Here is a 115,343-nt window from a genome sequence, read left to right on the forward strand (position 1 = left end):
ACTTAATATAGTTATGGTGATCAGCATTATAAGTAAGTTAGTAATAATTTTATTAGGGATGCTAAAATAACTAGCAGTTATTTTTTATGGATAAAATATGAAGACGGGTCAATTGTTTAAAATATGTAGCTTTGATATTATTAAATTAATAAATGAAAAATTAATTAATGATAGAATTAGAGGTGACCTTGCTTTTATGAAAATAAATGAAGTGATTAGGTATTATAGGAAAAAGGAAAGTCTTACTCAAGAGCAAATGGCTAACTATTTAAATATAAGTGCACCAGCAGTGAATAAATGGGAGAATGGAATATCATATCCAGATATAACTTTACTACCTTCTCTTGCACGTGTCTTAAAAATTGATGTTAATACTCTATTAGGATTTAACAAGGAATTAACGGATGTAGAAGTTAAGAGTTTTATAAAAGAGATAGGCGAAATTATATCTAAAGAAGGCTTTAAAAAGGGATTTGAAAGAGGTTGTGATTTAATTAAAGAATATCCCAATTGTGATGAGTTAAGAATTGGGATATCAACAATATTAAGAATATATTTATTAGAACCCAATATTGAAGAAAAATATAAATATGAGATTAAAATTATTGAGTGGCTTGAACTTGTAGCATCAAGCAATAAAGAAAATATAGCTTCTATGGCTAGATTAGATTTATCAGCAATGTATAGAGAGAAAAAAGAATATAAAAAGGCTCAAGAGATATTGGATAAGATTCCAGAGATAGATATAGATAAAAGAATTCAACAAGCATTATTATTTGAAAGTAGTGGAGAATATGATAAAGCTTATGCTATTTATGAAAGTAAATTGTGGAAAAGCTCTCATGAAGTGTTTGCAACTTTATCTTTTATAATAAATCTATTATACAAAGAGAGTAAATTCAGTGAAGCAGAAGAGTATGTGGAGTTTTGTAAAAAAGTTATTGAAGTATTTGATTTTGGATCATACTATAAATATCAATTAGATTTATCTTTAGCAAGAGAAAAGAAAGATAAAGAAAAAAGTATAGAAATGATTATAAAAATGGTCAATGAAGCAAGTAGTATGGACAATGCTATGAATTCAAAACTATATAAGAATATGAAATTTAATGTGAATTCGAGTATTAGTAAAGATAAATACGAAAGAATAGTGAAAGAGGCAATAAAAAAAGATAAGACTCTTGATTTCATAAAAAATGATTATAGAATAAAATTTTTATTAGGACAAGACTAAAATTTATAAAAGATCTCAGTTTATATTTAAAAAACAAATAATCCTATATAATTTTAAAATTTTTGAATAGAAAAGTTAGTTGATTCCAATTAATTAATATTGATATTTTAAAAGTTTATTAATATAATGTTAAAAAATATTTAGTGAGGAGAATATCAATGAATAAAGGACAAGAGAAATTTTTTGAATTTATAATGCAAAATGTAGAAGAAAGAAATCAAGCTAAAGCGAAAGAATTATTGGCTGAAAGCTTTGGAAAGCAAGATAATGGTACATTTAATAAAGAGTATATGATAACTTTCATTCCTAGAATGTTAGAATTAATAAAGCCAGAAAATATTGAACAAGTAAAAAGTATTATGATGAATCATAAAGCATAATTATAAATAAGAATATCGTATTATCAGGAGTGATATACGATATTTTTCTTTTTTGATATATTTGTATATAATTTGTAGTTTTCTAATATTATTAAGTGAAATAATGATATACTAAACATATATTATTGATGAATAAGGAGTTAATAGATATTTATATGAAGGAGAAATATATAAGAATGAAGATATTAGTAGTTATTATTATATTGGGGACATCATTTTTTATATTTTCTATATGGCAAAATAATAGTATTGTTATTTCTAATTATAATTATGAAAGCTCAGAAATTCTTTCTGAATTTAATAATTTTAAGATTGTTCAAATTTCTGATTTACATAATAAAAACTTTGGGGAAGAACAATCTAAGTTATTAGAGAAAGTTGAAAGTTTGTCTCCAGATATAATTGTTGTAACTGGGGATTTAATAGATAGACGTAAGTATAATTTAGATATAGCAATGAATTTTATAAATAAAGCAGTTGAAATTGCACCTATTTATTATGTTTCAGGCAATCATGAGGCTTGGTCTGGAAAATATTCTGAAATAAAAGAGAGGCTAATTGAAGCAGGAGTTAATATTATAGATGATAAAAATGTAGAAATTAAAAATGGTGATGAAAGAATACATCTTTTAGGATTATCTGATCCAGCTTTTTTAACATCTAATTATATAGATGGGACTGATACTAGTAGTATAGATAGAAATTTAAGCAATTGGTCAGAGATTGAAGGCTTTAACATTTTACTTTCACATAGACCAGAACTATTTGATTTATATTCTAAAAATAATATAGATTTAGTTTTTTCAGGTCATGCACATGGTGGACAAATTAGAATTCCATTTATAGGAGGACTTATTGCTCCTAATCAAGGCTTTTTTCCTAAATATACGAGTGGAAGTTATAATAGTGATAAAACTACAATGTTTGTTAGTAGAGGACTTGGAAATAGCATATTTCCATTAAGAGTATTTAATAGACCAGAAGTTATATCAGTAACACTAAAAGTTTCTAAATAAGAATATAAAATAATTATATGGATAGATACTTAGTTTATAACTTTCATTACAAAAGTGAAGGAGGATAATATGTATATAGATTGTCATACTCATTTAGATTTTTTTGAAGATAATATAGATAAAGCAATTGAAGATATAAATAACAATGAAATATTAACCTTAGCTAATAGTATGGATATTGAAAGTTATATTAGAAATAAAGAATATAGTAGAAAAAGCAAGTTTATTAAAGCTTGTTTTGGAATTCATCCATGGAAAGCGGCAGAGTATACAGGGGATTTACAAGAATTAATTTCGTATATTGAAGAAAGTGAAATTATAGGAGAAATAGGATTAGATTATCTTTGGGTAGAAGATAAAAAAAACTTTGAACCTCAAAGAAAAGTATTTAATTTTATATTAGAAGAAAGTATTAAGAGAAGTAAAGTAGTAAGTATTCATACGAAGGATGCAGAAGAGGAAATATATGAGGCTCTTAAGAAACATAATTATAGTAAAGCAATAATTCATTGGTATAGTGGGGATATAAGTACTTTAGAGAAGTTTATAGCTCTTGGCTGCTATTTTACTGTTAGTGTGGATATTGGTTATTCAGAAAAAACCTATGAAGTACTTAGTAAAATACCAATAGATAAATTACTTATAGAAACTGATGGACCAACTGCTCTGGAGTGGGTGAATGGAAGGTATGGATATCCAAGTGAAATAAAGAGGGTTTATGAAAAAGTAGCCGAATTTAAAAATATACATATTAAAGAGTTGATGGTTACTATTGAAGAAAATTTTCAAAGATTATTTAGTGAAGGAATTTAAACATTTTTATCAAAATGTGAAAGATAACTATTATTAATAAACTTGACATTTATAACCAAGATGATAAAATAAAATTATAAACTTAATAATTTGTCTGGGGGGGCAGTGAACTGTCTGAGATAAAATTGATACTATTTTGACCCACAAACCTGATTTGGATAATGCCAACGTAGGGAGATTATGTATTGTTTTCAATTACAAATTAAGCTATCAAGCAGCGTTCTTAAGCAGGAATGCTGTTTTTTTGTTTTTGGAGAATTTATAAAAAATTAATAGATGCATTTTTTGGTAAATAATCATTCTATCAGATTTAAGATAATTACTTAAGTTAATATTAAATTAAATAAGAGGAGGAGAATTTTATGTCACTTTGTAATGTAAGCCTTCAAGTAATACCAACAGTTACTGAAGAAAGAATTTATCCTGTAGTGGACAAGGTTATAGAATATATAGCATCTACTGGAGTAAAATATGAGGTTGGAGCAATGGAAACTACAATGGAGGGTGAGCTGGATGTTTTACTAGAAATAGTAAAGAAAGCACAAGATATATGCGTTAATGAAGGCGCATCAAGAGTATGTTCTATGGTTAAAATTGACTATAAAGATGAAGGCGTGACTATGGATGAAAAAATCGGAAAATATAGAAAATAAATTAGCACCTATAATATTTTTAATAATCTTATTAATTATATGGGAAGGAATAGTTAGGGGCGGTGGAATAGAAAAATATATAATGCCAGCTCCTACAGATATTATAAAAGTCTTAATTAGTGATTTTAAAACTATGATACCTCATATTTTAGCTACATTATATGAAGGAGTTGTAGGATTTATAGTTGCTATAGGTCTATCTATAATATTAGCAATAATTATGGATATGGTGCCATTAATAAAAAAGGCTCTTTATCCAGTTTTAGTTATTTCACAAACTATACCAACTATTGCTTTAGCACCGCTTTTTATTATTTGGTTTGGATTTGGTGCATTACCTAAAATAATAGTAGTAGTTATTGTATGCTTTTTCCCAATAGTAATAAGCATAGTAGATGGATTAGAAGGTGTAGATAAGGATTTAATAAACCACTTTAAATTAATGGGAGCTTCTAAATTAAATATATTTGTACATTTAAAGCTTCCTTATGGAATGATAAATTTCTTTTCAGGAATGAGAATTGCAGCAACTTATAGTATTATGGGAGCCATAATTGGAGAATGGCTTGGAGGAGATAAAGGCCTTGGTGTATATATGACTAGAGCAAGAAGTGCCTATGCTTTAGATAAAATGTTTGCAGCTATAGTAATAATAGTAGCTATAAGTATGGGGATATTTATTTTAGTTTCAGTAATAGAAAAAATATTTACTCCGTGGAATAATGAAAAAAGGAAGAATACAAAAGGGGAAAATAATTAATTAGAGGTGGAAATAATGTTAAAAAAGAGAATAATATCAGTAGTATTAGCATCAATAATGTCATTAACTTTATTTGCAGGATGTAGCAAAAATGAAGAAGTAAAAAGTGAAGAAGATTTACAAAAGGTTACAGTAATATTAGATTGGACACCAAATACAAATCATACAGGCTTTTATGTAGCACAAGAAAAGGGTTATTATAAAGATTTAGGATTAGATGTTGAAATTATTCAACCATCAGAAGGATCATCGCTACAACTTTTAGCAGCTGGAAAGGGAGATTTTGCAGTTAGTTATCAAGAAGATTTAACTTATGCTAGAACATCAGATAGTCCATTACCAGTTATGGCAATAGCAGCTATAATACAACATAATACATCAGGTTTTGCTTCTCCTAAAGAAAAGGGAATAGAAACTGTAAAAGATTTTGAAAATAAAGTTTATGGTGGATGGGGGAGTCCATCAGAAGAAGCTATTTTAAAGACTGTTATGGAGAAGAATGGAGCAGATTTTAGTAAATTAAAGATGATTGATGCTGGGACAGAAGACTTTTTTATAGCAACTAAAAATAATTTAGATTTTGAGTGGACTTTTGAAGCATGGACAAATATTGAAGCTAGTCTTAGAGGCTTTGATATAAACTACATACCAGTTAGAGATTTAGATCCAGCTTTAGATTACTATACACCAATTATTGCTACTACTGAAGAGACAGTTAATAATAAAAAAGATTTAGCTAAAAAATTCATGGAAGCTACTACAAAAGGTTATGAATATGCTATAGCAAATCCTGAAGATGCTGCTAAGATATTAGTGAAAAATGTGCCAGAAATCAGTGAAGAACTAGCTATAGAAAGTCAAAAGTATCTTGCAGATAAGTATATGGAAGATACTAAAATTTGGGGACAAATGAAGGATAGCGTATGGGATAACTATACTAACTTCTTATATGAAAATAAATTAATAAATAAGGAAATGAAAGCAAGCGAGGCTTATACAAATGAATTCTTATCAGAATAAGATTTTATTAAAAAATGTTTCTAAATCCTTTGATGATATGGAAATATTAAGGGATATAAATATTGAAGTAAATGAAGGTGAACTAGTTTCTATACTTGGCCCATCAGGAAGTGGAAAAAGCACTATTTTTAATATATTAACTAACATTATTAAGAGTGATAAGGGTTTGGTAAAAGTAGATGGTAAATTAAGCTATATGTATCAAAAGGATATGATGGTTCCATGGAAAAGAGTAATAGATAATATAGGTATACCACTTATTTTTAAAGGAAAGAGTAAAAAAGAAAGTAGAGAAGAGGTAAAAAAGCATATAGAAGAATTTGGACTTGGTGGATTTGAATATAAATATCCGTCTCAATTATCAGGCGGTATGAAGCAAAGAGCTAACTTTTTAAAAACATATTTAACTACCAATGATATTATGCTTTTAGATGAGCCCTTTGGAGCATTAGATTCAATGACAAGAAGAAAAATGCAAAGGTGGCTCTTAGATTTAACTAAAGAGATGAACTCTACTATATTATTTATAACCCATGATATAGAAGAAGCAATATTACTCTCAAATAGAATATATATAATTTCAGAAAAACCTGCAGTTATAAAAGGTGAAATTAAGGTTAATTTACCTAAGGAAAGAAATGAAGATATTGTTACTAGCGAAGAGTTTATTAAGATAAAAAAAGATATAATAAATCTTATGTAATAGAAAAAGATTCATGCAAATTGCGTGAATCTTTTTATTTTAAATAATTAAAAATAAATTTTGTGAAATGGTTGACAAATTAACTAGCATAGAATAATATAATTACATAGTAAACCGATGGGAAAAATGTAAATAATTATAAGGGGGAGCTATTAATCAATAAAAAAATAATATTTAGAACTATAGTGGGGAGTGGTTATAAATATGACTAAAAATTATACTAGTACAAAATTAAGACAGGACGGAAATATAACGATTAGACAAATATTGAAAAAATTAAACAGAGTTTATAGTGGCACTTTAACAATAATTAAACAGGATGGTTATCCAATACAATATAATTTAAATGAAAAATTTTATTCTGGAGAGTATCTTTGTTGAACATGATATTAATATAGGAGAAGATAGTTTAAATTTCATTATAGAAACTTTGGATAAAATAGCTTACGGAAGTATAATAATTACAATGGATAAGGGACAGATTTCAAAAATTGAGAGAGAAGAAAAGTTTAGGTTAAAATAAATTTATAGATATTTAATATAAAGTTGACTAAAAAATTAGAGGCTTTATGAATATTAATTTTCATTAATATTCATAAAGCCTTTTTTGTTTGGGGGAATAGATATGTTAAAAAATAAAATAATAATAGGATTTTCCATATTGGGGTTAATATCCATAGGTTCATTTATAGCTTGTGGAAATATGAAAGAAGAAAATACAGAAAGTAAGGAAATAACTTTATTGAACGTTTCTTACGATCCAACTAGAGAACTATATGAAAGTTTTAATGAGGCTTTTTCAAAATATTATGAAGAAAAGACAGAAATAAAAGTTAATATACAACAATCTCATGGGGGCTCAGGATCACAAGCAAGATCTGTAATAGATGGCTTAGAGGCAGATGTAGTTACATTAGCATTGGCAGCGGACATAGATTCATTAAATAGCAAACAAGAACTTATAGCAAGTGATTGGCAAAGTAGGCTACCAAATAATTCAACACCGTATACATCAACTATAGTTTTTCTTGTTAGAAAGGGAAATCCTAAAAATATAACGGATTGGGATGATTTAATAAAGCAAGATGTAAATATAATAACTCCTAATCCAAAGACATCTGGAGGAGCTAGGTGGAACTATCTATCAGCTTGGGGATATGCTTTAAAAGAAAATAATAATGATGAAAATAAGGCAAAAGAATTTATAAGTAGTTTATATAAAAATGTTAGTGTTCTGGATTCAGGTGCTAGGCAAGCTACAACAACTTTTGTTCAAAATAATATTGGAGACGTACTAATTTCTTGGGAAAATGAAGCATTACTAGCCATAAATGAAAAGGGGGATGGAGATTTTGAAATAATAGTTCCATCAATAAGTATATTAGCAGAGCCACCTGTAGCAGTAGTAGATTCAGTAGTTAAAAAGAAAGGGACTGAAGAAATAGCAGAGGAATATTTAAAGTATTTGTATTCAGATGAAGGGCAAGAAATAGCAGCTGAAAATTATTATAGACCTAGAAATCAAGAAATTTTAAATAAATATAAAGATAAATTTGCAAACTTAGAGTTATTTACGATAGAAGAATTTGGTGGGTGGGAAGAAGCTCAAAAAAAACATTTTAATGATGGAGGTATATTTGATGAAATTTATAAAAAAGAATAAAAATGTACCTGGTTTTAACTTAACTATAGGTTTTACTGTATTTTATATTAGTATTTTAATTTTAATTCCTCTATCTACAGTATTTTTTAATACTTTTAAAATGGGATTTAGTGAATTTATGGAAATAGTTACTGATGAAAGAGTAGTACATTCCTATTATATTTCTTTTGGCACATCATTTTTAGCATCAATAATTAATTTGTTTTTTGGTTTATTAATAGCTTGGGTATTAGTTAGATATAAATTTTTAGGAAGTAAAATAATTGATTCTATAGTAGATATACCATTTGCTTTGCCAACAGCGGTAGCAGGTATAGCCCTTACAAATTTATATGCTCCTAACGGCATTATAGGGAAAGTATTTATTAATATGGGAGTGAAGATAGCATTCACTCCTATTGGAATAACACTAGCATTAGTTTTTATAGGACTTCCTTTTGTAGTTAGAACTGTTCAACCAGTTTTAGAAAATATAGATTTAGAATGTGAAGAAGCTTCATTATGTTTAGGAGCAAGTGGGTTTAAAACTTTTTTTAAGGTCATTTTACCAGAATTGATACCAGCATTAATAACAGGATTTACGTTATCCTTTGCAAGAGCTTTAGGAGAATATGGATCAGTCGTATTTATAGCAGGAAATATACCAATGGAAACTGAAATAACTCCACTTCTAATAAGAGCCAAATTAGAGCAATATGATTACAATGGAGCAACAGCGATTGCATTAGTTCTACTAGTTTCATCTTTTATAATTTTATTTTCTATTAACCTTCTTCAATGGATAAGTAAAAGAAAGAAGTTAGCAGTACTGGAGGGATAAGAAGCATGAAAGTATGGAAATTAAAAAATGGTAGATATGAAAATAGGATAATTAAATATTTTCTTATAAGTGTAGCTTTACTTTATATATTTTTAATTCTTGTAGTTCCTATAATTTCAGTTTTTCTAAAAGCTTTTGAAAATGGTATTAAACCTTATTTTGATGCCATTACTGATGAATATACATTAAAAGCTTTAAAACTAACTTTATTAACAATAGTAATTACAGTTCCTATAAATACTACCTTTGGTATAGTAGCTGCCTTTGCAATAGCAAAATTCGAATTTAAGGGAAAGAGTCTTTTATTATCTATTCTAGATTTGCCTTTTGCTGTATCACCAGTAATTGCAGGACTAATGTTTGTTCTTTTATTTAGTACGAATCATGGTTATTTAGGAGAGTTCTTAAATGAAAATAATATAAAAATAATTTTTGCTCCACCTGGAATAATAATTGCAACTTTATTTGTTACTATGCCTTTTGTAGCTAAAGAGTTAATACCTTTAATGGAATCCTTGGGAAATAATGAAGAAGAAGCTGCTACTATTTTAGGAGCAAGTGGATGGAAGACCTTCTTAATGGTGACATTACCAAATATAAAATGGGGGTTATTTTATGGAATTATTTTATCAACTTCAAGAGCAGCAGGAGAATTTGGAGCTGTATCAGTTGTTTCTGGACATATAAGAGGACTAACTAATACAATACCTCTTCATATAGAAGTGCTTTATAACGAATATCAGTATAATGCAGCATTTTCTGTTGCTTCAATTTTAACTATTATTGCAGTTGTTAATTTGATTATAAAGAATATATCAGAATGGAAAGTTAAAGAGTTAAATAAGGCTAAGGAGTAAGGTGGAGGGGATTTAATTGAGTATAGAAATTAAAGAGATAAGTAAAAAATTTGGGAATTTTAATGCCCTAGATAATATAAATTTGAAAATTGAAACTGGTGAATTAGTTGCGTTACTAGGACCATCCGGCTCAGGAAAAACTACTTTGCTTAGAATTATAGCAGGACTTGAAGAAGGTGATAAAGGAATAATACTTTTTGATGGATTAGATAATACAAATAAAAAAACTAAAGAAAGAAATGTTGGATTTGTTTTTCAACATTATGCTCTTTTTAAACAAATGAATGTTTTTGAAAATGTAGCCTTTGGATTAAAGGTAAAAAAGAAAAAATCAAGACTGAGTAAAGAAAAAATAAATGAAAAGGTTACGGAATTATTGACTTTAGTAAAAATGGAAAATATGGCTAATAGATATCCTAATCAATTATCAGGGGGGCAAAAACAAAGAATAGCCTTAGCTAGAGCTTTAGCAGTTGAACCAAGAGTACTTTTGTTAGATGAGCCTTTTGGAGCTTTAGATGCAAAGGTAAGAAAAGAATTACGAAGATGGCTTAGAAAGCTCCATGAAGAATTTAATATAACTAGTGTTTTTGTGACTCATGATCAAGAAGAAGCTCTAGATGTTGCAGATAGAATAGTTGTATTAAATGGAGGGAGAATAGAACAAGTTGGAACTCCAGAAGAAGTATACGATAATCCATCAAATGAGTTTGTTTATAATTTTTTGGGAAATGTTAATTTGTTTCATAAAAGAATTCAGAACAATGAGGATAAGAAAGGAAATTTTATATTAAATAAGGATTCTAAAGAGTTATATACAAATATTTATGATGACTATGAAGCTAAGGAAATAAATGAAATTAGTTACGTAAGACCACATGATATTGAAATTTTATTAGAAAATGAAGAGGGAGCTATAAAAAGTAAAATTACTTTTATAAGAGCAGTAGGACCAGTAGTAAATATTGAACTAATTAGGCTTGATAATAGTGAAATTATAGAAGCACAGATAAATAAGGATGATTATAGGGTATTAAATATTAAAGTAGGACAAGAAGTCTATTTTAGACCTAAGGATATAACAACTTTTATAATAGATTATACTATTTAGGAGATTATTATGGAAAGAAATATAGTTTGGCAAAATACAAAAATAAGTAAAAAACATAGAGAAGAATTATTAAATCAAAAGGGAGTGGTTCTTTGGTTTACAGGATTGTCAGGAGCCGGAAAATCTACAATAGCCTCTTTTTTAGAAGAGTTTTTAATTAAAAGAGGAAAATTAACCTATTTATTAGATGGAGATAATTTAAGACATGGATTAAACAAGGATTTAAGTTTTTCATATGAAGATAGGAAAGAAAATATAAGAAGAGTGTCAGAAGTATGTAAATTATTTCAAGATTCAGGAATTATAACAATAGCATCATTTATATCTCCATCAAAAGAAGATAGATATATGGCGAGGAATATTATAGGAGATAATTTTATTGAAGTTTTTGTAAAATGTCCGTTAGATGTATGTGAGAGAAGAGATCCTAAGGGATTATATAAGAAAGCTAGAAATGGAGAAATAAAAGACTTTACTGGAATAGATTCAGAATATGAAGAGCCTGACAATTCTGAGATAGTAATAGATACCTATAAGAATTCTATAATGAAGTCTTTATCAGAAATAATATATATTCTAGAAAAGAAAAATCTAATTTAATAATTAATATTAAATTAGATAAGATTAGAGGTGAATTATGGAGTTTAAAATAGAAAAGATAGAAACTGATATTTTAATTGTAGGAGGGGGCACAGCGGGATGTTATGCAGGAATAACCTTAGGTGATACAAGTAATAAAAAAGTTTTAATAGTAGATAAAGCAAATATAAAAAGAAGTGGGTGTCTTGCAGCAGGAGTAAATGCTATAAATGGCTATTTAAATAATGGAGAAAGTGAAGAAAGTTATTTAAATAATGTTATAAAGGAAGGAGCATCTATAGTAAGAGAAGATTTAGTTTACTCTATTGCAGAAAATTTAAATAAGGTTACTAATAGATTAGAAGAGTTTGGAGTTGCTATTTTAAAAGATGAAAATAATAACTATATTCCTCGTGGGAAAAGAAGTATAAAAATAAATGGAGAAAATATAAAACTTATTTTATCAAATGAAGTAAAAAAGAAAAAAAATATAAAAGTATTAAATAACTTAAATATTGTAGATTTTATTATTAAAGAAAATAGAGTAATAGGGGTTATTGGATTTTCTGTGAAAGAAGACATTTTCTATTTAATATATAGCAAAGGAGTAATTTGTACTACAGGTGGAGCTTCAGGTATTTATAAACCTAATAATCCTGGATTTTCAAAACATAAAATGTGGTATAGTCCCTTTAATACAGGAGGTGGATATGCGATGGGAATAAGAGCAGGAGCAGAGATGACCACCTTTGAAATGAGATTTATAGCTTTAAGATGTAAGGATACAATTGCACCAACAGGGACAATTGCACAAGGATTAAAAGCAAGACAAGTCAATAGATATGGTGAAGAATATATAAATAATTATGGAGAAAATATAACTTCAATTAGATTATATAGCACTATAGAAGAAAATAAAAAAGAAAGAGGTCCATGTTATTTAAAAACAGTAGGTATAGAAGAGAAAGTAGAAAAAGATTTATATAAATCTTATTTAAATATGGCTCCTTCTCAAACTTTAAAGTGGATTGATAGTGGGAGTGGACCTAGATATAAAAATGTAGAGATAAGTGGAACTGAACCATATATAGTTGGAGGACACAGTGCTAGTGGATATTGGGTAGATATAAATAGGCGTACAACGATTAAAGGATTATATGCAGGTGGAGATGTAGTTGGTGGATCACCTAAAAAGTATGTAACAGGAGCTTTAGTTGAAGGAGAAATAGCAGCTAAGTCTGTGTTGAAATATATAGAAGATATTAAAATCCAGCATTTAAATAAAAGTGAAATAAGTAAGCTTTTTGATTCTTTGTTTAAGTTTAGAAGTTGTAAAGTTATAAATTATAAGATAAATGAAATAGAAGAAGAAATGCAAGATATTATGGACAAGTATGCTGGAGGAATATCAACATTTTATGAATATACAAATAATAGTTTAAAAATTGCAGAAGATAAAATAGATAAATTACTTTCTTCAAGTAATTTATTAAAAGCAGAAGATAATTATGAATTAATGCTTATTTGTGAATTAATAGATAGATTATATGTGGCTAAAGTTTTAATAAAACATATGAAGGCAAGAAAGGAAACTAGATGGAGAAGTTATGGGGAAAATAAGGATTACCCTAATATAGATAATAACTATTTTAAATATGTAAATTCTGTGTATAAGGATAAAAAAGTAGAAATTATTTATAGAGATATAGTAAAAAAAGGAGAGCTTTATGAGCATACGAATTAATAAAGATAAGTGTGTTGGATGTAATAAGTGTATAGAAATTTGTCCTGGAAGTCTTATTTATAAAAATGAAGTTAATAAGGCTTATATAAAATATGAAGAAAGTTGTTGGGGATGTACAGCTTGTTTAAAAGAATGTAATGTGGAGGCAATAGAATATTATTTAGGACAAGATATAGGGGGACAAGGAGCCTATATGACAGTAAAAGAAAAAAATAAAAATTTAATATGGAAGATTTATAAAGATGATGAGGTATTTGAAATAACTACTAATAGAGTAGAATCCAATAGATATTAACAAAAATATTTTTAATTTGCTGTTTTCTTGACAGCTACAAGGGGGAGATTTTATGGATCATTTAGATAGATTAGAAGCTCAAAGTATTTATATTTTAAGAGAGGCTTATAAGAAATTCGGAAAACTTGGGATGCTTTGGTCAATAGGAAAGGATTCTACAGTGTTATTATGGCTTGCACGAAAGGCATTCTTTGGATATTGTCCATTTCCATTTATTCATGTTGACACAACTTATAAAATTCCAGCCATGATAGAATATAGGGATAAAATTGCTAAAGAATTAGGATTAAATTTAATAGTTCATACTAATGAAGAAGCTGTAAAAAATGGAATGGGGCCAAGTAAAGGTAGGTTAGTTTGTTGTAAGGCGTTAAAAACAGATGCTCTTCAAGAAGTAATAAATAAATATGAATTTGAAGGGTTAATTTTAGGAATAAGAAGAGATGAAGAAGGATCTAGATCAAAGGAGAGAGTCTTTAGTGAAAGAAATAGAGATTCAAAATGGGATTATACAAATCAACCACCAGAATTATGGGATCAATTTAAAACAGACTTTCCAAAGGGAAATCATATAAGGGTACATCCAATACTTCATTGGAATGAAATAGATATATGGGAGTATATAAAAAGAGAAAATATTCCACTTATAGATTTATATTTTTCTAAAAAGGGTAGAAGATATAGGAGTTTAGGATGTGCTGAATGTACAGGAACTATAGATTCTAATGCTTCAACTATTGATGAAATTATAAATGAACTTAAAGAAACAAAAACTTCTGAAAGAGCAGGAAGAGCCCAAGATCAAGAAGATTCTTATGCAATGCAAAAATTACGTAAAGAAGGATATATGTAGGGGGAAGAAATATGAGTAGTGGAGAAGTTTTAAGGATAGTGGCAGTTGGACATGTGGATCATGGAAAGTCAACAGTAATAGGAAGATTACTTTATGATACTAATTCTATAACTGAAGGAGTAATTAATAAGGTGAAAAAAGTTTGTGAAGAGGATGGTAAAGTATTTGAATATGCATTCTTATTAGATGCTTTTGAGGAAGAGCAAAAGCAAGGAATAACTATAGATACAACAGAAATAAAATTTAAAAGTGAAAAAAGAGATTATGTAATAATAGATGCACCTGGGCATAAAGAATTTTTAAAAAACATGATATCTGGAGCAGCAAGTGCAGAAGGAGCACTTTTAATAATTGATAGTAATGAGGGAATACAAGAACAGTCTAAAAGACATGGTTATATTTTATCATTACTTGGAATAAAACAAGTTTATGTCCTTGTAAATAAAATGGATTTAATTAATTATGATGAAGATAAATTTAATAATATTAAGTTAGAAATGAATAAGTTTTTAGAGAATTTAGGTGTATATCCTAAAAAATATATTCCTATTTCAGCTTATTATGGGGAGAATCTATCAAGAAAATCCAATAAGATGAATTGGTACAATGGTGAAACTGTTTTAGAAGCATTAGATTTATTTACAAAGGAAAGAGGACTAGAAGACAAGGAACTTAGACTTCCAATACAAGATGTTTATAAATTTGATGATAGAAGAATAATAGCAGGTAGAATAGAATCGGGGAAGATAGCTGCAGGGGATGAAGTTTTAATATCACCAAGTAATAAAATTACTAGGGTAAAATCTATAGAATATTTCTTAGACGAAGATAAAAGAAGAATAGAAGAGACAGGAAGAAGTATAGGAATTATATTAGAAGATGAATTTTATAATAAAAGAGGAGAAATTATTTCACATACTACTTCAAAGCCATTAACTGGAGATACCATAGAAGCAAATATAATATGGATGGGTAAAAATAATTTAGATAAGAATAAAAAGTATAAATTAAAGTTAGTTACTCAAGAGGTAGAATGCGAAATTATTTCTATAGATAAAGTAATAGATGCTACAACTTTAGAAGAGTTAATTGATGTAAAGGAAGTAAAATTAAATGATGTAGCTCAAGTTATAATTAAAACTAAGGGAATAATATCTTTTGATAAATTTAGTGAAAATAATTCTATGGGAAGGTTTGTTATAATAGATGAGTACGATGTAAGTGGAGGAGGGATAATATCTACTTTAAAGATAGGCAAAGAGAGTATAGGAACAATTTTTATTAAGGAAAATATAGAAATAAATTTAGATATTTTTGAAGAATATTATATTATTCTACCTGGAGAAAGTATAAGTAAGGTTAATACAAAGAAAAATATATTTAGAATTGGAGAATCAGTTGATATAGAGGGAGAAACATTCCATTATGGAGAAAATTTTGATATTCTAAGTGTTGATAAGAATATGGTGGTAAAAATAAGAGAGAAAAAATTGAATGACATAGTATATTTAGATAAATATAATTATGAAATTTATAATATAATAAATGAAAAAGGATTTAGAATAAAAATAAATAATAATGAGGAATTATATAGATACGTAGAAGAATATAAAGCTTTAGTTTCTTTAAATCATAAGCTGATAGATTTTTATAATAAGTGGTTGGATTTTTCTTCATTTAGGAATATTAAATATTTAGAGAGTTAAACTATTAATTGGTAAGTGAGTAGATACTTGTTACAGCTGCTTTTTGTCTTTAAAAAATTATATTAGATGATAAATTTCGAAGATTTAGAAAAATACAATATATAGTATAAAAATTATTTCTAATACAATATATAGTACAAAAAATAAAAGTCAAGTCTTGAAAGTGATTTTTTTATTATGTAATATAGAGAAAGACAAAAAGTAAAGGATAGGTGAAGCATGTTGATAGTTGTTGGAGGTATGATTGGACTTGGTAAAAGTTCTGTTGCTGAAATTTTAGGAAATCATTTTAATTCAGATGTATTTTATGAAAGTGTAGATGATAATCCTATATTACCTTTATTCTATAGTGAAAGTGAAAAAGAAATTCAAAAAAATAGATATCCATTTTTATTACAACTATATTTCTTAAATACAAGATTCAAGAGTATAAAGGAAGCACTAGTAAATAATAATAATGTTTTAGATAGATCAATATATGAAGATTGGTATTTTGCTAAAAAGAATATGGAACTTGGAAGAATTAATGAATTAGAAATGAAAATATATGAAGATCTTTTACACAATATGTTAGAAGAATTAGAAGAGCTTCCAAAGAAGGCACCAGATATTATGGTTTATTTAAAGGGATCCTTTGAAACTGTTCTGAATAGAATAGCATTAAGAGGTAGGGAGTTTGAAATAGATGAAAGCTTAAAAGAATATTATAATTTCCTATGGAAGGATTATGATGCATGGGTAGAAAATTGTTATAATGCATCTGAAGTTCTAATAATAGATATGGATAAGATGGATGTTGTAAATAATGAAACGGATAAAGACAAGCTAATAAAATTAGTTGAAGAGAAGCTTAGAGAAGTTAGAAAAAATAAAAAATTATAATATAAGTATATATAATTAGAGTGAATTATTTAAATTTGCTCTAATTTTTTTGTAAAAAATAAAATAATTGAAGCTTTAGAAAAATGTTAGAATTATTTAAAGGGATTTGTAAGATTTAAATGATAGTATAGAGGAAAAGAGAGTAGGAGAGATATATGGAAAATGATATTAAAGAAAAGTTAGAATTAAAGATAAAAAAAATAGCTGTAATTATATTAATTATAGTAAATATAATTGTAAGTTTATGCTTAAATTTTAATGAAATTCTAATAGGAGGTCCTATAAGTAGTAAAAATATAATAGTATCTATAGGATATTTATTAGTATGGATTTTATGTATAGTATTAGCAAAATATTTAAAAAGTAAAAATTTGTTAAAAATATTTTTAGGATTTTGGATAGTTAATTTATTTATGTATATCTTAGTAATGATTTTATTGAATTTTAGTTTTTATCCTAAAATATTTATGATTTTTGTAATAATTTTCAGTGGACCTATGCAAGGTATATACATGGGGAATAGTATTATTACAATAAGTATAATATATATTTTAATAAGCATATTTATTTATTATATAATCAAGAAAGAAAAATAAATAAGAGGTAGTATAGAACTTTTATGATAATATGAAAATTTTAAAGATAATTTTCTAGGATTAACCAAAATTAAATTATATGTAATTTTTCATGAATTTTCATTTAAGGAAAATAGTAGTACAATGTAAAAATTGACTGATTTTTTACAAGGAGATGAAAAAATGAAAAGAGAATGGACGATATTATTAGTAATTCTACCAATGATCTTTATGACCACGCTAGATAGTAGTATAGTGAACGTTGCATTACCAACTATGGCTAAGGAACTTGGAACTACTATGGCTGGAATAGAATGGGTAGTTACTAGTTATCTTATAGCGATATGTGCATTAATTTTATTATTTGGGAGGTTTGGAGATGTAATTGGAAAAAGTAGGGTATTTAGGTTTGGAGTAGCAGTATTTACAATAGGATCTTTACTTTGCGGTTTATCTAATTCATTAATAACTTTAATTATAGCAAGAGTAATTCAAGCAGTAGGGGCTGCTGCTGCTATGGCTACTAATCAAGGAATAATAACAGAAGTATTTCCTTCTTCAGAAAGGGGCAGAGCATTAGGACTTACAGGGACAGCAGTTGCTTTAGGAACTATGGTAGGACCTACATTAGGAGGATTAATTGTTTCGGTAGCTCCTTGGAAATACATATTTTTAATAAATATACCTATAGGTATTTTGGTTTATATTTCTATAATTAAGACATTAAACTTTAAAAAAGATTATACTAAAATAAATTTTGATTTAAAAGGAAGTATTATATTTATTATTTCAATTATATTACTTTTCTGTTCAATAAATTTTGGGCAAAGTATTGGATTTACTAATCCTATTATAATTGGAGCATTTAGTATATCGCTTATATTATTATTTATATTTATTAAAAGTGAAGGAAAAGCTAGTAGCCCAATGTTAGATATAAATATATTTAAAAATAAATTATTTTCATTAAGTATATTCTGTGGATTTACTTCTTTTATTGCATTAGGAGCAATGAATATAATTTTACCATTTTATCTTCAAGATGTATTAAGTTTAACACCAAGAGCTGCAGGTTTTATGATGACAGTTTCACCTATAGTTTTATTTATAGTAGCACCTATAAGTGGACATTTATCTGATAAGGTTGGAAGTGAAAAAATATCAGCTTTAGGATTAAGTATTATGACTTTAGCCTTCTTTTCATTAGCTATTTTTAAGGAAGATACACCTCTGTTTTTAGTAGGACTTCTTATAGGTTTAGTATCTCTTGGTAGTGGAATGTTTCAATCACCAAATAACTCTTTAATAATGTCTACAGTTGATAAGAGTAAGCTTGGAATTGCAGGAAGTATAAATGGTCTAATAAGAAATTTAGGAATAACAGTAGGAATAGCATTCTCTACAAGTCTTTTGTATACGATGATGAGTAGTAAAATAGGTTATAAGGTTTCTGGCTTTGTTGAAGGAAGAGCTGATGTATTTATTTATGCAATGAGATTTGTATTTATAGGCATTGCTATAATTAGTTTAATTGGAGCTATATTAACTTTATTAAGAGTATTAAGAAAAGAAGATGTAGTTTAGAATAAATGGAGTTGTTTATAAAAACAGCTCCATTTATAATTTGCTTATTAATTTTATAAATAAAGATTTGTAAGTTTCTTTGAGTTAAAAGGAATAAATATAGAAAAATAAATATACATTTTATTAAAAAATTTATTTACTGATATAATAATGTTACTATATAATTGTATTATATTATAATAAATGGATATTTTAGGTGATATTTAAGTGAAATAATGTTATGAATATCTAATTATAAAAATTAAATACACTTTAGCAATAGAGCAAAGGGGGAAATATGAAATTTAAACTTTTAAAAGAAAAAAACTTTTCACTTTTAATGTTTGGGAAAATCACATCTTTAATCGGTTCTTACATGCAGAGTTTTGCATTATCACTATTTGTATTAAGTACTACAGGCTCTGCTACAAAATTTGCATCTATCCTTGCTGTTTCATTAATTCCAGGTTTAATTGTATCACCTATTTCGGGAGTAATTGTAGACTGGTTTTATAGAAAGAATATATTGATTTTTTTAGATTTGGCAAGTGGGGTAGTAGTAAGTATTTTTGCTATTATTTATTTTATTACTGGAGAAATGTCTTTAATTAATATTTATATTTTAGTTATAACACTTTCTTTGATTTCAACCTTAGATAATCCAACTCTTCAAACTATAATTCCAACCATAACAAAAAAAGAAGACTTAGTTGAAGCTAATGCATTAAATTCACTATTAATGGCTATTGGTAATGTAATTTCACCAGCTATTGCAGCACTAGTATATGGTAGCTTTGGATTAAAGGGTGTTTTTATAGTAAATGCTATTACATTTTTTGTATCAGCTATTTCAGAAATCTTCTTAGTTATTCCTAGAAATATAAAGTCAAAAGGGAAATTATCTTTAAATAAATTTGCTTCGGAATTTAAAGATGGAATTGGATTTATATTAAAGAAAAGAGATATTATAAATATTGTAAGCTTAGCTGTAATATTAAATTTTGCTTTAGGTTCTTTTACTATTGGTTCGGCATATATTAGTAAGATTATTTTAGAGGTATCAGATATACAATATGGTATAGTGGATACTTTTGCTGTGGCAGGGATGATTTTAGCCACTTTTATTGTAGGGAGGCTTTCAAAGAAGTATTCTTTAGGTAAAAATTTATACGGAAGTTTAATAATATCATCAGTACTCTTATCAGGATATGCTATTGTAGCTTTAAAACCATTAGTAGCCATTGAAAATTCTATTTTTTATTTATATTTATTAATGCTAATAATCACATTAACTATGTGTATATTTATTGGTATTGCAAATACCCTTTTAAGTTCAGGGATTCAATCAATAGTTCCTTTAGAGTTTTTAGGAAGAGTATCAACCGTTGTTTCAACAGGATGTATGATAGCTTCACCTTTGAGTAGTATGGTTTATGGATATCTTTTTGATAAAATTAGTGTTTCAAGTATATTTCTAATTTCTTCAGGAATAATGATTATAGCAATGTTATTATTTAGAAAATCATTACTTAAAATAAATCTTGAGGAAGAGAAAAAGGAAGGGAAATGTGAAGTTGATGCTGAACCAGTTTAGTGATGAAATTAGATAAAAATTTAATTATATAAACTTATTAAAAAATATCGTAACTTTAGAGCTACGATATTTTTTTAGATATATTTTTTTATAATACTAAATTTATAATGTTTACAAAAGATAAAATAATTATCAATATATAATTGTACTTACTAAAATTATATATTGACAATATAGTACTTACAATTTCATGGTGGAGGGAGTATAGAGAATGGAAATAAGAGAGAAACTATTAGAGACTAAGAAATATAAATATAATTATATTGAATTGCTCAATGATAATAATATTTCTATAAAAATTTTAGATTTAGGAGCAATTATAACTGAGATAAATACACCAGATAGAGAAGGAAATATTGAGAATATAGTATTAACATTTGAAGATTATGATACCTATTTAAAAAATCCTGGTTATTTAGGTACTATAATTGGAAGAAATTCTGGAAGAGTAGGTAATGGAGAATTTGAAATACAGGGAGAGTTATATAAGCTAGAAAAGAATGAAGGTAATAATACATTACATGGTGGGTTTAATGGATTTAATTTTAAAAGATTTGACTTTAAAACATTTAAAAATAATCATGAAGTTGGAGTAATATTTTCATATTTGAGTTTAGAAGGTGAGGGTGGTTTTCCTGGAGAAGTTTTAGTGAAAATAAAATATACATTAAATAATGAAAATGAATTTAAAATATCCTATGAAGGAAAAACCAATAAAAAAACTATTCTAAATATGACAAACCATTCTTATTTTAATTTGAGTGGAAATGCTAAAAGAAAAATAACTGAACATCTATTGTATATTGATTCTGATAAAATAACGGAGATAGATAATGAATCAATAGTAACTGGTAAAATGATTGATGTTAGCAATACTCCTTTTGATTTTAGAGAGCCTAAAAAAGTAGGACAAGATGTATATAAAGATTACTATCAATTAAATATAACAAGGGGATATGATCATTATTTTGAACTTAATAATAATGATGAAGAGAAAAAAATTATAGAACTATATGATGAAGAATCTGGAAGATGTTTAGAAATATATACAAATTGTAATGGAGTTGTTGTATATAGTTGTAATTACTTAAATAATAAAAGACTTTCAATTGGAAGAGAACTAGAGTTTAAAGATGCTATATGTCTTGAAACACAAAATATACCTATAGGAAGAAATAATTTATTTATTGAAGATTCTATAATAGATAGTAATGAATTATATTCAAAAGAAACAATTTATAAGATTACTATAAAGTAATAATATTAAATAAAAAAATGAGTATTAATTTAATAAAATTAACACTCATTTTTTACAGTTTGTTGAAAAACCCCCTGTTGATAAACAGAGGGTTTTTCTTGCATAATTGATATTAATGTATAGAGAACTATAAAAAGGCACATTCCTAATAACTATTTATATTTTTATTCATAATTCCGAGGAATGAGGAATTATTACCTTGAGTTTTTAGAAGTAAATATGTTGTGTTAGGGCGACTTGGAGCTTGCGACAGAGCAACTAATATAACATATTTACTTATTTTTTATTTAAAGGAGTTAAATGATGCATCAGAAGGCATTCTCCAGTCACCACGAGGACTTAAAGAAATACTACCAACTTTAGGTCCATCTGGCATTGCACTCCTTTTAAATTGTTGAGTAAAGAATCTATAAATAAACTTATCTAGCCACTTTTCAATTTCTTCTTTACTGTAATCATTTTTAAAGGCTTCTTCAGATAAAAATTGAATTCTTTCCTTTGAAGATCCATTTTTAATAAAGTGATATAAGAAGAAATCATGTAGTTCATATGGTCCAACTATATCTTCTGTTTTTTGTGTAATTTCTCCTTTATCTCCTTTTGGTAATAACTCTGGACTTACAGGAGTATCTAATATATCTAGTAATGTTTCAGAAACTTCTTTAGTAGATTCTTTTTCAGCTACATATTTAACTAAGTATCTAACTAAAGTTTTTGGTATAGATGGATTTACAGAATACATACTCATATGATCTCCATTATATGTACACCAACCAAGGGCTAATTCTGAAAGATCTCCTGTACCTATTAATAACCCGCCTTCTTTATTAGCTAAGTCCATAAGGATTTGGGTTCTTTCTCTTGCCTGCACATTTTCATAAGTTACATCATGTATATCTTTATCATGACCAATATCTTCAAAATGTTGAAGAGCAGCTTTTACTATATTTATTTCTCTTAAGTCACAACCAAGTTCTTTACATAAAGTCAAGGCATTGTTGTATGTTCTATCTGTAGTTCCAAAGCCAGGCATTGTTATTGTAACTATATTTTTATTATCTAGTCCTAGAAGATTAAAGGTTTTTACTACTACAAGCAAGGCTAATGTAGAGTCAAGGCCTCCGGATATTCCTATAACTGCTTTCTTTAAGTTAGTATGTTCCATTCTTTTTGCTAAAGCAGAAGCTTGAATGCTGAAAATTTCTTTACATCTTTCTTCCCTTTGCTTAGCATTAGAAGGAACAAAAGGATGTTTATCTAAATATCTATCAAAGTTACTAATCTTATTCTCTTTATAATTAAAATTAATAATTTCTGCATCAAAAGGAACTATTCTTGAAGCATCTCTATAACTTATATTTTTTAGTCTTTCACTATTAAGTTTAAAAACATCTATATAAGAGTAAATAACTTCATTTTCTCTTTGAAATCTTTCATTTTCTTTAAGTATAGTTCCATTTTCTGAGATAAGAAGATGACCACTAAATAATAAATCTGTAGTAGATTCATGAACTCCTGCAGAAGAATAAATATATGCAGACATGCATCTAGCACTTTGGTTAGAAATTAAAGCTTCTCTATAATCTTTTTTACTTACTAATTCATTAGAAGCAGATAAATTTCCTATGATATTTGCTCCTAAAAGTGAGAGATATGAGCTTGGAGGTATAGTAACCCAAAGATCTTCACAAACCTCAAAACCAAAGCTATATGCACCAGATTTGAAAATTAAGTTAGTTCCAAATGGTATATCTTTTTGAAAATCAAAATCAACTTTTTCATCAACAATTCCTAATCCTTCACTAAACCAACGTTTTTCGTAAAATTCACTATAGTTAGGTAGGTATGATTTTGGAACAATTCCAAGTATTTTTCCATTAAATATTATATAAGCACAATTAAACAAAACATTTTTGAAGTTTAAAGGAGCTCCTACAGCTATTAGCATATCTAGACCAGAACTTTTTTCAAGTATTTTTTGAATAGCCATATTTGCTTTTTCTAAAAGGCTATATTGCATAAATAAATCTCCACAACTATATGAAGTAATGCACAATTCAGGAAAAACTATTGCCTTTGTTTCATTTTTAGAGGCTTCATCTAAGCATAAGAAAATATTTTCTAAGTTATATTCAATATCTGCAACACGTGTAACAGGACATGCAGCAGCAACTTTAATAAAATCCATAAAATCTCTCCAATCTATATATTAATTAATAATATTTTAACTCTTTTTTGATATTAAATTCAGAACTAACTATATAAATAATAAAAGGAAAACAATAGAAAATCAATGATAATAAAAGAAAAGGTAACTAAGAGTTAAATAATACCTTATAAAGGGATAAAAAAACTATTGTAATAGGATAAGAAATATAATATAATAAAATCATTAATTAAACAATTTCAAAAATTTACTAGAAATGTTATAATATCATTAAGAAAAGGAGGGGGAAGTAATGAGTGCAGTAATTTTTTGGATTATAATTGCAGCTATAGCAATTGGCATTGATATAATAACAAGTAATTTTTTATTTGTTTGGTTTACAGTTGGTGCAATTGCAGCTATGATTGCAGATCTAATAGGTATATCCTTCGAGTTCCAAATAATAATTTTCCTAGTATTAAACTTAATAACAATAGCTGTAGGATATCCTTGGGCTAAGAAAAAGTTTAAAAATGAGGTTAAGAGAATACCTTTAATGGAAGAAACCTATATCGGTAGGATAATGAAGGCAGAAGAGGATATAGTAGATAGGGCGCGAGTTAAAGTAGATGGAGTGTACTGGACTGTACAAAATACAGGAGAAGAGATTAAAGCTGGTGATAGCTTTAATATTATTGGAATTGATGGCATTAAATTAATTATAAAAAAAGAGGAGGAAATTTAGATGGATGGAATTATAGGAGTAGTTATTATTGGGGTAATAGTACTTTTTGTTTTAATAACAATTTTATCATCAATAAAAATAGTAAATACAGGATATTTATATGTAGTAGAAAGGTTTGGACAGTATCATAAAACTTTAGAGCCAGGATGGCACTTTATGATTCCTTTTGTAGATTTTGTTAGAAAAAAAGTATCAACAAAACAACAAATCTTAGATGTACCACCACAATCAGTTATTACTAAGGATAATGTTAAGATTTCAGTAGATAATGTTATTTTCTATAAACTTTTAAATGCGAGAGATGCTGTTTATAACATAGAAGATTTTAGATCTGGTATAGTTTATTCAGCAACAACTAACATGAGAAATATTTTAGGTAATATGTCTTTAGATGAAATATTATCAGGCAGAGATAAAATTAATCAAGATCTTTTAAGTATAATAGATGAAGTTACTGATGCATATGGTATAAAAATTCTTTCAGTTGAAATTAAGAATATAATACCACCAACAGAAATTCAAGAAGCTATGGAAAAGCAAATGAAGGCAGAAAGAAATAAAAGAGCTATGATTCTTGAAGCAGAAGGACAAAGACAATCCCAAATTGAAAAGGCTGAAGGGGAAAAGAGATCTAAGATACTTGCTGCAGAAGCTGAAAAAGAAGCTAATATAAGAAGAGCAGAAGGATTAAAAGAATCTCAATTACTTGAAGCTGAAGGTAAGGCTAAAGCAATTGAAGAAATATCTATTGCAGAAGCAGAAGCTATTAGAAAGGTTAACCAAGCAATAATAGAATCTGGAACTAATGAAACTGTTATAGCATTAAAACAAGTTGAAGCACTTAAAGAAATGGCTAACAATCCAGCTAATAAGCTTATATTACCAAATGAAACTTTATCTTCGCTTGGAAGTATAGCTGCAATAGGAGAAATGCTTAAAGGAAGTAAAGAATAAATAAAGAAATATAATAATTTAAGGGGCTGTCGAACAAACAGCCCCAATTAAGAAGTAAAAATTTTTGATGTAATTCTTACAGAATTACTAAGTTAATTTCTATTTAGAACTCCTTCGGGAGTTTTTTTTATTACTCTTTAGGAAATTATAAAGATGTTACCCTGTGAATAACTTTTTTATAATTTCCTTCATTCAGCTTTGAAGTGCTTCTATTAATTTTGCGATGACTTGGAGCTTGCGACGGAATAAGCAAAATTATATAGAAGTACTTTTTTATTCATACTAATGTTTAATTGTGAGATAAATCCGTTCTATATTTTTAAAATATGAGTTTTGGAGTATTATGAAGAAGTTAGAGTTATAAATTTATATCTATGTATAAATTTTGTTATAGTATTAATAATAAATATAAATATTTATTTAATGATGTAGTTGTGGAGTGTTTTTATGGGACATAATAAAAAATCAATATATTTATTAAGAATATTAATTTTAACTTTACTAATTAATATAAGTATAACTAATAAAAGTATATTCAGTTATATTAAAGATGAATATGTATCAATGAAATATAATAAAGAAATTAATTATATGAAAAATAGTAATTATAATAGAGAGAAAGCTAGGGAATATGCACTTAAATGGGCAACATCATCTAACAAAGAATATTATAATTTTATAAATGATGGCGGTGATTGTACAAATTTTGTTTCTCAAGTTTTAAGGGCTGGGGGATTGGATTTTGTAGGATCTAAAGCAAATGCTACAAGTATTAAATCTTGGTTTTATTATTCATCAAATTTGCCAAATCGAACTTCTACATGGACAGCTGCCAATCCTTTTAATTTGCATTTTGGAAAGGAATATAAAAGAGCTTATGATTATAGGGAATATAAAATTGAAGATGCTCTAAAAAATTGGGATAATATATATTCAAGTATTTATATAGGTGATATAGTTCAATATTCAAGACCAAACAATATAGCTTTTCATTCTCAAGCAATAACCGATGTTTTAGATAAAAGCACTATTTATTTTAGCCAACATTCAAATTCTATAGAGAATTTTTATAAGAATGGTAATTTAAAATATTATTTGCTAGGTAAGCCTGATAATTATAATTTTTTGATTTATAATATTAAAGAAGAAAAAAATACAGCTATGAGAAGTAAAAAAGAAGAATTAATAAATGAAGAGGATTATAATAAGGAATTAAAAGAAGCAATAGATATGATTAAATTAAGTATTAAAGATACTAGAAGTGATAATAAAGAGTATGGTAACAATGAAACAGATGATTTTCTAAATAAAATGGAGAAGAAAGTTATAGATATTGAATTGCAAATGGATATGAGATCTAAGTCCTCTAAAGAGTTATTAGAATCATTAATGAATAAAAGCGGACTTTGAAAAATACAATAAATTTTATAAAATTAGGAATATAAAGTAGTAAATTTGATAAGAATAAAAATGACCCGAAAGGGTTACGTAGGTTTCTTTGCCGGTGGTGTATACTGCCGGTATTTTTTCACTATTTAGGGAATTATAAAGATATTAATCTATAAATAACTTTTTTATAATTTAATTCCTTCAGTTTTGAAGTGCTTCTATTAATTTTGCGATGACTTGGAGCTTGCGACGGAATAAGCAAAATTATATAGAAGTACTTTTTTGGAAAGGCTGTCACAAAATTATATTTAAGTAAATAATACAATTTATTTAATAATTATATAATATATAGTATAATTATTTATAGAATTTAGATAATTGGGGTAAAAAATGAATATTAGAATAGTATGTTGGAATATAAAAAATAAATTCAGAATAGATGACGGAATGGAATTACTAAATAGAGAAGAATATTTAGATAGGAAAATCTATTATCAGTTTTTAGATAAAAAGGTTGAAATAATTATTTTTGAAGGAAGTAATTTAAATAAAATAAATATAAAAAATAAAGAAGGTAAGATAATAATATTAGTTGAAGAGTTAGATGACAATAGATATAATCAGATAAATAAAGTATTTAAAAATAATTTTTTAAAAATTTTGGTTGGAAAAGAAAGTTTATCTGACAATATAAATGGTTTAGCGTATTTTCCGCAACTACTTAATAAAAATGATGAGATTAATATAAGTGCATTACTGTATATGTTAACTAATGAAAAAATATTTTTTAACAACTTTAATAAACCTCATATAATAGTAGGAGAATATGGAGAGAATAATAAAGATGAAATAATACCAATATTCATATTAAAGCGATTTAGCAATTTTACAAAGCTAAAGAACTTCTCTTTAAATTTGCATGTAACTGAGGAGTTAAATTTAAAAGAGATTAGCTATATTGAAGATGGATTAATTGAGTATATAGATTTTGATGGAAAAATAAAAATTAATCAATTTATAAGTGATAAAAAAACAAATAATATATTTTTTTATCTAATTGCAAATTAGATAAATATATAAGCTTAACTAAGATATATAGTTTCCTTAGAAAAGACGGGAATACTCTATATAATAGTTAAGTTTTTTTTATTTTTACTTAAATAACTTAAATAATTATTTATAAAGTTAAAAAAATTGAATTGAATTAGTGTCGAAATATATAATTTTATTGCAAAGAATGTTAAAAAATAAACAAAGGGGGATAAGTATTATGTTAGAGATAATACAAAAAACATTAACTGATAATTCAATAATTGGTGCTATATTTTCATCTATATTAATAATAGGATTAGGATTTTATCTAAGAAAAAAAGAGATGATAAACTCTGTTGCATCAAAAATATTAACTAAAATAGTTCTTACGGTATCATTACCAGCTTTAGCTTTTACTTCATTTATGAAAGATATAGATGGAGATCAACTTAAGCAAGGAATAAGCATTTTAATTTGGGGATTTGCTATATATATTATATTAATTCCTATAACTAAGATAATTTATTCAAAAGTAAAAGGTGACAAGCAGGTTGTTTATAGAATACTTACTATATTTGGATCAACAACGTTTTTTGGTACTCCAATAGTTACAGCAGTATATGGATCTATTGGAACAATGTACTCTAATATATTTAATATAGCTTATAGAGTTTTCTTATATTCATATGCATTTATAAAGATGTCTGGAGCAAAGATGGATAAAGAAAATTTAAAAAAGAATGTTAAAGAAATATTTTTAAATCCTATAATACTTGCTACATTTTTAGGACTTTTTATTTGGTTATTCCAAGATATGCTACCACAAGTTCAAGTTGCAGCTAAAGATACAGTTGAAAGTTATGCTTTCTTAAGAATAGATAAAACACTTCCATGGTTATATAAGCCACTTTCATATTTACAAAGTTTAGCTTCGCCACTTGCTTGGTTATCAATAGGAGCTACTTTAGCAGAAGTTCCATTTAAAAAGGCGATGTCTCAAAGCGATGCTTGGATATATAGTTTAATAAAAGTAATGTTAATACCAGTAATCAATTTAGTATTATTATTAATATTAAATGTAGCAGGAATATTACCAGTATCATTTGAAGCAGTAGCAACAACAGTAATAATGATGGCTGCACCAACTGCAACAGTTGCAGCAGCATATGCAATTAATTTTGAAAAAGAAGCTGTATTTACTTCAAATTGTTCATTATTATCAACTCTTCTAGCGGTTGTAGCTATGCCAGTATGGATAATAGTATTAGAAATTATTAAGAATTTACCTATTTTTGCATAAAAATATAATAGATTGTTGGAGGTAGCAATATGATTAAGATGGTATGTTTTGGTGTCAGAGACACAGAAGTTGAATATTTTAATAAATTAAATGAAGAGTATGGATATAATTTAAAATTAGTTACATCAGGTCTTACACATGACAATGTAGATGAAGCAATAGGTGCAGAAGCTATAATGGTAAGAGGAAATTGTAAAGCAGATAGAAGAAATCTAGAATTATTAAAGGAAAATGGCCTAAAATATGTTTTAACTAGAACAGTTGGATTTGATCATGTTGATTTAGAAGCAGTAAAAGATCTAGAATTAAAATGTGCTAGAGTTCCTGGATATTCACCAAATGCAATAAGTGAGTTAGCAGTAACACTTTCAATGATGCTTTTAAGACATACAGCGTATACAGTTAATAGAACAAGTAATAAAAACTTTACAATTGATTCATTTATGTTTAGTAAAGAAATTAGAAACTGCACAGTAGGAGTACTTGGAACAGGAAGAATTGGATTAACAACAGCTAAATTATTTAAAGGATTAGGAGCAAAAGTTTTAGGATATGATATATTCCAAAGCGATGAAGCTAAAGAAGTTGTTGAATTCAAAAGTTTAGATGAAGTTATATCAGAATCAGATGTGATTTCAATACATATGCCTTATTTTAAGGATTCAAATTATCATATAATTAATGATGAGTTTATATCAAAGATGAAAGATGGAGCTATTTTAGTAAATACTGCTAGAGGAGAACTTCAAGATTTAGAAGCTATAATAAGAGCAATTAAAAGTGGTAAATTAGCTGGTTTTGGTACTGATGTACTTGAAGGAGAATCACAAGTATTCTTTAAGGATTTAAATGGTCAAAAACTTGAAAATGAAGTGTTTGAAGAATTAGTTAATTTATATCCAAGAGTATTAATAACACCTCATATGGGTTCTTATACTGATGAAGCATTAATCAATATGATAGGTATATCTTATGAAAATTTAAAAGAATTTATAAATTGTGGACAATGTAAAAATAATATAGTATAGTATTTTTAGAATTAGGGCTGTCGAAAGATGGCCCTAATTTTAAGGTGTAAATTACATTTTTTGGTATTATATAATGAAAATTTATATATTTTATTGAAAAAATTAGATATTATTTACAATTTGATTAAAAGAATATATAATTTTATTGGATGTTTACATTATATTTAGTTAGGAGAGAACTATGAAAATAAATTTTGAAAGGAAGTTAGTATTATCAGCAATATTTATAGCTTTAATACCATTAATATTTTCATATGGAATATTTATAAATGATAAACTAGATAAATATGATCAAACAATAAAGGATATGTTAAGATATTCAGCATATGATATATCAACAAATACTTTAGTAAAAGAAAAGTTAATTAATAATGAAAATGATGGGGCAATACAAACCTATGCAGAAGACATTATTTCCTATAATGAATTTATAGATATAATTGTTATATGTGATATGAACGGGGAAAAGTATTCGCATTTAGATGAATCACAAATAGGAGAAATATTTGTTAATCCAGATAAAAAAAGTGTATTAGAAGATGGTAAAGCTTATTATTCATTAATGGAAGGATCTATGGGTGTAACATTTCGTTGGTTCGAACCTATAATGGATGGAGAAAAGCAAATTGGCTTTGTTATGGTAGGAAAGTACTATAGTGATATTAGTAAAGTAAATTTAATGGTTAAGATAAATTATATACTATTATTTTTAATTACTATAATAGTATCAGTAATACTTTTTAAATTTTTAGCTAGAAAAACAAAGAAAGAAATATTTGATATGGAGCCTGAGGAAATAGGGCGACTATATAATGAAAAACAAACAATAATAGATAGTGTTGAAAATGGAATAATAGTTTTAAATAAATATAATGAAGTTATTGAAATAAATGAAAATTATTATAAATTATTTAATAATTTTGATGTTGATAAAGTAATAAAGAGACTTGAGTCTTATATAGATGAAAAACAGTGTTTTAAAATGAAAGAGTTTGTCATTCAAAATAAAAAAGTTTTTATAACTTTAAGTAGTATAGTAAGTAACGAAGAATATTTAGGTGTACTAATTTTATTAAGTGATAAAAATAATATAGATAAGCTAGCAAAAGAAATTACAGGAATAGATGAGGCTGCAAAAAGTTTAAGAGCTAACATACATGAGTTCAAAAATCATTTACATGTTATATTAGGGTTAATTCAATTAGAATTATATTCTGAGGCTAAAAAATATATACTTGATATTCAAAAAGTTCAAGAGGATAATTCTATAGAGTTTTTACAAATAAAAGATTGCTGTGTTAGAGCGTTGCTTCTAAGTAGAAAGGCAGTTGCAAAAGAAAAGGGAGTAAAATTAACTTTATATAACGAATCTATTTTATGGGAATATCATGGAATAATAGATTCTAATGATATAGTAACTATTTTAGGCAATTTGATAGAAAATTCATTTGAAGCATGTAGTGCAAGTAATAATTTAGATAAATTAGTTGAAGTATCTTTAAATGAGGATGATTATAAAATAGAAATAAAAGTAAAGGATAATGGCTTACCTTTAGTTTATAAAAATATAGAATATATGACAATTGAAGGAGTATCTTCAAAGGGAGAAGAAAGAGGAATAGGCTTATATCTAGTTAAAAGTAAAGTTGAGTTATACAATGGGAATATAGAAGTAAAAGAGTACAAGAATAAGAAAATATTTTGCATAACAATATTAAAGGGAGAGTAATTTATGATAAAAGTATTAATTGTAGAAGATGATCCCATGGTAGCATTTATAAATAAACAATATTTAGATAAAATAGGTAATATTAAAGCTTTAGGACCAGTAACGGATGAAGAAGAAATTATAGAAATATTAGAAAAGGAAAAAATAGATTTAATTCTTTTAGATGTATTTCTTCCTAAGAAAAATGGAATAGAAATACTTAAAAGTTTAAGAATAAAAAAATATTTAGTTGATGTTATTATAATTAGTGCTGCAAATAGTTCTGATGAGATAAAAAAAGCTTTTGCTTATGGAACTGTGGATTATTTAATTAAACCATTTAATTATGAAAGATTTGAAGAAAGTATAAATAAGTATAAGTTAAGGTATGAAATATTAAATAAAGAATTGGATATAAAGCAAGGAGACATAGATAGTTTATATTCAAAACATATTAAAGGATATGATGTTCCTAAAGGGTTAAATAAATTAACCTTGGATAAAATAATTAAGATTTTAGAGGCTGATTATAATAAAATGTGGAGTGTAAGAGAAATTGCATTTAATTTGAATATAAGTAATGTAACTGTGAAAAAATATATGGATTATTTAGAGGAAATAGATAAAATTTTTGTTGAAACTACATATGGAAATGTAGGAAGACCAGAATTTAAATATAAGCTAAAAAATAGTATAAATAAGAATTAAATATAAAGTTAAGAAAAATTTTCTTTTTTTAGAAAAAACACTAGATTTTTATGGATAAATATGATAATATTATTGAGTAGTCAAAAGGACTATAATATATTTGCTTTAAAGATTTTTATAGATAATGATATTCTCCGTTATAGAGATTAGTGTTACTAGAATAGTCTTTAAAATGGAGGGTTTAAAATGGAAGATAAGAAAATAATATGTAAAGATTGCGGAAATGAATTCATATTCACAGTTGGAGAACAAGAATTCTACAAAGAAAAAGGATTCGATAACGAACCAGTAAGATGTGCTGATTGCAGAAGAGCGAGAAAAGCTCAAAACAATAGAAGATAGTTTTGAAAAAAAGACTGTAGATAATGCTACAGTCTTTTTTTTTTTTTTTTGTTTTTTTCAATTTTAATCTTTAGACCTTATCTTCACAAATAACATCAACTTTACTTATATGTTTATTAGTTCATCGTAAAGTTTAAAAAATAGAATAATATACAAATTAGTTAATAGAAAACCTAACAAAAAAATCCGTAAATTATACACGAATAAGATGAATATGATTCGTTATAATACGAATTATATAATAAAATTTAATGATAAAGTTGACATTTAAATACTAAAATGATAGTCTTAAAATATAAATACGAAAAATATTAGATAAACTAAAATTAATGTTCGGTTATCTTAAGATTGGTAGCTTTGGAGGTATTAAAGTTGAAGTTGAGATGTATATTTGTAGAAAAGAAGAAGGAGTACAACGTAGAAGGGAAGAGCTTACTAGAAGATTTTAAAAATAATTTAGGAGTTAATTATTTAGAGTCTGTTAGATTAATTAATAAATATACTTTAGGGGAAGTAAAAGAAGAAGAATATCAAAAAGCTCTATATACTATATTTTCAGAAAAAACAGTAGATAATTTGTATGAAAATAATTTTAAACTTGGAGAAAATGAAATTGCCTTTGGAGTTGAGTTTTTACCAGGACAATATGATCAAAGAGCTGATTCAGCCTCAGAGTGCTATCAAATATTAACTTCAGGTGAAAAAATAGAAGTTAAGTGGACAAAAATAATAGTGTTAAAAGGTAATTTATCAAAAAATGATGTTGATAAAATAAAAAAATATTATATAAATCCAGTAGATTCAAGAGAAGTTAATATTGATAACTTAGAACTATCATCACAGCTTCCAGAGCCAAAAGATGTAGAAATATTAAATGGATTTATAAATAAAAGTAATTATGAAATTGAAAAGCTACATAGTGAAATGGGATTAGCTATGAGTTTAGAAGATATTAAACTAATAAAAGATTATTTCAAAAAAGAAGAAAGAAATCCAACTATAACAGAAATAAAAGTTATAGATACTTATTGGTCAGATCACTGCAGACATACTACTTTTTCAACAGCAATAGAAAGTGTAGTTATTGAAGAAGGAGTTTATACAAGTCCAATAGTCAAGTCTTATAATGCATATTTAAAGTCAAGAAATTTTGTTTATGGTGAAACAGATAGAGATAAAACACTTATGGATATTGCTGTTATTACTATGAAAGAAATGAGAAAAAGAGGTCTTTTAGAAGATTTAGACGTTTCAGATGAAATAAATGCTTGTTCAATAAAAGTTAATATTGAAACAGATAAAGGAAATGATGAGTATCTAGTAATGTTTAAGAATGAAACTCATAATCATCCTACAGAAATAGAACCTTTTGGTGGAGCTGCTACATGTCTTGGTGGAGCTATTAGAGATCCATTATCAGGAAGAACTTATGTATATCAAGCAATGAGAGTTACTGGTGCTGCTGATCCAACAGTTAGTATTGAAGAAACTTTAAAAGGAAAACTTCCTCAAAGAACTATTACTTTAGGAGCTGCTCATGGATATAGTTCTTATGGAAATCAAATAGGACTAGCAACAGGTCAAGTCTCAGAAGTTTATCATAAAAATTATGTTGCGAAAAGAATGGAAGTTGGTGCTGTAATTGCAGCGGCTCCTAAAGAAAATGTAGTAAGAGAAGAACCGAAAGTAGGAGATATCGTAATTCTTTTAGGGGGAAGAACTGGAAGAGACGGTTTAGGTGGAGCAACTGGATCATCTAAAGAGCATACTGAAGATTCTATTAATGAATGTGGAGCAGAAGTACAAAAGGGTAACCCGGTAACTGAAAGAAAAATTCAAAGGCTATTTAGAAATTTTGAAGTTTCTAAAATGATAAAAAGATGTAATGATTTTGGCGCTGGTGGAGTTTCAGTAGCAATTGGGGAATTAACTAGGGGATTAGATATAGATTTAGATAAGGTTCCAAAGAAATATGAGGGGTTAGATGGAACAGAAATTGCAATTTCTGAATCTCAAGAGAGAATGGCAGTTGTAATTAATAAAGAAAATGAAGATAGATTTATAGAATTAGCTAAGGAAGAAAATTTAGAAGCGGTAAAGGTTGCTGTTGTTACAGATTCAGAAAGACTTAAGATGTTCTGGAGAGGTAAAAATATAGTCGATTTAAAAAGAGAGTTTTTAGATACAAATGGAGCAAGACAAACTACTAATGTGAAAGTAGAATCTCCAGAAAAATATCCTTTCCTAATAAATGAAGATTTAAATGTAAAAGAGGAATGGATTAATACATTAAGAAAGTTAAATGTATCGTCACAACAAGGATTAGTAGAAAGGTTTGATTCTACAATTGGAGCAGGAACAGTACTTATGCCATTTGGAGGTAAGTATCAAAAGACACCTGCAGAGGGAATGGCAGCAAGGATACCAGTTTTACATGGTGAAAGTAAAGATGCTACTTTAATGACTTTTGGATTTAATCCTGAAATGGGAATATGGAGCCCATATCATATGGCTTATTATTCTGTTATCGAAGCAATAACTAAGCTTTCAGCTATGGGTGGAAATTATAAGAAAGCAAGACTAACATTGCAAGAGTATTTTGAGAGATTAGGTAAGAATGATGTTAAATGGGGAAAACCATTTGCAGCTTTACTAGGTGCTTATCAAGCACAAATGGATTTAGGAATACCTGCAATTGGTGGTAAAGATTCAATGTCTGGGACTTTTGGGGATTTAGATGTACCGCCATCATTAGTAGCATTTGCAGTAGATGTAGAAAAGGCAAATAATATCATTTCTCCAGAGTTTAAAAATAATAATTCTAAATTAGTTTTATTAATGGCAGAAAAAAATGCTGATATGACATTAAAGGTTAAGTCCTTTAAAAATAATTTAGATAAACTTCATACTCTAATTTTAGAGAAAAAAGTTATATCAGCTTCATCAATAAAGTTTGGTGGATTAGTAGAAGCATTAACAAAGATGACATTAGGAAATAGAATAGGGGCAGAACTTGAAAGTTTAAATAAAGAAGAATTATTCGGACTTAACTATGGAAGCTTAGTTTTAGAAGTTAAAAATGGAGTTGAAATAGAGAAGGAATTTAAAGGTTGCGCTTATAAAGCAATAGGTAAGACTATAGAAAATAGGGCTATAATTTTAAAAGATTATGATATTAACTTTAATATAGATATGTTAGAGGAAATATTAGAAGAAAAGTTATCAAAAGTATTTAAGATAAAAACTGAGGATAAGAAAGAAAATGTGAAAGTAGATTTATTTGAAGCTAAAGAAATAAAGAAACCAGCTATTAAAATAGCAAAACCTAGAGTATTTATACCAGTATTTCCAGGAACAAATTGTGAATATGATAGTGCAAAAGCTTTTAGAAAAGAAGGGGCAGAAGTTACTGAATTAGTTTTAAATAACATGAATAAAGAGCTTTTAAATGAATCTATCTTAAAGATGGAAGAAATAATTAGAAAAAGTCAAATAATTATGTTACCAGGTGGCTTCTCTGCAGGAGACGAACCTGATGGTTCTGGTAAATTTATATCAACAGTATTTAGAAATGAAAGAATTAAAGATGCTGTAATGGACTTACTTAAAAATAGGGATGGATTAATGTTAGGAATATGCAATGGCTTCCAAGCTCTAATTAAGTTAGGGCTAGTACCTTATGGAGAAATTATTGATATAGAAGAAGATATGGCTACATTAACTTACAATGAAATTAATAGGCATATGAGTTCGATAATTAGAACAAGAATTACTTCAAATAAATCACCGTGGTTTAGTGAAGTTAATATAGGAGATATTCATTCAGTTGCTATTTCTCATGGAGAGGGAAGATTTGTAGCACCAAAGGAATTACTTAAGAAGTTAGAAGTAAATGGACAAATAGCTACTCAATATGTTGATTTAAATGGAGATGTATCTATGGATATGCCGTATAATCCTAATGGTTCTATTCTTGGGATTGAAGGAATAACAAGTCCAGATGGAAGAGTTCTTGGTAAAATGGGACACTCAGAAAGAATAGGAGATAACCTATATAAAAATATACCAGGAAATTTCGATCAAAAGATATTTAAAGCAGGAGTAAAGTATTTCAAATAAGATTTTAAATGTTTCATTCTTAATTTTTAATTGAAAAGGGTGGTTTTATATGAAGGTAGTAATATTTTTTGGAAGTAAATCTGATACTGATGTAATGAAGGGGGCAGCTAACTGTTTAAGAGAATTTGGAGTTGAATTTAAAGCATATGTGTTATCAGCTCATAGAGTTCCTGAAAAGTTAACTGAAACTTTAAAAGAGGCAGAAGCAAATGGTTGTGAAGTTGTTATTGCTGGAGCTGGTCTTGCAGCTCATTTACCAGGAGTTATAGCATCTCAAACTACAATGCCAGTTATAGGTGTTCCAATTAAGGGAGCTGTTGAAGGTTTAGATGCTTTATTTTCAATAGTTCAAATGCCTAAATCAATTCCAGTTGCAACAGTAGGAATCAATAATAGTTATAATGCAGGAATGCTTGCAGTTCAAATGCTTGCTATAAAGGATAAGGCTTTAAGAGAAAAATTAAATAAATTTAGATTAGATATGAAAAAGAAATTTATAGATGAAAATGGAGAAGGAGTGGATTTATAATGGAAAAATTAGAAATGATGTATGAAGGAAAAGCAAAGAAAATATATGCAACAGATAAGGCGGACGAAGTAATAGTATATTACAAGGATGATGCTACAGCATTTAATGGAGAAAAAAAGGGACAAATTGAAGATAAGGGTGTTTTAAATAATTCTATAACTTCAATGATATTTGAAATGTTAAATGAAAATGGTATTAAGACTCATTTTATTAAGAAGTTAAGTGAAAGAGAACAACTTTGCAAGAAGGTTGAGATTGTTCCACTAGAAGTTATTGTAAGAAATGTTGCAGCAGGATCAATGGCTAAGAGATTAGGTTTAAAAGAAGGATTTGAACTTAAAACTACAGTATTTGAGTTATCATACAAAGATGATTCGCTTGGAGATCCATTAATAAATGATTATCATGCAGTTGGAATTGGAGCAACTACTTTTGAAGAGTTAGATAAGATTTATGAAATGACATCTAAAATTAATGAATTACTTAAAGGATTCTTCATAAAGCAAAATATTAGATTAATTGATTTTAAATTAGAGTTTGGCAGATATAATGGAGAAATTTTATTAGCAGATGAAATATCACCAGATACATGTAGATTCTGGGATGCGACAACAGGAGAAAAACTAGATAAAGATAGATTTAGAAGAGATTTAGGAAATGTAAAAGATGCTTACGTTGAAATACTAAATAGAATAGGTAATAATGCATAATTAATTATTTTCGGAGGTGTTTTTTTGAGTTTGAATTTAATGTTTGATCCAAGTGATGATAAATTTAAAGATGAATGCGGAGTTTTTGGCGTTTATGTAAATAAACCTATGGACGTATCATCTATGACATATTACGGGTTATATGCACTCCAACATAGGGGACAAGAAAGTGCCGGAATAGCTGTGGCTAATGGTGAAGCAATTGATATTCATAAAGGAATGGGCCTTATAACAGAAGCTTTTTCTAAGGAAAGTTTAAACAGACTTAAAGGGTTTGCAGCAATAGGACATGTTAGATATTCTACAAGTGGTGATACAAGAATTGAGAATGCTCAACCATTACTTAGTCAATCAAAGCTTGGGTCAATAGCTATGGCTCATAATGGTACTTTAGTAAATGCTGATGTTATAAGAGGATTATTAGAAGATGGAGGACATGTTTTCCATACTTCTATTGATTCAGAAGTAATAGCTAATCTTATAGCAAGAGGGGCAAAAAAAGGTATTGAAAAGGCCATAATTGATGCAATTCAAGCTGTAAGAGGATCCTTTGCCATGGTAATTTTAACTAAGGATAAACTTATAGGTGTTAGAGATCCGCATGGAATAAGACCATTATGTCTTGGAAAAATGGAAGAAGGATACGTATTATCTTCTGAAAGTTGTGCTTTAGATGCGATAGGTGCTGAATTAGTAAGAGATATAGATCCAGGAGAAATAGTTATAATAGATGAAAATGGAATTAAATCTTATAAGTATTATGAAAATACACAATGTCAAACTTGTGCTTTTGAATATATTTATTTTGCAAGGCCTGATTCAACAATAGATGGATTAGATGTTCATGAGTCAAGAGTAAGAGCTGGAGAGCAGTTATTTAATGAACATAAAATTGAAGCAGATGTAGTAGTTGCAGTTCCTGATTCAGGAATACCAGCAGCTATTGGATATTCAAAGGCATCTGGGATTCCATATGATACTGGATTTGTAAAAAATAGATATGTAGGTAGAACATTCATAACTCCATCTCAAGAAATTAGGGAAAGAGCAGTTGCAGTTAAGCTAAACCCTTTAAAAGTTAATGTGAATGGTAAAAGAGTAGTCTTAATTGATGATTCTATAGTTAGAGGAACTACTTCAAAATATTTAGTAGATTCTTTAAGAAGAGCTGGTGCTAAAGAAGTACATTTCTTAGTAGCTTCACCTGTGGTTAAATTTCCATGTTATTTTGGAATTGATACGCCATATAGAAGTGAGTTAATAGGAGCTAAAAAATCCACTGAGGAGATTAGAGAAGCTATAGGATCAGATTCTTTAGGATACTTAAGCATGGAAGGAATGTATAGGTGCTTTAAAGAAAATTGTGGATATTGCGTTGGATGTTTTAATGGTATTTATCCAGTAGCAACACCAATGGAAGGCGCAAAATAAGGCTGAAAGGTAGTGTGTAAAATGATAACTTATAAAGAAGCTGGAGTTAATATAGAAGAAGGATATAGATCAGTAAAACTTATAAAAGAATATGCAAGCAGAACTATGAGTGAATATGTTTTAAATGGTCTTGGAAGCTTTGCTGGAATGGTCGAACTTCCAGAAGGATATAAAAAGCCTGTTTTGGTTTCAGGAACAGATGGAGTTGGAACTAAACTTGATATAGCTTTTAAAACTAAAAAATATGATACAGTTGGAATAGATTGCGTTGCTATGTGTGTTAACGATATTTTATGCCATGGAGCTAAGCCATTATTTTTCTTAGATTATATAGCATGTGGAAAGCTTCAGGCAGAAGTGGCTGCAGATTTAGTTAAGGGAGTTTCTGAAGGATGTATTCAAGGTGGCTGTGCCTTAGTTGGTGGAGAAACAGCAGAAATGCCTGGATTTTATAAAGATGGCGAATATGATATGGCTGGATTTGCAGTAGGAATAGTTGATAAAGATAAAATAATAAATGGTAAGAATATAAAAGTAGGAGATAAGCTTATTGGAATTGCATCTTCTGGATTACATTCAAATGGATATTCTTTAGTTAGAAAATTATTTGCAGATTTGAATGAAGATTTAGGTGGAAAAGAAGCTTGGAAGACTTTAATAACCCCAACTAAAATTTATGTTAAACCAATTTTGAAGCTAATTGAAAGTTTTGATATAAAAGGAATGGCTCATATTACAGGTGGAGGATTTATTGAAAATGTTCCAAGAATGTTTAATGAGGAAGGATTAACAGCTGTTATAAATAAAGATAGTTATCCATTACCTTTAGTTTTTGAAAAAATAATAGAAAAAGGCGTTAATAAAGAGCACATGTATAATACCTTTAACATGGGGATTGGTTTTGTATTATGTGTAGATGAAGCAGATGTAAATCCTATTATAAAAGCATTAATTGAAATGGGAGAAAAGGCTTATGAAATAGGTTATATAACATCTGGAGGTGAAGGTTGTTGTTTAAAATAGCAGTACTTGCATCAGGAGGAGGGACAAACCTTCAATCAATAATAGATTCAATAGATAATGGAAGTTTAAATTGTAAAATAGAAATGGTTATAGGAAGTAAAGATGGGATATATGTATTAGAAAGAGCAAAGCTTAAGGGGATAAAAAGCTATGTTGTAACTAAAAGCGAGTACGGAGATAAGACATCAGATAAAATATTAGAATTAACTAAGGGAAAAGTTGATTTAATAGTTCTAGCAGGATATCTTTCAATACTTCAAGGAGATATTCTTAGAGAGTTTAAAAATAGAATTATTAATATTCATCCATCTTTAATACCTAGTTTTTGTGGACCTAAGATGTATGGATTAAAGGTTCATGAAGCAGTTATAAGTTCTGGAGTAAAATATACTGGTTGTACTGTACATTTTGTTAACGAAGAAGTAGATAGGGGAGCAATAATTCTTCAAGAAGTTGTACCAGTTTATTTTGAAGATACAAAGGAAGAATTGCAAAAAAGAGTTCTTGAAAAAGAACATATTTTATTACCTAAGGCAATTGATTTAATAAGTAATAATAAAATAGAAATTTTAAATGGCAAAACAAGGATAAAATAAATTGAAAAAGGAGTTATTTAAAATGATAAAAAGAGCATTAGTAAGTGTTTTTGATAAAGATGGTATTTTAGAGTTTTCTAATTTTTTGCAAGATAATGGAGTGGAAATAATATCCACGGGTGGGACATATAGGCATTTAAAAGAAAATGGAATTAATGTAATAGAAGTTAATGAAGTTACTAATTTCCCAGAAATGCTAGATGGAAGAGTTAAAACTCTTCATCCAATTATACATGCAGGTATTCTTGCTATAAGAGACAATGAAGAGCATATGAATACTATTAAAGAAAGAAATATTGAAACTATAGATATGGTTATAGTTAATTTATACCCTTTCTTCCAAAAGGTTAGAGAAGACTTAAGCTTTGATGAAAAAGTCGAATTCATAGATATTGGTGGACCAACTATGCTTAGAGCAGCAGCAAAAAACTTTAAAGATGTTGTTGTAATATCAGATAAGGAAGATTATAAAGCTGTTATGGAAGAAATAAATGAAAATGGAGATGTTTCAGTATCATTAAGAAAGAAATTAGCTGGAAAAGTATTTAATTTAATGAGTGCATATGATGCTGCAATATCTAATTTCTTACTTGAAGATGAAGAATATCCAGAGTATCTTTCAATTTCATATAAGAAAAAGCAAGGCTTAAGATACGGAGAAAACCCTCATCAAAGTGCAGCTTACTATAGCTCAAATGAATTTGATGGAGCAATGAATAGTTTTGAAATATTAAATGGAAAAGAGTTATCTTATAACAATATTAAGGACTTGGATATTGCTTGGAAGGTTGCATGCGAATTTGAAGAAGTTGCTTGCTGTGGACTTAAACATAATACTCCTTGTGGAGTTGCTATAGGAGAAACTCCTTTTGAAGTTTATAAAAAAGCTCATGATGCAGACCCAACATCTATTTTTGGTGGAATAGTTGCTATAAATAGAAAAATAGATAAAGCAACAGCAGAAGAAATGGTTAAAATATTCTTAGAAGTAGTAGCAGCGCCAGATTATGATGAAGATGCTTTAGAAGTATTAAGAACTAAAAAGAATTTAAGAGTAATAAAATGTACTAATGAACCAAAAGCTAAAAAATACATGGTTACAGTAGATGGTGGTATATTAGTCCAAGAAGAAGATAGTAAGTTAATTGATGATGTAAAAGTAGTTACTGAAAAATCACCAACTGAAAAAGAAATGAAGGATTTACTATTTGGAATGAAAGTAGTTAAATACGTTAAATCTAATGGGATAGTTGCAATAAAAGATGGTGTAGCAGTAGGAATTGGTGGTGGACAAGTTAATAGAATTTGGGCTACTGAAGAAGCACTTCAAAGAGGAGAAGGAGCTACAATATTAGCATCAGATGCTTTCTTCCCATTTAGAGATGTAGTAGATGAATGCGCTAAAAATGGAATAAAAGCAATAATTCAACCAGGAGGTTCGATAAGAGATCAAGAGTCTATAGATGCTTGCAATGAACATGGAATAGCAATGGTGTTTACTGGAGTTAGACACTTCAAACACTAACTTAGAGTAATGAAAAATGAAGAGTTAATAATGAAGAATTAAGGAAAAAACTCTTTTTGGAGTTTTAAAAATTAATTTTTTAGTAATTGGGAACAAATTACATCAATAATTTTTCATTTTTCATTTTTAATTATTAATTATTTGTTGGGGGTATTTAATGAAAATATTATTAATTGGATCTGGTGGAAGAGAGCATGCTTTAGCATGGAAGTTAGCTAAGAATAATAGAGTGGAAAAAATATATGTAGCTCCTGGTAATGGGGGAACAGCTAAAGAGGATAAATGTGAAAATATAAATATAACTGATATAGATGAACTTTTAGAATTTGCTTTAAATAACTCAATTGAATTAACAGTTGTTGGGCCAGAAGATCCATTAACTAAGGGAATAGTAGATAAATTTAAGGCTAATGGGCTGAAAATTTTTGGACCTAGTAAGGAAGCTGCAAAACTTGAAGGTAGTAAAAGTTTTTCTAAAGATTTTATGAAAAAATATGGAGTTAAAACAGCTGAATATGAAGTGTTTTATGACTCAAATAAAGCATTAGACTATTTAGAAGGCTGTAGCTATCCTATAGTAATTAAGGCGGATGGATTAGCGGCAGGAAAAGGTGTTGCTATTTGTGAAAATAAAGAAGAGGCATTAAATGCAGTAAAATCCTTTATGATAGATGATATATTTAAAGGTGCTGGTGAAAAAATAGTTATAGAAGAGTTTTTAGAAGGTGTTGAAGCATCAATTCTTTCAATCACTGATGGACAAACTATAATTCCATTTATTTCTGCAAAAGATCACAAGCAAATATTTGATGGAGGAAAAGGGGCAAATACCGGAGGAATGGGAGTTTTAGCACCAAATCCATATGTAACAGATGAAGTATTAAGTGATTTTGAAGAAAATATTATGAATAAAACTTTAGTTGGTATAAAAGAAGAAGGTTTTGACTTTAAAGGAATTATATTCTTTGGGCTTATGATAACGAAGAAAGGTTCATATCTTTTAGAATACAATGTAAGAATGGGAGATCCTGAAACTCAATCTGTTCTTTATTTAATGGAAAGTGATTTGCTAGAAATTATAGAAGCTTCATTAAGAGATGAACTATATAAGACTGAAATTAAGTGGAAGTCGGGAGCTTGCGTAAATGTAGTTTTAGCATCAAAGGGGTATCCAGGAAGTTTTACAAAGGGATATGAAATAAGTATTGAAGATGAAATTAAAGATAAAGTATTTTTAGCAGGAGCAACTTTAGAGGATAATATATTAAGAACTAATGGCGGAAGAGTACTTTCTATAGTTGGAGTAGGAAATACAGTTGATGAAGCCAGAGAAGATGCGTATAAGTCTATAAATAAAGTGAAATTTATAGATAAGTATTTTAGAAATGATATTGGATTAATATAGAGTTTTAATTTGTTTCTTTAATTATAAAAGAGTAAATTAAAATGAAAAACAATAAATATATTTGTAATAAAAAACATGTCAGATGTAAGTCTGACATGTTTTTATTTACAGGGATTATTTACAGAAAACTTATTTATTAGTAGTATATATTTTATTAATTAAATGTAGAAAATCAATATGTCAAAATAGTATATAAATTTAAAGATATTTTATAAAGAGGAAAAAAATACATGATTATATTTTTAATCTATAAAAATGAGGGTGGATTACATTATCATTTTATAAAATATCGGTGGATAAATTTGTTAATAATTATAAAATTTAGGTATAATAAATGTAAAATTACAAATATTTTCAGAATAAATTGACAATGAATAGTATTAGTTTTAAAATAATAATTATTAAGAAAGAAAAAAATATTAATAAATTTTATTATTTTAATAATATTTGCAGCATAAGTTTTAGCGTTAATTACAAATGTAAATGTGTTTTTTATTTAATTATTTAAATAAAACGCGAAATAAAAGGAGGCAGGTTTATGTTTTTTAAGACTACAGACCAACACGAAGAATTTCGTGCAAAAATTAGAGAATTTGCAGAGGCAGAAATAAGACCACAGGCATTAATGTGGGATAAGGAAAATATTTTTCCAACAGAAGTTGTTAAGAAATTAGGAAAAATGGGTGTAATGGGTACACCATATGCTAAAGAATATGGTGGGTTAGGACAAGATGTTATTAGCTATGCTATTGCTGTAGAAGAACTTTCAAGAGTAGATGGTGGAACAGGTGTTATATTATCTGCTCACGTTTCATTAGGAAGTTATCCTATATTTGCTTTTGGAACTGAAGAGCAAAAACAAAAATATTTAGTACCATTAGCAAGTGGAGAAAAAATTGCTGCTTTTGGATTAACTGAGCCAAATGCTGGTAGTGATGCAGGTGGAACTGAAACAACTGCTGTACTAGATGGTGATTATTATATTTTAAATGGTGGTAAAATATTTATAACTAATGCAGATAAGGCTGATACATATGTTGTATTTGCTGTAACTACACCTGATATTGGTGTTAAGGGCATTAGTGCTTTTATAGTTGAAAAAGGATGGGAAGGATTCACTTTTGGTGATCATTACGATAAAATGGGTATCCGTTCTTCATCAACAGCTGAATTAATATTTAATAATGTAAAAGTACCAAAAGAAAACTTGTTAGGAAAAGAAGGAAAAGGGTTTAACATAGCTATGCAAACCCTTGATGGTGGACGTATAGGAATTGCAGCTCAAGCATTAGGTATTGCTCAAGGTGCATATGAAAATGCCTTAGAATATTCTAAAGAAAGAATACAATTTGGAAAGCCTATAGCTCAACAACAATCAATTTCATTTAAATTAGCAGATATGGCAACTAAAATAAGAGCTGCAAGATTATTAATATATAGTGCTGCAGAGTTAAAAGAAAATCATGAGTCTTATTCTATGGAAGCTGCTATGGCTAAGATGTATGCTTCAGATATATGTTTAGAAGTGGTTAATGATGCTTTACAAATATTTGGAGGATCAGGATACTTAAAGGGGATGGAAGTTGAAAGAGCATATCGTGATGCTAAGATTTGTACTATTTATGAAGGAACTAATGAAATACAAAGAGTTGTTATAGCTTCACATATAATAGGAAAGATGCCAAAGGGAGATAAAAAATCAAAGAAGAAGGCTGACCCATTGACAGGAGTACGTAAGAAGGTTATATTTAAGGAAGGTACTGCTAAAGAAAATGTAGACAAGCTTGTAGAAGCACTAAAAGCTGATGGATATGATTTTACAGTTGGAATAGATATTAATACTCCAATACAAAAAGCTGATCGTGTTGTTAGCGTAGGTAGAGGAATTGGAGAAGAAAAGAATATGGAACTTGCCAAGGCTTTAGCAATTCAAGCTGGTGCAGCTATTGGATCATCTCGTCCCGTAGCTGAAACATTAAAGTATTTACCTCTAAATCGTTACGTTGGAATGTCAGGACAAAAGTTTAATGGAAATCTTTATATAGCATGTGGTATATCAGGCGCAGGACAACATCTTAAAGGAATAAAGGATGCAACAACTATAGTTGCTATCAATACTAATCCTAATGCGCCAATATTTAAAAATGCCGATTATGGTATAGTTGGAGATATAATGGAAATAATGCCATTATTAACAGCCGCTTTAGATAATGGAGAACCTAAGAAGGATGCTCCTCCTATGAAAAAGATGAAGAGATCTATACCTAAGAAGACTGCTCCTACATGGAAAACTTATGTATGTAGTGGTTGTGGATATGAATATGATCCAGCAATAGGTGATGAAGAAAATGATGTAGCACCAGAAACTCTATTTGAAGCCCTTCCAGAAGAATGGATTTGTCCGGATTGTGGTGAAGAAAAATCTAATTTTATAGAGGTTTAATCTTTAGCAAAAGTTTAAATTTTCATAGTCAAAAGGAGGATTAATTTATGTTTTGTGTTAGAAAGGTAACTGAAGACCTTTATTGGGTAGGCGGTAATGATAGACGTCTTGCTCTATTTGAGAATATTCATCCAATTCCAAGAGGGGTTTCATATAACTCATATTTATTATTGGATAAAAAAACAGTATTATTTGATACTGTAGATTGGTCAATATCTAGACAATTTTTAGAAAATATTGAAGCTGTTTTAAATGGTAGAAAGCTTGATTATTTAGTAATAAATCATATGGAACCAGACCATGGAGCTTCAATAGAAGAGATAATTCTTCGTTATCCAAATGTTAAAATAATAAGTACTGAAAAATCATTCTTATTAATGAGACAATTTGGCTTTGATGTAGATAATAGAATAATAGAAGTAAAAGATGGAGATGTAAAGTCTTTTGGTAAGCATGAAATTAAGTTCATAACTGCACCTATGGTACACTGGCCAGAAGTTATGGTAAGTTTCGATACTAAGAATGGAGTATTGTTCTCAGCTGATGCTTTTGGATCTTTTGGAGCTTTAGATGGAAAATTATTTAATGATGAAGTTAATTTTGAACGTGACTGGATTGATGACGCTAGAAGATACTATACTAATATAGTTGGTAAGTATGGCCCTCATGTACAAGCATTACTTAAAAAAGCAAGTACTCTTGATATTAAGATGATTTGCCCATTACATGGACCAGTTTGGCGTACAAATTTAGAATATTTTATAGATAAGCATGATAAGTGGAGTAAATATGAGCCAGAAGAAAAAGCTATAATGATAGTATATGCTTCTATGTATGGTAATACAGAATCAGCAGCTAATGCATTAGCAACTAAATTTGTTGAAAAAGGAATAACAAATGTAGTTATGTATGATGTTTCTAATACTCATGTATCTACATTAATTTCTGAAACATTTAGAGTTAGTCACATTGTCTTAGCTTCTGTAACATATAATTTAGGTATTTATCCATTAATGCACAACTATTTAATGGATATGAAAGCACTTAATGTTCAAAATAGAACTGTTGCTCTTATTGAAAATGGTTCTTGGGCAACTCAATCAGGAAAGTTAATGGGACAATTCCTTGATGGTATGAAGGGAATGAATGTATTAAATGACAAGCTTTCATTAGTATCTTCAATGAAGGAAGATAATATTGTTGATATGGATGGACTTGTTGAAAGTGTTATTGAGTCTATGAAATAGACAATACATTAATATATTACTTACAATAAATAAATCTGCGATTTAATATCGTAGATTTATTTTTTCCAAAGATAATAAAGTAAATAGAAATTAAAATGAGTTATCGGATAATGGAAAATTAAGGAGTATTTGAGTGTGCTATTGATTTTCAAATCTTTTATAACATAAGATTTAAAAAAATAAAAAACCACAGTAATTACTGTGGTTTAAGTCTTTTTGCTTATTTTTTATTAGTTTTAATAAAATTTTCTAACGACGATTTATCTTTTGTTATTTCCTCTAAGTTATTTCCAAAATCATCTTTATGAGTATTTACTAAAGCTGTTCGTTCATAAGTAATACTAGTTCCATCAGATATATCAAAATTTACTATATCAGCATTTTGAATAAGAGATAGTATTATTAAAGCATTATTTTTCATTACATATGAAAATGATGATGTTATTAGAGAATCATCTTCTAGCCTGATTGAAATATCCTTAAAACTTTTATAGTGTATAGTTATCTCATATGGTTTTGATGTGGCTTGTAACTCGATTCCTTCGTTATATATGTTGGCTGGTAAATTATTAACTATATTAGTTACAGCAGAATTATCTCCAACATAAGAATCTTTATACTTTAAAACTGTAGTCAAATTTGCTTTTGATTCATTAGTGGTCTCTTTTGATACAGTAGAATAGCCACATCCAAACATACCTAATGATACAATGAAAACTGACAATATTGCTAATTTCTTAAAGTTACTAATTCTCACTAAATCTCCCCCTTACTAATAGTGTAGCATTTGCTTTACCTATTATATCATAAAATTGAATATATTAGTAAAAATGCTTTTGTATAATTGCATACTACTACATTATATGAAGATGAGTTTGTAAAGTCAGTAAAAGTACATTAACCTTTTGAAAATATATTTTCTTTAAATTTATTAGTTATATCAGAAATATATCATCTCAATGATATACGTTCTTCAAGTATATGATAAATAAGAATTTCAGTACTTAATAGCTAATTTATTAATTTGGGTTATTTGTGCCATATTCAATTTTAGTGAATAAAATTTTATGTTATAAAATTTCTAAAATTTCTACTGTATATTCATCTTCTGGAGCAATTACTTCAACAATATCGCCGGCTTTCTTACCTTTTAGTGCTAATCCAAGGTCTGATTCAATGCTTATACACATATTTTCAGGATCTGAATCCATAACTGTGACTAAAGTTACTACATCTTCAAAGTCATCTTCAACAAATTTAATTTTTGCTTTACTATTAACTCCTAAAACAGATTTATCTATTTCATCATCAGCTATAATATTAGCAGTAGAAATCATGGTTAATAGATATTGTATTCTATTGTCATTTGCTCTATAGTTAGCACAAGCTTCTTTATACTCTGCATTTTCAGATCTATCGCCATGAGCTGCTGCTATAGCTTTTTCTTTAGCTATTTCAGCTCTTTTTACAGTCATTCTATATTCTAATTCTTCTCTTAATTTTTTTATGTTCTCTTCAGTTAGCTCATTATTCATAGAAATTAATCACCTCTTAATAAATATCATAAGAATATTATATAATATAAATGTATAAATTAAAAATTTTTTATATAATAAAAGAGTGTTAATTACTATAAATAAGAAAATTATATATGATATAGTAAAATTAAGTATTGAGTTTATGAAATTTAGGAGGAGAATTTAATGAATAAGTTGTTAGTAGTTGTTGATTATCAAAAGGATTTTGTAGATGGGGCTTTAGGTTTCGATAAAGCTATATCCTTAGAAGATGGAATATATAATAAAGTAAGAGAGTATTTAAATGAGGGAAATAAGGTATTATTTACTCGTGATACTCATAAAGAAAACTATTTAGAAACTAGAGAAGGACTAAATCTACCTGTGCTTCATTGCATTAAAGGAACGAATGGTCATGAAATATTTGGAAGCTTAAATGTGTTTAATAGAGAAGAAAACACTTATTACCTAGATAAATATGGATTTGGTATAGCACCTGAAGATATGATTAAAATATCAAAAGAAATTGGGAAGGATATAGATGAAATTGAGATAGTTGGTGTAGTTACTAATATTTGTGTAATAAGTAATTTTGTTATGTTTCAATCTCAATATAGAAATGCTAATATAGTTGTAGATGCAAGCCTTTGTGCAAGTTTTGATGAGGAATTGCATAAGAAAACTTTAGATGTTATTGATGGATTACAAGGAAAAGTTATAAATAGATAAAATCTTAATTAGGGCTGTTTGTGCGACAGCCCTTAGCTTATTTTCTTTAGGAAGTTATAATGGACTTATACTGTGAATAATCTTTTATAATTTAAGTCCTTAAATTATAAAGTGATTCTATTAATTTTTTGATGACTTGGAGCTTGTGACATAATAAGTAAAAGTATGCAGAAGTACTTTTTTATATACAAATATATTGACAATCAAAATATTTGTATATAAAATAATAAAACATAAAATACTAATAGGAGGACACAGATGAATAAGAAAAGGAAAATAATAGTACTTATTTTAGTTGTAATAATATTATCAGTAATTGGTGGACTAGCATATGTTGGAAATTATTTCTTCAATTATGCACTTGTGAGGCAACAAGGAATAGCAACATTATCTAGTATAGATCCTAATGCACCTGAAACAATAGAAACTGACATGGAAATAATAAATAAAGAAAAATTTAAGATAGATGTTAAAAATTGGCTAAAAGAAGTTAATAGTGAAGAGGCTACAATTGTATCTGAAGATGGTCTAAAGCTTTGGGGAAAGTTATATTTTCAAGATGAAGAAAGTGATAAATGGGTAATCATTGCTCATGGATACACATCTAGTCATGAAGATGTACAACCTATAGCATTAAATTTTTATAATCAAGGATATAATGTATTAACTCCAGATATGAGAGCTCATGGTAATAGTGAAGGAAAGTATATTGGAATGGGATGGCTAGATAGAAAAGATATGTTATTATGGATAGATTATGTTCTATCTTTAGATAGCAATTCACAAATAGTTCTTTATGGTGAATCTATGGGGGGAGCTACAGTAATGATGACTTCTGGAGAAGAGATACCTAATAATGTAAAGGCTATAGTTGAGGATTGCGGATATACATCAGTGCAAGAAATGTTTGAAGCTCAATTATATGAAAGATTCAAATTGAAGTCATTTCCAATTTTAAACGTAGCAGAGTTAGTGACTAATATTAGAGCTAAATATAATTTCCATGAAGCTTCATCTTTAGAACAAGTTAAAAAATCAAAGACTCCAATTTTATTTACTCATGGTGGAAATGATACATATGTGCCTACAGAAATGGTATATAGACTATATGAAGCAGCTAATTGTGAAAAAGATATTTTAGTGATTGATGGAGCTGGTCATGGTTCTGCACCAGATGTAGATCCAAAAACTTATTATGATAAGGTATTTAACTTCTTAGATAAATATATAAAATAATAAACATGGATGCAGTTAAAATAAAATCTTTTTATAGATAGGGGGTATTTAAAGAAAATTTCTTTAAATACCTTTTTAATATTTTAAATTTACTTTAAAATATTAATATAGGAAATAAATAGTAGGTTTAATAAGAGAAAGAGAGTTGAGAGTAGGTTGAAAAGAACGAAATTATTTAAAAACATTATATCTATTATTTTATTAATTTTAGTAATTAATATACCATCAAATGTCTTTGCAAGAGCTGGAGGAGGTGGAAGCGGAGGCAGTGGTGGAGGAGGAGGCGGTGGAGGCGGTAGTAGCTCACATCATAGTGGAACCTCAGGAAGATACAATGGGAGAAGTAATCCTATTTCTTCAATAATAAGTCTTGGAATGTTTTTTTGTATTTCATCAGCAGGAGTTATAATTTTTAAAGTAAGGCTTAGCAAAAAGAAGATAAAAAGCATCTCAACTATAAAAAACTTAGGTAAAAATGATTATAATTGGGATTATGATAAAATGAAAGACGATATAGAGAAAGCTTTTTATAAGATTCAAGATGCATGGATGGAAAGAAATCAAGATATAGCAAAAGAATTTATGAGCGAAAAGCTATATGTTAGGCATAGGTCAAAAACGGAGTGGATGAAAGTAAGAAAAGAGAAGAATATTCTTAAAAATATGAAATTGATAAAAGCAACACCTGTTGCAATAAAAGATAAAGAAGGTATTTTGGAAGATATTGTATGGGTTCATATAAAGGCTAAATCTATAGATTATTTAATAAATGAAGCAACTGGTAACGTAATAGAAGGGAATAAATATAGAAGAGTACCTTTTGAAGAATATTGGAAGTTTATAAGATATGAGGATAGATGGATATTAGATGAAATAAGGCAAATAGATGAGATAAATGACTTAGATTTCTTTGATATAAATATTGATAGGTGATAAATCAGGGTTTCAATTATTAAATTAATTGAGACCCTTCAATTAAATTATAAATTATTCTTTACTTAAATTTATCAGGGAATTGTTTAATTATGCCGTCAGAAAGAATATCAGCAAAATGAATCATATGATCTTCACCTTTATCATATGCAGTAATATCCGACTTCCAATCATTACTTAGTCTAGCTACAACTTGATCAGTAACAAATTGTAAGTGTTTATATAGCATATCTTTTAATACCTTATTTGAATAATTAGGATTAGCTGTACTTAGAAAGTCTGCAATTTTATCAGCATTTTTATACCAAAGCTTATTATTTTTTTCTAGAGCTTTAGAATCTTTGTTTTTTGCAGCTTCAAGAACATTACCAGCTAACTCTATATGTTCTTTTAATAGTGCTGAAAGCTTATTACCAGCATCTTCACCGTAATATGGTTTGATTGAATTGCCAATATCATCTTGATTTTTTAGAAGTCTTTCTAATACAATGTTTTTATCCTCAAGAGAAGCAATATCACTTACAATAAAGCTTCTAGTCCATGAAACGTGGTCTATCCATAATCGTCTTTGGTTCATTTTCAAATCACATTTAGTTTTATTTGTAGATGAATCTCCAAGAAAATTCTTTTCCATAGCATTTACTTTTAATGGCATCAAGAATAAGTTTACTAATAATATTGATAAAAATAAGTTCTTTAATATTTTATTCATCTTAATCTTCTCCTTTGTTTATATATTCCTGTTTTAGTTTGTTTCTATTTAAAGTTATTTATACTAATTTGGAACACAAATAAATGAAATTATATATGATAATAATGAGTATATATGAATAAAATAGTATAATATTTGTAAAAATATTATATATATGATAGTATAAATAAATGTAAAACATGATTATATATTATATTGAACTAATGGAGGAAATGAATTAATGATAAATTTACCTAATTGTCCAAAATGCAATTCAGAATATACTTATGAAGATGGAAGTCTTTTAATTTGCCCAGAGTGTGGTTATGAATGGACTTTAAATTCAGAAAATGCAGTAGATGAAGATGAATTAGTAGTTAAAGATTCTAATGGAAATATATTAAAAGATGGAGATTCAGTTACTATAATTAAGGATTTAAAAGTTAAGGGAAGTTCTGCTCCATTAAAGCAAGGCACTAAGGTTAAAAATATAAGATTAGTTGAAGGCGATCATAATATAGATTGTAAAATAGATGGTTTTGGTGCTATGAAATTAAAATCAGAATTTGTAAAGAAAATATAATATTGACAGACAAATAAAAAGATTGTAATATTAAGGTAATAATTTAAAAATTCTATGAAGAGAAAAAGTAAATTATTATTTTGTTCAACAGAGAGTTGGTATATGCTGAAAGCCAATGTTCAAAAGATAATTGAAAATCATCTCTGAGAAGCAATACTGAAAATTATAGTAAGTATTGACGGAATCTTTCACCGTTAAAAGATAAGCGTATTGTTTGATATGTAACTAAGTGCTATAAATATTTTATTAGAAAATATTTATAGAATTAGGGTGGTAACGCGGATATTTCCGTCCCTTGTTTTTCAAGGGACGGTTTTTTTATTTTTAGGAAATTATAAGGAGGTATAACATGAAAAATTTATCAAAAAAAGATTTATTACTAATAGGGCTTATGCTATTTTCACTATTTTTTGGAGCTGGAAATTTAATATTTCCACCATTTATGGGGGAATCAGCTGGAGAAAAAACTTGGATAGTATTATTAGGATTTTTTATTACTGCAGTTGGATTTCCGGTTTTAGGAGTAATAGCTGTTGCAAAATCAGGAGGATTAACGAATTTAGCTAAAAGAGTAAATCCAATTTTTGCAACAATATTTACTATATTAATATATTTATCTATTGGTCCTGGACTTGGTATTCCAAGAGCAGGAAGTTTACCTTTTGAAATGGCAGTTGCGCCATACTTGCCTGAAAATATTTCATTAAAACTAGCATTATTTTTATATACTCTTATATTCTTTTCTATATCTTATTGGTTATCATTATCACCGAGTAAATTAGTAGATCGTATGGGAAAGATACTAACACCAGCATTATTACTATTAATTTTAGTTATGGTTATTGGCTCATTTTTTAAACCATTAGGAGGATATGGGATAGCTACAAATGGATATGAGACTTCTTCATTTTTTAAAGGATTTTTAGATGGATATTTAACAATGGATACTATAGCAGCTTTAAATTTCGGAATAGTAATTGCAGTAGCTATAAGGTCCAAAGGAGTAAATGATGAGAAAACAGTGGTTTCAGTATCTATAAAGGCAGGAATTATAGCTGGTATATTACTTGCTATAATATATGCTATGTTAGCTCACTTAGGGGCAACAAGTGCTGGTAGATTTGGAGTAACAGAAAATGGTGCTCAGACACTAACAAATATAACAACTTACATATTCGGAAAGCCTGGAGTAATATTATTAGCTTTAATATTCACATTAGCATGTTTAACTACTTGCGTTGGCCTTATAAGTTCATGTAGTCAATATTTTTCAACATTAACAAATAAAATATCTTATGAAAATTGGGTAAGATTATTAGCTGTTTTCAGTATGATAATAGCTAATATGGGATTAACTAAAATACTTAGTATATCAGGTCCTATATTAAATGCTATTTATCCAATTGCAATAATGCTTATTGTACTTTCAATGTTTAATTCTATATTTAAGGATAATAAATATATTTATGGATTAACGATATTGTTTACAGGTATTGTAAGTATAATTGATGCAATAGGACAAATGGGATTAGATAATGGAAGATTAGTAAAATTAATTTCATATCTACCTCTTTACAGCGAGGGATTAGCATGGATTATTCCAGCTGCTTCAGGAATTATTTTAGGATTAATATTAAAATTAATTAAAGAAGAATTTTTTAACACAAAAGAAGAACTTCAAGAGGACTTTAGTAATTAAAATATATAAATAATAGAAATTTAAGCTAGATATTAATAGTAAATAATATTAATATCTAGCTTTTTTAGTATAGTTGTATTAATTTTTAGATTTTATTAGTTTGAATTAAAGCATATTAATACATTTAAAACAGTACAAATATCAATGAAAAATAAGTAGTATTTAAATATAATTAAAACATACAGAATGCTTATTTCTGTATGGGAGGTATAAATTATGAATAGTAAAAATATTAATATTAGAAAGGCTACTTTTATGGATATAGATAAAATAGCAAAGTTAATTTATTATACTGAAGTTAATCCTGTAGATGTATGAGGGGGAGAATCTAAAGAAGAAACTTTAGATAATTTAAAGACATTAATTAGAAGTAAGGAGTCGAGATATAGTACTGATTATATAACAGTTGCTGAATTAAATAACAAAGTAATTGGTGCAATAATATTAATTCCTTATGATAAGTTAGATAAATTGAGTATTGAAACAGATATAAAACAAATTAATAAGATAGAAGGATTTACTGAAAAGATATTATATATAGTTAATTCAATTAAGTACATGATATTTAGGGAATGTAGAAGAGGAAATCTCTATATTTCTAATGTAGCTACAGATGAAAAAGCAAGAGGTCTTGGAGTTGGTAAGATGCTTATGTTATATGCAGAGCAAGTGGCTAAAAAGGAAGATTTTGAAGGAATATCATTGCTTGCAAAAAATGAAAAAGTAACAAAGTTCTATGAAAAGTTAAATTATAATAAGATTTTTGATAGAGTGCTTTTAGGTGAAAGAGTAATAAAAATGGCTAAAGTACTTTAATATATAGCTTCCTAGTTTTCTAGGAAGCTTTTCTCTTATAATTTAATAATGATAAAATTATAAGAGAAGTGTGACATTTTAAATTTTTCAACGTTTATGTTATGAAGGGGGGAAAAAATGAATAATTATGAGATAGAAAAAATATATAGGATATATTATAAAGATTTATATCTCTATGCTTTTTCAATTTGCAAAGATTATCATATTACTGAAGATGTAGTTAGTGAAACTTTCTATAGAGCCTTTGTAACTATAGATAAATGTGAAGGAAATGTAAAGTATTGGTTATTATATGTTTGTAAAAATTTAATTGTAGATTACTATAGAAAAAATAAAAAAATAACTTATAAAGATATTGAAGAAGATCTAAAAAGTGAAGAAAATATTATTTTTAAAATTATAAAAGAAGAGGAAAAACGAGAATTGTTTAATGCAATTTTACAACTTTCTGAAATATATAGAGAAGTAATAATAATGTTTTATTTTATGAATCTAAAGACAAGTGAAATTGCAAAAAATTTAACTATTTCTGAAGGTGCTACAAGAAATATATTATATCGTGGTAGACAAAAACTTGCAAAAATTTTAAGGGAGGAGAAGTATGAGTTTTAAGTATATATTTGAAAAATATAAAAATGGAACGGCAACAGAAGAAGAAATAAAAATTATTGAAGAGGAAATTGAGAAAAATGAATTGATTAATGATTATTTATCAGAAAATATATTTGGGGAAATAGACAATATAAGTGATAATATAGGTTTAGATGAAATTGATACTAAAGTTATAAAGAAAGCAGTAAATAAAAAGTTTAGAAAGGTAGTTGTTTTATCAGTAGTAAGTGTATTATTAATAATAATATTAATAAATTTTTTAATATTACCTAGTTATAACAACTTTTTTTATAATCCAAGTAGAAAAATTACAAATCAACAAAATCAAGATGAACTCTTTATTGATATGAGTACTTTTACAGAATTACATTTACCTGGATATACTACTGATAATACGAATGTTGAAGGATTAGGCTTAGGAAAGTATGATATAACAATAAATCAAAATAATTTATTTACAGGTGAAAATGTAGTTTTTAATGGAAAGGTCGTTAGAAATGAGCTTATAACACAAAATAATAATCTATTTAAGTTCCCAGCAATAGATGCTTTCTATGATGTGGATAATAAAAATGTTTTGAATATTAATAAAGATGGTAGTTCTATTTATGGACAAAATAAGGAAGAAAGAGAGTATCTAATTAATAATGTTAAGGAGTTACCTAAAGGAAGTGTAATATCTTCATATATATCCTTTAAGAAAGATTTATCTCTTGATGAGCTTAAGTCTTTAGAAAAAAAGTATAATTTTACAGCTAATTGGATTGCAATTAGAACTACTGATTCTAATACGTATACGAAAGTTGGCTTTGATCCAACTGGTACAGGTGTTATTATAGAAAGTGGGACTTTGTCAGAAGAAGATTATCCATGCTTTGAGTTAGGAAATGAAGAATATGATAATGGATATAGTGCTGAAATATTAGAAAAACATTTTAAATCACTATTAAAATATATGTCTTCAAGAGAAGATTTTTTAAATACTTTCTTTAATGTAAATAATATATCTAGTACAATATATAGCGAAGTATTAAGTTATATTGAATCAAATGGAATAAAAACCTATGGAATCCTTTTATATACCGATGTAGATACATTTTTGAATTTAATTGAAGATGAAAATATATATACTATATCCATAGATAATGCAAAATTCTCGGTTTTCCAAAGATAAAAAATAAGACTATAAATAACTATCTTACTCATAGTTTTATTTTTATGGTAAAATTGATAATATAATGAAAATAAATTTTTTAGATGGAGTTGATAAAGATGGAATACAGAGTATTTGGTGAAACAATTGTATTGAGATTAGAAAAAGGTGAAGAAGTTATTGAATCTATTAAAAAGCTTTGTGAAAAAGAAGATATTAAAGCTGGTTCAATTTCAGGTCTTGGTGCAACTAATCAAGTAGTTGTTGGACTTTTTAAGGTAGACGAAAAGAAATATTATTCAAATACTTTTGAAGAGGATTTTGAAATAACAAATTTAACTGGAAATATATCTATAATGAATGAAGAAATTTATTTACATATACATGGTACTTTTGCAAATGTAGAGGGTAAATGTATTGGTGGACATTTAAATAAGGCAGTTATAAGTGCAACTTCAGAAATAATAATTAATAAGATAAATGGAGATATAGGAAGAAAATTTAGTGAAGAAATAGGATTGAATTTAATTAAATTTTAAAAAAGATATATTAAACTAAAGAGAAAAATTGAGTTTTAGGAGAATAACTATGGGTACATTGTTAAATAGATTATTGATTATATTAAATGATGGAAAAGAAAGTTCTACCTATTATCATATAGCTAATATTTTATTATGTAATTATGATGCTATTCAAAATATGACTATACAAGAAGTTGCAGATTTATGTTTTGTATCAAAATCTACAATTTCAAAATTTACTAGGCATATAGGTTTTGATGATTTTATAGAACTAAAAGCAGCAGCCTCATATAGAAGTAATAAGTTATCTAATAATTTAAACTATAATGACAATATTATTGGATACATGGAAGAACATACTAAGGAAGAATATATTGATAGGATTATTAATGATCTGGAATTAATTAAGTCTAATATAAATATGGATAAAATTGAAGAATTAGCTATGGATTTAATAAACTATGATAAAGTTGCAGCTTTTGGGTTATTATATTCAGAATCAGCAGCTATGGATTTTCAAACTAAGCTTGCATACAATGGAAAATATATAATTTCTCATATGCATGATATTAAGCAAGATGAATTTATAAAAAATGCTCAAGATGATACTTTAATTATTATATTTACTAACTCAGGTGATTATATAAAGAAGTATCAGATGATGCAGGGAAATATAGATAAGAATATATTTAAACTAACTAAGGCTAAAATAGCTGTTATTACTGCCAATAGAGATATGGAAAATCATCCATATGTGGATTTGTGTATAGATTTTCAGCATAGTTCTGATGTACAAACACATGCCATCTTGTACCAGGTTATTACTGATTTCATAACATTTAAATATAAAAAATTAAAGGAAAGAATTAATAGAAGAAATTAGCATGGTAAAATTTTATTATACCATGCTTTTAAAAATTTTTTTAAAGTTTCCAAAAATCGAAATTTATTTGTGTAAAACTTTTCAATGTTATAATAATGCCATGAGATGTAACCGGTGTCATCATGAGAATAAACTTTAGGAGGAGTTATAATGGCTAAGAAAAACTATGATTCACTAGCAAAAGAAGTAGTAGAAAAAGTAGGCGGAGTAGAGAATATAAATAGCTTATTTCATTGTGTAACAAGATTAAGATTTAAATTGAAAGACTCATCAAAAGCTGATAGAGAAGCAATTAAAAATATACAAGGTGTTTTATCTGTAGTAGAAGGTAATGGACAGTTCCAAGTAGTTATAGGAAACCATGTTACAGATGTATTTGAAACAGTATTAAATATATTTCCAGAAATTAAGAGCGAATCAATGAATACAGATGATGTAGAAGAAAAGCCATCAGGAAATGTATTAACTCGTATGTTTAATACAATGTCATCTATATTTAATCCTATTATAATAGCTTTAGCTGGAGCGGGGATGATAAAAGCATTACTTGTGATTCTAACAACTTATGGATTTATGGATAATACAGGAAGCACTTATAAGATTTTAAGTGCTGCTGGCAATAGTGTATTTTACTTCTTACCATTATTCTTAGCATTTAGTACTGCAAAAACATTTAAGGTAAATCAGTTTGTAGCTGTTGCAATTGTAGGTGCATTAATGGAACCTAATTTTTCAGGACTTATGCAAGCAACTGGTGATGTAGTTGATTTCTTTGGAATTCCAGTTGTTCTTATGGGGTATTCAGGAACAGTTATTCCAGCAATATTAACTATTTGGATATATTCATATGTCGAAAGATTTTTAAAGAAATTTATACCTAAGAGTATAGAAATATTTACTTTATCAGCAGTAGCATTATTAATTATGGTACCATTAGCAGTTATAGTTATAGGACCAATTGGAGTTACTTTAGGTAATGGAATGGGAGATTTAATTAATTTCTTAAGTGATAAGAGTGGATTATTAGCAGGTTTAGTAGTTGGAGCAGGATGGACATTCCTTGTAATGATGGGTATTCACTGGGGAGTTGTTCCAATAATGATAAACAATATTGCAAATCAAGGTTATGATGTTATTAGACCAATGATTGCAGCCGCTACATTTGCAAGTGCAGGTGTTGCTTTAGGAGTAGTGCTTCGTTCTAAGAAGAAGGAAACAAGAGCTTTTGCAGCATCAACAATGATTCCAGCTTTATTAGGTGGTATAACAGAACCAATAGTATATGGATTAGCAGTAAAATATAAAAAGCCTTTAATTGCGTTAACAATATCTGGTGGTATAGCAGGAGCATTTATGGGAATGTTCCAAACTAAGGCTATGGTTTATGTATTCCCAGCATTAACAACTTTACCAGCATTCTTTGGAGATACATTTGTGATTTATTTAATAGGTATAGCAATGGCATTTACACTATCAGCAATTTTAACTTATGTATTTGGATTTGAAGAAGACGCATCTAAAACTAAAAAAAGTTCATTAAAACCTTCAGAATTAGCAGCTTGTGTTAAAGGAGAAATGATTCCATTAGAAAATGTAAATGACCCTGTTTTTTCAAGCAAAACTATGGGAGATGGAGTAGCATTCATACCAGAAATTGGCGAAATAACATCGCCTGTAGATGGAACAATAGAAGTTGCATTTCCAACTGGACATGCAATAGGTTTAAAGAGTAATGATAATTTTGAAGTTCTGATACATGTTGGAATTAATACAGTAGAGCTAAACGGACAAGGATTTAAGCTTTTAGTTAAGCAAGGAGAAAAAGTAACAAGAGGTCAAAAGTTAATAGAGTTTGATTTGAAGAAGATAAAAGAAAAAGGATATGATCCTACAACTATGCTTTTAATAACTGAATCAAATAATAAAATATTAAAGAAAGAAAATTATCGTAATGTAAAAAATGAAGATAAGGTCTTAGAACTAATAGGCGAGGGGGCATAAAAATGACATTTCCTAAAAATTTTTTATGGGGAGGAGCAATTGCAGCTAATCAAGCTGAAGGTGCTTATAATGAAGACGGCAAAGGCTTAAGCGTTGCAGATATACTACCAGTTGGAGCAGATAGATTTAAAAATGTAGAATTAGAAATTAATAAAGAAAAATATTATCCTAGTCATGAAGCTATAGATTTTTACCATACCTATAAGGAAGATATTAAGGTATTATCAGAGCTTGGAATGAAGTGCTTTAGAACTTCTATAGCTTGGAGTCGTATATTCCCTAATGGAGATGATAAAGAACCTAACGAAAAGGGACTAGAGTTTTATGATAATTTATTTGATGAGCTATTAAAATATGGAATGGAACCTGTTATAACAATTTCACATTTTGAAACTCCACTTAATTTAATAACTAAATATGGTGGATGGAAAAATAGAAAGCTTATAGATTTTTATACTAACTATTGTAATGTGATATTTAATAGATATAAGGATAAAGTTAAGTATTGGATGACATTTAATGAAATTAATCATGCTCATACACTACCTCTTATAGCTGCAGCAATAGTAGTTAAAGAAGATGAGAATAAGCTACAAGATATATATCAAGCAAGTCATAATATGTTGGTAGCAAGTGCTAAGGCTGTAATTATGGGACATTCAATAAATAAAAAATTTAAGATAGGATGTATGTTGTCACTATCTCCTATATACCCAGCTTCTTGTAATCCAGAAGATGTATTTGAATCTTATGAATTAAGAAGAAGATCTTTATTTTATAGTGATATACAAATGCTTGGAGAATATCCTTCATATTTCAACCGTATTGCTAAAGAAAATAATATTAATATAGAAATGGAAGATGAGGATAAAGAAATTCTTAAAAAAGGAGTTTGTGATTATTTAGGATTTAGTTACTATAGATCATCTTTACATGAAGCAGGAATGAAAATACTAGGTAATACAGGTGGATTATTAGGAAAGAAAAACCCTTATTTGAGTGAAACAAAGTGGGGATGGCCAATTGATCCGTTGGGGTTAAGATATGTATGTAATGAATTAACAGACAGATATCATAAACCTTTATTCATTGTAGAAAATGGATTAGGAGCAATAGATGAAGTTACAGAAGAGGGTAAGATACATGATGACGAAAGAATGGATTACCTAAAGAAACATATAATAATGATGAATGAAGCTATTGAAGATGGAGCAGATATATTAGGATATACTTGGTGGGGACCTATAGATATTGTTTCAGCAGGTACTGGAGAAATGAAAAAAAGATATGGTTTTGTTTATGTAGATAGAGATAATGATGGAAATGGATCTTTAAAGCGTATTAAGAAAGATAGCTATAACTATTATAAGCAAATTATAAAAACTAATGGAGAAAATTTAGATAGATAGTGGAGGCAGATTAAATGAAAAAAATATTATCTTTTCCTGAAGGATTTTTATGGGGAGGAGCAATTGCAGCAAATCAGGCTGAAGGTGCATGGAATGTTGATGGTAAAGGAATGTCTGTAGCAGATGTAGCTATGTATAAACCTGATATAGATATAAAAGACTATGTAAAACAATGGCATGTAGGATTAGAAGATATAAAGAATGCAATGGAAGCTAAAGATGATAAATATTATCCTAAACGTAGAGGGATAGATTTTTATCATCACTATAAAGAGGATATAGCTTTATTTAAAGAAATGGGATTTAAAACTTTACGTGTATCTATAGCATGGACTCGTATTTTTCCAAATGGAAATGAAGAGGAACCAAATGAAAAGGGATTAGAATTTTATGAAAATTTATTTAAAGAACTAAAAAAAAGCGGTATAGAACCTTTAGTAACTTTATCTCATTATGAAATGCCAATATATTTAGTAAATAATTATGATGGATGGGTTTCTAGAGAAGTTGTAGATATGTTTGTTAAATATGCAAAGGTATGTTTTGAAAGATACAAGGATTTAGTAAAATATTGGCTTACATTCAACGAAATTGATAGTGTGTTCCGTCATCCATTTACTACAGTTGGAGTAGTAGAAGATAAATATGCAAATAAAAAAGAAGCGGAAGAAGCAATTTATCAAGCACTACATAATCAGTTTGTAGCAAGCGCTTTAGCAACAAAATATTGTCATGAAATAATTCCAGGTTCAAAAGTTGGATGTATGGTTACTAAAACCTTAACATATCCTGAAACTTGTAATCCAGATGATATAATTTTAGCTCAAAAAGATAATAGAAATAACTTTGTTTACACTGATGTACAAGTATTAGGAAAATATCCTAGACATGTCTTAAATTATTTTAAGAAGAACAATATTAATGTGAAAATGCTAGAAGGTGATGAAGCTATATTACAACAATATACAGTAGACTTTATATCTTTTAGTTATTATATGTCTATGGTGCAAAGTGTCAATGCAGAGCAAAGAGAAAAGGTAGGAGGAAACCTAGTAACTGGAGTTAAAAATCCATATTTACCGACAAGTGAATGGGGATGGCAAGTAGATCCAAAGGGGTTAAGAGTTTCATTAATAGATTTATATGATAGATACCAAAAGCCATTATGGATAGTAGAAAATGGAATAGGTGCCTATGATAAGGTAGAGGAAGATGGTTCTATTAATGATGATTATAGAATAGATTATTTCAAAAAGCACTTTGAACAAATTGCTATAGCAATAGAAGAAGGCGTAGAATGTATGGGATATACTTCTTGGGCTTGTATTGATATAGTAAGCGCTTCAACTTCACAAATGTCAAAGAGATATGGATTTATATATGTAGATGCAGATGATTTAGGAAATGGAACATATAAAAGAAGTAAAAAGAAAAGTTTTGAATGGTATAAAAATATAATTAAGAACAACTCAATAGAAATTGAAGAATAGAAAAGTATTTTTAAATTGCTTCTAGCCTCTATGGTTTTAGGAGCAATTTTTTCTTTGTATGTGATTATTACTTGTATTAGTATCTTAAATATTTAGAAAATTTCTTAAAAATAATATTGACATAAATAAGATAACAATGTATTATATTTATAAAGATATTGATAATTATTATCAATTGATTAAGAAAACGTGCAGTTACTTTTAATCAATTTTCTCATTAATTTTTTTATAATTAACCCCTAACTAAGAATCCTAGAGGTGAGTAGGATTCTTTTTTATTTTTTAGACAAATTATAAGAATGATATTAGGTAACAAAGTAATTATAAAATAGTAAAAAATATTGACTATAGTAATTATTACACATATAATGTTAACATAAGTAAAAATTGCTAAGTAATAGCGTGTAATCTAATTAAATTTAGAGCATTAGCTGAAGAAGATAAATATATCTTCTTCAGCTTTTTTTGTTAATATTGTTTAATTTAACCTGTTTAAACTATTAATAATAGTTTAAACAGATATTAAATTGAATATTATATTATATATTTTAAACTAAGGGGGAGCAGAGAATGCAACTAAAAAGTAAGAAAAAAATTAGAGTTATAGCAAAAGTTATGATGGTAATTATGTTATTTACATTAGTACCAAATGTATTTACCTTAAATGCTAAAGCTTTAGATGAAAGTGAGGTAAAAAGCGGAGAATATGAGATATACCCAGTTCCACAGAGTATTGAATATGGAAATGGTAAAGTAAACCTTCAAAGTACAGTAAATGTTGTATTTGAAGATGGAATTGATGATGCAACTAAAAATAGATTGTTTGAAGTATTAGCTATTAAAGGTATTTCATATGAAATAGGAACAGAAATAAAAAAAGACCAAACAAATTTTTTAGTAGGAATAAATAATTCTAATGGTATTGTAGATAATTATTTTAATAGTAAAGGTTTAAGTGATGATAAGCATTTTGAAAAAATAGATTCGCATATAGTATCAGTAGATGATAATGTTATTGCAGTATTAGGTAAAGATAGTGATTCAGCTTTTTATGGACTTACATCACTAAAATTAATATTTAAACAAATAGAAGGTAATGAAATAAAAGATTTAGTAATAAAAGATTATTCAGATGGATATTGGAGAGGGTTTATAGAAGGATATTATGGTATTCCTTGGAGTAATGAAAATCGTAAGGATTTAATGGAATTTGGTGGAGACTTTAAGATGAATACATATATTTTTGCACCAAAAGATGATGAATACCACAGTCTTAAATGGAGAGAACCATATCCAAGTGAGAAACTAGAAGAACTTAAAGAACTAGTTGAAGTTGGGGAACAAACAAAGAATAGATTTATATGGACAATTCATCCATTCTTAAAGGATGGAATGAATTTTGATACAGAGGAAAACTATCAAAGTGATTTATCAAAAATTATTGCAAAATTCGAACAATTGTACAGTATAGGTGTGCGTCAATTTGGTGTACTTGCTGATGATGCTGAAGGAGATGCAAAAGATCAAGTAAGACTTATGAAGGATTTAGAGGAATGGAGATTATCAAAAGGTGATGTAGATAGCTTCCTTTTTGTCCCTAAAGTATATACTAAGGAATCAGCAGGCGGAGATGTTAATAATGAATATTTAAACACAATTTCTAATATGCCTGAAAGTACTGAAATATTATGGACAGGAGATACTATACTTGGTTATGTAACAGAAGAAACTTTTGAGTTCTTTAAAGAAGCAGTAGGAAGAGAACCATTTATGTGGTTAAACTGGCCAGTAAATGATATTAATAATAGTCGTTTATTAATGGGAAAAGGTGAAATGTTAGATCCAAATGTTACAAACTTTAGAGGAATAGTAACAAATCCAATGCAAGAAGCACAAGCATCAAAGGTTTCTTTATTTGCAATTGCAGACTATGGATGGAATCGTGCTGCATTTGACATGGATAAGAGTTGGGAAGATTCATTTAAATATATTGAGCCAAATGCAACTGAAGAGTTATATACATTTGCAAAGCATATGAGTGATCCTGCTCCAACTTGGCATGGATTAACATTAGAAGAATCAGAAGAATTAAGGCCAATAATTCAAGATTTTACAAAAAAATTATTTAGAAAAGAATCAATAGTAGAAGATAGTAAGGTTGTTTTAGTAGAATATCAAGAGATTTTAGACGCAACTAATAACTTTGCACAAAAATCACAAAATGAGTTAATGAAAAATGAAATTAAAGCATGGGTTGATTCTTTGAGAGATTTATCTGAATCAACAATTGCATATGTTAATGCTGCACTTGCTTTAGAAGAAGGAAATTCTGAAGAAGCTATTAAGTATTATGCTTTAGGTGAAAGTGAATATACTTCTTCGAGAAGTTATAGAGTTCAAGGAATTGATGGACTAATTAGACCAGAACCAGGAAGTAGATATTTAGTACCATTTGTAAAAGATTTATCAAGAATAATTGGTGAAAAGACTACTCAAGCAATCAATCCAGATACTAACAAGCTATCATTATTCCCTTACACAAATATGGGATATAACTTATATTGGGGAAATGTTCAAAATATAGTTGATGGAGATAATTCTAGATTGTCAACTATGTGGATACGTAGAGCTGCAAAAGAAGATGACTATGTTGCTCTAGAATTGAGTGATGTAACAGAAGTTAACAGTATTATATTTGAACAAGGTGAGCCAGGTGCTGGAGACAAATTTAATTTTGTTAAATTCCAGTATTCAATGGATGGAGAAAGCTGGTCTGATATAGATGGTATTGAGTATGGTCCGGAAAAAGAAAAAATAGTTGTAGAAAATCTTAATGTAAAAGCTAAATATGTGAGAGTTGTTCCAGTAGGAGAAATTAAAAATAACTGGATTTCAGTTAGAGAGTTTTCAATAAATAAAGATGATGCCGATCACATAAAGAGAGATGTTTATACAAATGTTGATTTGTTAAAAGGAAATACAGTAGATATTTACCCATCAAATGCAACTTTAGCAGGAGTGAATGAAGTAACATTGTCTGAAAATGAATATATTGGGATAAAATTAAATAAAATTAGAGAAATAACAAATATTGTTGCTGATATCACTAGTAATAATGAGTTAACATTAGAAACATCAATTAATGGGGTTGAATGGACAAGTGTATCAGATACAACAGAAAAATTAGATGCTCGTTATGTTCGTATAATTAATAAATCAAAAAATGAAGTTAAATTTGATATTACAAAGATAGAATTAGAGTATTCAGATAATGATGCTACATTTGACGTAAGCCCAGCTGCTGAAGCTAAGTTTGAATCAAGTAATTTAATTGATGGTAAGTTAAGCACAGCCTTTAAACCACAAGTAAATGCACCTAAGAGTGGAAGTCTTGTATATAAGATATCAGAAAATACAGATATAGATAACTTTACAATAATTCAAGATCCATCAACTATTTCAGAGGCTGTAGTTTCAGTGAGGACTGAAGGTGGTTGGTCAGAAGTTGGAAAATTATCTAAGAATATAAATATATTTGATACATCTAATGTTAATAATGTCTTTGAAATAAAAATTTCATGGGATGGTGTGGCACCAACTCTTTATGAAATAGGAACTTCAACAATGAAAGAAGATGTAGAAGTAAATAAAGAAGAATTAGAAAATTTAATTAATGAAGCAGAAAAACTTAAAGTAGAAGAGTATACTTCAGAGACATGGAAAACTTTCGAGGAATCACTAAACTTAGCTAAAGAAGTATTAGAAAACACAGAGGCTACTCAAGAAGAAGTAGATAATGCAGTAAATACACTAAAATCTGCTATTGAAGATTTAGTTAAGAGACCAGTAATTGGAGACAATAATGGTGGAAATAATAATGGCAACAATGATAATAATGGTAACAATGATAATGATGGAAATAATAAGCCGGGAACAGGTAAAGGGGATCTACCTAATACAGGAGGAACATCTCCAATTATTCCTTTAGCGATAGGTGGACTTATCTTACTAATAGGTGTTGTTACATTAAAGAAGAAAACTGTAAATAATTAATTTTTATAAAGGCGAAAATCCAATAAAAAAGTAATTTTTGGAAATAGGGTGTATCATATTAATATTAAATTCGGTATGATACATCCTTATTTTATATATTAAATAATTTTATTTATCAATATAAGGGCAGTTTATACATAATGATTTATTTAAATAAAATAATATCATATAAAGATATATTATGTAATTTTAATAAAATTAATAAAATGTAGATAATTTTTTTGAAAAATCATTGATAACGTTGACAGATATGTGAATTATGGATATACCGTTAAATATAAGTCGAATATTGCCGAATTTAGCGTGTAATCTACTAAGGTTAGAGCATTAGCTATGAGTGAAAATATGTAATTATTTTTTTTATATGATAATTATATATTTTTGCCCATAGCTTTTATTTTTACAAAAGCAAAAAAGAAATACGAAAGAGGGATAATATGTTAAGAACAAAACTAAATTCAATTTTAGCAAAGTAGTTGTTACTTCATTTATTTTTACAACAATACCTACAACTGTTTTTGCTGAACAAATTAATTCACCAGAAAAGCAGGTGGTTAAATTAAAGATAGAGGCACCACGTATAAGCCCAACGCCACAAAAAAATTGAGGCATCAGGAGAAGGGCTAGCTTTATCAAATAAGGTAAACTTAATTGGTCAAGATAAAGCTGATGCAGATGCTGTAAGAGAATTAATGGAAGTATTAAAAAATTTAGGACTTGAAGTTAATACTAGTTTTGATGATGAATCTACAACGATAATAATCGGTGAAGATGATGATAATATTAAGGAAATGGATGAATTTTTAACTGAAATAAAAAAAGAAGGTGCAGAATCAATTGATGTAAAAGAAGGATATGTCCTTGCTGCTAATTCAAAAGAAAATGGCCCAATGACAATAGCTATAGAGGGGAAGGATGAGTCTGGTACTTATTATGGAGTTAAAACTTTAAAGAAACTAATAGTTGAAGAAAATAATTCAAAGGTTATGCCTGAAGTTTATATAAAGGATTTTCCGACTCAGCATGTAAGAGCTATAGTAGAAGGTTTTTATGGTAATCCATGGACACATCAAGATAGATTAGATCAATTTAAATTTTATGGTGAAAATAAATTAAATATGTACATATATGCACCTAAGGATGATCCATATCATAGAGATAAATGAAGAGATCCATATCCAGCAGAAGAAATGGAAAGAATGCAAGAACTTATAAATACTGCAGCTGAAAATAAAGTTGACTTTGTATTTGCTATTTCTCCTGGTAAGGATATTACTATTGCACCTGAGGGGAGTACAGATGAAGCAATAAATGCTAAGGCAGAAGCTGATTATCAAGCGCTTGTAGCTAAATGTGAGTCTTTATATAAAATGGGTGTTAGAAGCTTTGCGATTTTCTGGGATGATATTTTTACAGATGATGGAGCTGGACAAGCTGCTCTGATGAATAGATTTAACAAGGACTTCGTAAAAGCTAAAGGAGATGTTAAGCCTTTATTAACTGTTCCAACTCAATACTGGGCATCAGTAATGTATGATGGTGATGGAAGTATTAAGCCATATACTGAAGGATTTTCAAAGAATTTAGATACAGATATAGAAGTTATGTGGACTGGGCATGATGTTATGTCTCAAACTGTAACTTTAGGAGATGCAGATAAGGTAAACAACCTTTATAATAGAAAGATGCTTTTATGGTGGAATTATCCAGTGAATGATTACAATGTTAATAAGCTAGGTTTAGGTCCAATATATAACTTAGGAAATGACTTAAGTAGTAAAATAGGTGGATTTGTAATGAATCCAATGGAATTTGGAGAAGCTTCTAAGATAACTTTACATACTGGTGCAGATTATGCATGGAATACAGCAGCTTATGATTATAACAAAGCTTGGGATAATGCTATTTCTGATATAGTAGGTGAAGAATTAAAAGAAAGCTTTAAAGTATTTGCTGATCATAGTACAAGACTTGATACAGGTAGAGAAGATGCGCCAGAAATGAAAGCTATTATGGAAGCATTCTGGAATAAAGTTGATAACAATCAATTACCTGTAGCCGAACTTGAAAGCTTGAAGGCTGGATTTGAAATTATTAAATCTGCTGTAGCAGACACTCAATCAAAATTACATTCTGCAATGTTAGAAGAAGTTGCACCACAATTACAAAAGCTTACTAATTATGCAGATGCAGCAACAACAGCATCAGATATGGTTGTTGCAATGCTAAAAGGTGATAGTCAAACTTGGTGGGAATTAAAATCAAAATTATCATTACAAATTTCTGAATTAGATGCTTCAAAAGCAGTAATTTCAGATAAAGTATTAGATGATTTTATAAAACAAGCTAATTTAAAAACGGATAATATGTATTTTAATGGGGGTGTAAAAGATGAAGTTAAAACTTATAGCTATACAGCAACTGCTTCAGATAATCTTTCTCCATTAAAATTCGAAGAGTGGTATAATGGAAAATCTCCATATAATTTTCAAAATATGTTTGATGGAAAGTTTGATACAGCATATAGATCAGCAGGAAATATTAAAACTGGAGATGAAATAGTTGTAGATCTAGGACAAGAAGAACATATAAATAATATTTATATGTTAATGGGAAGAACTTCAGATGATAATATGATAATGAATGGAAATATTCAAATATCTAAAGATGGTGTTGAATGGAAAACAATATTAGAAGGAAATTCTTTCAGAGAAGTATTTAAAGATGGAATTAATGAAAATGCTAGATATATCAAGTATATAGCTATAGAAGATCAAGAAAATCAAGTATATGTTAGAGAATTTATGGTAAATAAAAATACTACAAGTGGTGTTAAATCAAGTGTAGAGACTAAATTTTTATATAACAAGAAAGTTGTAGATAAAAATGAAGTGAATTCAGTAGTTGCAGAAGAAAAAGTTAAGTTAAAAGCTGGAGATACAATTAGTTTAGAATTACCAGAATATAAATTTATAACTGGTGTTAAGATTAACTGTAATGTTAATGGAACTATAGAATACACAATTAATGGAATGGATTGGATTAAGCTAGGAGATAGTGATTCAATATCATTAGATAAAGCACAATTGTTAAAGAAGTTAGATTCGTTGCAAGTGAAGACAAAGCTGTAAAGGACTTCAGTATGGATTTAATAATTGAAGCTAAAGGAGATGAATCAGTTACTACTAACAGAAATGGTAGTGGAAATTATAAAGATTTAGCAGCTGTAGTTGATGGCGATTTAGATTCAAGTTTTATATCATCAGAAGCTCTAAAAGTTGGAGATAACTTTACTTTAAATCTTGGAATAGTTAAGAATGTTAGAAATATTCAATTTGTATTAGACAGAGCATTTGGTGCAGATAGAATTCGTGAAGGTAAGGTTGAGTACTCGGTAGATGGAAGAAACTGGACAGAGATTCATAATGGAAATATGTCAAATGAATTCAGAATGTTTGATTTAGATTTTGATGCTCAATATATAAGAGTTACAGCTACAGGAGGTACTGATTCATGGGTTAGAATGTCTGATTTCTCAGTTAATTCACTAGAAGCAGAAGTTATATTTGAATCAACTGTTAAGCCAAGTGATGATAATCATAGATTAAATAACTTAATGGATAACAATATTCAAACTTCATATATACCAACAAAAGATTTAGGTAATGGTGATAAATTAGTTTACAATATTTTTGATGGAGAATTAATTAATAAAGTTGAAATATTCCAAAAGGAACAAACTATTTCTAATGCAAAAGTTATTGCTAGAACATCTGATGATAGAAGAATAGATCTTGGAACATTAGATAAGGGTTATAATATGTTTAATATGGACAAACCTGAAGAAGTAGTTTCAATTACATTAGAGTTCCAGGAGGGGTCTGGAACACAGAAATTTATGAAATAGTAACTGAAAACTTTAGTTTAGAAGCTGTTAAGGATATAGCAAAAGCTAACTTAGCACAAGCAAAAGAATTATTAGCAAATACTGAAGAAAAATCTGAAAAAGTAATTAATGAATTGAAAACTGCTTCAAATGAAATAGAAGAATTATTAATAGATGGTGCATCTAGGAAAGAAATTTTTGTAGCAAATAGAATATTAGAAAGTGCTATAAAGGTCTTTGAAGATTATAGTGAAGAAATTAATCCAGAGGAAAAACCAGAAGAAGGAAATGGTGGATCTTTAAATTCTGGAGAAGAAACTGATAATAAAAAACCAGGAAAATTACCTCAAACTGGTGACCCATCAGCATTAGTTAAGATGTTCTTAGGAATATCATCATTAGCAGGTGGAGCATTTGTTTATAAAAAGAAAAAAAGACAATAGTAATTTTATAGTAACATTTAATAGCTAATTTTTTATTAAATATAAGTTAAAATTTGATGTTTTAAAATTACATAATAAAATATATAAATAAAAGACAATCTAATTCCATTAAAATTAGATTGCCTTTTATTATTAAGAATTAGTATACATTATATAATGTAATAATAAATTATTAGATTATAGAATTATCTCCACAAGATATTTTCAGGCATATCTTCTAAAATTGTATTTAAAATATTTACTATTGTATCTTTTTTTACATTTGAAGAAGATAAAAGTTGTCTGTATTTTTTACTTCCTTTTACTCCTTGGAATAGGCTATGTAATGGTGAAACTAAGGCATGAACACTATTTCCTTTTTCAAGCTCTTCAATTATGTAAGGAATATATGATTTAATAGCATTTCCTCTAGAGATAGGCTTTTTATCTTCAGAGTAATCATAAAGTTTAAAAAAGTTTGCTAAAAGATAACAGTCTTCATAAGCAGGTCTTCCAATCATTACTCCATCGACTTTACTTAATGCTGATTTTATATCTTCAATAGTTTTAAAACCACCATTAATTTCTATGTTTAAATAATCAAACTCTTCTTTAAGTTTATAAACAATATTATAGTCTAAAGGTGGGATTTCTCTATTATCCTTAGGGCTTAGTCCTTTAAGAATTGCAGAACGTGCATGGATTGTATATCTGTCAGGCTTAGCCTTTGATACAGTATCTAAAAAGTCTAAAAGATCATCATAACCTTCCATAATTATTTTATTATTTGTATCTTCTAAAACTCCTGTTCCGTCAATTCCAATCCTATGCTTTATTGTAACTGGTTTATTTGTTGCTTCCTTCATAGCACAAAGTATTTCATATACTAAATCTTTTGAAGACATCAAAGCTGCTCCCATTAAATTACCTGAAACTCTATCAGATGGACAACCACAGTTTAAATTTATTTCGCTATAATTAAATTCTTCAGCTAACTTCACAGCCTTATACGCATCTTCTGGATTTGAAGCAGCAATTTGAAGAGCAACGGGACCTTCATCTTCTCTAAAATATAAAATTTTATTTCTATCTCCATGTATTATAGACTGAGCAGTTACCATTTCTGTATATAAAAGGGCTTCTTTAGTTAAAATCCTTGAAAAGTATCTAAAATGTCTATGAGTTTTATCTACCATAGGTGCAATACTTATTTTAGGTGTTTTAACTTCTGAAATATATTTTTCCATCCTTTGTATCCTTTCTGATTTATATGATTTTTAATAATTATAGCATATAAAAATAAAAAGTATGAATTAACATAGTGCTTGTTTTATTAAATGATATAAGTTACTGTAATAGATTCTTTTATACTTAAGTTATTTGGCTATTATAGTAATAGTTTACTTTTTAAATGTATCTAATAATAAAAGTGTTATAAAAACTGCTAGTAAGAATCCTCTGGCTATGTTAAATCCTATAATACCTAGATCTATAAAGTCTACAATTACATATCCAACTATGTAAATAGCACAGCAGATAATAGTCCAGATTATCTTTCCTTTTGCATCTTTTGGAGTTTTAAAAGATATTTTATTATTTTGTACTAAGTACTTAACTGAGTAATTAAATATTGCATAGAAAGTAATGAATGATAGTATTAGAGTTATTATATTTTTCAAATTATTAGCTCCTTTCAAATTGATACTATATATAATTATAACATCTATTTAAAGAATTAAGTGTAATTTTGTTTTTTAATTATGGTGTGTTTATACTAATTAAATACACATAAATAAAATAAAAATAGTAGATAAATTGAATATTTATATTAGATATTGATAAAAAAGTATCAATATTATAGATTTAAAGTAATATATATTAAATAAATAAAATTATTGTGGGAGATATTATATATGAAACTTTTAGGAAAAGTTGCTGTAGTTACAGGTGCAAGTTCAGGTATGGGGAGATCTATTGCACTACTTTATGCAAAAGAAGGAGCTTCTGTTATTGCAGTTGCAAGAAGAAAAGAAAAGCTTGATGAAATAGTTGAAATATCTAAAAATTATGAGGGTAAAATAATTGCAATGCAAGGAGATGTTTCAAGAAAAGAAGATAATGAAAAAATGATTGATCTTGCTATTGAGAATTTTGGTAAAATTGATATTTTAGTTAATAATGCTGGTATAATGGATGAAATGATGCCTGTAGGTGAAGTAGAAGATGAACTATGGCAAAATGTAATGAATATTAATTTAAATGGGCCATTTTATGCTTGTAGAAAGGCTGTAAGCTTAATGATCCAACAAGGGGAAGGAAATATAATTAATGTTGGTTCTATAGGAGGATTAAATGGTTGTAGAGCAGGAGTTTCTTATACTGCTTCTAAATATGCATTATTAGGATTAACAAAAAATATTGGATTTATGTATGCTGATAAAGGTATAAGATGCAATGTTATTTGTCCTGGAGGAGTAGATTCAGAAATTGGAGTAGGTACAAGTCATCCTAGTCAATTTGGATATTCAAGAATTAGATTGGGGTTGGGAAATGTACCAAGGTCAGGCTCTCCAGAAGAAATAGCAACAATAGCTTTATTCCTTGCAAGTAATGATTCTAGTTTAATTAATGGGGCAGAAATAGTTGCAGATGCAGGCTGGACAGCATTTTAATAAAATTTAAATGAGTTATGAAAACTCTATTGTTCTAAATCAATAGGGTTTTTTTATTTTAAGTTTTTTTAAAATTTTTAAATTTTGAAAATAGAAAATACTAAAAATTATATAAAATATACATATAGAGTTAAAAATATTTGATTAAAATTTTAAATATAAGGAGGATATGAAATGGGATTTAGAAAAGATTTTTTATGGGGAGGAGCAACAGCTGCAAATCAATGTGAAGGTGGATACAATGAAGGTGGAAGAGGTCTTGCAAATGTAGATGTAGTTCCTATAGGAAAAGATAGATTTCCTATTATTGCTGGAGAAATGAAAATGTTTGATTTTGATGATGAACACTTTTATCCAGCCAAAGAAGCTATAGATATGTATCATAATTATAAAGAAGATATAAAATTATTTGGAGAAATGGGTTTTAAGACTTATAGATGTTCAATTGCTTGGAGTAGAATTTTTCCAAATGGTGATGATGAAACTCCAAATGAAGAAGGATTAAAATTCTATGAAGACTTATTTAAAGAGTGCCACAAATATGGAATTGAACCATTAGTTACGATTACTCATTTTGACTGTCCTATGAATTTAATTGAAAAATATGGTGCATGGAGAAATAGGAAGATGGTAGAATTCTATGAAAATCTATGCAATGTTATATTTAATAGATATAAGGGGTTAGTTAAATATTGGTTAACATTTAATGAAATCAATATGATACTTCATGCACCATTTATGGGAGCTGGAATATGTTTTGAAGAAGGGGAAAATAAGGAACAAATTAAATATCAAGCTGCACATCATGAATTAATGGCAAGTGCTATAGCTACAAAGATTGCCCATGAAGTAGATCCTAATAATATGGTTGGTTGTATGTTAGCAGCAGGCGATACTTATCCATATACTTGTAAGCCTGGCGATGTTCTTGAAGCTATGAAGAAGAATAGAGAAAACTATTTCTTTATAGATGTTCAATCAAGAGGGGAATATCCTTCATACGCTATTAAAGAAATGGAGAGAAAGGGAATCCATATTGAAATGGAAGAAGGAGATAAAGAAATTTTAAAGAAACATACTGTAGATTTTATATCATTCTCTTACTATTCATCAAGATGTGCAAGTTCTGATCCAGAAGTTAATAAGCTAACTGAAGGAAATATATTTGCATCACTTAAAAATCCTAATTTAGATGCAAGTGAATGGGGATGGCAAATAGATCCACTTGGACTTAGAATAACATTAAATTCATTATATGATAGGTATCAAAAACCATTATTTATAGTAGAAAATGGTTTAGGAGCTGTCGATGTTCCAGATGAAAATGGATATGTTGAAGATGACTATAGAATTGAATACTTAAGAGAACATATTAAAGCAATGAAGGAAGCAGTTGAATTAGATGGTGTTGATTTGCTTGGATACACTACTTGGGGATGTATTGACTTAGTAAGTGCTGGAACTGGTGAAATGAAAAAACGTTATGGGTTTATTTATGTAGATAGAGATAATGAAGGAAAAGGAACTTTAAAGAGAAGTAAGAAAAAGAGTTTTGATTGGTATAAGAAAGTTATAGCATCTAATGGTGAAGAACTTTAATTAATAGTATATAAAATTTTAAATAGGCTGTTCAAATTTAATTTGGACAGCCTATTATAATTTTTAATAAAGATATATAATAGTATTAAATTAATTGATGTCTATAATTATTAAAGTCGTATATATTAGGGGGAATTATGAAAGTATTAAGTCATGGTTGTACATTAGATTGTTTTGATTGTTGCAAATTTAATATTTATGTAGAAGATAATGAAATTTTAAAAATAGTAGGTGATAAGAATCATCCTTTTACAAAAGGATTTGTTTGCAAAAAAGGTCTTGCTCATTTAGATAGATTGTACCATAAAGATAGAATTTATAACCCACTTCTAAAAGTTAATGGAGAATGGAAGAAAATATCTTTTAATGAAGCACTATCAATATTATCAGAAAAATTAAGTTATTATAAAGATAAATACTCATCAAAATCTATATTGTACTATGAACAATATGGTAATGGAGCTTTATTAAAAAGTATAGGAGATTTATTTTTTAATTTTTATGGGGGAGTTAGCAAAACTAAGGGGGGACCTTGCTGGAGTGCAGGAATTAAGGCTCAAACTTTTAATTTTGGAGATGTAAGAAGTCATTCCCTAGAAGATATGTTTAACAGTAAATCAATATTTATATGGGGAAAAAATCCTGCATTTACATCTGTACACACTATACAATGTATAAAAAAAGCAAAAGCAAAGGGAAGTAAAATAATAGTTATAGATCCTATTTATACAAAAACAGCTGAAATGGCAGATAAGTATATTAGGATAAAGCCTAATGGTGATGGTGCTCTAGCTCTTGCTATGGGAAAAATAATAATAGAAAAAGAATTATATGATGAAGAATACATTAATAAATATGTTAACGGATTTGAAAAATATAAGAAGTATGTAGATTCTTTAAATTTAGAAAAGTTAATTGAAATTTCTGGAGTAAGTAAAGAAGAAATAGAGGAATTAGTTTATCTATATACAAATAAATATTCAACGATTCTTCTTGGATATGGAATGCAAAAATATAAAAATGGTGGTAATACAATAAGTCTTGTAGACATATTAGGTGCGATAACTGGGCAGATAGGATTTAGTGGTGGTGGCATAAATTATGCAAATAAAGTTTATCCAAAGGTAATTAATTCCGATCCATATAATAGTAAGGATTTTGGAGAAAATAGGTTTTTTTATGTAAGTGAAATGGCTGATTTCATAAAAGCTTCTTTTGAAAATAAGGACTATTTTAATAAAAAAAATATCTATGTGAAAGATAGTATGAATTGTGAATTAAAAAGCTTTAATATACCAATAAAGGTTGCAGTAATTACTAAATCAAATCTTTTAAATCAATTGGCTAACTTAAATGAGCTAAAAGAAGCATTTTCTAAAATTGAATTTAAGGTTTGTTTTGATATGTTTATGACAGATACTGCAAAGGAATGTGATTTATTTATTCCAACTACTAGTACATTAGAAAGTGAAGATTTAATTTATAGCTCAATGACAAATCCATATATTATTTATAACGAAAAGGTAACTGAGCCTAGGGAAATGCTAATGGATGAATATGAGTTTTTCAAGGAACTTGCTAGAATTCTTAATGTTGAAAATTACCCTTATGTTGGTAAAAAAGAATATTTGACTAAGGTAATAGAACCTCTGAAAAAATATAATAATCAAATAGATATTAGTTACTTGAAAGATAATTACTTTACTATCCATAATCCAATAGCTTGGGAAGATAAAAAGTTTGAAACTAAATCAGGTAAATTTGAAATATTCTTTAACGATAGTTTGTATAAAGATAATATTTGTGAAGAAAAATTTATCTTACTAACAAACCATACAAGAGATAGTCTATCTAGCCAACATATGATGGATAAAGAGGGAATTTCAGTTGCATATATTAATGAAAAAATGGCTAAGAAATTAAATTTAAATAATAATGAAATAGTAACTCTAAAAAATAAAAATGGAAAAATAAGTGTAAGGTTAAATGTTGATAATATAGTAGCTGATTATGTTATTCTAATGTATGTAGGATGGTGGACTAAACATGGAAATCCAAATTATTTAACTGAATCAGGTATATCAGACATTGGAGGGCAAGTTACCTACAATGAAACAAATATAGAAATATTTAGACAATAAAAGGAGGCTTTATGGAAATTACATACATAAAAAGTATATTCGAAGATAAGAAATTTTTGCGAAAGACAGTGGCAATTGGTATTCCTATTGCTATTCAAGCACTTTTAAATACAACATTAAATCTTGTAGATACTATGATGATAGGAACTTTAGGACAAAGCACTATAGCGGCTGTAGGACTCGCTAATAAAGTGTTTTTTGTTTTTACATTATTACTATTTGGTATAGTTAGCGGATCATCTATATTAACAGCGCAATACTTTGGAAAGAGGGATATAAAAAATATTAGAAGAGTTCTAGGAATTTCTCTTATTTTAGGACTTTCTGGAGCAATAGTTTTTATGTTAGCAGGACTTTTTATACCTAGAGCTGTTATGAGAATATTTACTCCAAGTGAAGGAACTATAGCTATTGGAGCATCTTATTTAGTTATAGTGTCATTAAGTTATCCTTTAACTGCTATTACTAATTGCTATATTTCGTTATTAAGAGCAACTAATAAAGTAAAAGCTCCAGTATTTATAAGTATAATTTCAATTTTAGTTAACGTTGTTTTAAATTATACTTTTATATATGGAAATTTTGGTGCACCAAGGTTGGGAGTACAAGGAGCAGCGATTGCTACAGTAATTGCAAGATTAGTTGAATGTACATCTATTTTATCTGTTGTATATATAAGCAGAGGTCCTGCAGCTGCAAAAGCAAAAGAACTGGTTGATTTTAATAAAGAGTTTATAAAAAAATATTTTGCAACTGTTTCACCAGTTATAGCAAATGAATTTATATGGGGACTTGGAGTTACTATGTATTCATTAGTATATGGAAGAATGGGAGATGAGGCAGTGGCATCAATTACAATAACCCAAAATGTTGAACAAATTTGTGTAGTTATATTTCAAGGACTTAGTTCAGCTACAGCAGTTATATTAGGAAATGAACTAGGAGCTAATAAGCTAAAGGATGCTGAAAAACATTCAAAAGTTTTTTTTGTGCTGCAATTAATTCTTACCATAGTTATGGGAATAGTGTGTATAATAATTAGAAAACCACTAATAAATTTATTCCAAGTACCATCAAATGTAGCTAGTAATATTACAAAGTGTTTAACTGTTTTTGTATGTTATTTACCATTTAGGATGTTTAATTTAGTAAATATAGTAGGAGTTTTAAGAAGTGGTGGGGATACAAAAGCATCACTACTATTAGATATGACAGGAGTTTGGTGTGTTGGAATACCTTTTGCATTTTTAGGAGGAATAGTTCTAGGATTACCAATTTATTATGTTTATGCTATGATAACTATCGAGGAAGTTTATAAATTTATATTAGGGTTAAGAAGATATAAGAAAAAGAAATGGCTTAAGAATATAGTTGAAGTTTAAAATAAATATAAAATTACTAAGGAGGATCTATAAAATGAAAACAATTGTTAGTGAGGGTGAAGAAGTAAATATTAGGGGAATATTTGGAGCTTTTAGAGAGAAAGTACCAAGTCATAAAATAACTTCAGAATCTTTAAGATTAGGAATAATATTGGCTATAGTTGGTGGCTTTTTAGATGCATATACTTTTATATGCAGAGGAGGAGTATTTGCAAATGCTGAGACTGGAAATATAGTTTTAGTCGCATTAGGTATTACTAATGGAAATTATAAAAATACTTTAATGGCAGCTATACCGATTTTAGCATTTGTAATTGGTGTATTAGTCACAGAAAAAATAAGAGAAGTCTCAATAAGAAAATATGAAGGATCAGAAAAAGCAGAAAAATTAATACTAATTATTGAGGCTATAGTTTTATTTGTAATAGGATTTATACCAAATACAATTCCTCATATTTTTGTAACAAGCACTATTTCATTTGTTTCCTCTGTTCAAATTTCATCTTTTAGAAGGCTTGTAGATTCTCCTTATAGTACGACTATGTGTACAGGAAATTTAAGAATAGCATCACAATCAGCTTACTTAGCTATAACTAAAAAAGATAGAGAAGCATCAGCTAGGACAATAAGATATTTACTTATAATTATATCTTTTTTAGTTGGTGCATCTCTTGGTGGAATATTAACATTATATATGGGAGTTAAATCAATATGGCTTTGCTCACTACTTTTATTAATATCTAAAACTATTTTTATTATAGATGAATATAGATTTAAGGAAAGTAACGATGTTCCTTGTTAAAAATACAAATAATTTTTATTGAAATAAGATGAGCGTTCGTGTATAATACCAATAAGAATTAAAAGAACTCGTATATCATCGGTAATATGGACCGAAAGTTTCTACCTGCTAACCGTAAATTAGCAGACTACGAGGTATTGTACTTAGGATTAAGGGTAAGTGTTTATGTAATTTGTGATTTTACTTCTATTTTTAAGTCAAGCACCTCGATAGCGAGGTGCTTTTTAATTTATTTAAACAATGGAGGATGAAATCATGGAGAACTTACCAGTAAATGATGGAATTAAATTAAATTATAAAGTTAATGATAATCCATCAATGGCAGAAAAAATTTTATTTGGAATTCAGCATATATTTGCTGCATTTGGTGGGATAATAGTGGTTCCCCTAGTTATATCTAGTGCATTAGGCTTTGATGCTAAAACAGGAACAGCATTAATAAGTGCATCAATACTGGCAGCGGGACTAGCAACTATAATACAATCAAAGGGAGTAGGACCAGTAGGGTCCAAGGTAGCTTGCATAATGGGAACTGATTTTACTTTTGTAGCACCGTCAATTACAGTTGGATCAGTTTTAGGGTTATCTGGAATAATAGGAGCAACAATATTAGGAGCAATATTTGAAGTAGTGCTTAGCTATTTTATAAAACCTTTAATAAAATTATTTCCACCAATAGTTACAGGGACAGTAGTATGTTTAATAGGATTGACTCTAATCCCAACATCTATAGATTGGGCAGCAGGAGGTAGTGGTGCAGCTGATTATGGTAGTTTAAAAAATATATCAATTGCAATGCTAGTATTAATTGGAACTTTATTGTTAAATCGTTATGGAAAAGGTATGTTTAGTAGTGCAGCAGTACTTATAGGTATGATAGTTGGATATATTATATGTATTCCATTTGAATTAGTAGATTTTACAGCTGTTAAGGAAGCAAGTTGGTTTTCAATGCCTAAAATATTAGAATATGGAGTTACTTTTGATTTAAAAGCATTTATTACATTTATACCGGCATACTTTGTTACTGCAATACAAACGGTAGGTTGTTTAAAAGCAATAGGAGAAGTTTCAGATGTTGAAATGACTGATAAGCGAATAGGTGCAGGTGTACTATCTGATGGAATTGGAAGCATGATAGGTGGATTTGTTGGAACAATGCCAAATACAACTTTCAGCCAAAATGTAGGATTAATACCATTAACTAAAGTTGCAAGTCGTCATGTTGCAGTTATGGCAGGAATTATATTAGTTATCTTAGGATTTTTACCAAAGGTTGCTGCAATAATTAATGGAATGCCACAGCCTGTATTAGGGGGAGTTGGAATAGTTATGTTTGGTACTGTTGCAGCCGCAGGAATTAAGACTTTAAGTAAAATAAAAATAACAGAACGTAATCTTTTAATAATAGCTACGTCTATAGGATTAGGACTTGGAGTAACATTTAGACCAGAGTTTATTTCTCAATTACCAGAAGGATTAAAAATGATTTTTTCGTCAGGTATATCAACAGGAACAATTGTAGCATTATTATTAAATATAATATTAAAAGAAGAAAAAGAGTAATCTTTCTATAATCTATAGCTGCATAATTAACTTAGAAAATATCTTTAAATTAATTATGTAGCTATTTATAATTTAATACAAAAACTGATGTTTCTAATGATAAAAATATAATAACAGCAAGGGCAAATGCATACGTAGATTTATTTGAAGATGAAAATGACTTACAGGAAACAATAGACTTTTGGAAGTATCATAAGAGAGTTCAGTAAGTTTTATAATATTGAAATAGAATTTATTTATAAAAAATATCCTAGTAATAATTTGAACTGCTCCCTGTCAAGTAGACAGGGTAAATAATATAAAATTATGCAGCTAAGGTATGGCTTCTATATTCAATAGGAGCCATACCGTTTAATTTCTTTTGTAACCTTTTTTTCTTATAAAATTCTATATAATCATCAATAGCTTGTTTAAGTTCATCAAACGTATCAAACTTTCGTAGATAATACATCTCAACTTTTAAGGTACCCCAAAAAGCTTCCATAGGAACATTATCAATACACCTACCTACTCTAGACATACTTTGTATTGAATTAATTTCATTTAATTTATACTTAAATGTTTTAGAGGTATATTGAAATCCGCGATCACTATGGAATAGTGGAGTTGCGGTCGGATTAGATTCAATAGATTTATATAAAGTATTAAAAACCAATTTATTATTATTAGATCGACCAAGCAGATAAGAAATAATACTATTATCACAAAGATCTAGTATTGCACTTAAATAAGCTTTACTTCCGTTAGTTAATTTAAATTCAGTAACATCAGTTAGCCATTTTTCATTTGGATTATTTGCTACAAAATTTCTATTTAATATATTTTCAGCTGTAATTTGCGGAGTGCTTTGAATATATTTCCTCCTTTTACTTCTAATTACAGCAGTAAGTTTTACAGATTTCATAAGTCTATATATACGCTTATGATTATAGTTTGAGTTTAGTCTATTATGTATATTTAATGCTATACGGCGATACCCATAAATTCCTTTAACTTCTGAGTACAGTTTAATAATTTCAGCTAAAATAATTTTATTTTCTTTATCTCTTTTAGTCTCTGATCTATTTAACCACTTATAATAAGAAGCTCTTGCAACTTTAGCACATTTTCATAACTCAGATATTGAATAGCCTAATTCATGTAATTCTTTAATTGCAATATACTTACTAGTAGATGAAACATTAAATTTATTAGCAGTTAAATTATAATCGTTAGCGTTAGCAATACAAAATGATACTATTTCAATTCTTCTTCATAAGTTGTTTTTCTTCCATTGCTCATAATACGATTTCCTTTATTATTATTTCCATTATACTTCCTTGTCCATGCTTTTAAAATCCCTCTATCTAAAATTCCATATTTTTTACAAATTTGAAATATAGTATATTAATCTTTAAAATAATCAGCAATAGCCATATTTTTAAGTTCAGGACTATAATATTTATTTTTAGAATTAGTTTTTAAACCTTCTGGTCCAAAAGCCCTATATTTTCTTACCCATTCTTCAAAAGTAGATTTACATTTGCTCTTGGATATGATTCTGATATACTAAATTTCCCTTCTAAATAATCTTCTACAATTCTGATTTTAATTTCTGACGATACTTTAACTTTTCTCCCCATAAATAAATACTCCCTTCATAATTACAGTTTTTATTATTTAAACTGTCTACTATAAAGGGAGCATATCATTAGTTATTACTAGGATATTTTTATTATATTTAGATTAATCTTTATTTATAGTAATATATTTAATTAATTTAAATATAGTGAAAAAGATGTAAAATACTTGAAGTTTCAAAGAAAGAGATGTAAAATATTAATTAATAAAAGTTATTAGTTAATAAAAGTAAAAGTTAAAATAGATAAAAGGAGTAATGATTTATGAAGTTAGTTATTATAAGACATGGAGAAAGTGAATGGAATAAATTGAATTTATTTACTGGATGGAGTGATGTAGACTTATCTCTTGAAGGAATAGAAGAAGCAAGATTGGCTGGAAGAACTTTAAAAGAAGCTGGATTAGATTTTGATATTGCGTATACTTCTTATTTAAAAAGAGCTATTCATACTTTGAATCTAACATTAGAAGAAATGGATAGAGAGTGGCTTCCAGTTATAAAATCATATAAATTAAATGAAAGGCACTATGGAGCATTACAAGGATTAAATAAGGCTGAGACAGCAGAAAAATATGGAGAAGATCAAGTTAAAATATGGAGAAGATCTTTTTCGGTAAAACCTCCGATATTAAATGAGACAAGCAGTCAAAATCCTAAAAGCCAAGAACAATATAGGGGAATTGATGAAAATAAATTGCCACTTGCTGAAAGTTTAGAAGATACAATTAAAAGAGTTGTTCCTTATTTCAATGAAGTTATTAAAAAAGATATGATATCTGGAAAAAGAGTATTAATTGCAGCACATGGAAATTCAATAAGAGCACTAGTAAAATATTTTGAAAATCTTTCAGAAGAGGAAATACTAGAGGTAAATATACCAACAGCAACTCCATTAGTATATGAATTTGATGATGATTTTAATGTTATAGAAAAATATTATTTAGGTAATGAAGAAGAAATTGAAAAGAAAACAAAAAGTGTTTTAAATCAAGGTAGCATTGAGAATAAGGAAATAGAAACTGTACAATAAAATATGATTTAAATAATCCAATAATATTAAAAGTATTGTTGGATTATTTTGTAATTTAATTTATAATTTTAATTAAATATAAAAAATTTGGGGGATAAAATGGGAAGAGTGAAAACTGCTTTAAGGATTTCAGGAGTATTAATTTTATTATCTTTTTTTATATCTATATCAATTATATATTATTTGAAGTTAGATAATCCTGTATTTTTAAAAAGCTATAAGGATATTGAAGTTATTGAAAATGAGGGGAATTATATAACATCAGGTTATGACATTGAAATTAAATATATAGCAAACATAGAGGACGATAGAAAGGTATCATCGATAGCTTTTAAAGATGCACCTAATTTGAATTTTTATGTTAGTGAAAATAGTCCAATAGGAATAGTACAATATTATAATTATAGTAATGATAATATTGAAGAGCATGGAAGATACGGAATTCATACAGTATTTCTTAATTTAAATTCACATAATTATGGATATGATTTAGATGATGATATTGTATTAAGGGAAGCAACTATAACATTTAATGATGGTCTTACTATGGATGTAGACTTAGGAAAGTTAGTATTATATAAATATAAGTCACCTCAAGAAAATTTAGCTGATAAGGTTTTATATTCATATAGTACTGAAGCTTCAAGTGATGGCATAAGTAAAAGTGGATTTTATGTGAAAAAATACATTCAAGTATCAGATATATACTCAAAATTGTTTGAGAATACAAGAGATTTAATAGACTTCAATATAAATAAGATTGGAAGTCTAGAAGACAGGGATTTAATTTATAATGCAAATGATAATTTATATTTTACTTCTCAATTTAATTATATAGATGATCCGGAAAGAAAACTTTATAGTTATGATATAAGGCCTATTATTTATTTTAAAGATAGGGACGGAAAAGAATATGAAAAGAGAGTATATAATGTGACTTATAATCCTTTATTTAATTTCAATGATATATATAAATATCTAAGAGAAACAGGAGAAATATAATATTATGAATGGATATAAAAAGGTTTTTTTGGGAATGATTTTTACAACTTTCCATTTTAACTTAGGACCAATAGAAATTTTACCAGCTTTTATTGCAATATTAATAATTTGCTCAGGAATAAATGAAATATTAGTTAATTATAATAATGTTTCTATTAAAATATCTTTAAAATTATTTGAGATAAAAGTACTTATGTCTTTTATAACTTTTGCATTACCATTTATAGGAATAGAAAATGGGTTTAATAATATTATAGTAAACATAATTTGGTTTAATGTAGGGAGTATTTTAGAGATTTTAAGTATAGTTAAACTTTTAGAAGGTACTTCAGAAATCTTATCTGAAAATTATAATACTTATTTAGGGAATAAGTACAAAAGTAAAGCAATAGTATATATTTATTTTTATTCAGTTGTATTAATTGTAAGCAACATTAATTATATATTTATGTCAGAATCAGTAGGCTTAGTTATAGCCATATACGCATTAATAATTAAGTGCATGGTGATATTCTCTTTTAGAAAATTATATAATGGTGATTTAAAAATAAATAATGATTTTGCAAGTGGAAATGATTTAGATAATATATAGCACAATAAAACAAAGTTTATATTTTAAAACTTTAAGATTAATTTAAGGTAAAAATGCTATTATTTATTCAAAGAAATTCTAGGAGGATTTATTATGAGTAAAAAGATTATAGCAATATTATCGATAGTATCTATTTTAGCAGGTGCTACAGGATGTACTAATAAAGCTACTACAACAAATGATAATACAGTTGTAAGTGATAATATAGAAAATGTAGATACTAACATAGTTTTAGGAGATTCAATTTCAGTTGAGGGTAGTGGAGTTACAGTTGAAGGAAATATAGTAACTATAAGCTCTGCTGGAACATATGGGATATCAGGAACCCTAGATGATGGGCAAATAGTAGTAAATGCAGGCGATGAAGATAATGTTAAATTAGTTTTAAATGGAGTTAATATAACATATTCAAATAGTGCTCCTATTTATGTTATGAATGCTAAAAATGCTTATATAGTATTAGCAGAAGGTAGTGAAAATGTAGTAACAGATGGAGAAAACTATGTTTTTGAAGATGAAACTACTGATGAGCCTAATGCAACAATATTTAGTAAGGATGATTTATTCATTAGTGGTACTGGAAAGCTAACAGTAAATTCAAATTATAATAACGCAATAACTAGTAAAGATGACTTAGAAATAGGTGAAGCTACTATAGAGATAACTTCTGTTGCAGATGGACTTAGAGGTAAAGACTCAATTACTATTACTAGTGGTAACATTAATATAAATGCATCAGGAGATGGAATGAAATCTAATAATTCTGAGGATACGGAAAAAGGTTATGTATTAATTGAAGGTGGAACTATAAGCATAACTTCTGGTGAAGATGGAATTCAAGCTGAGACAAGTGCAACTATTACTGGTGGAGATTTAACTATTAATACAGGTGGTGGTAGTGAAAATAGCAGTAAATCTAGCAGTACTTGGGGAAGTTGGGGAAATCCGATGGACTTTGGTGGAAGTTCCACTACAACTGAAGATGATACTGCAAGTGCTAAAGGTATAAAAGGAAATACAGCAGTAAAAATAGATGGAGGTAATATTAATATAGATTCTTCTGATGATTCAATACATTCTAATGGAAATGTAGAGATAAATGGAGGAAATATAAACATAGCTTCTGGTGATGATGGAATTCATGGAGATTCAACTGTAGATATTAATAATGGAGAAATTAATATTACAAAATCCTATGAAGGTATAGAAGCAGAAACTATAAATATTAATGACGGAAATATAAAAGTAGTCGCAAGTGATGATGGAATTAATGCTGCAGGTGGTAATGATGGATCTTCTGTAAATGGTAGACCAGGTCAAAATAATTTTGCTTCATCAAGTAATGGAACTATTAATTTAAATGGTGGTAGAATAATAGTAGATGCAAGTGGCGATGGAATAGATTCTAATGGAAATATTTATATGAAGGATGGAGTAGTTATAGTAAATGGTCCAGAAGATAATGGAAATGGTGCTTTAGATTATGATGGTAACTTTGAGATTTCTGGTGGATTATTAATTGCAGCAGGAGGTTCAGGAATGGCTCAATCACCAAGCAATTCTTCAACACAAAATTCAGTTAATTTATTTACTTCAGTTTCAGCAAACACATTAATTCATATTGAAGATGAAAGTGGAAATGAGTTAATAACATTTGCACCAAGCAAAACAGCAAGCTCAATAGTTATATCTTCTCCAGATATAAAAACAGGAACAACTTACAAGGTATATACTGGTGGAGAATCAACAGGTATATCTACAGATGGATTATACTCTGATGGAAGTTATTCTGGAGGAACAGAAGGAGATAGCTTTACAGTGTCTAGTTCAGTTACAACAGTAGGTCAAAGTGCAGGTGGAGTTGGAGGACCAAGTGGTGGAAATCAAGGTGGTCCAGGTAGTGGAAACCAAGGTGGTATGCCAGGACAAGGATCAGGAATACCTACAAGACCTTAATTAAATATTTAATTATAAGAAAGAATATTACGGATTATTAAATAGTTTGTAATATTCTTTTTATTATATTTGTTTGAATTTATTAATTATTCGGAAAAATATAAAAATATTGAACTTTACAATTGACAATATTGATACTCGATAATATCATATATAATATACAGGGATTTTATATTATTACAGTTAATATCGAATATCGATGTTTGGAAGGGGGTAAAGATGCCGAGAGAACAGTTTCAAAATTTAACAGAGCCAATGTACTACATATTAATTTCATTAATAAAAGAAAGATGTGGAGTAGATATTATGGCTGAAGTTGAAGTAATATCTAAAGGAAGGGTTAAGGTAGGTCCAGGAACATTGTATGCCTTACTTGCAAGGTTTGAAAAAGAAAATATGATTGTAGAAACTGAAGTAATTGGGAGAAAAAGAAGTTATATAATTACTGAAAAAGGATTAGAAATACTTAAAGATGAGTATGATAGATTAATTAGATTAGTTAAAGATGGAGAATTTTTCTTAGGGGGAAATAGGAATGATATTTAGAGATGAGAAGTGGGTTATATTCAATTTTTTACCTTATGAATATAAAAGTCTGGAAGAATATTTAGAAAAGATGGCAATAAAGGGATGGATGTTAGAAGATATAAATGGATATTATTTAAAATTTGTTAAGAGATCACCTAAAAAATTAAAGTATTCAGTAGATATAATGGATAGTATATCATTTTTCGATGGCAAGGACACTGATAAGGCATTAGAGTATAGGGAATATTGCAAAGAAGCTGGCTGGAATTTTGTTTGTGAAAGTGATAAAAGACAAATATATTGTAGTGAATCAGATGAAAATAGGATAGATATTCATACAGATGAAATAGAAAAATTCAATACTATTGCTAAAGCCTCATTAAAATATATTTGTTTAAGTTTAATAAGTCTTATTTGCATTTTATTTATTAAGTACAACATTACGATCGGAAGTGGTAATGGAGAATTTTTAGCTAAATCCTCCAGTTTAGCTAGTCTTATATTTGTTAATATTATTTTACTTCATGAAATAGCAGGTATAATAACATTTTTAATATTTTTTATAAAGGGAAAAATTTCAATAAGTAAAAGAAGAAAAATAGATTATAACTTCAAAAAAGTAGTTTTAGTAAAGAGAATAATATTGTATTTAATATATAGTATTTTAGTTATATCATTTATATTTTTAGCTATAGAATATGATATAAGCATTTTAAAAGTAATTATTATAATAGTTTTTTTACTTGTTATAGCTAATTGTATAATTAAATTTATTAAAAATAATAATTATAAAAATGATTATATAATAATTTCAGGAGTTTATCTAGCAGTTACGTTAATAATGTTTTTTATTATTACTAATATGATTTCAAAAGATATAGTTGATAAAGACTATAATTATAAAATGTTAAGTGAAGTATCTAATTTAAAACTTGAAGATTTCAATGATGTTAGCAAGGAAGATTTATTATATTTTAAAGTAGAAAAATCACCAATAGCTTCATATTTATTTTATATTGATGAAGGAGAAAAAGTTTACTTAAGATATGAAGTCTTTGAAAGTGAGTACAAATGGGCAGTTAAGTATAATTTTAATAAGACAATTAAGTATCTTAGTAAATTAGGGGCTAAATATATAGAAAAAGAAACTAAGTTTCCAAATGATATAAAAGTATATATGAACGAAAAGGAATATGAATATATTATAATTTCTGAAAATAAGATGGTAGAAATATCAACTATTGAAACCATAAGCGAAGAGGAACTAATTAATATTGTTTATGAAAATATATTTAAATAAAAACAAGGAGATTTGCTATTAAATTTAGCAAATCTCCTTACTTTTTACTAGTTGTAAACTTTTTCCTCAAACCCAGCAAAATTAAGTGATATATTTAAATTTCCATTTTTACATCTTAATTCATCTATAAATTTCTTTTGGTTAGCATCAAGTTTCATTTGAACTATATAATGTATTTCAAAAAGAGAGCCGAAATCTCTAGTTTTAATAGTTTCAACAGACCAAGAATTAGTATATTTATTTAATATGTCATCAAATATTCCATCATAATTTAAGTCTTCTGGAATAGTTATTTTTAGCTTTGAAGTTTTAGTTTTTGGCATAGCGAATTTTGTTGCATCTAATATTAATGTTAAAGCACAAAGTACTATAGTGAATATAAAAGCATATCCTATATATCCCATACCACAAGTTAATCCTACAGCTAAAGTAAAGAATACATAAGCTATATCTTTTGGATCTCCAGGAGCACTTCTAAAACGAATAATTGAAAAAGCTCCGGCTAAACTAAAGGCTCTAGCAACATTATTACCAACTAATAATATTATAATTGATATTATTACAGGTAGCATAATTAGTGTTACTGTAAAGCTTGGTGCGTATCCTTCTCTTTTATGAGTTTTCATATATGCAAGGCTAATGATTAAGCCTAGAATAATTGATGATGAAATAATTAATAAAGCATTAAATAAAGTAAATGATTCCCCGCTAGTTGATGTTATTATTGTTTCTAACATATATTTTGCCTCCTTATGTCATAAGTTTTATTTAAACAATAACTCATATATTCATTTCCATATTTGGAAAAGTGAGTATTGTATATCTCTAATTCTGAAAGGGCTTTACTTAACCATAATGGAACAGCGCCTAATATTTTAACTTCCATAAGATAATTTTTAGAAGAAAGAATATTATCTCCATAGCCACCAGATTTAAGTGATAAGTTATCGCGTCTACTTAATATATTTGAATCAAATGTAACTCTAAAATCATTATCATTTTTACCAAAGAAAGCATTTCTGCTATAGCTTATATATACTTTAGGAGATACAGTATTATTTCCTAAATAATATTCTATTTCATTAAGAACTTGATTATTTAGATAATCAATAGACTTAGGTCTTTCTCTAAATTCTAAAAATCTTTCAGCTTCTTTTAATGTTAAAGTTGCTCTTCTTTTATTAACAATTCCATTAATTTTTTTCTTAAGTTCCAAGAAAACTTTATCATTTTCACCTATAGGAGCTTTATAGCTTCTTAATCTAAGTTTTTCTTTATAGTAAGGTTTATTAATAGAATGTCTAATTACATGATTATCTTCAGTATCATAATAAATACTATAAATATTATAGTTTTCTCCATTCTTACAGTACTTATCTGGGTCCATATATTCATATAAAATTGGTAAAAGAGATTTGTATTGATATTCATTTAAAATAAATTTTTTCTCAAATCGTTGAAAGGCTTTTATTGCCATAAAGTTACCTCCTGTTAATTTTTCTTTCTGATGTAATTATATAAACTAAAGCTTAAAGAAATCTTAAATTTGATAAATTTATTTATAAAATAGGTGATTTAATATAATTTTGCCATGACTTTAAGCTTGCAACGGAGGGACTAATATATTTACTTCTTTTTTTATTTTAGAAAGAATTAATATTTGGATATAAATTGTAATTTAAAAGTAATTATGAAAAATAAATTACTTAAGGTAAAATTAAATTATATAAGTAAATTTAGGTGTAAGGGAGTTATTGGGATGGTAAATAGAAGTAGGAAGAAAAATTTAATATTTGTGATAGGGATAATAGTTTTAGCAATCATAGGAATTATAATCTTTAAAAGTGTATACAAAAATGATAATTATAAAAATGAAGGAATTAATATGACGGAAGAAGATAAAGAAATTATAAATAAAGTTATAGAACTTACAGAAGAAAAAATTGGTTTACAGTATGTGTGGGGAGGAAAGGGAGAAATAATGACTGAAGAAAGACTTGATGAACTTACTAGTTATTATGGAGATGAATATTATCCATTAAGCAGAGAAACTTATATAGGTAGTCAAGCCTTTGATTGCTCTGGATTAACTTACTGGGCTTATAGAGAAGTAACAGGGGTAGAAATAGGTTATTCAACCTTTGATCAAGAAGATATTTTACAAGAATATGAAGTTAGTAAAGAAGACTTACAACCTGGGGATTTAATATACACTCCAGGACATGTAGTTTTATATAAGGGAAAAGGGAAAATAATCAATGCTTATAACAAATATATTTATCCAATTGGAGGAGTAAAAGAAGGTAGTCTTAATCTAGGTAATGATAGTGTAATTTATAGGCCACTAGATTATATAAATTCTTTAAAATAAATTTGAATAATAGGGAACTTTTTCTTTTATATGGGACTCTTACATATGTAAGGATAGAGATAAGGTTAAGGGGGGACGGATTTGGAGCTAGAAGTTAAGAGAGCTAGAAGTGGTGATAAAGAGGCATTACTATCATTAATTATGAAGGAAAAAGATAATTATTATAAGCTTGCCTACTTTTACATGAAGAATGAGCATGATGCTTTAGATATTCTTCAAGAAATGATAATAGTATTATATAAGGAGATTCCAAAGCTAAGAAAACTAAATTCATTTTATAGCTGGAGCAAGAAAATATTAGTGAATCTATGTAAAAAGGAATTATCAAAGAAGACAAATGAAGAATTAGATATATTCTATCCTATAGAAGAAAAAGGCTTTAAAGAGTCAGAAAATAAAATATATTTAAAATCACTTATTGAAAGTTTAAATGAAGATCAAAAAGAAGTAATAAAGCTTAGATACTACTTAGATTATTCTTATGATGAAATATCTCAAATAATGGATATTCCACTTGGAACAGTTAAGTCTAGAATTAATAAAGGTCTTAATAAAATAAGAAAAAGTATAGGTGGTGATATAAATGATGGACTTAGATAAGGAATTAAAGAATTTAAAAGAAGATGGAATACAGGCACCTGATAATTTTGAAGAATTAATGAGGGAAGCATTAAATAAAAATAATACTGAGAATGAAAGAATAGAAATAAAGAAGAGGTTAAATTTTAATAATAAGTATTTAAAGATAGCCTTAATATTAATGGCATTTATATTAATTTTTAATTTCAATTCAGTATCAGCAATGATAAAGAAGCTTATTGGTTATGAGAGTTATTTTAGTTACTATAGTTATGTTGAAAAACTTAATGAAAGTGGAGAACTTCAAGAAGTTAATAAGAAAATTAAATTTAATAATGGTAAAGAAGTAACAATTGAAGCTGTAGTTTATGATAATAAATATATTTCTGTTTTTATGAGAGGAAATATTAAGCATATTGAAAGATTTTTGCCAACAGATGATCTTCCTAATGAAGATGATGAAACAGGTTCAAAATCAAATATTGAAGTTGTAGATGGAGAGGCTGCAGGAGTTATAGGTATAGCCAGTGAAAAAGGGAAGAATGGAGATTCTTTAGGTGTTGAAAGGTTTAAAATAGGAGAAAATAAAAAAGAATTAACTTTAAGAATTACTGAAGAGGGAGAAAATAAAGAAATAACTATTGATATTGATGAATCTAAAATACTTAAAGTGAAAAATATAAAACCTGAAAATAATGAGATAGAAATAGATGGAGTTAAGTTTATAGTAAATAATTTAAGAGTCAGCCCACTTGCTATAGACCTAGATTATTCAGTTGTTTCAGATGAAATAGAAAAAGTTAAAGCTATTCAAATAAATGAGGGGAGTTTTTTTAATGAAGGAATATATTTTATGCCTAATATAGAGGGTAGAAATATTGAAAGAATAGGTGTGTTTGGTGCATATGATGAAAAGGAAGTATTAGAGAATGGTATTAGACTAGTTGAAAATTTTGTTGTTAATGATTTAGCTGTAGATAAGTTTGATAAAGCTAAGATAGTTATTGTAAGAGCAAATTTTAGTGAAGAATTAAATTTAGATATGAAGACTAATATCAATGATAAACGAATAAATGATAATTTATTTATAGAAGAATTAAAATATAATGAAGAAACTGAAACTGTTGATATTGCATATTGGAGTAAGTATAAGAAAATATGGTTTGATAAATATTTATATAATGAAATAGTTCCTTATGATGGATTTATTTCATTTGAACCGTCATCTCATAAAAATAATATAAAAGATTACATTGGTAAGGATTATAGAAAATATGAATTTATGAGAAGACAACTATATATTGGAGACGGTAAAAAATTCTTTATTACAAATGATAAAGCTTTAGATATTAGCAAAAAAGATAGAACCATAAAGATTAAAATCGATTATTAGTTTATAGAATATTATAAAAATATTGACAATAATTCATATAAGTTTTATAATCCATATTAATGAATAAGCATAACTAAGAATTATTTAATATGGTTCGGAGTATAAGATAGTAAAAAGCTATGATAAGAAGAAGTAGTAATTAGTAAGACTTACAGAAAGTTACCGGTTGATGAGAGGTGCAAGATAAGCTAATTATGAATACATCTTTGAGCTTCATACCAAATGGAGTTATTTAAAAGATAGCACCTAGTAGGCTGTGACGGTTTCCTTGCACACGTTATAGTGCTAGAGTATTACCTAGTAAATCTAGAGTACTTGAAAAGGTAGGCAATGTGAATTGTCTATGAACTTAAGGTGGTAACACGAAGATTTATCTCTCGTCCTTTAGAAATAAGGGGCGGGAGTTTTTTTATTTTCAGAAATCAATTAAGTTCTAAATTATCCAAAAAGCTTTAGTATATTATTCTTATAGAACTTGCTTATATTTTTAAATATAAGAGGAGTGTTAAAAATGATGAAAACAGTAGAGGAACAACTTAAAATTATTAAAAAGGGAGCAAGCTTGATAGTTAGTGAACAAGAGCTTAAATTAAAACTTGAAAAATCTATAAAAAATAATAAGCCATTAATTATTAAGTTAGGTCTTGATCCAAGTGCACCAGATATACATCTAGGTCATGCTGTAGTTTTGAGAAAAATAAAGCAAATGCAAGATTTAGGGCACAAGGCAATTATAGTAATAGGTGATTTTACTGGTAAGATTGGAGATCCAACAGGAAAAGCTAAAGGAAGAAAAGCATTAACTGAGGAAGAAGTATTAAAAAATGCTGAAACTTACAAAAAGCAAATTTTTAAAGTTTTAGATAAGGATAAGACTGAAGTTAAATTTAATAGTGAGTGGCTATCAAAATTAAACTTTGATGATGTATTAAAGCTAGCAGCTACAACTACTGTAGCTAGAATGTTAGAAAGAGATGACTTTCAAAAAAGATATAAAAATAATGTTCCAATAGGAATTCATGAGTTTTTTTACCCATTAATGCAAGCATATGATTCTATAGCACTAGAAGCTGATATAGAGCTTGGAGGAACTGACCAAACCTTTAATATATTAATGGGAAGAACGTTACAAAAGGCAAGGGGACAAGAACAACAAATTGCTATGTTTATGCCAATATTAGAAGGATTAGATGGAATAGAAAAAATGAGTAAAAGTTTAGGAAACTATATAGGTGTAAATGAACCAGCTAATATAATGTTTAAGAAGGTTATGGAAGTACCAGATGAATTAATTATAAAATACTTTGAGTTAGCAACAGATGAACATCCAGATGAAATAGAGAAAGTAAGTAAAAGACTTGAAAATGGAGAAAACCCAAGAGATATTAAGTTAGAATTAGCAAAAATAATAACTAGGTTATATCATTCACAGGAAGAATTAAATGAAGCAATAGAATTTTACAGTACTGCTTTTTCAAAAAAAGCTATACCAAATAATATTCCAAGTTTAAATTTTACAGGAAGTAATTTAAGAGATATACTTGATGATTTATTAAATGAGAAATATATACCTAGTAAAAAAGAGTTTAATAGATTACTAGAACAAGGTGGAATTCAGCTGAATGGAGAAAAAATTAAAGACTTAGATGCAACACTTAAAGAAGATGATGTATTAAAAATAGGAAAGAAAAAGTTCATTAAGTTAATAAAAAAATATATTTAAAATCATTATATTATTGCTTTTAATAAATAATTAAATAGATAAAAATATTGTTTAGTAGGCTGTTGCTTTTGCAACAGCCTTTAAGAAGTTTGAAGTATTAGCAATAATTTTATTTATTATGAGATAATTTTGACCTTTTTGTAAACTTTTTACCATTGGCATGAGCGCTTTTCTTTTTTCCATTTTCAATTCCTATTTCTGCGCCAGCTTCAGAATACATTTTTCTAAGTTCTGCATTAGATTTTGGACGGTCTTTATGTCTATGCTTATTATTATCCATTTTAAACTACCTCCTAGGATAAGTTGTCTATATTAGTGTTTCCTTAATATGATTAAAAATAATATAAAATTAGATACTTTCATAGTATCTATTAACTTATAAGTAATAAGATTTAAAGATAGTAATTAATTGACATGTGGCTGAAAAAAAGTATAGAATTAAATTGAATTATATATAAGAAGGTTAATTATGAGTAAAATAATTAAAAAGGAAATTAATAAGTTAAATAAAAAGGAAAACAAGCTAATAAATAAAAAAAGAAACAGGATTATTAAAAGTAAATTAGATCCAATATCAGAAAAAATAGAAGATAAGATTCCTGAAAAATTAAAATTAACATTAGAAACTGCCTTTTATAATGGTTTTAAGTTAGTATTTCAAAAGGGAAGTAAATATATAGAAAAACTATATGACAAAGATAAAATTCAACTGGAACATGATATTAATAATTATTCATTAAATAAGAGACTTACGAGAAAAAGTTTAAAGCTTATGGACTTTCAAGGAAAGAAAAGTAAACTTATAAATTCCACAATTTCAACTATTGAAGGTGGAGGATTGGGGATTTTAGGAATTGGATTACCTGATATTCCTTTATTTATTGGAATGATTCTAAAATCTGTTTATGAAATAGCTTTAAGTTATGGATTTGATTATGAAAGTGATTATGAAAAAATTTATATATTAAATTTAATTAATGTAGCTTTAACTAGTGAAGAGGAAAAGTTAATTTATAATGAGAAAATAAACAAAATAGAAAATAACATAACTATTGGAGTAGATTTAAATTCTTCTTTAGATTTAGAAATTAAGAATACTTCAAAAGTATTATCTAATACATTATTAATAGCAAAATTTATTCAAGGTATTCCTATTATTGGAGTAGTTGGAAGTGTTACGAATTATCAAGTTATAAGTAAAGTTAGTAAATATGCAAATATTAGATATAAAAAGAGATATTTAAATAAAAATTTAAGATAATATATATTACGTGGAGGAAAATAAGGATGTTTAGACCGATTTAACAAAACCTAAATTCATTTTTAAATAACCTTTTTAGGAAGGTTTATTTCTTATGTCTTTAGGAGGATTGTTAAATTGAATAAAAAAGTTAATATACATTTACTAAACATAATTATTTTTTTACAAGGTTTTGTTTTTTATGCACCAATTGCAACTATATATAGGGAGAATAGAGGAATATCTATATCACAAATATTTTTAATTGAATCAATTTACATGATAGTGATAATATTTTTAGAAATTCCTTGGGGAGTGTTTGCAGATAAGTTTGGATATAAGAAAACATTGGTTTTAGCTAATTTTATATTCTTAATGTCTAAAGTAATATTTTTTAAAGCAAATTCATTTTATATGTTTTTATTCGAAAGATTACTATTGGCAGTGGCAATATCAGGTCTATCAGGATGTGATTCTACATTACTTTATCTTTCTCTAGATAAGAAAGAAAATAGTGAAAGAGTTTTTGCTAAATATGAATTTTTTTCAAATTTAGGATTTTTATTAGGATCATTTATGTCTACATTTATAATAAATATATCAATGGATTTATCTGCATTTTTTACTATAATACCTTATGCTTTTGCTTCTTTTATATCCTTATTTTTAAAAGATATAAATATAAAAGGTGAAGAAAGAGTAGGAATAGTAAAAAATATTAAAAATATTTTAATGAAAAGGGGAATGCTATTCTTTATTGGTGGTATAGCTCTTATATCTGAAGTTGTTCAAAGTATCACTGTATTTTTAAATCAAAATATTTATATAAGAAGTAATATTGATATTAAATATTTTGGCGTTTTATTAGCAGTAATTCAAATAATCAGTTTATTTTCAGTAAAGTCTTATAAAATTACTAATAAGTTAGGACAAATAAAATCTATAATAATATTATTAGTAATTATATTAATAAGTTCGTTTATTTTAATATTTACAAATAATTTTATTATAACTTTTAGTGGAATTGCTTTAATATCTACAAGTATGGCTTTTATAAGTCCAATTTCTTTAGATGTTGAAAATAAGTCTATAACTTCAATTGATAGAGCAACAGTATTATCTATTTATTCTATGATAGGAAGTGTTATTTCAGCTGGAATAAATCCTATAATAGGAGTTGCTTCAAATTATTCATTAGAAATGGGATTAATTATATGTTGTGTAATTGGTTTTATTTCAATTATTTTAATAAGTATATATAAAGTTAGGATAGATTTATAATTCTGCTTTATAAGAATTATAAACTAGCTATGAATTTAGAGGTATAAAATGATAATAATAAGAAAAGAAGAAACAAAAGATTATGAAAAAGTTGAAAAAGTAATAGAAGAAAGTTTTAAAACTGCTGAATTTACAGATAAGGACGAGCATAATTTAGTTAGAAGACTTAGAAAAAGTGCTGAATTTGTAAAGGAACTATCTTTGATAGCAGAAGATAATGATAGAATCGTTGGACATATATTATTAACTAAGGCATTTATAAAAGAGAATAATAGAGAATTCGATACTTTAGCCTTAGCTCCCGTAGCAGTTTTACCAGATTATCAAAAGAGAGGTATAGGAAAAAGTTTAATAAATAAGGCTATAGAAAAAGCTATAGAATTAGGATATAAATCTATAGTTGTATTAGGACATGAAAATTATTATCCTAAGTTTGGATTTAAAAAAGCTAGTGATTATGGTATTAAAGCTCCTTTTGAGGTACCAGATGAAGCTTATATGATTTTAGAATTAATACCTAATGCTCTTAATGGAGTTAATGGTACAGTAGAATACTCAAAAGCTTTCTTTGAATAAAATAATAAATGGATAGATTTACATAAATCTATCCATTTATTTTTATTTTAGAGCTTTAATTTTATTTAAGAGATGAAAATATTCTTTTTCTAATAAATCTTTTTTTCCTAAATTTCGTTCAAAAGATAATAAGGATATAATTTCAGAAAGCTTATTTTCTAAAAGCATTTTATTTTCTTGAAGAACTTTTTCATCTTTATTTATTTTAGGTTTATTTTTAAATATTAAATACTCATCATAACTACCATCGAATTGAGTTATTGTTTTATTATCTATTTCTAAAATATAGTTACAAATATTAGAAATAAACTTTCTGTCATGAGATACAATTAAAAGTGTCTTATTAGTATTTATTAAAGAATTTTCTAGAGCCTCCATGCATTTAATATCTAGATAATTAGTTGGTTCATCTAGGACTACAATATTATTATCAGAAAGTAGTAGCTTACAAATGGCAACTTTAACTTTCTCTCCACCACTTAAAATAGAGACTTTTTTATATACAGCATCTTCTTTGAATCCAAAGCCATCTAAATTTGTTCTAATAAAACTTTCCAAATACGAAGAGTCAATTTGGATGTTTTCTAATATAGTTTTATCTGGATTCAATAGGTTTTGTTCTTGATCAAGAAAACCAAAAACAGCATTATTAGAAACTTTAATACTTTCATTTTCATTTTTAATTATTTCTTTTAGAAGAGTACTTTTACCAGAGCCATTTTTACCAATTAAAGCTACTTTCCTACCTTTTTTTATCTTAAAATTAGCATTTGATAATAAAGTCTTATCATTAACTGTAAGGTTTAGAGTTTTTACTTCAATAGGATTTTTAGAAGTAAGTTCTAAATTACTTATTACATTTATTTTTATATCTTTTTCATTCTTTGGTTTCTCTTTTATTTCTAAATGGTCAATTCTACTTTTAATTGCTTTAATATTATTATCTAAGTTTTTTTTAGATTTTTGACCTCCCATTTTATGAAGTCTAGCTTCTGAGTTGCCCATTCGTTTTGGGGTTCTTCTAATATTATTTCTAAGTTTTTCTTTAATAACAATTGCTTCTTCAAGTCTATTTTTTTCGTTTATATATTTATTATATTCATCTATTTCTCTTTCTTTTTCTGATTTCTTCAGTTCTAGATATTTTGAATAATTTCCTTTATATACATTAACTTTTCCATCTTCAATTTCAAATATAGTATTACATAAGGCATCTAAAAATTTTCTATCATGAGAAACTAAAATCAAAGAACCGTTATGCGTTTTAAACATTTCCTCTAAGGTTTCAATACTTTTACTATCTAAATTAGAAGTAGGTTCATCTGCTATTATAAGCTCTTTATTTTCACTTAATGCATTAGAAATTTTAATCTTTACTTTTTCACCACCAGATAAATATTCTTTATATTCTTCTGGTGCCTTTAATAAGCTTTTTATCTTACTAGTAGAGCAATCTTTTTTAAAATTATCTATTTGGCTAATATAAGCATAACTTTTAGTTAAATAGATATTTCCTTCATCAGCGTATTCTTCACCAATTAATATTTTTAAAAGAGTACTTTTGCCAGCACCATTGGCTCCTACTAAGCCTATTTTATCTCTTTTTAATATTTCAAGTTTTTTTATATCTAAAATTAATTTATCTCCATAATGTTTTTTTATATTGTTTAGTAATGCTAGTTGCATAAAAAAATCCCTCCTTAGAATAGGAGAGAGTTATAGACATATAAAAAGGCAACACAAATAAACCTATTGTCAATAATCTACTCTCCATAAATTTGTACATAACAAAAAAGCCTTAAATATTTGCTTTTATATGCACTAAAATTATTTTAAAGTAGATATATTCTCATTGTTGAAATTACCTTTACCTTTCATAAATATATTTTTTATTTTTAATTAATAATGTTTTCTATTTTATTATATACAAAATATTAATATTTAGATAGTATAAGCTTTAAAAACTTTTAATAAATAATTTATTTATATTTTAAAATAAATAATCATTTGAAATATAGATGATAATTTTATGAAGTGATGAAGCAAAAATATGTTATTTAAAATATACATGATATAATTAATATTAATATATAAATTTGGAAAAGGTGATAAGATGAAAAAGACAATAGGAATACTTGCTCATGTTGATGCAGGAAAAACAACATTTTCAGAGCAGGTACTTTATCATACTAATAGCATTAGGAATAGAGGAAGAGTAGATCATAAAAATTCTTTTTTAGATATACATAATATAGAAAGGGAAAGAGGAATTACAATATTTTCTGACCAAGCTATATTTGAAATAGAGGATTCAACTTATTATTTGATTGATACTCCAGGACATATAGATTTTTCTTCAGAGATGGAAAGAGCACTAAGTATATTAGATTATGCAATTTTAATAATAAGTGGAGTGGAAGGTATTCAAGGGCATACTGAAACTATTTGGTCTCTGCTTAGAAAATATAATGTTCCAACCTTCTTTTTTATTAATAAAATGGATAGAACAGGGGCGAGCTTAGAAAAAATAATTAAAAAAATAAGAGAAAACTTAACTAATGATTTATGTTATATAAGCAAATTAAATGATTTAGATGATAAGTTAATAGAGTTTGTTTCGGAAAGAGATGATGTTCTTTTAGAAAGATATTTTAATGGAGATTATAATGAAAAGGATTGGATTATAAGTTTAAAAACTCTTATAAAAGAGGGTAAGATTTTTCCTTGCTTTTCTGGAAGTGCCCTTCAAGATGAAGGAATAGATAAATTTTTGAGTATTTTTAATGAGTTAACTATTAGTAATTACAATGAAGAAATTGATTTTTCAGGTAGAGTTTATAAAATAAAATATGATGAGAATGGAACAAGACTTACATTTATAAAAGCATTAAGTGGAAGTTTAAAAGTTAGAGATGAAGTTTCTTATGGGAAAGGTTATGAAATAAGAGAAAAAATAAGTAGTATAAGACTATATAATGGAAGTAAATTTAGTACTGTAGATAAAGTAGCAGCAGGGGATATTTTTGCAGTTACTGGATTAACCAGTGCAAAAGCTGGTGAAGGGTTAGGATTATTAAAAGATGATGTAAACTTTAATATGGTACCTACATTAATGTCGAAGGTTATATTTGATAAGGTTTATAACGTGAAAGATGTATTAAGATACTTTAGAATATTAGAAAGTGAAGATCCATCATTAAATGTTATCTGGAATGAAGTTTTACAGGAAATAGAAGTTTCTATTATGGGGAAAATTCAATTAGAAGTATTAAAAGAAGTAGTTAATGAAAGGTTTAATTTAAAGATAGATTTTGGACCTTGTGAAATACTGTATAAAGAAACTATAGAAAATGTAACTTATGGATATGGGCATTTTGAGCCGTTAAAACATTATGCAGAAGTTCATTTGAAGTTAGAACCCAATAATAGGGGAGAAGGAATAACCTTTGAAAATAAATGTCATGCAGATGATTTAACTACAGGAAATCAGAACTTAATTAAAACACATATATTTGAAAAAGATCACCATGGACTGTTAACGGGATTTCCAATTACAGATATAAAATTTACTTTACTGACTGGAAGAGCTCATAATAAGCATACTGAGGGTGGAGATTTTAGAGAAGCAACATTTAGAGCTATTAGACAGGGTTTGGAAAAAAATGAAAATATTCTTTTAGAGCCTTATTATAAATTTAAGATAGATGTTGAGTTAGATTATATGGGTAGAATAATATCTGATATTCAAAAATTAAATGGAAGTTTTAATCCACCAGAAACAAGGTTAAATAAAGTTACTATTACTGGGAGAGGGCCAGTATCTACTTTTATGGATTATAGCTCGGAAATTCTTACTTTTACTAAAGGTAAAGGTAGTATAAATTTAATTTTTGATGGGTATGATGTATGTCACAATACAGAAGAGGTAATAGAAAGGTTAGGATATAATAAAAATGCAGATATAGAATACTCATCTAGTTCTGTATTTTGTTCAAAGGGACAAGGGTTTGTAGTTCCTTGGGATAAGGTAGAAGAATATATTCACTGTGAGATAAAGGAATAAAAAGGTAGAACAAATACTGTTCTACCTTATTTTATGTTAGTTTATAAAAAGTTAAAATAAATATGCAAATAATTTATTTCCTTCTTCAAAGATTGTAACAGTAAAGTAATTCCAAGGAACTACAGTAGCTCCAACTCTAGAAATTGCAACACGTATTTTAAATGTAGCACCAGTATTTGTTTCAGAGCTTGGACCTTCATAAGTAACTTTATCTAGTCTTACTACCATTTTTTGCCCTGATGATAACTCCATTTGTTCTCTTAAAGAATTTAGATCCTTAATAAGCTTCTCCCTATCTTCGTTAGTAATTGGAATATATCCATTTTCACTTGTAGTATCATATGAAACTAAATAGTTATATACAGATGAGTCTTCATTTAAATATAAATATAGTAAGTCATTAGTAAAATCTAGCTCTTTATATTCTCCAGGAGTATAGTGTAGAGATTGTTGATCATCATAAATATTAGTGCCTATTTTAATTTCTGATAAATTTTTTGAAGAAGAATATGTTTTACCTAGAGCTTCGAAAACAGTTGGAACTTCAGGCTCTTGAGTTTCTTCTGATGGTAATGTACTTTCTACTTGGTTATTGGAATTATCTTCAGTAAGGGATTCAGATTGTGTGCAACTAGCTAAGTTTAAAGATAATAAAAAAAACATAAAAAATAAAAATACTTTTTTTTTCATTATATCCTCCAAAAGACGTTATTTAAAATATATGTGTAAATTAATTTTATGACAAAAAGCATTAAAAGTAAATTCATTCCAATATAATTTAATATAAGTTGATTAATTTAAATTTAATTAATATAATTATTATATAAAAATTTTTAATTAGGAGGGCACAACATGTCAGTAAAAATGTTGCATACTTGTATCAGAGTAATGGACTTAGAAAAGTCATTAAAATTTTATAAAGAAGCTTTAGGATTAATGGAAACTAGAAGAAAAGAATTTCCAGAGCATAAATTTAGTCTTGTTTATTTATCAAATGAAGAGGGCGGTTATGAAATAGAACTTACTTATAATTATGATGTAGAAAAACCATACGAATTAGGAAATGGTTTTAGTCATATAGCTGTAGAAGTAGAGGATTTAGAAGAAATGAGAGAAAAACATATTTCTCTAGGATATGAAGTAACACCGTTTAAGGGATTACCAGGAACTAAGCCTTCATATTACTTTGTAACAGATCCTGACGGATATAAAATTGAAGTACTAAGAGCTAAGTAGTTTTGAATCTAGTAACTTTACAAAAGTTACTAGATTTTTTTTATAAAAATCACATAAAATATACTAAGTAATAAAATTGATAATAATTATTATTTAGTATATAATATATAGATAAAGAATATTCTTAAAAAAGGATGAAGGTGTATAAATATGAGTAAAATATCAATTATTGGCGCAGGATCAATTGGAGCAACAACTGCCTTTGCCTTATTACAAAAGGAAGTTGCTAGAGAAATAGTTATAAATGATATAAATCAAGAAAAAGCATTAGGTGAAGTTCTGGACTTAATGCATGGAAGTTCCTTATCTAGTCCTTGTAATGTTACATTAGGATCTTTAGAAGACACGAAAGATTCAGATTTAATTATAATTACTGCTGGAGTTGCTCAAAAACCAGGAGAAACAAGATTAGATTTAGTAGATAAGAATTATAAAATTTTTAAAAGTTTTGTTCCAACTCTAGCTAAATTAAGTCCAAATGCAATACTTTTAGTAGTATCAAATCCTGTTGATATACTATCTTATATGACATATAAGTTATCAGGATTCCCTAAGGAAAGAGTAATTGGTTCAGGAACAGTTCTAGACACAACTAGGCTTAGAAGTTTACTTGGAAAGTACTTTGGAGTTGATGGTAGAATAGTGCAAGGATATGTTTTAGGTGAGCATGGAGATAGTGAATTTGTACCATGGTCATCACTAACTATAGGAAATATTCCAATAAAAGATTTTTCAGAGCAATTATCAATAGAATGGGATAAGGCTACAGAAAAAGTTATAGCAGATGATGTGAAGAATGCTGCTTACGAAGTTATTAATAGAAAAGGAGCAACAGCATTTTCAGTTGCAGCAGTTTTAACAAGAATTGTTGAGGCATTCTTAAAGGATGAGAAAACTATTTTATCAGTTTCAACACTATTAAATGATTATTATGGAGTAAAAGATACGTATTTAAGTGTACCAACAATAGTAGGTAGAAATGGTGTAGAAAAAGTATTAAATATTAAATTTTCTGATGAAGAAAAGGAAAAGTTCATTAATTCAGCTGATTTAATGAAGGAATATATAGATAGAATTAATGAAAATTAAATAATATAATAATCTAGATTTCTAAAGTAGACTATAAATGTAATAAATATATTTATAGTCTACTTTTTTAATTTGAATTAATAATTAAAATCTATAAAGATATTAACAATTGTATGGGTTTTAAAATTGTAGTGTTAAACATATTATAGATTAGCTATTAATTTATATTTTAGAAGGGTAAAAGGTTATGGTAAAAGAATTTTTAGATAAATTAAAAAAAAATAAACTGATTGGAAACCTAGTAATAATACTTTCATCTATATTACTTATATATTTAATAACTTCAATATATTTTATAAATCATTTCTTTTTTAATACTGAGATTAATGGAGTAAATTTATCATTGAGAAACTATAAAGAAGCTAATGAAATTTTAGAATCATATATAAATAATTATAGTTTACAAATTATTGGTAGAGATGGGAGAAGTGAAGATATAAATGGAAGAGATATAGAACTTACTTATAAAGATAAAAATATAATTAACTATATTAAAAAGGATCAAAGTTCAATTAAATGGATAGAATCACTATTTAGTGAAAAAGATTATTATATAGATGGTTTAGTTAATTTTAATGAAGAAACTTTAACTAAAATAGTCGATGATATGGATATTATAAATAAAGGAATTGTAGAGCCTGTAGATGTTAGTTTTAAATATAATAATGGCATATATGAAATAGAGTCTGAAGTTTATGGAAATAAAATTAATAAGGATAAATTAATTACAATTTTAATTGAAAATATAAGACATGGAGAAAAAATAGTAGATTTAGAAAAAAGTTTATGTTATGAAAACCCTAAATATACTTCTAACTCTGATAAGACAATAGAGACAAGAGATTTATTAAATAAGTATGTATCTACAAAAATAACCTATCTATTTGCTGAAAAAAAAGAAGAGCTAAATGGTGATATAATAAATAATTGGCTAAAGTTAGATGAAGATTTAAATGTTGTTATTAATGAAAAAGCTTTAGAAGAATACATAGCAAAGCTTAGTAAAAATTATAATACTGTTGGGATTACAAGGAAATTTAATACATCAACAGGACAGATAGTTGATGTAAATGGTGGATATTATGGTTGGAAGATTAATTCAGTTGCAGAAGAAAAAATGCTTATAGAAAATATAAAATTAGGAGCTAATTTAGAAAAAGAACCAATATATTCGCAAAAGGGATTATATAGAGAAGAGGATGATATTGGAAATACTTATGTTGAAATCAATATAACAAGACAATATTTATGGTTTTATAAGGATGGCAAAGTTATAGCAGAAGGTGGCATAGTTACAGGAGACCCAAGAAAGGGTTATTCTACACCTTTAGGAACATATATGATTAATTATAAACAAAGAGATGCAGTATTAAGGGGACAAGGATATGAGTCAAAGGTTAGTTATTGGATGCCGTTTAATGGAAATATAGGTATTCATGATGCTAGTTGGAGATATTCTTTTGGAAATAATATTTATGAAAATAATGGAACACATGGATGTGTTAATTCTCCATTAAGCCTAGCTAAGAAAGTATATGAAAATATTGAGGCAGGAACTCCTGTTATATGCTATAAGGAGTAAAATAAAGTGGATTTTAAATGAAAGATTAAAAATTTTTTCTAAATGAGCTTAAAAGAGAATTTGGTATAAAAAATCAAGGAAGTTAAAATAGTATCGACAAGTTTATTACATTAATAAACATAATAAAAATGCTGTCGAAAAATTTGGATAAAAAAACATTACAAAATATGCAAAAGAGATGTATAATAATTTGTAATAAATTATTAAATATTTAAATTTAATGATTATTTTTTAGAAATTAATTTAAAAAGGGGGCAAAATAATGTACAAAACTAAAAAAAGGTTTATATCTATTATCATTTTAATTTTTATGTTCTTTTCATTGTTAATGGGTATTAAACCATCAGTAACATTTGCTAAAGATGTTATTAATGATGACATAATAAAAGAAGCATTATTAGAAAAATTAAATCAAAAGATAAGTTCTGAAGATTCATTTTCTGGAGTTGAAAAATTAGAGGTAGATAATGAAAATTCTAAGATAAGTGATGAAGGAAATCCAGAAGAAAAAATCAGAGTTATTGTAGAGCTGGAAGATAAGCCAGCAACATTACAGCTAGAAGATGGGGTACAAGCTGAAGAAGAATTAATTAATGAAGTTAAAGAGGCACAAAAGCCTATTCAAGAAGAAGTAGAAAATGAAACAGGGGAAGAAGTTAGACATACTTATGGAAACTTAATAAATGGTTTCTCAATAGAAGTAAAGCGTAAGGACGTTGATAAGATAGAAGATATAGATGGAGTAAAGAAGGTAAGCGAGGCTAGAGTTTATTATCCTGATATGTCTACAGCAAAAGAGTTTACACAAGCTACTAGTGTATGGAAGGACTACGGGTACAAAGGTGAAGGACTTGTAGTTTCAATAATAGATACCGGTATTGATTATACACATAAGGATATGAGATTATCTGATATATCTAAAGCTAAAATTAGTAAAGAGGATATAAATCAAGAAGTTGGAGAATATTTTACTGATAAAGTTCCATACGGATATAATTTTGCTGATGACGATGATAAAGTTATAGATTCTTCAGGTAGCATGCATGGAATGCACGTTGCAGGAATAGTTGCTGCAAATGCTTTAGATGAAGAAGTTAAAACTAATGAAGGTATTCAAGGCGTAGCACCAGAAGCACAATTGTTAGCTATGAAGGTTTTTAGTAATAATAGTGAAATACAAGGAGCTTATTCAGATGATATTATTGCTGCAATAGAAAAATCAGTAGAACTTGATGCTGATGTAATTAATATGTCATTAGGATCATCTGCTGGATATAGAGATGATAGTGATCCTGAACAAGTTGCAATTAAGAATGCAACTGATGATGGGGTAATTTGTGTAGTTTCAGCAGGAAACTCTACTACATCAACAGCACCATATATTATTGATGGAATTAGTGATGTTGGAGTTGTTGGATCACCAGGAATTTCGACAGATGCATTACAAGTTGCAAGTTCAGAAAATTCAGTAATAACATTACCAGCATTTACTGCAAATATAAATGGTGAAAATGTTATTATGGGATATACTCAAGCTGAGGTAGAGCCTTTAGATACTTTTGGAGAAAATGAAAATCTTACATTATTAGATGCAGGAAAGGGAACTGTTAATGATTTTAGTGGGAAAGATTTTAATGGAAAAGTTGCTCTAGTTCAAAGAGGAGATATTACATTCGTAGAAAAACAAATTAATGCACAAGCTGCTGGAGCAAAAGCAGTTATTATTTATAATACTGTTGCAAGTGAATATATAAATATGGCAACTGATTCCTCAATAAAAGTACCAGCAATTTTTGTTAATGGAAATGATGGAACTTTATTAAAAAATAATATTTCAAATGCTGTTATTAATTTTAATAATAAAATTGCTATTAAAGAAAATTCAGCTTCAGATGAAATGTCAGATTTCACTTCTTGGGGACCAACTCCTAATTTAGAGTTTGCACCTCAAATAACAGGGCCAGGTGGAAATATTTATTCTACTTTAAATAATAATAGATATGGAAGTATGAGTGGAACTTCTATGGCAGCTCCAAATGTAGCTGGAGCAACAGCATTAATTATTCAAGGGTTAAAGGATAATGGAATCAATCTTCAGGGGAGAGAATTAGTTGAGTTTGTTAAAAAATCTATAATAAATACTGCAGAGCCTTTAATAGAAACTACTGCTTTAGGAGAAGAACTTCCATATTCTCCAAGAAGACAAGGTGCTGGTATGTTACAAGCTAAAAATGCTATTGAAAATAGAGTTCTAGCAACTGGAGAGAATAATGAAGCTACTATTTCATTAAAAGAAATAGGGGATACTACAGAATTTGAAATAACATTAAAGAATTACTCTGACAAAGAAGAAAGCTATGAAGTAAAATCTTTAGGTGATGTATTAACAGCTTTTGAACCTGGAATGGTCGATGAATCTGTGATTGGAGGAGTTGTTGACTTTGATACAACATTAGAAGGTGGAAGTCTAGACTTTAGTACTGATAATGTAGTAGTGCCTGCAAATGGAGAAATTAAAGTTAAAGTTACTTTAAATGTTCCAAAAGATACAGTTACAAATAATTTTGTAGAGGGTTTTATAAACTTTGAAGCATTAAATGAAGGAACACCATCATTAGTAGTACCATATATGGGATACTATGGTGATTGGTCTGAAGAATCAATTATAGATGGAGCTGTATGGAATGAAGATACTGTATATATGGTTCCAAGTTTTGCAGCATCTAAATTATTAGGGGAATATAATTATTTAGGATATGAAGGCAAAGATAATAATGGAAGTATTCTAATAAATGAAAATAAGATTGCTATTTCTCCAAATGATGACGAATCTTTTGATTCTATAGTTCCTGCATTATATTTATTGAGAAATGCTAAGGATATAAAAGTTGACTTATTGGATGAAAATAAAAACTTAATTCAAAGCAATATAAATGGAGATATAGATTTAAAAAAGAAAATTTTCTCATCAACAGGAGGTAGCCAAGCTTCTATTTATTCAAGTTTAGCTTGGAATGGTAAATTATATAATAAATCTACTGGTGAGTTTGAGGCTGCTAGTGAAGGACAATATTATTTAAATTATAAAGCAAGGGTAGATGGAAGTGAAAATTATCAAGATTTTATTATTCCAGTTAAAGTAGATGTAACTCCTATTAGTACAACTCTAGAGTCAAGTAAAGAAAGTTCTGAAAATAATTATGAATTAAGAATTGGATTTAATGGTGAGTTAGTTAATAAAAATGTTATATCAACTGTATTATTTGTTAATGGGAAGAAAGTAGAAAATTATACTACAGAAAGTGATGAATTAGTTTCTAATTTAGAACTAAATGAAGGTAAAGTAAATACAATTCAATTAGCTACCATTGATATTGCAGGTAACTATTCTGTAGATAAATACGAAGTAGGTGTAGGAAATTATAAACCAGAGGTTAATTTAATAGATTTCTCTACAGATGAAGGTTTAACTAATAATCAATTAGAAATTAAAGGCGAATATTTAGGAGATGTAAAAGAAATATTGATTAATGGTGAGGCACCTGACTCTATGGAAAATGGTGTATTTACTAAATCAATAACATTAAATCAAGGGTATAATAAAATAAGATTATTTGCTTCAGATTCTAATGGTAATACTATAGTTGATAAGAGTTATAGAGTATTCTGTGATTCTATAGCACCAGAAATTAATATATCTGAGCCTAATGTATTAGAAGATGGAAAAGTTATTACTTCTAAGGATGAAATAAAACTTAAGATATCAGTAAGTGATAATACAGAAGGATACAAGCTTTATATTAATGGTGAAAATAAAGAAAATATTTCTATTGATGGTTCTAAGGGTTCTGTAGATACTTATAGGGAGTTTGAATATGATATACCAGTAGTAAGTGGAGAATTTATTACAGTTAAAGCTGTAGATACTCTTGGTAACGAAACAAGTAAGAAGTTCCAAGTTATAGTAGATAAGAGTGTACCAGAAATAAATATAGAAGGATTAGAGAATTTTAACTATTATAATGGAAGTATTACTCCAAATATAGAAGTTACCCCAAGCACTGCTAAGATTACAGCAACATTAAATGGAAACCCTTATAATTTTGAAGAAATCACAGATGAGGGAAGTTATGTACTAGAAATTGTTGTTCTAGGTTTAAATGGAGTAGAGATTAAGAAAACTATCAACTTCACAATCGATAAATCTGCACCTCAAATTTTAGTAGAAGGTATTGAAAATGGTAAATACTACAATACGAATGTTTTACCAAAGATAACTTCTAATGAAGATGCAAATATTTATCTTGAATTAAATGATGAAGCTTATAATGGTGAGAATATAGTTGATGAGGGGAGTTATACTTTAAAAATTAAAGCAATTGATAGATCAGGAAATGAATCTGTTGCAGAGTACAATTTTGTAATAGACAAAACTGCTCCAGAAGTTACTATAGATGGAGTAGTAAGTGGAATGAAGTATAATAAAGAAGTTAATCCTGTAATTACTAGCAATGAAGATGCAGAATTAACAGTAACATTAAATGATAAACCTTACACTGGTGAAGTTATTAATGAAAATGGAAGTTATACTATTAATGTAGTTGCTAAGGATTTAGCTGGTAATATAACTGAAGTTTCAAGAACATTTACAATTCAATTACCAGATAAAGGCGGAATTAAACCAAACCCAACACCAACTCCGACACCAACTCCGACACCAACTCCAAATCCAGGAGGTAAGGATAATGATGATAATGCAGGAGATGGTAATAATACTAGTGGAGATAAGAATTCATTAGGAAAAGGAAATTTACCTAATACAGGTAATGAAGAATATTACTATGTTATAGTATCTGGATTATTGCTTGTTGTAATTGGGGCATTTATCTATAAAAGAAAAACTTCAAAAGAGTAAAATAATATTAAAATAGGATATAGGGGGTATTCTCTTATATCCTATTTTAAAAATTATTATTAAATTTTATAGGACTATTTACATAATATTAAGTGATTCTGGGAAAATATCTATGAAAGGATTAGGATGAAATGATCATCAATATTAATATTTACTTTAGAAAAAATAAGAATTTCTTTATTAAATAATAAATATTATTAATTAGACTTGCAATGATACTATACATTATAGTATCATTTATTTAATTGAAATAAGAAATATAGATATAATAAATTGTGGAGGAAATAATGTTAAATATAGGATGTCATTTATCAACAACTAAAGGTTTTGAAAATATGGGAAAAGAAGCACTAGAAATAGGAGCTAATACTTTTCAATTTTTCACTAGAAATCCTAGAGGGGGAAAAGCAAAAGATATAGATATTAATGATATGGAAGGTCTTTTAAAAATAGCTAGAGAAAATAACTTTGCAACTATTTTAGCTCATGCGCCTTATACTTTAAATGCATGTTCAGCAGATGAAAGAACTAGAGAGTTTGCAAGAGAGATGATGGAAGATGATTTGAAAAGAATGGAACTTATGCCAAACAACTTATATAATTTTCATCCAGGTAGCCATGTTAAGCAAGGTGTGGAGATAGGGATAACATATATAGTAGAACTTTTAAATAATGTATTAAGAGAAGATCAAAGTACTACAGTTTTACTAGAAACTATGGCTGGAAAAGGGTCAGAAGTTGGAAGAACCTTTGAGGAAATAGCAGAAATAATCTCTAGAGTTGAGCTAAAAGATAAAATGGGTGTATGTTTAGATACATGTCATGTTTATGATGCTGGTTATGATATTGTAAATAATCTAGATGGAGTTTTAGAAGAATTTGATAGAATAATTGGATTAGAAAGATTAAAAGCTATTCATTTAAATGACAGTAAAAATCCATTTAAAAGTCATAAGGATAGACATGAGAAGATTGGAGAAGGATTTTTAGGATTAGAAGCAATAACTAATATAATAAATCATCCAAAACTTAAGAACCTACCATTTTTCCTTGAAACTCCAAATGAATTAGATGGTTATGCTAAAGAAATAGAACTATTAAGAAGCAAATACAGAGAATAAATTTTTCCTTAATTATCCATTATTAATTATGCATTATCAATTTTTAATTTTGCTTAGCAAAATTAAACAAAGGGGAGTTTTACATGGAAGAGTTAATAAATGCAATTAAAGAAATTGTAGCAGATGAAGTTATTAAGGTAGTTATTAGTAATAAAGTAAACAAAGATATTAAATATAATAAAATTAATGTAATATTAAAGGTAAATAATAAGGGGAAAAAATATTATCAAGTAGAAAAATTTACTGAAAAACAAGTATTTCATGAAAATATTGAAGTTAATGATTTAGAAAAAACTTTAAATAATTTAGTAAGTAATAATTATAAACAATTATCTGCTTGGTCTAATAATACTACTTTTGATTTAAAGATATCTAAAAAAGGAAAAGTGTTCCTTGGGAAAAAAGGATCAAATAACAAAAATTTAGTTAATAAAAGCCATAATAAAGAAAAAAATTATATACTAAGGGAAGGCATGATAATAGAGCCTTTAATAGATTTAGGTGTATTCACTAAAGAAGGTAAAGTGATAAATTCTAAGTATGATAAATATAAACAAATTAATAGGTTTATTGAAATAATAGATGATGAAATAAAGAAAAATAATTATAAAGAGTTAACAATATTAGATTTTGGATGTGGAAAATCTTATTTAACATTTGTATTATATTATTATTTTGTAGAAATTAGGAATATAAAAGTTAAAATGATAGGGTTAGACCTTAAATCAGATGTTATTGATAAATGTAATGAAATAGCTAAAAGATATAAATATGATAACTTACATTTTGAATTAGGAGATATAAATGGATATAGGTATGAAAATAATGTTGATATGGTAATAACTTTACACGCTTGTGATACAGCAACAGATTATGCCTTATATAATGCA

Annotated in this window: 97 protein-coding genes, 2 pseudogenes, 2 riboswitches and 2 other annotated features (1 of these 103 only partly in view); of the genes and pseudogenes, 86 read left to right on the plus strand and 13 right to left on the minus strand. The window is 27.5% G+C overall.

Annotation, left to right across the window (positions count from 1 at the left end; translation table 11 throughout):
• Positions 1-196: 196 nt before the first annotated feature.
• The 23 genes from ACQPVP_RS04140 (at position 197) to ACQPVP_RS04250 (ending at position 22,079) form a co-directional block, all read left to right on the plus strand.
• Positions 197-1,234, plus strand: a complete 1,038-nt coding sequence (locus ACQPVP_RS04140) for a helix-turn-helix domain-containing protein (RefSeq protein ID WP_430847757.1) — start codon at positions 197-199, stop codon at positions 1,232-1,234.
• Positions 1,235-1,392: 158 nt separating this feature from the next.
• Positions 1,393-1,614: a hypothetical protein gene (locus ACQPVP_RS04145; RefSeq protein WP_430847517.1), complete on the plus strand. Its 222-nt coding sequence runs from the start codon at positions 1,393-1,395 to the stop codon at positions 1,612-1,614.
• A 176-nt stretch (positions 1,615-1,790) separates the two neighbouring features.
• Positions 1,791-2,630 (plus strand): metallophosphoesterase, encoded by an 840-nt coding sequence (locus ACQPVP_RS04150; RefSeq protein WP_430847519.1) that lies wholly within the window; start codon positions 1,791-1,793, stop codon positions 2,628-2,630.
• Between the two features lie 69 nt (positions 2,631-2,699).
• Positions 2,700-3,443 carry a TatD family hydrolase gene (locus ACQPVP_RS04155; protein ID WP_430847521.1) on the plus strand — a complete coding sequence of 248 codons (744 nt, stop codon included), beginning with the start codon at positions 2,700-2,702 and terminating at the stop codon, positions 3,441-3,443.
• An 85-nt stretch (positions 3,444-3,528) separates the two neighbouring features.
• A riboswitch (TPP riboswitch) is annotated at positions 3,529-3,636 on the plus strand.
• Positions 3,637-3,805: 169 nt separating this feature from the next.
• Positions 3,806-4,096, plus strand: a complete 291-nt coding sequence (locus ACQPVP_RS04160; RefSeq protein WP_430840156.1) for a thiamine-binding protein — start codon at positions 3,806-3,808, stop codon at positions 4,094-4,096.
• A complete protein-coding gene (locus ACQPVP_RS04165) occupies positions 4,068-4,856 on the plus strand; it encodes an ABC transporter permease (protein ID WP_430847523.1) in 789 nt (262 codons plus the stop codon). The genes ACQPVP_RS04160 and ACQPVP_RS04165 overlap by 29 nt, the downstream gene beginning before the upstream one ends.
• Positions 4,857-4,871: 15 nt before the next feature.
• A complete protein-coding gene (locus ACQPVP_RS04170) occupies positions 4,872-5,876 on the plus strand; it encodes an ABC transporter substrate-binding protein (protein ID WP_430847525.1) in 1,005 nt (334 codons plus the stop codon).
• A complete protein-coding gene (locus ACQPVP_RS04175; RefSeq protein WP_430847527.1) occupies positions 5,857-6,579 on the plus strand; it encodes an ABC transporter ATP-binding protein in 723 nt (240 codons plus the stop codon). The genes ACQPVP_RS04170 and ACQPVP_RS04175 overlap by 20 nt, the downstream gene beginning before the upstream one ends.
• 346 nt (positions 6,580-6,925) lie before the next feature.
• Positions 6,926-7,102, plus strand: a complete 177-nt coding sequence (locus ACQPVP_RS04180) for a DUF2292 domain-containing protein (protein ID WP_430847529.1) — start codon at positions 6,926-6,928, stop codon at positions 7,100-7,102.
• 102 nt (positions 7,103-7,204) lie between these two features.
• Positions 7,205-8,242, plus strand: a complete 1,038-nt coding sequence (locus ACQPVP_RS04185) for a sulfate ABC transporter substrate-binding protein (RefSeq protein ID WP_430847531.1) — start codon at positions 7,205-7,207, stop codon at positions 8,240-8,242.
• Positions 8,205-9,062, plus strand: a complete 858-nt coding sequence (cysT, locus tag ACQPVP_RS04190; protein WP_430847759.1) for a sulfate ABC transporter permease subunit CysT — start codon at positions 8,205-8,207, stop codon at positions 9,060-9,062. Before ACQPVP_RS04185 ends, cysT begins: the two co-directional genes overlap by 38 nt.
• Positions 9,063-9,067: 5 nt before the next feature.
• Complete coding sequence (cysW, locus tag ACQPVP_RS04195) at positions 9,068-9,919, plus strand: sulfate ABC transporter permease subunit CysW (RefSeq protein ID WP_430847533.1); 852 nt, start codon at positions 9,068-9,070, stop codon at positions 9,917-9,919.
• A gap of 16 nt (positions 9,920-9,935) precedes the next feature.
• Entirely contained in the window at positions 9,936-11,030 is a 1,095-nt protein-coding gene (locus tag ACQPVP_RS04200; protein WP_430847535.1) for a sulfate/molybdate ABC transporter ATP-binding protein, read from the plus strand.
• 9 nt (positions 11,031-11,039) lie between these two features.
• Positions 11,040-11,630 carry an adenylyl-sulfate kinase gene (gene cysC / locus ACQPVP_RS04205; RefSeq protein ID WP_430847537.1) on the plus strand — a complete coding sequence of 197 codons (591 nt, stop codon included), beginning with the start codon at positions 11,040-11,042 and terminating at the stop codon, positions 11,628-11,630.
• Positions 11,631-11,667: 37 nt separating this feature from the next.
• Positions 11,668-13,353 (plus strand): adenylyl-sulfate reductase subunit alpha, encoded by a 1,686-nt coding sequence (locus ACQPVP_RS04210; protein ID WP_430847539.1) that lies wholly within the window; start codon positions 11,668-11,670, stop codon positions 13,351-13,353.
• Positions 13,337-13,648 (plus strand): 4Fe-4S dicluster domain-containing protein, encoded by a 312-nt coding sequence (locus ACQPVP_RS04215; protein WP_430847541.1) that lies wholly within the window; start codon positions 13,337-13,339, stop codon positions 13,646-13,648. Before ACQPVP_RS04210 ends, ACQPVP_RS04215 begins: the two co-directional genes overlap by 17 nt.
• Before the next feature lie 52 nt (positions 13,649-13,700).
• Positions 13,701-14,501: a sulfate adenylyltransferase subunit CysD gene (gene cysD / locus ACQPVP_RS04220; protein WP_430847543.1), complete on the plus strand. Its 801-nt coding sequence runs from the start codon at positions 13,701-13,703 to the stop codon at positions 14,499-14,501.
• 11 nt (positions 14,502-14,512) lie between these two features.
• A complete protein-coding gene (locus tag ACQPVP_RS04225; RefSeq protein WP_430847545.1) occupies positions 14,513-16,207 on the plus strand; it encodes a sulfate adenylyltransferase subunit 1 in 1,695 nt (564 codons plus the stop codon).
• A gap of 219 nt (positions 16,208-16,426) precedes the next feature.
• A complete protein-coding gene (locus ACQPVP_RS04230; RefSeq protein ID WP_430847547.1) occupies positions 16,427-17,089 on the plus strand; it encodes a deoxynucleoside kinase in 663 nt (220 codons plus the stop codon).
• 155 nt (positions 17,090-17,244) lie between these two features.
• Positions 17,245-17,685 (plus strand): hypothetical protein, encoded by a 441-nt coding sequence (locus ACQPVP_RS04235; RefSeq protein ID WP_430847549.1) that lies wholly within the window; start codon positions 17,245-17,247, stop codon positions 17,683-17,685.
• A gap of 162 nt (positions 17,686-17,847) precedes the next feature.
• Positions 17,848-19,248: an MFS transporter gene (locus tag ACQPVP_RS04240; protein ID WP_430847551.1), complete on the plus strand. Its 1,401-nt coding sequence runs from the start codon at positions 17,848-17,850 to the stop codon at positions 19,246-19,248.
• 277 nt (positions 19,249-19,525) lie between these two features.
• A complete protein-coding gene (locus tag ACQPVP_RS04245; protein ID WP_430847553.1) occupies positions 19,526-20,821 on the plus strand; it encodes an MFS transporter in 1,296 nt (431 codons plus the stop codon).
• Positions 20,822-21,032: 211 nt separating this feature from the next.
• On the plus strand, positions 21,033-22,079 hold the full coding sequence (locus tag ACQPVP_RS04250; RefSeq protein ID WP_430847555.1) for an aldose epimerase family protein: 1,047 nt from the start codon (positions 21,033-21,035) through the stop codon (positions 22,077-22,079).
• A gap of 283 nt (positions 22,080-22,362) precedes the next feature.
• Here the strand turns inward: ACQPVP_RS04250 and ACQPVP_RS04255 are convergent, their stop codons facing one another.
• The gene (locus tag ACQPVP_RS04255; protein WP_430847557.1) at positions 22,363-24,267 is read right to left on the minus strand and encodes an NAD(+) synthase; all 1,905 of its coding nucleotides are present in this window, start codon (positions 24,265-24,267) and stop codon (positions 22,363-22,365) included.
• Between the two features lie 271 nt (positions 24,268-24,538).
• Between ACQPVP_RS04255 and ACQPVP_RS04260 the strand changes: the two genes are divergently transcribed.
• From ACQPVP_RS04260 to ACQPVP_RS04350, 19 genes are all read left to right on the plus strand, one after another.
• The gene (locus tag ACQPVP_RS04260) at positions 24,539-24,970 is read left to right on the plus strand and encodes an NfeD family protein (RefSeq protein WP_430847559.1); all 432 of its coding nucleotides are present in this window, start codon (positions 24,539-24,541) and stop codon (positions 24,968-24,970) included.
• The gene (locus ACQPVP_RS04265) at positions 24,971-25,924 is read left to right on the plus strand and encodes an SPFH domain-containing protein (protein ID WP_430847561.1); all 954 of its coding nucleotides are present in this window, start codon (positions 24,971-24,973) and stop codon (positions 25,922-25,924) included.
• A 447-nt stretch (positions 25,925-26,371) separates the two neighbouring features.
• Positions 26,372-27,334, plus strand: coding sequence for an amidase domain-containing protein (locus ACQPVP_RS04270; protein ID WP_430847563.1), 963 nt, complete (start codon positions 26,372-26,374; stop codon positions 27,332-27,334).
• Between the two features lie 369 nt (positions 27,335-27,703).
• Positions 27,704-28,381: a hypothetical protein gene (locus ACQPVP_RS04275; RefSeq protein WP_430847565.1), complete on the plus strand. Its 678-nt coding sequence runs from the start codon at positions 27,704-27,706 to the stop codon at positions 28,379-28,381.
• Between the two features lie 202 nt (positions 28,382-28,583).
• A complete protein-coding gene (locus ACQPVP_RS04280; RefSeq protein ID WP_430847567.1) occupies positions 28,584-29,645 on the plus strand; it encodes an AEC family transporter in 1,062 nt (353 codons plus the stop codon).
• 29 nt (positions 29,646-29,674) lie between these two features.
• Positions 29,675-30,673, plus strand: a complete 999-nt coding sequence (locus ACQPVP_RS04285) for a 2-hydroxyacid dehydrogenase (protein WP_430847569.1) — start codon at positions 29,675-29,677, stop codon at positions 30,671-30,673.
• Positions 30,674-30,854: 181 nt separating this feature from the next.
• Positions 30,855-32,402: a GHKL domain-containing protein gene (locus ACQPVP_RS04290; protein ID WP_430847571.1), complete on the plus strand. Its 1,548-nt coding sequence runs from the start codon at positions 30,855-30,857 to the stop codon at positions 32,400-32,402.
• Positions 32,403-32,405: 3 nt separating this feature from the next.
• Positions 32,406-33,089, plus strand: coding sequence for a response regulator (locus ACQPVP_RS04295; RefSeq protein ID WP_430847573.1), 684 nt, complete (start codon positions 32,406-32,408; stop codon positions 33,087-33,089).
• Positions 33,090-33,275: 186 nt separating this feature from the next.
• The gene (locus ACQPVP_RS04300) at positions 33,276-33,431 is read left to right on the plus strand and encodes a zinc-ribbon domain-containing protein (RefSeq protein ID WP_430840203.1); all 156 of its coding nucleotides are present in this window, start codon (positions 33,276-33,278) and stop codon (positions 33,429-33,431) included.
• A 372-nt stretch (positions 33,432-33,803) separates the two neighbouring features.
• Positions 33,804-37,550, plus strand: a complete 3,747-nt coding sequence (locus ACQPVP_RS04305; RefSeq protein ID WP_430847575.1) for a phosphoribosylformylglycinamidine synthase — start codon at positions 33,804-33,806, stop codon at positions 37,548-37,550.
• A 49-nt stretch (positions 37,551-37,599) separates the two neighbouring features.
• The gene (purE, locus tag ACQPVP_RS04310) at positions 37,600-38,079 is read left to right on the plus strand and encodes a 5-(carboxyamino)imidazole ribonucleotide mutase (RefSeq protein WP_430847577.1); all 480 of its coding nucleotides are present in this window, start codon (positions 37,600-37,602) and stop codon (positions 38,077-38,079) included.
• Positions 38,079-38,789, plus strand: a complete 711-nt coding sequence (gene purC / locus ACQPVP_RS04315; RefSeq protein ID WP_430847579.1) for a phosphoribosylaminoimidazolesuccinocarboxamide synthase — start codon at positions 38,079-38,081, stop codon at positions 38,787-38,789. Before purE ends, purC begins: the two co-directional genes overlap by 1 nt.
• 39 nt (positions 38,790-38,828) lie before the next feature.
• Complete coding sequence (gene purF, locus ACQPVP_RS04320; RefSeq protein WP_430847761.1) at positions 38,829-40,220, plus strand: amidophosphoribosyltransferase; 1,392 nt, start codon at positions 38,829-38,831, stop codon at positions 40,218-40,220.
• A gap of 21 nt (positions 40,221-40,241) precedes the next feature.
• A complete protein-coding gene (gene purM, locus ACQPVP_RS04325) occupies positions 40,242-41,243 on the plus strand; it encodes a phosphoribosylformylglycinamidine cyclo-ligase (RefSeq protein ID WP_430847581.1) in 1,002 nt (333 codons plus the stop codon).
• Positions 41,231-41,839, plus strand: a complete 609-nt coding sequence (gene purN / locus ACQPVP_RS04330) for a phosphoribosylglycinamide formyltransferase (protein WP_430847763.1) — start codon at positions 41,231-41,233, stop codon at positions 41,837-41,839. Before purM ends, purN begins: the two co-directional genes overlap by 13 nt.
• Positions 41,840-41,861: 22 nt before the next feature.
• Positions 41,862-43,364 carry a bifunctional phosphoribosylaminoimidazolecarboxamide formyltransferase/IMP cyclohydrolase gene (purH, locus tag ACQPVP_RS04335; RefSeq protein WP_430847583.1) on the plus strand — a complete coding sequence of 501 codons (1,503 nt, stop codon included), beginning with the start codon at positions 41,862-41,864 and terminating at the stop codon, positions 43,362-43,364.
• Between the two features lie 157 nt (positions 43,365-43,521).
• A complete protein-coding gene (gene purD, locus ACQPVP_RS04340) occupies positions 43,522-44,769 on the plus strand; it encodes a phosphoribosylamine--glycine ligase (protein WP_430847585.1) in 1,248 nt (415 codons plus the stop codon).
• Between the two features lie 538 nt (positions 44,770-45,307).
• Positions 45,308-47,212: an acyl-CoA dehydrogenase family protein gene (locus tag ACQPVP_RS04345; RefSeq protein WP_430847587.1), complete on the plus strand. Its 1,905-nt coding sequence runs from the start codon at positions 45,308-45,310 to the stop codon at positions 47,210-47,212.
• Between the two features lie 47 nt (positions 47,213-47,259).
• Positions 47,260-48,459: an FprA family A-type flavoprotein gene (locus tag ACQPVP_RS04350; RefSeq protein WP_430847589.1), complete on the plus strand. Its 1,200-nt coding sequence runs from the start codon at positions 47,260-47,262 to the stop codon at positions 48,457-48,459.
• 220 nt (positions 48,460-48,679) lie between these two features.
• On the opposite strand, the gene ACQPVP_RS04355 is transcribed toward ACQPVP_RS04350, so the two are convergent.
• Positions 48,680-49,216, minus strand: a complete 537-nt coding sequence (locus tag ACQPVP_RS04355; protein WP_430847591.1) for a DUF4825 domain-containing protein — start codon at positions 49,214-49,216, stop codon at positions 48,680-48,682.
• A 313-nt stretch (positions 49,217-49,529) separates the two neighbouring features.
• The gene (locus tag ACQPVP_RS04360; protein ID WP_430847593.1) at positions 49,530-49,994 is read right to left on the minus strand and encodes a GreA/GreB family elongation factor; all 465 of its coding nucleotides are present in this window, start codon (positions 49,992-49,994) and stop codon (positions 49,530-49,532) included.
• Positions 49,995-50,162: 168 nt separating this feature from the next.
• Here ACQPVP_RS04360 and ACQPVP_RS04365 point away from each other — a divergent pair, with 168 nt between their 5' ends.
• The 3 genes from ACQPVP_RS04365 to ACQPVP_RS04375 all read left to right on the plus strand — a co-directional run bounded on the left by ACQPVP_RS04365 (position 50,163) and on the right by ACQPVP_RS04375 (position 52,874).
• Positions 50,163-50,705 carry a cysteine hydrolase family protein gene (locus tag ACQPVP_RS04365; protein ID WP_430847595.1) on the plus strand — a complete coding sequence of 181 codons (543 nt, stop codon included), beginning with the start codon at positions 50,163-50,165 and terminating at the stop codon, positions 50,703-50,705.
• Between the two features lie 258 nt (positions 50,706-50,963).
• Entirely contained in the window at positions 50,964-51,941 is a 978-nt protein-coding gene (locus tag ACQPVP_RS04370; protein WP_430847597.1) for an alpha/beta hydrolase, read from the plus strand.
• 156 nt (positions 51,942-52,097) lie between these two features.
• Positions 52,098-52,874 (plus strand): Tim44 domain-containing protein, encoded by a 777-nt coding sequence (locus ACQPVP_RS04375; RefSeq protein ID WP_430847599.1) that lies wholly within the window; start codon positions 52,098-52,100, stop codon positions 52,872-52,874.
• 61 nt (positions 52,875-52,935) lie between these two features.
• Here the strand turns inward: ACQPVP_RS04375 and ACQPVP_RS04380 are convergent, their stop codons facing one another.
• Positions 52,936-53,586: a glycosyltransferase gene (locus ACQPVP_RS04380; protein ID WP_430847601.1), complete on the minus strand. Its 651-nt coding sequence runs from the start codon at positions 53,584-53,586 to the stop codon at positions 52,936-52,938.
• A gap of 220 nt (positions 53,587-53,806) precedes the next feature.
• Between ACQPVP_RS04380 and ACQPVP_RS04385 the strand changes: the two genes are divergently transcribed.
• The 15 genes and pseudogenes from ACQPVP_RS04385 to ACQPVP_RS04455 all read left to right on the plus strand — a co-directional run bounded on the left by ACQPVP_RS04385 (position 53,807) and on the right by ACQPVP_RS04455 (position 73,114).
• A complete protein-coding gene (locus ACQPVP_RS04385) occupies positions 53,807-54,148 on the plus strand; it encodes a zinc ribbon domain-containing protein YjdM (protein ID WP_430847603.1) in 342 nt (113 codons plus the stop codon).
• Positions 54,149-54,193: 45 nt separating this feature from the next.
• Positions 54,194-54,447: a binding site (T-box leader), on the plus strand.
• Positions 54,448-54,497: 50 nt separating this feature from the next.
• Positions 54,498-55,847, plus strand: a complete 1,350-nt coding sequence (brnQ, locus tag ACQPVP_RS04390) for a branched-chain amino acid transport system II carrier protein (RefSeq protein ID WP_430847605.1) — start codon at positions 54,498-54,500, stop codon at positions 55,845-55,847.
• A gap of 399 nt (positions 55,848-56,246) precedes the next feature.
• Complete coding sequence (locus ACQPVP_RS04395) at positions 56,247-56,663, plus strand: GNAT family N-acetyltransferase (RefSeq protein ID WP_430847765.1); 417 nt, start codon at positions 56,247-56,249, stop codon at positions 56,661-56,663.
• A 117-nt stretch (positions 56,664-56,780) separates the two neighbouring features.
• Positions 56,781-57,275 (plus strand): RNA polymerase sigma factor, encoded by a 495-nt coding sequence (locus tag ACQPVP_RS04400; RefSeq protein ID WP_430847607.1) that lies wholly within the window; start codon positions 56,781-56,783, stop codon positions 57,273-57,275.
• Complete coding sequence (locus tag ACQPVP_RS04405; protein WP_430847609.1) at positions 57,265-58,449, plus strand: anti sigma factor C-terminal domain-containing protein; 1,185 nt, start codon at positions 57,265-57,267, stop codon at positions 58,447-58,449. Before ACQPVP_RS04400 ends, ACQPVP_RS04405 begins: the two co-directional genes overlap by 11 nt.
• A 98-nt stretch (positions 58,450-58,547) precedes the next feature.
• Positions 58,548-58,967: a PPC domain-containing DNA-binding protein gene (locus tag ACQPVP_RS04410; RefSeq protein ID WP_430847611.1), complete on the plus strand. Its 420-nt coding sequence runs from the start codon at positions 58,548-58,550 to the stop codon at positions 58,965-58,967.
• A gap of 49 nt (positions 58,968-59,016) precedes the next feature.
• Positions 59,017-59,832 carry a MurR/RpiR family transcriptional regulator gene (locus ACQPVP_RS04415; RefSeq protein ID WP_430847613.1) on the plus strand — a complete coding sequence of 272 codons (816 nt, stop codon included), beginning with the start codon at positions 59,017-59,019 and terminating at the stop codon, positions 59,830-59,832.
• 150 nt (positions 59,833-59,982) lie between these two features.
• The gene (locus tag ACQPVP_RS04420; RefSeq protein WP_430847615.1) at positions 59,983-61,833 is read left to right on the plus strand and encodes a beta-glucoside-specific PTS transporter subunit IIABC; all 1,851 of its coding nucleotides are present in this window, start codon (positions 59,983-59,985) and stop codon (positions 61,831-61,833) included.
• A gap of 2 nt (positions 61,834-61,835) precedes the next feature.
• On the plus strand, positions 61,836-63,242 hold the full coding sequence (locus ACQPVP_RS04425) for a glycoside hydrolase family 1 protein (RefSeq protein WP_430847617.1): 1,407 nt from the start codon (positions 61,836-61,838) through the stop codon (positions 63,240-63,242).
• Between the two features lie 14 nt (positions 63,243-63,256).
• The gene (locus ACQPVP_RS04430; RefSeq protein ID WP_430847619.1) at positions 63,257-64,732 is read left to right on the plus strand and encodes a glycoside hydrolase family 1 protein; all 1,476 of its coding nucleotides are present in this window, start codon (positions 63,257-63,259) and stop codon (positions 64,730-64,732) included.
• A gap of 570 nt (positions 64,733-65,302) precedes the next feature.
• On the plus strand, positions 65,303-68,785 hold the full coding sequence (locus ACQPVP_RS04435; protein ID WP_430847621.1) for a beta-N-acetylglucosaminidase domain-containing protein: 3,483 nt from the start codon (positions 65,303-65,305) through the stop codon (positions 68,783-68,785).
• 602 nt (positions 68,786-69,387) lie between these two features.
• Positions 69,388-71,112: pseudogene (locus tag ACQPVP_RS04440) on the plus strand (beta-N-acetylhexosaminidase family protein); the annotation flags it as partial.
• A gap of 39 nt (positions 71,113-71,151) precedes the next feature.
• Positions 71,152-71,916 (plus strand): discoidin domain-containing protein, encoded by a 765-nt coding sequence (locus tag ACQPVP_RS04445; protein ID WP_430847767.1) that lies wholly within the window; start codon positions 71,152-71,154, stop codon positions 71,914-71,916.
• An 11-nt stretch (positions 71,917-71,927) separates the two neighbouring features.
• Complete coding sequence (locus tag ACQPVP_RS04450; RefSeq protein ID WP_430847623.1) at positions 71,928-72,692, plus strand: discoidin domain-containing protein; 765 nt, start codon at positions 71,928-71,930, stop codon at positions 72,690-72,692.
• Positions 72,693-72,805: 113 nt separating this feature from the next.
• Entirely contained in the window at positions 72,806-73,114 is a 309-nt protein-coding gene (locus tag ACQPVP_RS04455; RefSeq protein WP_430847625.1) for an LPXTG cell wall anchor domain-containing protein, read from the plus strand.
• 185 nt (positions 73,115-73,299) lie between these two features.
• Here the strand turns inward: ACQPVP_RS04455 and dusA are convergent, their stop codons facing one another.
• Both dusA and ACQPVP_RS04465 read right to left on the minus strand, forming a co-directional pair.
• Positions 73,300-74,340, minus strand: coding sequence for a tRNA dihydrouridine(20/20a) synthase DusA (dusA, locus tag ACQPVP_RS04460; protein WP_430847627.1), 1,041 nt, complete (start codon positions 74,338-74,340; stop codon positions 73,300-73,302).
• Between the two features lie 153 nt (positions 74,341-74,493).
• Positions 74,494-74,772 (minus strand): hypothetical protein, encoded by a 279-nt coding sequence (locus tag ACQPVP_RS04465; RefSeq protein ID WP_430847629.1) that lies wholly within the window; start codon positions 74,770-74,772, stop codon positions 74,494-74,496.
• 234 nt (positions 74,773-75,006) lie between these two features.
• Here ACQPVP_RS04465 and ACQPVP_RS04470 point away from each other — a divergent pair, with 234 nt between their 5' ends.
• The 6 genes from ACQPVP_RS04470 to ACQPVP_RS04495 all read left to right on the plus strand — a co-directional run bounded on the left by ACQPVP_RS04470 (position 75,007) and on the right by ACQPVP_RS04495 (position 83,255).
• Positions 75,007-75,765, plus strand: coding sequence for an SDR family NAD(P)-dependent oxidoreductase (locus tag ACQPVP_RS04470; protein WP_430847631.1), 759 nt, complete (start codon positions 75,007-75,009; stop codon positions 75,763-75,765).
• Between the two features lie 174 nt (positions 75,766-75,939).
• A complete protein-coding gene (locus ACQPVP_RS04475; protein ID WP_430847633.1) occupies positions 75,940-77,364 on the plus strand; it encodes a 6-phospho-beta-glucosidase in 1,425 nt (474 codons plus the stop codon).
• A 137-nt stretch (positions 77,365-77,501) separates the two neighbouring features.
• Complete coding sequence (locus ACQPVP_RS04480) at positions 77,502-79,505, plus strand: molybdopterin-dependent oxidoreductase (RefSeq protein ID WP_430847635.1); 2,004 nt, start codon at positions 77,502-77,504, stop codon at positions 79,503-79,505.
• Positions 79,506-79,516: 11 nt separating this feature from the next.
• Positions 79,517-80,887 carry an MATE family efflux transporter gene (locus tag ACQPVP_RS04485; protein ID WP_430847637.1) on the plus strand — a complete coding sequence of 457 codons (1,371 nt, stop codon included), beginning with the start codon at positions 79,517-79,519 and terminating at the stop codon, positions 80,885-80,887.
• A 34-nt stretch (positions 80,888-80,921) separates the two neighbouring features.
• Positions 80,922-81,689 carry a YoaK family protein gene (locus ACQPVP_RS04490; protein WP_430847639.1) on the plus strand — a complete coding sequence of 256 codons (768 nt, stop codon included), beginning with the start codon at positions 80,922-80,924 and terminating at the stop codon, positions 81,687-81,689.
• A 48-nt stretch (positions 81,690-81,737) separates the two neighbouring features.
• Positions 81,738-81,839: riboswitch (purine riboswitch) on the plus strand.
• A 90-nt stretch (positions 81,840-81,929) separates the two neighbouring features.
• Positions 81,930-83,255, plus strand: coding sequence for a nucleobase:cation symporter-2 family protein (locus ACQPVP_RS04495; RefSeq protein ID WP_430847641.1), 1,326 nt, complete (start codon positions 81,930-81,932; stop codon positions 83,253-83,255).
• Between the two features lie 304 nt (positions 83,256-83,559).
• Here ACQPVP_RS04495 and ACQPVP_RS04500 read toward each other — a convergent pair.
• Both ACQPVP_RS04500 and ACQPVP_RS04505 read right to left on the minus strand, forming a co-directional pair.
• Positions 83,560-84,348 (minus strand): annotated as a pseudogene (locus ACQPVP_RS04500) (IS3 family transposase); the annotation flags it as partial.
• A gap of 400 nt (positions 84,349-84,748) precedes the next feature.
• Entirely contained in the window at positions 84,749-84,877 is a 129-nt protein-coding gene (locus tag ACQPVP_RS04505; protein ID WP_430847643.1) for a hypothetical protein, read from the minus strand.
• Between the two features lie 261 nt (positions 84,878-85,138).
• On the opposite strand from ACQPVP_RS04505, the gene gpmA reads away from it, so the two are divergent.
• The 6 genes from gpmA to ACQPVP_RS04535 all read left to right on the plus strand — a co-directional run bounded on the left by gpmA (position 85,139) and on the right by ACQPVP_RS04535 (position 91,284).
• A complete protein-coding gene (gene gpmA, locus ACQPVP_RS04510; RefSeq protein WP_430847645.1) occupies positions 85,139-85,906 on the plus strand; it encodes a 2,3-diphosphoglycerate-dependent phosphoglycerate mutase in 768 nt (255 codons plus the stop codon).
• Positions 85,907-86,005: 99 nt separating this feature from the next.
• A complete protein-coding gene (locus ACQPVP_RS04515; protein WP_430847647.1) occupies positions 86,006-86,908 on the plus strand; it encodes a hypothetical protein in 903 nt (300 codons plus the stop codon).
• 4 nt (positions 86,909-86,912) lie between these two features.
• A complete protein-coding gene (locus ACQPVP_RS04520; protein WP_430847649.1) occupies positions 86,913-87,500 on the plus strand; it encodes a hypothetical protein in 588 nt (195 codons plus the stop codon).
• A gap of 93 nt (positions 87,501-87,593) precedes the next feature.
• Entirely contained in the window at positions 87,594-89,456 is a 1,863-nt protein-coding gene (locus ACQPVP_RS04525; RefSeq protein WP_430847651.1) for a carbohydrate-binding domain-containing protein, read from the plus strand.
• Positions 89,457-89,675: 219 nt separating this feature from the next.
• The gene (locus ACQPVP_RS04530) at positions 89,676-90,002 is read left to right on the plus strand and encodes a PadR family transcriptional regulator (protein WP_430847653.1); all 327 of its coding nucleotides are present in this window, start codon (positions 89,676-89,678) and stop codon (positions 90,000-90,002) included.
• The gene (locus tag ACQPVP_RS04535) at positions 89,992-91,284 is read left to right on the plus strand and encodes a DUF2812 domain-containing protein (protein WP_430847655.1); all 1,293 of its coding nucleotides are present in this window, start codon (positions 89,992-89,994) and stop codon (positions 91,282-91,284) included. Before ACQPVP_RS04530 ends, ACQPVP_RS04535 begins: the two co-directional genes overlap by 11 nt.
• Before the next feature lie 47 nt (positions 91,285-91,331).
• On the opposite strand, the gene ACQPVP_RS04540 is transcribed toward ACQPVP_RS04535, so the two are convergent.
• Together ACQPVP_RS04540 and ACQPVP_RS04545 are read right to left on the minus strand one after the other, a co-directional pair.
• The gene (locus ACQPVP_RS04540) at positions 91,332-92,021 is read right to left on the minus strand and encodes a DUF4956 domain-containing protein (protein WP_430847657.1); all 690 of its coding nucleotides are present in this window, start codon (positions 92,019-92,021) and stop codon (positions 91,332-91,334) included.
• On the minus strand, positions 92,015-92,761 hold the full coding sequence (locus ACQPVP_RS04545) for a polyphosphate polymerase domain-containing protein (protein ID WP_430847659.1): 747 nt from the start codon (positions 92,759-92,761) through the stop codon (positions 92,015-92,017). The genes ACQPVP_RS04540 and ACQPVP_RS04545 overlap by 7 nt, the downstream gene beginning before the upstream one ends.
• Positions 92,762-93,043: 282 nt before the next feature.
• On the opposite strand from ACQPVP_RS04545, the gene ACQPVP_RS04550 reads away from it, so the two are divergent.
• From ACQPVP_RS04550 to tyrS, 4 genes are all read left to right on the plus strand, one after another.
• Positions 93,044-93,655, plus strand: coding sequence for a C40 family peptidase (locus ACQPVP_RS04550; protein ID WP_430847661.1), 612 nt, complete (start codon positions 93,044-93,046; stop codon positions 93,653-93,655).
• Positions 93,656-93,736: 81 nt separating this feature from the next.
• The gene (locus ACQPVP_RS04555) at positions 93,737-94,255 is read left to right on the plus strand and encodes an RNA polymerase sigma factor (RefSeq protein ID WP_430847663.1); all 519 of its coding nucleotides are present in this window, start codon (positions 93,737-93,739) and stop codon (positions 94,253-94,255) included.
• The gene (locus tag ACQPVP_RS04560) at positions 94,239-95,627 is read left to right on the plus strand and encodes a DUF4179 domain-containing protein (protein ID WP_430847665.1); all 1,389 of its coding nucleotides are present in this window, start codon (positions 94,239-94,241) and stop codon (positions 95,625-95,627) included. The genes ACQPVP_RS04555 and ACQPVP_RS04560 overlap by 17 nt, the downstream gene beginning before the upstream one ends.
• A 110-nt stretch (positions 95,628-95,737) precedes the next feature.
• Positions 95,738-96,015, plus strand: a binding site (T-box leader).
• A gap of 123 nt (positions 96,016-96,138) precedes the next feature.
• Positions 96,139-97,350: a tyrosine--tRNA ligase gene (gene tyrS / locus ACQPVP_RS04565; protein ID WP_430847667.1), complete on the plus strand. Its 1,212-nt coding sequence runs from the start codon at positions 96,139-96,141 to the stop codon at positions 97,348-97,350.
• 109 nt (positions 97,351-97,459) lie between these two features.
• Here tyrS and ACQPVP_RS04570 read toward each other — a convergent pair whose 3' ends face one another.
• A complete protein-coding gene (locus ACQPVP_RS04570) occupies positions 97,460-97,630 on the minus strand; it encodes a hypothetical protein (RefSeq protein ID WP_430847669.1) in 171 nt (56 codons plus the stop codon).
• 189 nt (positions 97,631-97,819) lie between these two features.
• Here ACQPVP_RS04570 and ACQPVP_RS04575 point away from each other — a divergent pair, with 189 nt between their 5' ends.
• The 3 genes from ACQPVP_RS04575 (at position 97,820) to ACQPVP_RS04585 (ending at position 100,447) form a co-directional block, all read left to right on the plus strand.
• A complete protein-coding gene (locus ACQPVP_RS04575; RefSeq protein WP_430847671.1) occupies positions 97,820-98,611 on the plus strand; it encodes an EcsC family protein in 792 nt (263 codons plus the stop codon).
• A gap of 117 nt (positions 98,612-98,728) precedes the next feature.
• Positions 98,729-99,871, plus strand: coding sequence for an MFS transporter (locus tag ACQPVP_RS04580; protein ID WP_430847673.1), 1,143 nt, complete (start codon positions 98,729-98,731; stop codon positions 99,869-99,871).
• A 48-nt stretch (positions 99,872-99,919) separates the two neighbouring features.
• Entirely contained in the window at positions 99,920-100,447 is a 528-nt protein-coding gene (locus ACQPVP_RS04585; RefSeq protein WP_430847675.1) for a GNAT family N-acetyltransferase, read from the plus strand.
• 42 nt (positions 100,448-100,489) lie between these two features.
• Here the strand turns inward: ACQPVP_RS04585 and cplR are convergent, their stop codons facing one another.
• A complete protein-coding gene (gene cplR, locus ACQPVP_RS04590) occupies positions 100,490-102,133 on the minus strand; it encodes an ABC-F type ribosomal protection protein CplR (RefSeq protein ID WP_430847677.1) in 1,644 nt (547 codons plus the stop codon).
• 427 nt (positions 102,134-102,560) lie between these two features.
• On the opposite strand from cplR, the gene ACQPVP_RS04595 reads away from it, so the two are divergent.
• Positions 102,561-104,510 carry a GTP-binding protein gene (locus tag ACQPVP_RS04595; RefSeq protein WP_430847679.1) on the plus strand — a complete coding sequence of 650 codons (1,950 nt, stop codon included), beginning with the start codon at positions 102,561-102,563 and terminating at the stop codon, positions 104,508-104,510.
• 51 nt (positions 104,511-104,561) lie between these two features.
• On the opposite strand, the gene ACQPVP_RS04600 is transcribed toward ACQPVP_RS04595, so the two are convergent.
• Positions 104,562-105,200 (minus strand): hypothetical protein, encoded by a 639-nt coding sequence (locus ACQPVP_RS04600; RefSeq protein ID WP_430847681.1) that lies wholly within the window; start codon positions 105,198-105,200, stop codon positions 104,562-104,564.
• Positions 105,201-105,362: 162 nt separating this feature from the next.
• Here ACQPVP_RS04600 and gloA point away from each other — a divergent pair, with 162 nt between their 5' ends.
• From gloA to ACQPVP_RS04630, 6 genes are all read left to right on the plus strand, one after another.
• Complete coding sequence (gene gloA / locus ACQPVP_RS04605; protein WP_430847683.1) at positions 105,363-105,746, plus strand: lactoylglutathione lyase; 384 nt, start codon at positions 105,363-105,365, stop codon at positions 105,744-105,746.
• 150 nt (positions 105,747-105,896) lie between these two features.
• On the plus strand, positions 105,897-106,835 hold the full coding sequence (locus ACQPVP_RS04610; RefSeq protein WP_430847685.1) for an L-lactate dehydrogenase: 939 nt from the start codon (positions 105,897-105,899) through the stop codon (positions 106,833-106,835).
• Positions 106,836-107,022: 187 nt separating this feature from the next.
• A complete protein-coding gene (locus tag ACQPVP_RS04615) occupies positions 107,023-108,417 on the plus strand; it encodes a L,D-transpeptidase family protein (protein ID WP_430847687.1) in 1,395 nt (464 codons plus the stop codon).
• 262 nt (positions 108,418-108,679) lie between these two features.
• Positions 108,680-113,332, plus strand: a complete 4,653-nt coding sequence (locus ACQPVP_RS04620; RefSeq protein WP_430847689.1) for a S8 family serine peptidase — start codon at positions 108,680-108,682, stop codon at positions 113,330-113,332.
• Between the two features lie 287 nt (positions 113,333-113,619).
• Positions 113,620-114,453 (plus strand): deoxyribonuclease IV, encoded by an 834-nt coding sequence (locus ACQPVP_RS04625; protein WP_430847691.1) that lies wholly within the window; start codon positions 113,620-113,622, stop codon positions 114,451-114,453.
• 83 nt (positions 114,454-114,536) lie between these two features.
• A protein-coding gene (locus ACQPVP_RS04630) for a class I SAM-dependent methyltransferase (protein ID WP_430847693.1) crosses the window boundary here: on the plus strand, positions 114,537-115,343 show its 5' portion. The gene runs 360 nt beyond the window's last position; only the first 807 of its 1,167 coding nucleotides appear in the window; its start codon is at positions 114,537-114,539; its stop codon lies beyond the right edge, outside the window.

The sequence above is a fragment of the Clostridium nigeriense genome (assembly GCF_050585265.1).
Taxonomy (GTDB): domain Bacteria; phylum Bacillota; class Clostridia; order Clostridiales; family Clostridiaceae; genus Clostridium; species Clostridium nigeriense_B.

Bases quoted from the DNA above. Each gene is read 5' to 3' on its own strand.
- ACQPVP_RS04345 (WP_430847587.1), top strand. From the start codon at position 45,308: ATGTTTTTTAAGACTACAGACCAACACGAAGAATTTCGTGCAAAAATT.
- ACQPVP_RS04260 (WP_430847559.1), top strand. From the start codon at position 24,539: ATGAGTGCAGTAATTTTTTGGATTATAATTGCAGCTATAGCAATTGGC.
- ACQPVP_RS04475 (WP_430847633.1), top strand. From the start codon at position 75,940: ATGGGATTTAGAAAAGATTTTTTATGGGGAGGAGCAACAGCTGCAAAT.
- cysC (WP_430847537.1), top strand. From the start codon at position 11,040: ATGGAAAGAAATATAGTTTGGCAAAATACAAAAATAAGTAAAAAACAT.
- ACQPVP_RS04410 (WP_430847611.1), top strand. From the start codon at position 58,548: ATGGAATACAGAGTATTTGGTGAAACAATTGTATTGAGATTAGAAAAA.
- ACQPVP_RS04430 (WP_430847619.1), top strand. From the start codon at position 63,257: ATGAAAAAAATATTATCTTTTCCTGAAGGATTTTTATGGGGAGGAGCA.
- ACQPVP_RS04620 (WP_430847689.1), top strand. From the start codon at position 108,680: ATGTACAAAACTAAAAAAAGGTTTATATCTATTATCATTTTAATTTTT.
- ACQPVP_RS04615 (WP_430847687.1), top strand. From the start codon at position 107,023: ATGGTAAAAGAATTTTTAGATAAATTAAAAAAAAATAAACTGATTGGA.
- ACQPVP_RS04350 (WP_430847589.1), top strand. From the start codon at position 47,260: ATGTTTTGTGTTAGAAAGGTAACTGAAGACCTTTATTGGGTAGGCGGT.
- purC (WP_430847579.1), top strand. From the start codon at position 38,079: ATGGAAAAATTAGAAATGATGTATGAAGGAAAAGCAAAGAAAATATAT.
- ACQPVP_RS04370 (WP_430847597.1), top strand. From the start codon at position 50,964: ATGAATAAGAAAAGGAAAATAATAGTACTTATTTTAGTTGTAATAATA.
- ACQPVP_RS04140 (WP_430847757.1), top strand. From the start codon at position 197: ATGAAAATAAATGAAGTGATTAGGTATTATAGGAAAAAGGAAAGTCTT.
- ACQPVP_RS04165 (WP_430847523.1), top strand. From the start codon at position 4,068: ATGAAAAAATCGGAAAATATAGAAAATAAATTAGCACCTATAATATTT.
- ACQPVP_RS04300 (WP_430840203.1), top strand. From the start codon at position 33,276: ATGGAAGATAAGAAAATAATATGTAAAGATTGCGGAAATGAATTCATA.
- ACQPVP_RS04595 (WP_430847679.1), top strand. From the start codon at position 102,561: ATGAAAAAGACAATAGGAATACTTGCTCATGTTGATGCAGGAAAAACA.
- ACQPVP_RS04295 (WP_430847573.1), top strand. From the start codon at position 32,406: ATGATAAAAGTATTAATTGTAGAAGATGATCCCATGGTAGCATTTATA.
- ACQPVP_RS04145 (WP_430847517.1), top strand. From the start codon at position 1,393: ATGAATAAAGGACAAGAGAAATTTTTTGAATTTATAATGCAAAATGTA.
- ACQPVP_RS04560 (WP_430847665.1), top strand. From the start codon at position 94,239: ATGATGGACTTAGATAAGGAATTAAAGAATTTAAAAGAAGATGGAATA.
- purF (WP_430847761.1), top strand. From the start codon at position 38,829: ATGTTTGATCCAAGTGATGATAAATTTAAAGATGAATGCGGAGTTTTT.
- ACQPVP_RS04525 (WP_430847651.1), top strand. From the start codon at position 87,594: ATGAGTAAAAAGATTATAGCAATATTATCGATAGTATCTATTTTAGCA.
- ACQPVP_RS04210 (WP_430847539.1), top strand. From the start codon at position 11,668: ATGGAGTTTAAAATAGAAAAGATAGAAACTGATATTTTAATTGTAGGA.
- ACQPVP_RS04285 (WP_430847569.1), top strand. From the start codon at position 29,675: ATGATTAAGATGGTATGTTTTGGTGTCAGAGACACAGAAGTTGAATAT.
- ACQPVP_RS04235 (WP_430847549.1), top strand. From the start codon at position 17,245: ATGGAAAATGATATTAAAGAAAAGTTAGAATTAAAGATAAAAAAAATA.
- ACQPVP_RS04610 (WP_430847685.1), top strand. From the start codon at position 105,897: ATGAGTAAAATATCAATTATTGGCGCAGGATCAATTGGAGCAACAACT.
- purD (WP_430847585.1), top strand. From the start codon at position 43,522: ATGAAAATATTATTAATTGGATCTGGTGGAAGAGAGCATGCTTTAGCA.
- ACQPVP_RS04575 (WP_430847671.1), top strand. From the start codon at position 97,820: ATGAGTAAAATAATTAAAAAGGAAATTAATAAGTTAAATAAAAAGGAA.
- ACQPVP_RS04450 (WP_430847623.1), top strand. From the start codon at position 71,928: ATGGATTTAATAATTGAAGCTAAAGGAGATGAATCAGTTACTACTAAC.
- ACQPVP_RS04545 (WP_430847659.1), bottom strand. From the start codon at position 92,761: ATGGCAATAAAAGCCTTTCAACGATTTGAGAAAAAATTTATTTTAAAT.
- purM (WP_430847581.1), top strand. From the start codon at position 40,242: ATGATAACTTATAAAGAAGCTGGAGTTAATATAGAAGAAGGATATAGA.
- ACQPVP_RS04160 (WP_430840156.1), top strand. From the start codon at position 3,806: ATGTCACTTTGTAATGTAAGCCTTCAAGTAATACCAACAGTTACTGAA.
- ACQPVP_RS04365 (WP_430847595.1), top strand. From the start codon at position 50,163: ATGAATAAGTTGTTAGTAGTTGTTGATTATCAAAAGGATTTTGTAGAT.
- ACQPVP_RS04385 (WP_430847603.1), top strand. From the start codon at position 53,807: ATGATAAATTTACCTAATTGTCCAAAATGCAATTCAGAATATACTTAT.
- ACQPVP_RS04540 (WP_430847657.1), bottom strand. From the start codon at position 92,021: ATGTTAGAAACAATAATAACATCAACTAGCGGGGAATCATTTACTTTA.
- ACQPVP_RS04265 (WP_430847561.1), top strand. From the start codon at position 24,971: ATGGATGGAATTATAGGAGTAGTTATTATTGGGGTAATAGTACTTTTT.
- ACQPVP_RS04490 (WP_430847639.1), top strand. From the start codon at position 80,922: ATGAAAACAATTGTTAGTGAGGGTGAAGAAGTAAATATTAGGGGAATA.
- ACQPVP_RS04550 (WP_430847661.1), top strand. From the start codon at position 93,044: ATGGTAAATAGAAGTAGGAAGAAAAATTTAATATTTGTGATAGGGATA.
- ACQPVP_RS04250 (WP_430847555.1), top strand. From the start codon at position 21,033: ATGGAAATAAGAGAGAAACTATTAGAGACTAAGAAATATAAATATAAT.
- ACQPVP_RS04535 (WP_430847655.1), top strand. From the start codon at position 89,992: ATGATATTTAGAGATGAGAAGTGGGTTATATTCAATTTTTTACCTTAT.
- ACQPVP_RS04150 (WP_430847519.1), top strand. From the start codon at position 1,791: ATGAAGATATTAGTAGTTATTATTATATTGGGGACATCATTTTTTATA.
- ACQPVP_RS04280 (WP_430847567.1), top strand. From the start codon at position 28,584: ATGTTAGAGATAATACAAAAAACATTAACTGATAATTCAATAATTGGT.
- cysT (WP_430847759.1), top strand. From the start codon at position 8,205: ATGGAGGTATATTTGATGAAATTTATAAAAAAGAATAAAAATGTACCT.
- cplR (WP_430847677.1), bottom strand. From the start codon at position 102,133: ATGCAACTAGCATTACTAAACAATATAAAAAAACATTATGGAGATAAA.
- cysD (WP_430847543.1), top strand. From the start codon at position 13,701: ATGGATCATTTAGATAGATTAGAAGCTCAAAGTATTTATATTTTAAGA.
- ACQPVP_RS04275 (WP_430847565.1), top strand. From the start codon at position 27,704: ATGAATATTAGAATAGTATGTTGGAATATAAAAAATAAATTCAGAATA.
- ACQPVP_RS04480 (WP_430847635.1), top strand. From the start codon at position 77,502: ATGAAAGTATTAAGTCATGGTTGTACATTAGATTGTTTTGATTGTTGC.
- ACQPVP_RS04435 (WP_430847621.1), top strand. From the start codon at position 65,303: ATGCAACTAAAAAGTAAGAAAAAAATTAGAGTTATAGCAAAAGTTATG.
- ACQPVP_RS04255 (WP_430847557.1), bottom strand. From the start codon at position 24,267: ATGGATTTTATTAAAGTTGCTGCTGCATGTCCTGTTACACGTGTTGCA.
- ACQPVP_RS04240 (WP_430847551.1), top strand. From the start codon at position 17,848: ATGAAAAGAGAATGGACGATATTATTAGTAATTCTACCAATGATCTTT.
- ACQPVP_RS04170 (WP_430847525.1), top strand. From the start codon at position 4,872: ATGTTAAAAAAGAGAATAATATCAGTAGTATTAGCATCAATAATGTCA.
- purE (WP_430847577.1), top strand. From the start codon at position 37,600: ATGAAGGTAGTAATATTTTTTGGAAGTAAATCTGATACTGATGTAATG.
- cysW (WP_430847533.1), top strand. From the start codon at position 9,068: ATGAAAGTATGGAAATTAAAAAATGGTAGATATGAAAATAGGATAATT.
- ACQPVP_RS04360 (WP_430847593.1), bottom strand. From the start codon at position 49,994: ATGAATAATGAGCTAACTGAAGAGAACATAAAAAAATTAAGAGAAGAA.
- ACQPVP_RS04270 (WP_430847563.1), top strand. From the start codon at position 26,372: ATGGGACATAATAAAAAATCAATATATTTATTAAGAATATTAATTTTA.
- ACQPVP_RS04155 (WP_430847521.1), top strand. From the start codon at position 2,700: ATGTATATAGATTGTCATACTCATTTAGATTTTTTTGAAGATAATATA.
- gpmA (WP_430847645.1), top strand. From the start codon at position 85,139: ATGAAGTTAGTTATTATAAGACATGGAGAAAGTGAATGGAATAAATTG.
- ACQPVP_RS04425 (WP_430847617.1), top strand. From the start codon at position 61,836: ATGACATTTCCTAAAAATTTTTTATGGGGAGGAGCAATTGCAGCTAAT.
- ACQPVP_RS04215 (WP_430847541.1), top strand. From the start codon at position 13,337: ATGAGCATACGAATTAATAAAGATAAGTGTGTTGGATGTAATAAGTGT.
- purH (WP_430847583.1), top strand. From the start codon at position 41,862: ATGATAAAAAGAGCATTAGTAAGTGTTTTTGATAAAGATGGTATTTTA.
- ACQPVP_RS04520 (WP_430847649.1), top strand. From the start codon at position 86,913: ATGAATGGATATAAAAAGGTTTTTTTGGGAATGATTTTTACAACTTTC.
- ACQPVP_RS04225 (WP_430847545.1), top strand. From the start codon at position 14,513: ATGAGTAGTGGAGAAGTTTTAAGGATAGTGGCAGTTGGACATGTGGAT.
- ACQPVP_RS04290 (WP_430847571.1), top strand. From the start codon at position 30,855: ATGAAAATAAATTTTGAAAGGAAGTTAGTATTATCAGCAATATTTATA.
- ACQPVP_RS04420 (WP_430847615.1), top strand. From the start codon at position 59,983: ATGGCTAAGAAAAACTATGATTCACTAGCAAAAGAAGTAGTAGAAAAA.
- ACQPVP_RS04470 (WP_430847631.1), top strand. From the start codon at position 75,007: ATGAAACTTTTAGGAAAAGTTGCTGTAGTTACAGGTGCAAGTTCAGGT.
- gloA (WP_430847683.1), top strand. From the start codon at position 105,363: ATGTCAGTAAAAATGTTGCATACTTGTATCAGAGTAATGGACTTAGAA.
- ACQPVP_RS04415 (WP_430847613.1), top strand. From the start codon at position 59,017: ATGGGTACATTGTTAAATAGATTATTGATTATATTAAATGATGGAAAA.
- dusA (WP_430847627.1), bottom strand. From the start codon at position 74,340: ATGGAAAAATATATTTCAGAAGTTAAAACACCTAAAATAAGTATTGCA.
- ACQPVP_RS04405 (WP_430847609.1), top strand. From the start codon at position 57,265: ATGAGTTTTAAGTATATATTTGAAAAATATAAAAATGGAACGGCAACA.
- ACQPVP_RS04585 (WP_430847675.1), top strand. From the start codon at position 99,920: ATGATAATAATAAGAAAAGAAGAAACAAAAGATTATGAAAAAGTTGAA.
- ACQPVP_RS04400 (WP_430847607.1), top strand. From the start codon at position 56,781: ATGAATAATTATGAGATAGAAAAAATATATAGGATATATTATAAAGAT.
- ACQPVP_RS04180 (WP_430847529.1), top strand. From the start codon at position 6,926: ATGAAAAATTTTATTCTGGAGAGTATCTTTGTTGAACATGATATTAAT.
- brnQ (WP_430847605.1), top strand. From the start codon at position 54,498: ATGAAAAATTTATCAAAAAAAGATTTATTACTAATAGGGCTTATGCTA.
- ACQPVP_RS04380 (WP_430847601.1), bottom strand. From the start codon at position 53,586: ATGAATAAAATATTAAAGAACTTATTTTTATCAATATTATTAGTAAAC.
- ACQPVP_RS04445 (WP_430847767.1), top strand. From the start codon at position 71,152: ATGTATTTTAATGGGGGTGTAAAAGATGAAGTTAAAACTTATAGCTAT.
- ACQPVP_RS04570 (WP_430847669.1), bottom strand. From the start codon at position 97,630: ATGGATAATAATAAGCATAGACATAAAGACCGTCCAAAATCTAATGCA.
- ACQPVP_RS04495 (WP_430847641.1), top strand. From the start codon at position 81,930: ATGGAGGATGAAATCATGGAGAACTTACCAGTAAATGATGGAATTAAA.
- ACQPVP_RS04515 (WP_430847647.1), top strand. From the start codon at position 86,006: ATGGGAAGAGTGAAAACTGCTTTAAGGATTTCAGGAGTATTAATTTTA.
- ACQPVP_RS04175 (WP_430847527.1), top strand. From the start codon at position 5,857: ATGAATTCTTATCAGAATAAGATTTTATTAAAAAATGTTTCTAAATCC.
- ACQPVP_RS04230 (WP_430847547.1), top strand. From the start codon at position 16,427: ATGTTGATAGTTGTTGGAGGTATGATTGGACTTGGTAAAAGTTCTGTT.
- ACQPVP_RS04245 (WP_430847553.1), top strand. From the start codon at position 19,526: ATGAAATTTAAACTTTTAAAAGAAAAAAACTTTTCACTTTTAATGTTT.
- ACQPVP_RS04185 (WP_430847531.1), top strand. From the start codon at position 7,205: ATGTTAAAAAATAAAATAATAATAGGATTTTCCATATTGGGGTTAATA.
- ACQPVP_RS04600 (WP_430847681.1), bottom strand. From the start codon at position 105,200: ATGAAAAAAAAAGTATTTTTATTTTTTATGTTTTTTTTATTATCTTTA.
- ACQPVP_RS04485 (WP_430847637.1), top strand. From the start codon at position 79,517: ATGGAAATTACATACATAAAAAGTATATTCGAAGATAAGAAATTTTTG.
- ACQPVP_RS04505 (WP_430847643.1), bottom strand. From the start codon at position 84,877: ATGGGGAGAAAAGTTAAAGTATCGTCAGAAATTAAAATCAGAATTGTA.
- ACQPVP_RS04530 (WP_430847653.1), top strand. From the start codon at position 89,676: ATGCCGAGAGAACAGTTTCAAAATTTAACAGAGCCAATGTACTACATA.
- ACQPVP_RS04625 (WP_430847691.1), top strand. From the start codon at position 113,620: ATGTTAAATATAGGATGTCATTTATCAACAACTAAAGGTTTTGAAAAT.
- tyrS (WP_430847667.1), top strand. From the start codon at position 96,139: ATGATGAAAACAGTAGAGGAACAACTTAAAATTATTAAAAAGGGAGCA.